Origin of the sequence: Microbispora bryophytorum (assembly GCF_043197435.1) — a bacterium.
Taxonomy (GTDB): Bacteria; Actinomycetota; Actinomycetes; order Streptosporangiales; family Streptosporangiaceae; genus Microbispora; species Microbispora bryophytorum.
On the sequence record NZ_JBICTF010000004.1, the window covers coordinates 564,732 to 677,770 of the forward strand.

Genomic DNA, 113,039 nt, shown 5'->3' on the forward strand with positions numbered 1-113,039 from the left:
ACTCATCCTGCTGTTCGGCGGGATGAACCTGCTGCTCGACGCCCGGGCCCGGCTCGGGGCGGCGCTGCCGGGCGCGGGCTTCCCTTCCGCCGCGCTCGCGGGGCTGTCGTTCGGGCTGGCGCTGCTGGTGCGCATCGACGGCCTGCGCGACGTGCTGCCCGTGCTCGCCTTCGCCGGGATGCTCATCGCGCTCCGGCGGACACCTCGCGTGCGGCCCCTTCCCGAGGGGCGGCTGGGCGTGCCCCTGCTGACCGGCCTGGTCGTGGGCGGCCTGTGGGGGTTCGCCGGCGGCTACGTGCTCGCCCGGCCCTATCTGGAGTATCTGTCGGGCTCGCTCATTCCCCTGCTCGCGATCTGCGCCGTCGTCGTGGCGCTCACGGTCGCCGGCACGGCTCTCGCGCCCTGGATCGCCGTCCGGGGTCGCCGGCTCCTCAGGGGAGCGGGGTGGCTGCCGAACGCCGCCGCGGTCCTGGTCGTGCTGGTCATGGCGGGCTTCGCCGTACGGCCCTGGGTGCAGACCGTGCGTCGCGACGCGGTCACGCCCGAGGACCGCCTCACGGCCGACTTCATCGAGAAGACGCAGATCGCCAACGGCCTTGCGAAGGACATGTCCCGGCTCTACTACGAGCACTCCCTCGACTGGGTCTTCTGGTACGTCGGGATCCCCGCCGTCGTGCTGGCGACCGTGGCGGCGGCCGTGCTCGTCCGACGCCTGACCAGGGGCGGCCTGACAGAGGAGTTCGGCTGGCTGCTGCCGCTGGCCGTGATCGGGTGGACGACGGTGACGACGCTCTGGCGTCCCGCGATCACCCCCGACCACCCCTTCGCCTCCCGCAGGCTGGTGCCGATCGTCATCCCCGGTCTGGTGCTGCTCGCCGTCTGGGGGCTGCGGTGGCTTTCGCGGCGGCTCGCGCGTACGCGCTGGTTCGCCGGCCGTCCGGGCCGCTCGCGGGCCGCCGTCGCGGCGGGCGCGCTGCTGCTGGCGGTCCCGCCCGCGATCACCTCGATCGGCACCGCGTTCACGCCGGTCAACAGGGGAGAGGCCGCCGCGGTGGCGGGCCTGTGCCGGGCGATCCCGCCGAACGCCTCGGTGCTCATCGCCGAACGGGTCACCGGCGACCGGCTGACGCAGGTCCTGCGCGGCCAGTGCGGGCTGCCGACGGCCCGGGTGGTCTATCCCCAGAAGTCCGACGTGCCGCTCCGGGCCGACGTGCTGCGCCTGGCCGAGGCCGTCCGCCGCACCGGCCGCGTGCCCGTGCTGCTCGCCGCCGAGCCCGAGCAGCTCATGGCGTACGGCCCGGCGACCCGGGTGATGAGCCTGCGCACCCGGCAGGACGAACGCTCGCTGGTGGACCCGCCCAACGGCACCTGGTCGCTCTCCATCGACGTCTGGATGACCGTACCGACCTGATGGATCTAGGGTTCGGCGTGTGGATTCCCCTGAGATGGAGGAATTGTCCTTCGGCGACGATCGTCGCGAACCGGAACCCAGGACGGGCCTTCTCCGGAGGCCGCTGGTCGTCGCCGGAGTGGTGATCGTGCTCCTCGCAGGGCTCGGGATCGCCGGATGGCGGATCCACGAGCGGTCACGCTGGCCGCTGCCCCCGCCCGTAACCTCCGCCCCGCTCACCGGGAGGTTGTCGGTCTTCCTGTGCACGGACGGTTCGGACGAGTACGCGCCGAACTGCCTGTACGGCGCCGCGACCGCCGATGACAGGCGGAAGATCGAGGCCGTGCTCAGGTCGCTCCCGGAGCTACGCGGTCTCTCCTTCGAGACGAAGGAACAGGCGTACGAGAAATTCCGGAAGAGCGCCGGTGATGACCCGGCGGGTCTGGAATTCGTGCGGAAAACGAGAGCCGACGAGATGCCCGAGTCCTACCAAGGCGCCCTCGGTCCTGGGGACTGGGAGGCGATCCGGCTCCGCATCGACGACTTGCGAGGCGTCTTGGCCACAGGGATCTACGGCGACAGCCTCTGGAGAGGAGTCGCCGACATCGGGATCGCGCTCTGTCCGGAGATCGGCAGCGACTTTTCGCGGTGCCAGGGACGCACAAGGGTCTCAGAAGGGGAAAAGGCGGCCGTGTTCGACCGCATCAGGGACCTCGACGGGGTGAAGGCCGTGTACATCGAGGACGCCGCCCACGCGCGCGTGAACATGCGGCGGATCCTCTGGCGGCCTGACACTGAGGATGTCGACGTGCGCGCCCTGCCTGAGGCGTTCTACATCGCGTTCGACCGTCCGCCGGCGAAGACCGAAATGGAGAAGATCTTCCTCTCTATGCCCGGCGTCGCCCAGGTGGTGCCGGTGGCATGACCCTTCCCGAGGTGCCTCAGGCGGAGGAGATGACGATCGGCGTGAGCCGTGGCCGGCGGAGAGGGCCGCTCGCGGTCGTGACGGCGGTGCTTCTGGTGGCCTCCTGTGGGACCGCCGGGCCGTCCGCGCCGCCTCGGCCCGTCTCATCGCCGTCCCCGTCCGGATCCGCCATGGAGGGGCCGCAGCCGGACGATCCGTGGCCAGGCACGAGTGCGCTCACCCCCCTGCCGCCGCCGGACGGTCCGTGGCCGGAGGCGGGGGAGCTGTCCGTGTTCTTCTGCGCGCGCTCCACCGTGTTCGACGCCTGTAACGACCGGGGAGCGGCCACGCGGGGAGAGATACGGAAGGTGCGGGCGCTGCTCGGGGCCGCGCCGGAGGTCGAGAAGGTCCGTTTCGTGTCGCAGGCGGAGCAGTTCAGGCGAACGCGAGAGGCACTGCGGGACAGACCCGATCTGCTGGAAGGCGCGGACCCCGCGGACGAGTCCGCGTACTACAGCGCGCGGGTGGGTCCGGGGGACTGGCCGGCACTGGTGCGCCGCATGTCGGCGTCACCGGGGGTGTCCAACGCCTTCGTGATCCGCGACGACTACTGGCCGGACAAGGCCGACGTCATGGTCCAGCTGTGCCCCCGGGCCGACCTCAGCGAAGGGCAGGGAGGGCCCTGCGAGGGGCGAGGGTTCGCCACTCTCGCCGAGAAGAACGCCATTCTGGACCGCATCGGCGATCTCTCCGGGCTGGAGAAAATCTATTTCCAGGCCCGCTCCCACCAGGCCCCGATGTGGCGTCGCCGGATAGTGCCGGAGGAAGACTTCGACGCCTACCTTCCCGAGGTCTTCTACGTGAAGTTCACGACCCCGCCGGTGCTGCGCGAGGTCAAGCGGGCGTTGCGGAGCGCGGCCGGGGTGCTCCTCGTGGGCGCTGTCGACGCGACCACGAAGGACAAGCGGCTGTGACGACGGCGTCCGGGAAGTGAGACCGTGATTTGACCGGGCAGAGTACCCTAGCCCGACGTGACCCAGCCCGAGACCTCTGGAAGCGCCGTGACTCCCGCAGAAACCCCGTACGTCACGATTGTTCTGCCGTGTTACAACGAGCAGGACCACGTCATCGACGAGGTCGAGCGCATCTGCGCGGCCATGGACGCCAGCGGGTACACCTATGAACTGCTGGCCGTGGACGACTGCTCCACCGACGAGACGCTCGCGCGTCTGCACGAGGCCGCGCCGCGCTTCCCGCGCATGCGGATCAGGGCGTTCCACCGCAACGGCGGCTCGGGCACCGTACGCAGGATCGGCAGCCAGGAGGCCCGCGGCGAGATCGTCGTGTGGACCGACGCCGACATGAGCTACCCGAACGAGCGCATCCCCGAGCTGGTCCAGATCCTGGAGAAGGACCAGACGATCGACCAGGTCGTCGGAGCGCGCACCACCGAGGAGGGCTCGCACAAGGTTCTGCGGGTGCCGGCGAAGTGGTTCATCCGCAAGGTGGCCGAGCGGCTGGCCGGGCAGAAGATCCCCGACCTCAACTCGGGCCTGCGGGCCTTCCGCGCGTCGGTCGCCAGGCCGTACCTGCGGCTGCTGCCCCCCGGCTTCTCCTGCGTCACGACGATCACGCTGGCGTTCATGTCGAACCAGCACGACGTCCACTACCTGCCGATCGAGTACGCGAAGCGGGCCGGGAAGTCGAAGTTCAACTTCGTCTCCGACGCCTACCGCTACATCCTTCAGGTGCTGCGGATGGTCATGTACTTCAACCCGCTCAAGGTGCTCATGCCGCCCGCGCTCTGGCTGGTCGGCATCGGCTTCGTCAAGGGTCTGTACGACGTGGTCCGCTACGGCTTCTACCTCACCAGCAACACCATCGTGATCTTCATATCCGGCATGCTGATCGGGTCGGTGGCCCTGCTGGCCGACCTGATCGTGCGATCCCGGGGTGATGTGTGAGGATCGCGATCGTCGGCCCGACGTATCCGTACAAGGGCGGCGGGGCGCAGCACACGACGGAACTGGCCCACCGGTTGCGGGCGCGGGGCCACGACGTGGTCATCGAGTCGTGGCGGGCGCAGTACCCCTCGTTCCTGTACCCCGGGCAGCAGACGATCGACAGCCCCGAGGGCGAGCCCTACCCGGGCACGCGCCGCGACCTCGACTGGCGGCGGCCGGATGGCTGGGCGACCTGCGGGCGGCGGCTGCGCGGGGCCGACCTGGTCGTGCTCGCCGTGCTCAGCCCGGTGCAGGTGCCGGCGTACCTCGGCATCCTGTACGGCCTGCGCCGCAGGGCGCGGGTGGTGGCGCTGTGCCACAACGTGCTGCCGCACGAGACCAAGCCGTACGACAGGCCGCTGATGAAGGCGCTGCTGCGCCGGGTCGACGGCGTGCTCGCCCATTCGGAGCAGCAGGCGGACCTCGCCCGCGCGCTCACCGGCGCGCCGGTGAAGGTGGCCGCCCTCGCCCCGCACCTGCCCGTGCGCGGAGCGCGGGAGGCGGCGGGCCGGGAACCCCGGGGCAGGCTGCTGTTCTTCGGCATCGTCCGGCCCTACAAGGGGCTCGACCTGCTGCTTGAGGCGCTCGCGCAGGTGCCCGACGTACGGCTCACGGTGGCCGGCGAGTTCTGGGGCGGCCTGGAGGACACCCGTGCCCTGATCACCCGGCTCGGGCTGGCCGGCCGGGTCGAGATCCGGCCGGGATACGTGGCGGCGGAGGACGTGCCGGGGCTGTTCGCCGAAGCCGACGCGCTGGTGCTGCCCTACCGGTCGGCGACCGCCAGCCAGAACGTGTGGCTCGGTCACGAGCACGGCGTGCCGGTGATCGCCACCCGGGTCGGGGCGCTGCCCGACAACGTACGCGACGACGTGGACGGCCTCCTGGCGGAGCCGGGCTCGGCCGGCGCGCTGGCGGAGGCCGTCAAGCGGTTCTACGAGCCGGGGACGCCGGAGCGGCTGCGGGCGGGCGTCGCGCCCGTCGACCCCGAGCCGCACTGGGCCGTCTACCTCGACACCCTCCTCCCCCCACCAAACAACCCCGCGTGATCTTGTAGTTTGTCGCACGTGGGGTCCTTGACCTGGCCTTCCACCTTTCGTGATCATGCACAATTTCGTGCTGATGGGCTCCGACCGGCGCGAACGCACTTCGTAATCTTGCAATTGCATGATCACGGATCGCGTTGTGGCTGGTGGGGGCGGTGATCAGTCGATTCAGTGCAAGATCACGAAGGGGATCTGTCCTGCTCATCGGGGGTCTCTGCGACAAACTGCAAGATCACGCGAGGAGGGTGGGGGTGTCGGCTGATCGGGAGACGGGGGCGGGGCGGGCACGGGTACTGTTGGGCAGCGTGAAGACGTGGGTGAGCGGGGGGCGGGAATGAGCGGGGGCCGGGAATGAGCGCGGACCGCGCGGCCCAGCTCGAATACTCCGAGTTCCAGGCCGCGATGCTCGACGAGGACAAGCGCAGGCGCAAGGCCGCGAAGATCATCGCCGTGCTCGCGCACTTCCTGGGCAGGGACGCCGCCAATCCCGGCGAGGCGCTGTCGGGGCTGACGGTCGGCGACGTCGGGTGCTCGGCCGGGTTCATCGCCGACGAGCTCGCCGCCGCGGGCGCCCGCCGCACGCTCGGGCTCGACATCGACGTCCCGGGCCTGCGCAAGGCGTCCGACCGCTTCGGCGGGCGGGTCGGGTTCGTCTGCGCCGACGGCTCCCGCCTGCCGTTTCCCGACGGCTCGGTCGACGTGCTGGTCTTCAACCACATCTACGAGCACGTGGTGAACCCCGACGCCGTGATCGCCGACATGCACCGGGTGCTGTCCGACGACGGCGTCCTCTACCTGGGCCTGGGCAACCGGCTCGGGGTCATGGAGCCGCACTACAAGCTGCCCTTCCTGTCCTACCTGCCGCCCGCCGCCGCCGACCGGTACGTGCGGGCGTTCGGCCGGGCCGACCACTACTACGAGCGCTTCCGCACCCGGCCCGGGCTGCGGCGGATGCTGGCGGACTTCCACGTGTGGGACTACACGTTCCCGGTGCTGGCCGCGCCCGAGCGGTTCGCCGGTGGCGAGCTCTTCCCCGGCGCGGCCGGCCGCGCCGCCAAGGCCACGCTGGAGCGGACCCCGCGCCCGGCCCTGCGGGCGCTGCTGCCGGTCGTCCCCACCTACCTGTGGGTCGCCACCAAGACGCCCCGCCGCCCCCTCGGCGCGGCGCTTCCGCAGCCGCCCGAGCCGGTCCGTACGTCCCGATGAGTCGCCGCAAGGCCGTTCGCGCGCTGTTCCTGCTCGTGGCGCTGGGGTTCGGCGTCTGGGCGGTGGCGAGCCAGTGGACCGCCGTGGCGGACGGCTTCGCCCGGCTGTCGTGGGCGGAGCTCGCTGGCTCGCTGGTGGCGGTGCTCGGCGCGCTGCTCGCCGGGATGTTCATGTGGCGGGCGCTGCTGACCGACCTGGGCTCCCCGCTGGCGTTCACCGACGCGTCCAAGATCTTCTTCGTGGGCCAGCTCGGCAAGTACATCCCCGGGTCGGTGTGGCCGATGCTCGCGCAGATGGAGATGGGCCGCGACCACGGCATCCCCCGGCCGCGCAGCGCCGCCGCCTTCTTCCTGACCTATCCGATCTACCTCGGCACCGGCCTGCTGGTCGCCCTCGTCACGCTGCCGGTGCTCGCCGGGCAGTCGGTCGCGAGATACGCCTGGCTGCTGCTGCTCGTGCCCGTGGTCGCCGCCGCCCTGCATCCGAAGGTGGTCAACGGCGTCATCGCCTTCGGACTGCGCAAACTGCGCCGCCCGCCGCTCGAACGGCCGCTCACCCGGCGCGGCGTGCTCGTCGCCTGCGGCTGGGCCCTGGCGGGCTGGGCGGCCTACGGCGTGCACCTGGCGCTGATCGTGCACGGCCTCGGGGCGGGCGGGCCCTCGGCCGTGATCCTCAGCTTCGGCGCGTTCGCGCTCGCCTGGTGCCTGGGGTTCGTGTTCGTGATCGCCCCGGCCGGTGTGGGCGTGCGCGAGGTCGCGATGGTGGCCGCGCTCGCCCCGGTGCTCGACCGGCCCGCGGCGACCGCCGCCGTGTTGTGCTCCCGGCTCATCGTGTCCGTCGGCGACCTGGTGTGCGCCGGCGCCGCCGGTCTGGCCTCCCGGCGCGCGGTCCGTACGCGGGAGGAACCCGTACCACGGGCCTGAATCCGTGGAATGGGCGCGGGTCGCCCACCCTTCGAGATGCTCCTCATGTGATATCACTCACGTTTCGGGGGACGCCGGAAATAGAGTGACAGGGAGGGAAGTGGGGGAAGGCGTCAGTTCGTGGCGCGGGGCCCCTGGCCCCTGCCCGAACACCGCCGGAACCAGCGGGACCGTGCGGGCGGGGAGCGATCCTCCCGGCCTTGAGCGGGCCCAGTGAGGGGAGCGATTCACTTGACACCCCGGGTGCTCGTCGACGCCGCCGCGGTCCCCGCCGACCGCGGCGCCCTGATCAGGTATGTCGATGGACTGGTCGCGGCCCTGCACGAGGCGGGCGCGGACCTCGCGGTGATCTGCCAGCGCGCGGACGCCGAGCACTACGCCGCTCTCGCCCCCTCGGCGCGGATCCTCCCCGGACCGCCCGCGATCACCAACCGCAACAAGCGGCTGGCCTGGGAGCAGACCGGGCTGCCGATCCTGGCCCGGCACGCCGGCGCCCAGGTGATCCACGCTCCCTACTACTCGATCCCGCTGGGCTCGGGCCTGCCGACGGTGGCCACCGTCCACGACCTCACCTCGTTCACCGACCCCGACCAGCACGACCCCGTCAGAGCCTCGTTCTTCCGGTCGGCCACCCGCACCGCCGTACGCCACGCCACCCGGGTGATCGTGCCGTCGAAGGCCACCAGGGACGAGCTGGTCCGGGTGCTGGACGCCGACCCCACCCGGGTCGACGTCGCCTACCACGGAGTGGACCCCACGTTGTTCCACCCGCCGGCGCCGGAGGACGTGCGCCGGGTGGCCGGGCGATTCGGCCTGCACGACCGGCCGTACGTCGCCTATCTGGGCGCGCTGGAGCCGCGCAAGAACGTGCCGAACCTGGTGACCGGGTTCGGGCGGGCGGTCGGGCATCTGTCCTCGCCGCCCGCGCTGGTGCTGGCGGGCGGTCCCGCCTGGGACGAGGAGGTGGACGCCGCCGTGGCCGCACTGCCGCCCCGGGTGAAGGTCGTGCGTCCCGGCTTCCTGCCCTTCGCCGACCTGCCGGGCTTCCTCGGCGGTGCGCTCGTGGTCGCCTCGCCGTCGCGGTGCGAGGGGTTCGGGCTGCCGGTGCTGGAGGCGATGGCCTGCGGGGCGCCGGTGCTGACCACTCACCGTGCCTCGCTGCCGGAGGTGGGCGGCGACGCGGTGGTCTACACCGAGCCCGACGCCGACAGCATCGCGCGGGCGCTGCGCGCCCTGCTGGAGTCGCCGGAGCGGCGTGAGTCGCTGGCACAGGCGGGCGTCACCCGCTCGCGCGAGTTCACCTGGCGGCATTCCGCCGAGGCCCACCTCGTCGCCTACCAACGGGCCGTCGAAGCCTAGGGCGGCGGCGTTCCGGTTTCGGGCATCCGGTTTCACCGCTCGTGCTGGGGCGAAATCGGCTCCCGTATCGCCCGGTCCGAGGCCGGTGAACGGGGATCGCGCCCCTGTCGTGAAACGTCGGCACAACGGACGGCCGCGGAGGGCCCGGCTAGGCTACTCTCGCGGCTGTGAGGGAGAGTTCTGTGCGGTCGCCCGAGGGGCTTGAGGCGATCCTTCTCGTGGGCGGCCAGGGCACGCGGCTGCGACCGCTGACGCTCAGCACGCCCAAGCCGCTGCTTCCGACGGCGGGGGTGCCCTTCCTCGCGCACCAACTGGCCAAGGCGCGGGCGTACGGCGTGCGCCGGGTGGTCTTCGCGACGTCCTACCGGGCCTCGATGTTCGCCGAGGCCTTCGGCGACGGCTCCGGCTTCGGCCTGGAGATCGTCTACATGACCGAGGACACCCCGCTCGGCACCGGTGGCGCGATCCGCAACGCCGCGCGGGCGCTGACCTGCCCGCCCGAGGCGCCGGTGCTCGTGCTGAACGGCGACATCCTGTCGGGTCACGACATCGCCGCCCAGGTGGACCTGCACGTTTCACGGGAGGCCGCGGTGACCCTCCACCTCACGGAGGTGGACGACCCGTCGAGGTTCGGCTGTGTGCCGACCGACGACGACGGCCGGGTCAGCGCCTTCCTGGAGAAGACGCCCAATCCCGTGACGAACCGGATCAACGCCGGCTGCTACGTGTTCCAGCGCTCGGTCATCGACGCGATTCCCGAGGGCCAGGTGGTGTCGGTCGAGCGGGAGACCTTCCCCGGGCTGATCGCGTCCGGCGAGCTGGTGCTCGGCTACGCCGACACGTCGTACTGGCTGGACGTGGGCACGCCGGCGGCGTTCGTGCAGGGCTCGGCCGACCTGGTGCTGGGCAAGCTCGGCTCGCCCGCGCTGCCGGGTCCGGTGGGCGAGAGCCTCCTGCTGGACGGGTCCGTCGTGTCGCCCGAGGCCAAGGTCACCGGTGGCACGGTCGTCTGCGCCCGCGCCACGGTCGAGGCCGGTGCGAGCGTGCGCGGCAGCGTGCTGTCCGAGGACTGCCACGTCGCGTCCGGCGCGACCGTCGTGGACTCGGTCGTCGGGGTCGGCGCCCGCGTCGCCTCCGGCGCCATGTTGCGCGAGGTCGTCGTCGGCGACGGCGCGCTCATCGGCCCCGGCAACGAGCTCACCTCCGGTATGCGCGTCTGGCCCGGGGTAAACCTGCCCGAGTGCGCGGTCCGCTTCTCCAGCGACGTCTGATGATCTGCACGGCTTCCACCGGACGGCGAAGCGAGCGGCGCTGGCGGCCGTCCGCGCCGTTCGACCTCGCGCTGACGCTGTCGCCGCACCGGCACGGGGGAGGCGACCCGGCCTGGCGGTCCACGCCGGACGGGGCGATCTGGCGCGCCTCGCGCACCCCCGAAGGGCCCGGCACCCTGCGCGTGGCGGCAGGCGGCGGTGAGGTCCTCGGGCAGGCGTGGGGGCCGGGGGCGGACTGGCTGCTGGAGACGCTTCCGTCGCTGCTGGGCGCCGACGACGACGTGGCCGGCTTCGCCGCGATGCTCGCGCGGCTCACCGGCGCCGGCGATCCCCGGCAGGCCCGCGCCGCCGCGTTCGTCGCGGGCCTCGCGAGCCGCGCCGCCGGGCTGCGGATCGGGCGCTCCCTGCGGGTCTTCGAGGCGCTCGCGCCCGCCGTGCTGGAGCAGAAGGTGGTCGGCAGCGAGGCGTGGCGGGCCTGGAGGTTCCTCCTGCGCCGGTACGGCGAGCCTGCCCCGGGCCCGGCCCCCGAGGGCATGTACGTGATCCCGCCGCCGGAGGTGTGGCGGGCGATCCCGTCGTGGGACTGGCACCGGGCGGGCGCGGAGGCCGTACGGGCCAGGACGATCGGCAACGCGGCCCGGCACGCCGGGAAGCTGGAGCGCACCGCGGATGCGTCGGTGGAGGCGTCGGTGGAGGCGGACCGTCTGCTGCGGGCGCTGCCGGGCATCGGCGTGTGGACCTCCGCCGAGGTCCGCCAGCGGGCCCACGGCGACCCGGACGCCCCCAGCGTGGGCGACTTCCACATTCCGGGGCTCGTCGGCTACGCGCTGGCCGGCCGGAAGACCGACGACGACGGCATGCTCGAACTGCTCGATCCGTTCCGTGGGCACCGTCACCGCGTGGTCAAGCTGATCGAGCTCAGCGGCGTCAGGCCGCCGGCGCGCGGACCGCGCATGGCTCCACGCGACTACCGGGCCTTCTGACGACGTCCGTTCAGGTTCTGGTTGATCCCGCAGTGCTCGACCCCGTCCCGGCACCTGCCGCTGAGGGTGTTGGTGAAGTCGCTGACGCTCGTCACCTGCTGGAGGCCGGCGAACGCGATGCCGTTGTTGCCGGCGGGGGCGTTCACGTTGCGCCTGCCCGCGGACACCTGCAGGGGGGCGCTGGCGATCGCGGGCGTGTTGGCCGTGTTGCGGCCGTCCGTGACCTGCTTGGCGTGGCCCTTGCCCGATCCGCCGCCGTGCCCGGCGTACGGCGCCGCGAGCGCCTCGGCCGCCGGCGTCGACAACCCGATGACGATCGTCGCGACGGCCAGGGACCGGACTCTCAAAGCTAGACAAAACGCTCTATTCGCCCCAATAACGGCCACTATTTCCTCGCTCGTTGTCTGTTCCGCTCCCTCGCTCATACCCAGCGGCCGCAAACCGCCCGGCGGGCGTACGCCATGACTTCCCCCGGGCGGCCGGGGGCTGGGTGCGCCGGACGGACCCACGCCTCATAGGGTGCGGCGTATGACGGCGAAGCGACCTCCGAACGCCAGCTCCGACAGCGGCACCCGCCGGGCACTCGCGCGGGCCAGGGACGGCAAGACCCTCGACCCCGGCGAGGCGGCGATTCTGCTGCGCGCCCGCGGCGACGACCTGGACGCCCTGCTCGCGCACGCCTCACGGGTCAGGGACGCGGGACTTGAGGCCGCCGGCCGGCCCGGCGTCATCACCTACAGCCGCAAGGTGTTCATCCCGCTGACCCGGCTGTGCCGGGACAGATGCGGCTACTGCACGTTCGCCACCGCGCCGCACAAGCTGCCCGCCGCCTTCCTGTCGCCCGACGAGGTGCTGGAGATCGCCCGCCAGGGCGCGGCGATGGGCTGCAAGGAGGCGCTGTTCACCCTGGGCGACCGGCCGGAGGACCGGTGGCACCAGGCGCGCGAGTGGCTCGACGCCCACGGGTACGACGACACGCTCTCGTACGTCCGGGCGATGGCGATCCGGGTGCTGGAGGAGACGGGGCTGCTGCCCCACCTCAACCCCGGCGTGCTGACCTGGAAGGACCTGCAGCGGCTCAAGCCGGTCGCGCCCTCGATGGGCATGATGCTGGAGACCACCTCACGGCGGCTGTTCACCGAGAAGGGCGAGGCCCACTACGGCTCTCCCGACAAGGACCCGGACGTGCGGCTGCGCGTGCTGGAGGACGCCGGCCGCTCCAGCGTGCCGTTCACGACGGGCCTGCTGATCGGCATCGGCGAGACGATCGAGGAGCGGGCCGAGTCGATCTTCGCGATCCGCCGGGTCGCCAGGGAGTACGGCGGCATCCAGGAGGTCATCGTCCAGAACTTCCGCGCCAAGCCCGACACGGCCATGCGCGGCATGCCCGACGCCGACCTGCACGAGCTGGCCGCGACGATCGCGGTGACGCGGCTCGTGCTCGGCCCGAAGGTCCGCGTGCAGGCGCCGCCCAACCTGATCGGCGAGGAGTACGCGCTGATGCTGCGGGCGGGCATCGACGACTGGGGCGGGGTGTCCCCGCTCACGCCCGACCACGTCAACCCCGAGCGCCCGTGGCCGCAGATCGACGACCTCGCGGCCCGCACCGCCGCGACCGGGTTCACGCTGCGCGAGCGCCTCACGATCTATCCCGAGTACGTGCTCGCGGGGGAGCCGTGGCTCGATCCCCGGCTCACCGAGCACGTCGCGGCGCTGGCCGACCCCGCCACCGGGCTCGCGCGCGAGGACGCCGTGCTTCGGGGCCGTCCGTGGCAGGAGCCCGACGGCGGCCTGGGCGGCCTGGTCACCGGCGGACGGGCCGACCTGCACACCGCCGTCGACGCCGAGGGCCGGACGGGCGACCGCCGGGCCGACTTCGACAGCGTGTACGGCGACTGGGAGGCCCTGCGCGAACGCCTGCCCGGCGGCGGACGGGACGGGGCCGTCCGGAACCACGCCGTCGGGGCGGACGTGCGGGAGGCGCTGCGGCAGGCCGAGGCGGACCCGGCGCGGCTGACCGACGAGCAGGCGCTGACGCTGCTCGACCTCGCCGGGGACCAGTCGGGGGCGGGCGCCGACGACGCCGGCCTGGAGGAGCTGTGCCGGATCGCCGACGGGCTGCGCCGCGAGGCGGTGGGCGACGACGTCACCTACGTCGTCAACCGGAACATCAACTTCACCAACGTCTGCTACACCGGCTGCCGGTTCTGCGCCTTCGCCCAGCGGCGCACCGACGCCGACGCCTACACCCTGTCGCTGAGCGAGGTGGCCGACCGGGCGCAGGAGGCGTGGGAGGCCGGGGCGACCGAGGTGTGCATGCAGGGAGGCATCCACCCCGACCTGCCCGGCACGGCTTATTTCGACATCGCCCGCGCGGTGAAGGAACGCTGCCCCGAGATCCACGTGCACGCGTTCTCGCCGATGGAGGTCGTCAACGGCGCGAGCCGTACGAACCTGTCGGTCGAGGAGTGGCTGCACGCGGCGCGGGAGGCGGGGGTCGACTCGCTGCCCGGCACGGCCGCGGAGATCCTCGACGACGACGTGCGGTGGGTGCTGACCAAGGGCAAGCTGCCCGCCCGGGAGTGGATCGAGGTCATCACCACCGCCCACCGGGTCGGCATCCCCACGACCTCGACCATGATGTACGGCCACGTGGACACCCACGAGCACTGGGTGCGCCACATCCGGCTGATCCGGTCGATCCAGGAGGAGACGGGCGGGTTCAGCGAGTTCGTGCTGCTGCCGTTCGTGCACCACAGCGCCCCGATCTACCTGGCGGGGATCTCCAGGCCGGGACCGACCGCGCGGGAGAACCGGGCCGTCCACGCGCTGGCGCGGATCATGCTGCACGGCGCGATCCGCAACATCCAGTGCTCCTGGGTGAAGCTGCGCGACGACCTGTGCCGGGACGTGCTCGCCGGAGGCGTGAACGACCTCGGCGGCACGCTCATGGAGGAGACGATCAGCCGGATGGCCGGCTCCGAGAACGGCTCCTACAAGACGATCAGCGAGATCGCGGCCATGGTGGCGCCGACCGGCCGTCCGCTGCGCCAGCGCACCACGTCGTACGGCCGGCCGGGTGAGGAGCGGGCCGAGGCGGCCCGGCGCAGCGACGGGGTGTGCCAGTCGGTCCGCGGGCCGCTGCTCACGGTCTCACCCGTCTCCCGGCCGCCGGTCACCTCGTGACGTAGAAGTCGGCCGGGTCCCGCGGCGGCCGGTCCTTCGGCGGCGCGGCGGGATGGCCGACGGCCACGGCCCCCATGGGGTCCCAGTTCTGCGGCAGGCCGAGCACCTTGCGCACCACGTCACGGCAGAACATCGTGGACGACACCCACGCCGAGCCCAGCCCCTGCACGGCGAGCTGGACCAGGAAGTTCTGCACGCCGGCGCCGGTGGCCACCACGAACATCTCCCGCTCGGCGGCGTTCCTGCGCTCGTCCCTGTAGGTGTGCGAGCCGTCCATCACCAGGCACGGAACCGCCAGGTAGGGCGCGTTCCTCAGCACGTGGCCGCGCCGGACCCGCCGGGCGATCGACTCCTCGGAGAAGCCGTCGGAGCGCAGGTCCTCGATCCAGGCGTCCCGCATCGCGTCGAGCAGTTCCGCGCGCGCCCCCGGGGTCTCCAGCAGCACGAACCGCCACGGCGTGGTGTGGTGCGGGGCGGGCGCGGCGACGGCGGCGGCCACGGCCCGCCGTACGGCCGCGGGGTCCACCTCGGCGGCGGAGAACTCCCGGATCGTGCGGCGGGCGAAGACGACGTCGGCAGAGCCGTACCGGAACATGTCCTCGTCGGCGGGGCGGACCAGGACCCGCCCGCCCGGGCCGTCCTCGTCGGTCACCAGGTGGGCCAGCCCGCGGACGACGGCCACCGGAACGCCGGACAGCTTGCCCTTCGCCAGATCGCCCGCCGCCGCGATCTCGTCGGCCAGCGCGGTGACGGTGGCGTTGAGCGGGTTGCCGTAGCCGTCGGTGCCGCCGCGCAGGTCCTCTAGGGGCCGCACGCCGGCCGCGCCGATGGCGACGTCGGTCAGGCCGTGCCGCCAGGGCCGGCCGAAGGTGTCGGACACGATCACCCCGGCGCGCACGCCGAGCCGCTCGCGCAGCCCCCGCCGGATCCGGTCCGCCGAGGCGTCCGGGTCCTCGGGCAGCAGCAGCACGGTGCCGGGGGAGGTGTTGGAGGCGTCCACGCCGGCCGCGGCCATCACGAAGCCGTGCCGCGTCTGCGCGATGACCGTGTCGCCGCGCCGCGCGACCACGCGCTCGGTCTCCTCCTCGATCGCGGCCGTACGGCTCTCGCCGTTGCGGACGCGGCCTTCGGCCTTACTCACGATCTTGGAGGTCACGACCAGGATGTCGCCGTCCCGGAGGTCGGGCGCGGCCTGCGCCACGAGCAGGGCGATGTCGTCGCCGGGACGCACCTCGGGCAGGCCGGGCACGCCGCTGACAGTGATCTGGGGCATGAGTTCCTCTGACGTCTGTTCTGGCATCGGCATTCAGGCCTTCAGCGACCGGGCCAGGGCGAGGGCCGCGGCGGCGATGTCCCTCGTGGCCTCGGGGTCGCTCATCAGGAGCGGCCGGGCCTCCACCGCGACGCCGTCGAGCGCCACGCCCTTGTCCTCCTCGGCCACGAGCCAGCCGTCGAGCAGCGCGGATCCGTACAGCTCCAGGACGGCCTGGGCGCTCGTCTCCACGCCGATCGCGGTCAGGCAGGCGTCGGCCATGCCGCGCACCGGCGCGCCGCCGATGATGGGGGAGACGCCGACGACGGTCTTGTCCTCCAGGGCGGCCCGGATGCCCGGGATCTGGAGGATCGTGCCGATGCTGACGACCGGGTTCGACGGCGGGAGGATGACGACGTCCGCCGCCGCGACGGCGTCGAGCACGCCGGGCGCGGGACGCGCCTCGTCCGCGCCGACGAGCACGATCTGCTCGGCCGGTACGGAGGCGCGCAGCCGCACCCACCACTCCTGGAAGTGGACGGCCCGCCTGCCGGCCTCGTCGGAGATGACCACGTGGGTCTCGGTGGGGTCGTCCGACATCGGCAGCAGCCGGACCCCCGGCCGCCATCGGTCGCACAGGGCCTCGGTCACCTGGGAGAGCGGATAACCGGCCGCCAGCATCTGGCTGCGGATGATGTGGGTGGCGAAGTCCCGGTCGCCGAGGCCGAACCACTGCGGTTCCATGCCGTACGCGGCGAGCTCCTCCTTCACCGTGAACGTTTCAGCGGCCCGTCCCCAGCCCTGTTCCTCGTTGATGCCTCCGCCCAGCGTGTACATGACCGTGTCGAGGTCAGGGCACACGCGCAGGCCGAACAGGGTGATGTCGTCGCCGGTGTTGCCGATCACGGTGATCTCGGAATCGGGGGCTGCCGCCTTGAGACCTCGGAGGAACCGGGCGCCGCCGATTCCTCCGGCGAGGGACACGATGCGCATGCGGCCAGTCTTCCACCGGCCGTCCGCGGGCTCGCCGACACCCACCCCAGGAACGGGATGAACGGCGATATGTAGGGTCTGTTTGGCTTGTGAGGTTCATGGGTCTGCCGACGCTTAAGTCAGTCTTGTGCAAAACTTCCCCGAGTGCCGTTTGGACCGATGGGGGTAGTCGTGCTCAAGGTCGATACCGGCCGGCTCCGCGAGCCGGCCGCGTGGACGATGCTCGCGGCGGTGATCACCACCGTCCTCGTCAGCATCGCGCACCTGCTGATCGGCTCCTCGTCGAGCAGCACGTTCGGCGTCCGCGCGGCGACGAGCCTGTACTCCCTCGTGTCCCCGGTCTCGACCGCGCTCGCGTTCGGCGCCGTGCTGCTCGTCGCCAAGGCCGGGACGCCCACCCCCCGGGCCCGCCTGGTGGCGCTCGGCGCGGCCGGGTCGCTCGGTCTCAGCGTCGTCTTCGGCGTGATCGCCGTGCTGGGCGTGCTCGTGGGCGAGCTGGCCTCGTTCCGCGACCGGTTCGAATACCTGATCACCGGACTGCCGATGGTCGCGCTCGCCGTCTTCGGTGCGCTGTTCGCGCTGAGCACGGCATCGGCGCTCCAGCCCGTCAGGGAACCGGCGGGCGACTTCTTCGGCAGGCGCGAGGACGCCTACCCGCCCCAGCCGTACGCTCCGGCGCTGCCGCACAACCCGCAGGCGCCTCAGGCACCGCAGCAGCCGCACGCACCTCATGCGCCGCAGGGCGCTCCGGCTCACGTCCCCGGTCCTGTTCAGCAGGCGCCTCATCAGCAGGCGCCTAACCAGCAGGTGCCTAACCAGCAGGTGCCCAATCAGCAGCAGTTCGGCCACCCCGCCCCGGGCGACCACCAGAGCCAGCCGCAGGGGCCCGCGTACGGGCAGAGCGCGCCGGCGCCGGCCCACCCCCAGCTGCCGCCAGCGGAGCACCGCTACCCCGACCAGCAGCAGTACGGCCAGGAATACGAGCCGCAGCCCTCCTACGCGCCCGCTCCGACCGCCCCGCAGTCCCCGCCCTTCGGCGGGCAGGGCGGGCAGCCCGGCTCCCCGGCTCCCGCTCCGGTTTCCTCTCAGGGCCCCGGCCACGGACAGATGCAGCAGGCGCAGCAGGCGCAGCAGCCCCGGCCGTCGCTGCAGGACGTCCAGACCGGCGCGCACTACCCCGACTACGGCCCGTACGGCGCGCAGCCCGAGGCGGCGGCGCCCCAGCGCGCCGACTACGCCCCGCCGCCGCAGGGCCCGGTGTTCGACCAGTACGGCTACGCGGGCCAGCAGACGGACTCCGGTGGCTACGGGCAGTTCCCGAGCGCTCCTCCCGCCGTGCCCGATACCCCTGTCGCTCCCGTCGTCCCCGCCGCTCCCGACCCTCGCGGTTACGGTCAGCCGTCCTCCTACGCCCCGGTCTCGGAGGCCAGGCCGTACGAGCAGGACCAGTCGTACGGACAGGGCTCCCCGTTCTCCGGCTACTCGGGTCAGGCGTTCGCCCGCCATGCCGCCGAGCAGGCCCCGGCCGGTGGCCCGGCCTTCGACGCTCCCCCCGCGTACGAAGGCCCGGCCGACCCGCGGGAGCAGCAGCTCGCGCAGGCCTACCAGCAGGCGCAGAGCTACCAGAAGGGCGCCCTGCCCGACCACCCCACCGGTCCACAGGACATGCCGGAGTACTACGACAACCCGCTCGGCCACCCCCAGTCCGAGCCCGCGCCGTTCCAGCCTCCCGTGGCCGGCCCCGCCGACCAGACGGTCCGTTTCGACTCCTCCGGCTATCACGGAGACCCGCTCAGCGACCCGCTGCCCAGGGAGGAGCCGCTCGACCCGACGGCCATCTACACGCCCGATCGGTCGCAGGCAAAGTATGAGGAAGGTTCCGCCCCCGATCAGGCAGGCCGCGGAACCGACCCCAACCTCCCTTGGTATGGTTCCGAACGCTGATAGGACCGTAGATCGGGGCGTACGAACCGGGGCGAGCAGGTCTTTCCCCGGGTATCGGTATGCCGCTTGACGCCACACGCGCCACGCGCGTGTAATTACAGACATGTTGTTACGCCTTCCCAAGGGTGGGTACAGGGCAGGCGTTTTTATGGGGGGCTCCATGTGGGCGGGCGAGCGACAGGGAGGTGTGCAATGACCGATCTGGTCATGGCACAGGCGCTCGATGGCGACGGTGAAGATCTCGGGTGGCAGGAGCGCGCTTTGTGCGCGCAGACTGATCCTGAGGCGTTCTTTCCTGAAAAGGGCGGTTCCACCAGGGAAGCAAAGAAGGTGTGCCGTTCGTGTGAGGTGCGCGCCGAATGCCTTGAATACGCGCTTCAGCATGATGAGCGTTTCGGCATCTGGGGCGGCCTGTCCGAGCGGGAAAGGCGCAAGATCAAGCGCCAGGCCGTCTAGGTCGTGTCCCTGACATCGACGCGGGTGGGGCCGTGCGTTCGGCGCACGGCCCCACGCTTATGTCTGGGTTGTTGCTGACATCCTGTTTCGCCTGGATGTGATCGGGTGAGTCCGGGTTGCCGTATCGTGGTCGGCGCTCAGCCGTACGACCCCCCAAGGACTCGACGTGCACTCGGTGACCGCGATCGTCGTCGCTCACGACGGCGCCCGCTGGCTCAAGGAGACGCTGGCGGCGGTGCTGCGCCAGGCCCGGCCTCTCGACCGTGTCGTCGGCGTCGACAACGGCAGCCGTGACGGCAGCGGGGCGCTGCTGACCGAGGCCTTCGGCCCGGGAAACGTGCTGGCGCTGCCCCGGTCCACCGGGTTCGGCGAGGCCGTCCACGAAGTGCTGCGGCGGCTGCCGCCCGCGCCCGGCGAGGAATGGGTCTGGCTGCTCCACGACGACTGCGTGCCCGACGCGCACGCGCTGCAGGCCCTGCTGTGGGCCGCCGAGCAGGATCCCAAGGCCGCCATCCTCGGCCCCAAGCTGCGTGACTGGCTCGACCGGCGGGTGCTGCTCGAGATGGGCGTCACCGTCAGCAGGTCGGGACGGCGCGACACCGGCCTGGAGCCGAGGGAGTACGACCAGGGCCAGCACGACGGGATCGCCGACGTCCTGTCGGTCTCCACGGCCGGCATGCTCATCCGCAGGGACGTCTGGGACGAGCTGTCCGGCCTCGACACCGCGCTGCCGCTGTTCCGCGACGACCTCGACCTGTGCTGGCGGGCCCGTACGGCCGGGCACCGCGTGCTGAACGTGAGCGACGCGGTGGCCTGGCACGCCGAGGCCTCGGCGCGGCGGCGCCGCAGGATCGCCACCAGCGAGGAGCACCCGCGCAGGCTCGACCGGCGCAACGGTCTGTTCGTCCTGATGGCGAACCTGCCGTTCGGCGCGCTCGTGCGATCGGTGCTGCGCAACGTCTTCGGGTCCGTGCTGCGGGCCCTGCTGTTCCTGCTGGCCAAGCAGCCGGCCAACGCCCTCGACGAACTGGCCGCGCTCGGCTCGGTCATCGGCCATCCGATGCGTCTGCGGCGGGCGCGCAAGGCCAGGAAGCAGGGCAGGAAGCAGGGCTGGCCCGCGATCCGGCGCAAGCTCACCCCGCCGGGCGCGGCGTTCCGGCGGCTGGCCGACATGGTGCAGGGCTTCCTCGCCGGAGCCGGCCCGGTGGACTCGGCGGGCCGCCACCACGCCGCCGCGGACCGCGCCCAGGAGGACGACGGCGACGAACTGCTGACCGACTCGGGCGGCGTCCAGCGCGTGTTCAGCAGTCCGGGGGTGGCGCTCTTCCTGATCCTGACGGTGATCACGCTGGTTGCCGAAAGGACGCTGCTGCCCGGGCTCCTGTCCTCCGACGGGCACCTGGGCGGCGGCGCTCTGGTGCCGGTCACCGGGGGCGCGTCCGACCTGTGGCGGCTCTACGTCGAAGACCATCACGCCGCCGGGCTCGGCTCGCAGACCTGGGCCCCGCCGTACGTCGCCGTGCTGGCCGGGCTGTCGGCGGTCGCGCTGGGCAAGACGTGGCTGGCCGTGGCCGTGGTGCTGCTCGGCTGCGTGCCGCTGGCCGGGATCTCGGCGTACGCGGCGACCAAGCGGATGATCTCCTACACGCCCGCGCGGGTCTGGCTGGCCGCCACCTACGCCCTGCTGCCCGTCGCGACGGGCGTGGTGGCGGGCGGGCGGCTCGGCACCGCGATCGTGATCGTGCTGCTGCCCGTCTACGCGGCGCTCGCCACGCGGGTGATGGCCGGGTCGCGGCGGGCGGCCTGGGGCCTCGGCCTGCTCCTGACCGTGGGCACGGCCTTCGTCCCGCTCGCGTACGTGCTGGTGGCGATCCTCGGCGGGCTCGCCGCGGTGTCGTTCGGAGGCATTCGCCGGGGCGTCAGGCGGTCGCTCGTGATCGGCCTCGGCACCCCGGTCGTGCTGCTGTTCCCGTGGCTGGTGCAGATCGCCAGGGAGCCGGGCCGGATCCTGCTCGAGTCCGGCCTGCACGAGTCCGGCCTGCATGACGGCCGCCTCACCACCCCCCGCCTGGCCGCCGACTCCCTGCTCATGCTGAGCCCCGGCGGGCCGGGGGTGCCGCCCGTGTGGGCGACGGCGGGCCTGATCGCGGTCGCGCTGGCCGCGCTGCTGCTGCGGCGTCACCAGATGATCGTCGCCATCGGCTGGGGCGTCATGCTCTTCGGGCTCCTGGTGGCGATCGTGGTCAGCCGGGTCGACGACGCGGCGTGGCCGGGGGTGCCGCTGGCGTTCGCCGCGACGGGCCTGCTGGTGGCCGCGGGGCACCAGGCGCACCGGATCGCCGAGTTCCGCGCCTCGGGCGGGCTGCGCCGGCTGGGCGCGATGCTGATCGTCGTGGTCGCCTTCGCGACGCCGCTCGCCGCCGCCGCGCTGTGGGTGACCAGAGGCGCGGACGACCCGCTGCGAAGCGACCTGAGCGATCCGGTGCCGGTGCTCGCCGAACTGCAGTCGGAGCCCGGAGAGGGCACCCTCCTGCTGCGTCCCAAGGACGGCACGGTGGGCTACACGCTGATGCGCGGCCGGGGTCCGCTGATCGGCGAGTCCGACCTCACGCCGCCCCGGGAGACGACCGAGCGTTTCACGACCGCGGTCGCCGGGCTCGCCTCGGGCCGGGGCAGCACGTACGTCCAGACGCTCGCGGCGTCCGGGGTCCGCTTCGTGACGGTGCCCGGCTCCGTCGACCCCGCCCTGCAACGGGCGCTCGACTCGCAGCCCGCCCTGGTCAGGGTGAGCCTGTCGGAGACGGGCGGCCTGTGGCGTGTGGCGGGCCAGGTGACGGTGCCTCCGCCCCCGCCGCCGGTGACCGCGGGCGGGCTGCATCGGGGCTGGTTGTGGGCCCAGGGCGGGCTGCTCGTGCTCGTGCTGATCCTCGCCTCGCCCGGGGCCCGTACGAAGGAGCCGGACGTCGACTACGCGGACGCGCCCGTCGAGGAGGGGCCGCGAGGCCGCCGCCGGGCCAAGGAGAACAAGGGCAGGAAAGATCGGGTGCCCGCGTGAGGAGACTGATCGAGAACCGCTTCGGCCTGCTCGCTCTGGTGCTGGTCGCCCTGGGCGCGTTGTACGGCGTGGCCTTCGTCAGCCGGCCCGCGCCCGCCGCGCAGGTGCGTCCGCAGGCCGTCAGGGCGCCGGTGGAGTCGGTGACCGCCGTGTGCCCCGCGCCGTCCGGCAGCAGGGTGAGCGTGGTGACCCCCGCCCAGGACCAGCGGAACGCGGGACAGCAGGACCAGGAGCCGGGCAGCGCCACCCTGTCGGCGATCAGAACGCCGGAGGAGAAGGCGGGCGGCAAGGACGACGTGATCGACAGGCCGGGCCTGCTGTGGCAGCGCGAGATCGCCGTCGGGGGCGGCCCGCTCGTGGTCGACGCCACCGGTGCGATGGCCGCCGGGCTGGAGAGCGCCCAGACCGCCAGGGAGACGTCGGGCACCCAGCGGGGGCTGGCCGGAGTGCGGTGCGTCGAGCCGGGCGCGGAGAGCTGGTTCGTCGGGCCCGGGCCGGCCGCCGCGGAGATGACCCTCTACCTCGCCAACCCCGACGCGGCCCCGGCCAACGTCTCGTTCATGGTCTACTCCGGAGAGGGCCCGGTGCTGAGCGAGCGCGGCAACGGCGTCATCGTCAAGCCCGGCCAGCACCGCGTGATCAGGCTGCGCGACCTCGCGCCCTCCCCGCTGATCATGGCCCTGCAGGTGAGCACGCGCAGCGGCCGGGTGGCCGCCGCGGTGAAGGCCGTCCTGGGTGAGGGCAGGGGCGTCGACTGGCTGCCCGTCGCCGCCGCCCCCGCCACCCGGGTCGTCGTCCCCGGCATCCCCGGAACCGCCGGGCAGCGGGAGCTGTACGTCGCCGCGCCGGGGGAGCGGGACACCGTCGTGCGGATCAAAGCAGTGCTGGAGGACGGCTCCTACGCGCTGAAGAACAAGGAAACGATCGAGGTGCCGGCCGGATCGGCGGCTTCGCTCGACCTGTCCACCGGGATCGGCGGGCAGCCGGCCGCGCTGGTGCTGGAGTCCGACGTCCCGATCGTGGCGGGCCTCAAGATCACCGGAACGGGGGCCAGGCAGGACGTCGCCTACACGGCCGGCGCCGCCTCCGTCGATCTCGGCAGCGTCGTCGCGGACGGCCGGGCGGAAGGCAAGCAGACCTCCTGGCTGGTGCTGTCCGCGCCCTTCGAGGCGGCCGTGGCGGAGGTTCAGCTGGTGCCCTCGAAGGGTCCGGCGCCGGCCCCGGTCGAGGTGAAGGTGCCCGCCGCCCGGACCAAGGAGCTCAGGCTCACGCCGCCGAAGGGAAGCAAGGGCGGCTTCAGCGTGGTCGTGCGGCCGATGCCGGGCTCGGGGCCCGTGTACGGCGGGCGCGTCCTCGACGAGGGGGTCAAGGACGGCCGGCTGCTGACCGCGCAGCCGCTGGCCATGGCCAGGACCTGGGCGCTGGTGCCCCCGACCGTCGACGAGCCGGGCGCCGTGCTGCCCTGAACCTCAGTGGCGGTCGTCGTAGCCGGGGTCAATCGTCTCCGGCGTGAGGCCCAGCAGGCTGGCCACCTGCTCGACGACCACGTCGAGGACCAGCGTGCCGAGCTGGTCGCGGTCGCGGGCCCGGGCCTCCAGCGGACGGCGGTAGAGCACGACGGTGGCGAGTTCGTCCCCCGAGGCCGGCTCCGCCCGTCCCAGCGGGATCGGGTCGGAGGACAGCCGGGCGGGACCGTCCACCAGCTCGGCGGCCGGCGGCACCTCCTCGACCGCGAACTCGACCGACGCGAGCTGGGTGCCCCACCGCGGCTTGAGCCGGTCGACCGCGTCGATCACCAGGTCGTCGAACCGCTCGCCGCGGGACTTGGCGATCGGGACGTGCGAGGGCGCGAGGGGGCCGCGCATGCCGCGGCCGTGCCGGTCACGCCGGCGCACCCGCCGCCCTCGATCCGGCCTGTCGCCGTTCCGATCGCTCACGCAGTCAGCTTAGAGCCCGGCCCACCGGTGCGGTGGATCCCGTCGGTTGTGTCCGCTTTGCCCAACAACGTCATGTCGACTTCAGAGATCGCGGAATTGTGGCGACACGTTCAATAAGAGCGGCAGGGTGGTGGCAATGTGAACGCGGACCGGATACGGTCCCTCCGTGAGCCCCGTCCGCAGCTGTTCCCGTACCGCCTGCAGGCAGCCTGCCGTCTTCACACTCACGTATGTCTACGCCGACTCGACCGCTGTACTCGGCCCCCTGGCGACGTACGTCGAGCCACACTGTTACGACCTGTGCGCGGAGCACGCGGAACGGCTCACCGCACCCAGGGGATGGGAGGTCGTGCGCCTCCCGTCAGAGCCCGGCGCCCCGAACGGAGACGACCTGGAGGCCCTGGCGAACGCGGTCCGCGAGGCCGCGCGCCCCGCTCCCGCCGCTGGCGAGCCCGTCGGCCAGGCGGTCGAGGTGGGCCGCAGAGGTCACCTGCGGGTGCTCAAGTCCGCCCAGCCCAACAGGGAGCGATGAGACCCCGCTTCGTGGGTAATCAGGCGCTATAGGCTCAGGTGCGAAGACTTAACGACTTTTAGGGGCGTGCAGTGGCCGACCTCAGCAGGATCTTCAAGGCGTACGACGTGCGCGGCGTGGTGCCGGACGAGCTCGACGAGGAGATCGCTCAGGCCGTCGGGGCGGCCTTCGTCGAGTTGACCGGCGCGTCCTCCGTGGTGATGGCGCACGACATGCGCACCTCCTCCGGCCCGCTGGCCGCGGCGTTCGCGCGGGGCGCGGCCTCCCGGGGCGCCGACGTGATCAACGCCGGCCTCGGCTCGACCGACATGCTCTACTACGCCAGCGGCAGTCTCGGCCTGCCGGGCGTCATGTTCACCGCGAGCCACAACCCGGCCAAGTACAACGGCATGAAGATGTGCCGGGCGGGCGCCGTGCCGGTGGGCTCGGAAACCGGCCTGCTGGAGATCCGCGACCGTGCGGCCGAACTGCTCGCCACCGAGCTGGGCGGCACGCCGGGCGCGGGCACGGTGACCGAGCGGAACCTGCTGGAGGGCTACGCCGCCCACTTGAAGACGCTGGTCGACCTGTCGGGCATCCGGCCGCTGAAGGTGGTCGTGGACGCCGGCAACGGCATGGGCGGCTACACGGTTCCGGAGGTCTTCAACGGCCTGCCGATCGAGCTGACCCCGCTCTACTTCGAGCTCGACGGCAGCTTCCCCAACCACGAGGCCAACCCGATCGAGCCGGAGAACCTGCGCGACCTGCAGAAGGCGGTCGTCTCGCAAGGCGCGGACATCGGCATCGCCTTCGACGGCGACGCCGACCGGTGCTGGGTCATCGACGAGCGGGGCGAGTCGGTCCCGCCGTCCACGATCGCGGCACTGGTCGCGGTGCGGGAGCTGGCCAAGAACCCCGGCGCCACGATCATCCACAACCTGATCACTTCCAAGGGCGTGCCGGAGATCGTCGGCGAGCACGGCGGCAAGCCCGTCCGCACCCGTGTCGGCCACTCGTTCATCAAGGCGGAGATGGCCCGCACCGGCGCGGTCTTCGGCGGCGAGCACTCGGCCCACTACTACTTCCGTGACTTCTGGTTCGCCGACTCGGGCATGCTGGCCGCCCTGCACGTGCTCGCCGCGCTGGGCGAGCAGGACCGGCCGCTGTCGGAGGTGCTGTCCCAGTACTCGCGCTACGCCGCGTCCGGGGAGATCAACAGCAGGGTCGAGGACCAGGCCGCGGCCCTGGCCCGGGTGCGCGAGACCTTCGCGGGCCGGGAGGGTGTTACCTTCGACGAGCTGGACGGACTCACCGTCAGCGGTCCGGACTGGTGGTTCAACCTGCGTCCGTCCAACACCGAGCCGCTGCTCCGGCTCAACGCGGAGGCCGCCGACGAGGAGAAGGTCGCCGCAGTTCGAGACGAAGTGCTCGCCGTTGTAAGGAGCTGACGAGTTGAAGATCGACGACTGGCTGCTGGACATCCTCGCCTGCCCGGCGTGCAAGTCCCCGCTCCGCGCGGTGCCGGACGCGGACGAGCTGGCCTGCACGTCGGAGTCGTGCGGGCTGGTCTATCCGGTGCGTGACGACATCCCGGTGCTCCTCGTCGACGAGGCCCGTAAGGCATGAGCAGTGCCGGAGGGGTCCGGTTCGAGGCCGATCGGCTCGACGACCAGGCATACCTGGTGGAGGGCGACCCCTCCGGCATGCTCCGCTCGGTCGCGTCGGCGTCCGCCCAGGTGCGGGCGGCCTACCGATCGGCGGTGGAGAACGGCGTGGGCCGGGCCGGCCGGGAGGGCCGGCCCCGGGCGATCGTCGTGGCGGGCGTGGGCGCCTCCGCCCTCGTGGGCGACGTGATCGAGGCGCTGTGCCGGTATGGCGCCCCGGTCCCGGTGGTGACGGTGCGCGGCCACCGGCTGCCCGGCTGGGTCGGCGCCGCCGATCTCGTCATCGCCGTCTCCCGCTCCGGCAGGACCGAGGAGACCGTCGCGGTGACCGCCGAGGCCGCACGGCGCGGATGCGCGCTCGCGGGCGCCGGCACACCCGACACGCCGCTGTCGGCCCTGGTCGAGCGGGCGGGCGGGCCGTACGTGCCGGTGGGCGGGGCGACCGGGGTGGCCGGGCAGCCGATGGCCACGCTGTGGTCGCTCATGGTGCCGCCGATCCTGGTGGCGGCCGCGCTCGGACTGGTCCCGGCCGGGGAGAGCGAGTTCGAGTCGGTGGCCAAGCGGCTGGAGGACCTGGCCCATCGGTGCCGCCCGTCCAGCGAGTCGTTCATCAACCCCGGCAAGACGCTGGCGATGGAACTGGCCGGGACACTTCCGGTCATCTGGGGCACCTCACCGCTGGCCGCGGTGGCGGCCCACCGCCTGGCCATTCGGCTGAACGAGGACGCGGGCTACCCGGCGATCTGGGGGGAGCTGCCCGAGGCCGCCCACAACCAGATCGTGACGTTCGACGGCCCTCTCGCCGGGCGGGACGTCTTCGCCGACCCGTTCGCCGACGAGCCGGGGGAGGCCACGCGCCTGCGCCTGTTCCTGCTGCGCGACGTGGAGGAGCACCCGCAGGTGACCAGGTCCCGCATGGCCGCCGTGCGGATGGCCGAGGACCGTGGGGTTCCGGTGTCCGAGATCCTGGCCGAGGGCGTGCACCCGCTGGACCGGCTCGCGGCCCTGATCGGCCTGTGCGACTACGCGAGTGTCTACCTCGCTCTCGGGTACGGGACGGACCCGGCATCGGCCGCGGCGGCGACGGAACTCCAGGCCAGGATTTCCCAATAGGATCGCCTCGGCCGATTGAATTGAGGAGTTCATCGTGAGTGCGGGTGGCGGTACCAAGGCGATCCTTGCGGCGCTCGGCGCCAATCTGGCGATCGCCGTGGCGAAGTTCGTGGCGTTCCTGTTCACCGGGTCGTCCTCGATGCTCGCCGAGTCGGTCCACTCCGTGGCCGACTCCGGCAACCAGGCGCTGCTGATGCTCGGCGGCAAGCGCGCCGCCAAGGGAAGGACCCGCAAGCACCCCTTCGGCTACGGCCGGGAGCGCTACTTCTACGCGTTCGTGGTGGCCGTGGTGCTGTTCACGATCGGTGCCCTGTTCTCCCTTTACGAGGGCTGGCACAAGATCGCCGACCCGGAGCCCGTGGAGTCGCCGATCTGGGCCTTCGCGGTGCTGATCTTCGCGATCGTCGCCGAGGGCTTCTCGTTCCGCACGGCCATCAAGGAGTCGCGCGCGCTCAAGGGCGACCACTCCTGGGTGGCGTTCATCCGGCGGGCGAAGGCCCCCGAACTTCCGGTCGTGCTGCTGGAGGACTTCGGCGCGCTGATCGGTCTGGTCTTCGCGCTGCTCGGGGTGACGATGGCCGTGGTCACCGGCGACGGGGCCTGGGACGGCGTGGGCAGCCTCGCCATCGGCGTGCTGCTCGCGGTGATCGCGATCATCCTGGCCACCGAGACCAAGTCGCTGCTGATCGGCGAGAGTGCGACCCCCGAGGTGGAGGAGAAGATCTGCGCCGCGCTGGAGGCCGCCCCCGAGGTCAGCCGGGTCATCCACCTGCGCACCCTGCACCTGGGCCCGGAGGAGTTGCTGGTCGCCGCCAAGATCGCCGTGGAGCACGATGACACCGCCGGCGAGGTCGCGCGGGGCATCGACGAGGCCGAACGGCGCATCCGCGAGGCGGTTCCGATCGCCCGGGTGATCTACCTGGAGCCGGACCTCTACCGGGCGGACGCGGTCTCGGAGCAGCACGCCGACGCATAACCCCCGTTACATGCGGCCACATTTCCTTGCGCACCGTAATTGAAATGTGATGCACGGTCACTTCAGTGCTGGTGGTACCGGTCGGTAACTTTACCCTTACATTACGGCTGGTTGACCCCGGAGGTGACTCATGATTCAGGGACGCGTGCGGTGGAAACGATTCGCCCTCGTCTTCGTGCCCGCGCTCGCGGTCGCCTCCGTTCTGGTCGGCGCGACCGCCGAAGGGGCGATCGGCGCGTCGTTCGTGGTCTCGGGTGACACGTTCAAGGTCTCCGCGGACACACTGCAGGGCCAGGGCTTCGTGCAGTACGGCAGCACGGTCGAGAACAAGAAGGGCCAGAAGATCCCGGTCGCCGTCTCCGGCATCCGGAAGGCCACGCTGACCAACATGTGTCAGACGGTGCTGGTGAAGTCGCCCGTCGGCGCCGTGACCATCCGGATCACCGCCGGCACGGGCAAGGACCCGGTGATCGCCGAAAACATGATCGTCGATGCCACCCAGATCGAGGGCAACGCGGTCTTCACGAAGCTGGAGGCGGGCCGCGACGCGAGCTCCCTCGACCAGGTGCCCGGTGCCCAGGGCGCGGCGGGTATGTTCGGCCAGCAGGCCGCCGGGGTCACCATCAAGGACTTCCGGCAGGTCTCCTGGGCGGTCAACGCCGCCACGTTCAAGCTGCCGGGGCTGAAGCTGGCCGTGGAGCCCGGCGAGCACGAGTGCTTCTGATGGAGCGGCCGGTGAAATGGCGGCGGTCACGGCCGTTCTGGGGCGGCCTGCTGGTGCTCGCGGCCGGCCTGGAGTTGCTGAGCATCCCGTTCGCGACCCAGGCCCTGCCGCTCGTCATCCAGTCGGGCACGGTCGGCGCCACCTATCTGATCGCACTGGTGCTGATCATCCTGGGCCTGATGATCTGGCTCCAGCCCGGCCAGCGGGCCTTCCTCGGCGTGGTCGCCGTGCTGGTCTCGATCGCGTCGTTCGTCTACGCCAACCTGGGCGGCTTCCTGATCGGCATGCTGCTCGGCCTGGTCGGCGGCGCGCTCGCGGTGGCCTGGGCGCCCGCGGAGACCACCGAGGCCGGTGCGGCGCCGATCGAGCCCGCGGCGCCGCCCGTGCCGGGGGAAGGGGGAATCACCTTCACGGAGCGGCGGGTGGTCAGCGGTGACGAGCGCCTGGAGGCCACTCGGCCGCAGCGGCCCGCCGAACCCGCCGACGAGGGCCCGCGCATCCTGGTCGCCCGGGTCCGCCGCCAAGCCGAGCCCCCGTCCAAGCCCGCGTCCGATCCGGCTTCCGGCGATCTCGACGACCCGGGTGAGGATCCTGACGACGGGGGCGCACGGCCGGGCGGTGGCGGGCGGGGAGACCAGGGTCCGGGTCCCGCCGCCAAGGCGCTGGCCATCGCCGTGCTGCCGGTCATCCTGGCCGCCGGGACCGGCATGGCACGTGAGGACCCCGGAACGGGCGGGCAGGGCGGCTCGCTCCTGCCCGGTGTCGTCCCGAGCGCCGTTCCCGGCGACCTGTCCGACGCTCTCCATGGCGTCCTGCCCAGCGAGGTCCCCACGGCCCTGCCCACCGGTTTGCCCACCGGCCTGCCAACTGACCTCAAGGACGCCGTGGGGTCGCTCACCGGCAGGAAGAGCCCCTCGCCGCCGCCCGGGAAGGACGGCGAGGACGGTGAAGACGATCAGGACACACCGGGGGCCTCGTCCCCGCCCGGGGCGGTGACGGTCGCGACCGAGACGGCAGCCGTCCGTGCGCCCTCGCTGACCATGACCGGGATGAAGTTCACCGGTGTGGTCGAGATGCCCACGGCGACCGGCGCCGTCAAGATGCTCCGCTTCACCATGGACAAGGCGGTGCTGGAGCAGCCCCAGCAGACCATGGGCCCGACGACGCTGACCGGCAGCACGTTCACCTTCGAGGGCAACGTGGTGATCTGCACGACGAAGATGACCGCCAAGCTCCTCGGCGTGCCTCAGGAATTCACGGCGGATCACCCCAACCTGCTGGTCAGGGCGCTCAAACTGGTGCCGTCCCTGAACGTCCCGCTGACGATGACCGACGTCGTCAGCGAGCAGCCGTACGTCACGGCCGACTCCCTCCGGGCGGACGACCTGCACCTCGTGGTCGGCGCCTGACCCCCGAGCGCCTGGCTCACCGGTGCCGCAGCAGCCGCAGGGCCTTCTCCTTCTCGAAGTCCAGCGCCCGGCGCGGCGCCTGGATGCGCCCGATCCGCACGCCGAGATCGCGTACGGCCTGGGCCACCGCGGGCTCGGACAGCGCCCGGAGCGCGAAGGCCAGTTCGGCCGGCGAGACGTCGAACCGCCGCTCCAGCTCCGTCGCCTGGCGCACCGCCTCCAGCTCGTCGGGCCCGAAGCGCCGGTGGGCGCCCTTGTCCCGTACGGGAGGCAGCAGGCCGAGAGCCTCCCGGTAGCGCAACATCCGGGGGGACATGCCGAGCCGCCTGGCCGCCTCGGTGATGCGCATCGTGCCTCCGGTCCCCGTTCCTGGGGTCCACGCTAGACACTCCAGCGGCCCTCCTGCACCCGTGGGCGAGGGAATCTCACAATCTTGTGTCAGGTTTGCGGGCCTGCGCATGCGTTCCTGCGTCCGCGCCGCCTAAACTCGCACCGACGGACAACGGAGGAGACACTCATGGACTTCAAGGTCGCCGACCTTACGCTTGCGGAATTCGGCCGCAAAGAGATCCGCCTGGCGGAGCACGAGATGCCGGGCCTCATGGCGACCCGCAAGGAGTACGCCGCGGCGCAGCCGCTGCGCGGCGCGAAGATCATGGGCTCGCTGCACATGACGATCCAGACCGCCGTGCTGATCGAGACGCTGGTCGCGCTCGGCGCCGACGTCCGCTGGGTGAGCTGCAACATCTTCTCCACCCAGGACCACGCCGCCGCCGCGGTCGTCGTCGGCCCGGACGGCACGGTCGACAACCCCTCCGGTGTCCCGGTCTTCGCCTGGAAGGGCGAGACGCTGGAGGAGTACTGGTGGTGCACCGAGCAGGCCCTCCGCTGGCCCGACGGCTCCGGCCCCAACATGATCCTGGACGACGGCGGCGACGCCACGCTGCTCGTGCACAAGGGTGTGGAGTTCGAGAAGGCCGGCGCCGTGCCGGTGGCCGGTGAGGACGACCCCGAGGAGTGGGCGGTCATCCTCGACACGCTCCGCCGTACGGTCTCTGAGGACAACTGGTGGACCAGCGTGGCCGAGGGCATCAAGGGCGTCACCGAGGAGACCACGACCGGCGTGCACCGTCTCTACGAGATGCACAAGTCCGGCACGCTCCTCTTCCCGGCGATCAACGTCAACGACTCGGTGACCAAGTCGAAGTTCGACAACAAGTACGGCTGCCGCCACTCGGTCATCGACGGTCTCAACCGCGCCACCGACGTGCTGATCGGCGGCAAGGTCGCCGTGGTCTGCGGCTACGGCGACGTGGGCAAGGGCTGCGCCGACGCGCTGCGCGGTCAGGGCGCCCGGGTCATCGTCACCGAGATCGACCCGATCTGCGCGCTCCAGGCCGCCATGGACGGCTTCCAGGTCACCACCCTGGAGGATGTCGTCGGCATCGCCGACATCTTCGTCACCACGACCGGCAACTTCGGCATCATCACCGCCGAGCACATGGCGCAGATGAAGCACCAGGCGATCGTCTCCAACATCGGCCACTTCGACAACGAGATCGACATGGCCGGTCTGGGCCGCATCCCGGGCATCGTGAAGAACAACATCAAGCCGCAGGTCGACGAGTGGGTCTTCCCCGACGGGCACTCGATCCTCGTGCTCGCCGAAGGCCGCCTGATGAACCTGGGCTGCGCGACCGGCCACCCGTCGTTCGTGATGTCCAACTCGTTCACCAACCAGGTGATCGCCCAGCTCGAGCTGTTCACCAAGACCGACGAGTACCCGATCGGCGTGTACGTGCTGCCCAAGCACCTCGACGAGAAGGTCGCCCGCCTCCACCTCGACGCGCTCGGTGTGAAGCTGACCACGCTGAGCAAGAAGCAGGCGGAGTACATCGGCGTCGACGTCGAGGGCCCGTACAAGCCGGACCACTACCGCTACTGACGGTCACTCGCACGACGACGGGGGCGTGGGCCCGGCCCGCGCCCCCCGTCAGGAGGCAGACGGCGTGATTCAGCCGGACAACGCGGCGGACGTCGCGGCGGGCTTCGCGGAGGCCGGAGAGCGGCGCATCGAGTGGGCGGCCCGGTCGATGCCGGTCCTCCAGGCGATCGGCGCCGGTTTCGGTGCCGACCGGCCGTTCGACGGCCTGCGCATCGCCGCCTGCTTGCACGTGACCGCCGAAACGGCGGTGCTCCTCGGGGCGCTCCGGGAGGGCGGCGCCCAGATCGCCCTGGCCGCGTCCAACCCCCTGTCCACCCAGGACGACGTCGCCGCGGCGCTGAGAACGTACGGCATCGTCGTGCACGCCCGCGCCGGGGTGGACAAGGCGACCTACTACCGGCATATCCACCAGGCGCTCGACATCGCGCCGAATGTCGTGCTCGACGACGGATGCGACCTCGTCAACACCCTGCACACCGAGCGGGTCGAGCTCCTCGACGGCGTCATCGGTGGCTGCGAGGAGACCACGACCGGGATCATCCGGCTGCGCCAGATGGCCTCGGAGAGCGCGCTGCGCTTCCCGATGGTCGCGGTGAACGACACCCGGACCAAGCGGATGTTCGACAACCGTTACGGCACCGGCCAGTCGACCCTCGACGGCATCATGCGGGCCACCAACGTCCTGCTGGCGGGCCGCACCGTGGTCGTCGCGGGCTTCGGCTTCTGCGGCCGGGGCGTCGCTGAGCGGGCCAAGGGCCTCGGCGCGCGGGTCATCGTCACCGAGATCGACCCGGTCAAGGCCCTGGACGCCGCGCTGCAGGGCTACGACGTACGGCCGATGAGCCTGGCCGCCGAGACCGGCGACGTGTTCGTGACCGTCACCGGCAACCGAGACGTCATCCGCGCCGAGCATCTGGCCCTGATGAAGGACGGCGCGATCCTCGCGAACGCGGGCCACTTCGACGTCGAGATCGACGTACGGGCGCTGGAGGAGATGGCGCGCGAGGTGCGCTTCGGGATCCGGCCCAGCACCGACGAGTACGTCCTGGAGGACGGCCGCAGGCTGCTGCTGCTCGCCGAGGGGCGCCTGGTCAACCTGACCGCCGCCGAGGGCCATCCGGCCGCGGTGATGGACATGTCGTTCTCCGCCCAGGCCCTCGCCGTCGCATGGCTGGTCAGGGAGTCGGTCCGGATGGATCCCGGCGTGTACGACGTCCCGGCCGACATCGACGCCGAGGTGGCCCGCCTGAAGCTCGCCGCCGCCGGGATCTCGATCGACGCGCTGACCGGCGAGCAGGAGGAGTATCTCCACTCCTGGCGCCTCGGGTCCTGACCTCCCCGGCCCGGCCGTTCCCTCACACCCGCAGTCGCCGGGCTCCCATCTGGCGGTGGTAGGTGAAGGCCCAGCGGTCGGTGCCGGTTTTGTGGCGGGTGTAGCGGTCGGGGTGTTGGTAGCGGTCGCGGTTGTGGAACTGGCAGGCGGGGCCGAGGAGTTTCAGGTCGGTGAGGCCGCCGGTGCTCCAGTTGTCGGCGTGGTCGATCTGGCACATGGTGGCGGGCAGGGGGCAGCCGTCGATCCAGCAGGTGGCGTAGCGGGCGTAGACGGCCCGTCGTTGGGCGGGGGTGGCCAGGCGGACCTTGCGGCCCATGTCCAGCACCTGCCCCTCGGCGTCCATCACCAGCCGCACCAGGCTGCTGGTGCGGGCCAGGCGATGCACACTGGTGAGGGGCAGCATCTGCCCGGTCGCCAGCAACAACCCCGGCGCGGTGCCCAGCAAAGCTCCCGGCACCGCCCCCAGCGCTGCCCTCGGCCCCGGCTCGCCCGGCGCTGCCCCCGGCAGCGTCCCTGACGCTGTTCCCGATGGCGTCCCCGCTGGCCTCCCCAGCGCTGCATCCAGTGGCTTGCCCGGCGGCGTCCTCGGCCCAGGCTCGCTCGACGGTGTCCCGGGCTCTGGCTCCGATGGACTCCCCGGCTCCGGTCTCGGCGCTCCCGGTGCCGCACCTCGCGCCGTCCCTGCTCCCGACTGCTCATGGTGCACGTCGCCGTGGCCTTCGGGCGCGCCCTGCGCATGCCGGCAGTCCCCCGCAGGCTGGTGCCCGGCGTGGGTGTGATGCGCAGCGGCGTCCTCGGGAGGAGGGTCCGACCATTCCTCCGCGCGGGAGTGCGCCGCGCGGGGACGCGCCACATGTGGTGGCGCTACGTGTGGAGGCGTGCCACCGCCGTAGGCAGGCCGTGCTGCTGCGGGCTCGGGGTTTGTTTCAGCGTGGGCCGCCGCGTGGTCTCGGTCTGCGCCCCTGGGCGGTGCGGTGTCGTCGCCCTCGGCAGACGCAAGGTCAAGGTCGGTGCTCCCGGCGGCGGCGTCGGTGGCTGCCCCCGCATCGGCCGCCCGACCGGCCGCTGTCTCGGCATCAGCATCGGCTGCCGGAGCGGCTGCTGTCTCGGCCTCGGCAGTGTCGGGGTCACGTGGCCGGTAGCGGCCCTCACCCTGAGCGGGCGCGGCACCGGTCAGGCCCACGTCGTCGCCCATGTCACAGGGGTCCGCGTCGCTGAGGTTGCCGGAGGCGGCGGGGGCGGCGGCACTGGGGTCGCAACCTTCGGCATCGCTGTCTTCCACCTGGCAGGGCCCGTCAACGCTTCCGCTGCCGCCGAAGGCGCCGGTGTCCTCACTGTCGCAGCCATCCCCGGCACTGGCCGCGCCCTCGGCAGCCTGAGCGTCCCGGCCGTCCTCAGCGCACTCGCCGCCCTGCGCGTCCTCGGTACTGGTCGCACCCTGGGCGTCCCGGCCGTCCTCGGCGTTCTCGGTGTCCTCGGCACCCTGCGGGTCCTCAGAGTTCTCGCCGTTCTCGCCGTTCTCGCTGTCCTTGGCACTCTGGGCGTCTTCGGCGTCTTCGGGGTGGTCGGGGCCGGGGCCGGGGGCGGGGTCTTCGGGGTGGTCGGGTTCGGGGTCGGTGGGCAGGGATTCGGCGTTGACCAGGACCAGAAGCTCAGCGACGATCTTCTGCTCCATCAACGCGATGAACGCATCCGCCTGGCGGACCCGCAGCGGCCGGTCATCGCCCTCCGCACGCGGCTTGGCATAAGCATCCAGCAGCGCCCGCAACCGCGCCGCCGCCTCACGCGGCAGATAAAACTCCCCCTCCAAGCCCCCACCCGCGGTCGGGCGGACCCGCAGAAACCGCCGCCCGTAATCGGCCCGCTCGTCCCGCTCCTCACCATCAGGGTCCAGCACCGCCCGCAGATACCGCCCCGCTTTGGCCACCTCCGCCGGCCCCGCCTTACCCGCCAACTCCAGCAAAATCGGCTCGGCCAGCCCCGCGTGCTCATCGCTCAACCGCGCGGTGGCCGTACAGATCGCCTCCACCACCCCCGCCGACAACACCCCGGCGGCGAACTTCTCCCGCACCCTCGGCAGACGCGCCAACTCCACCGCCAAGGTCAGCAGACGGCCCGCCCCGGCCACGCCCATCCCGGCAGCGGTGCGCAACCAACTACGGGTGGAGGCATGCCCATGCTGCTTGGCCTGCCCCGCCCGATGCACCCGCCCCACCCGATCCGCCAACGCGCACGTGATCCGATCCCGCGCGAACAGCAAATCCTCAGCCTCAGCAAGACAGACATCCGCATCGCCCGGCAACGCCGCCAGCGCCAACGCCTGCGCCGACTCACGCAGCGAACTCACGAGCACCCACGACGACCGGCCCCGAGAAGCACCAGTAGCAGCATCCGGGGCTCCGGAACCATCGGCTCCCGTTTCGGCGCCGGCGCCAGTCGCCCCACAATCGCTATGCGCCCTTTCGGTGCATTGGGCTTGATCGTTAGCGATCGGGAAATATTCAGGACGGCAGTCGTCGCGGGCGAGCGAACCGTCGGATGCCCACAATGGCGAACGGGCTGTCAGCTGATCCCACCAGCCGTCATCAGTGCTGTTCGAACGCCGATGGTGATCAGGATCGAACATGGACTTATCCATCACACCCCCAGCTAAGAGTCAGCCACGAATTCGAAAACTTGTATCAATCGTGTCATGCTCTGGGAATGAGAGGCAAGCTCGGTAGACGATTTCCTGGAGCCACAGGAAAGGCGGGACTTTTCGCCAACTATGCGTTGTAAGTCCCGGCCTAAGTGCTGAGGGCTCGCGTGACAGTAAGGCTGTCCTCATAAATGTGATAACGGGTGATGAGTCCCTCTTCGACGCTGAGGTGCAGCGCGAAAGGTGAGGTGTAGGCGGTGCCTCCGGCCCGGACCGTCTGTGCGATCTCTCCGAGCACGACGGCGTGCGTCCCGTCGACCAGGATCCGCGTCACCGATGTGCCGTTGAGCTCGGGCACATGGTGGGCCTCCAGCGACCGGAAGTGGTCCGCCACCTCGGCCCGGCTGGACCGGGGCCGGATCCAGGGAACCGCCGAGTGCCCCTCGGCAGGCCAGGAGAGCCGCCAGTCGACGGGCTCGGCGAAAAGCTCCGCCGTACGGTCGTGATCGCCTTCCGCCATCCGGCGCAGCAACTCCTGCACGACGTCATAAGTGTCACTACTCATGCCGCAACTCTTGTCGGCTCGGGCGCGATGCGTCGATTACCGGTGAGGTAACGCGACCGGCGAGATGAAGGGCAGGGAGGTGAAGGGCAGGGAGGTGAAGGGCGGGGGAGACCCAGTCCCGTGCGTCTCGCGCACCCGCCGGATCCCGGCGGCTTGTTCGGCGATCGCATCCGTGTCGCATCCGGCTCACATCCGTGGCCCATGCAGGCGGAGTCAGGGCTCGTGCCGTGAGTACGGCAGGCATCGGCCACACAGCACGGAGGCGGGCACCTCCGGTGCGACCTCTCCCTCAACGCACCGGCGATGCCCGCCTCAACCCCACTGCAGGTATGCCCCATGACCTGCAAGGACCACAGGTGCCCTGCAAATCGGGGTCTACACCTAAATGGGTGGAACAAATCCTCCCGATGTCGTCGGGCCGTCTCCACGCGGCGGACCTGCCTCCCGCGGCGGACCTGCCTCCCGCGGCGGCGCCGCCGGTACGCCTTGTCCCTGCACGCCGTACCCTTGCGGGCCGTACGGCGGGGGCGTGGAACGAGCCCGGGCGAGCCGCATCTCCTCACGGCGCCTGCGCTCGGCCAGCACGGCGGCCAGATAAGCGTGCGGCGGAACACCGGGCGGGGGCGGCGGCGCCACCCGCGCGCTGATCTGGCCGGCCACGCGCAGCCCCATCTCGTCGCGCGTCTGCGGGCTGAGCTCGTGCCACCGGGACAGATACTGCCGGGCGGTGTTGGCCAGGTCGTCGGACAGTCCGGACAGCTGCAGCGTCGCGGCCCACGACGCGAGCGCCGGAGGCATCTCCGGCGGCGGGGCCTGGCGTGGCGAACGCTCCCCGATGACGGTCGTCCCGGCGAACACGTCCCCCAGGCGCTTGCCGCGCTGGTTGAGGAGCGACGTGATGAGCGCGGGAGCGCCGAGGAACGTCCAGAACTCCAGGAACCCGGCGAGCCCGCGGAACAACGCCTGCCGGAAGCGCACCGGCCCGCCGTCGTCGCTCACCACGCGCAGGCCGAGTGCGAGCTTACCCAGCGAGCGGCCCCTGCTGATCGTCTCGAACGCGACCGGATAACCCACCGTGACCAGCACGACGAACAGGATGAGCAGGCCGGTGGCCAGCGACTCGTCGGTCACCAGGGATGCCTGCGAGACCAGCACGACGGCCAGGATGATCACGGCCCACTGCACGGCCCAGTCGATGAGGAAGGCCAGGGCGCGGCTGGGAAGCTGTGCGACGCGAACCTCTACGACGACCGCTTCGCCGGTCACGACTTCGGACACACTGCGCACCCTACTGCCCCCCGCCGATAAGGTCCGATCCGTGGACATCGATGCGTTCGTCGCCGCGAGCAAGCCGTCCTGGGACCGGCTGGACGACCTCGTACGGCGGCAGCGCAGGCTGCGCGGCGCGGAGGTCGACGAGCTGGTCGAGCTCTATCAGCGGGCGGCGACCCACCTGTCCATCGTGCGGTCGGCGTCGTCCGACGCCCTTCTCGTCGGACGCCTGTCGTCGCTGGTGGCGAGAGCGCGCTCGGCCGTCACGGGCGCCCACAGCCCCGCTTGGAGAGAGGTCGCCCGGTTCTTCACGGTGTCGTTCCCCGTGGTGGCCTACCGGGCGCGCCGGTGGTGGATCGGTGTCACGGTAGCCTCGCTCGCGGTCGCGTACGTCGTGGGCGCGTGGGTGGCGCGCGATCCGGCCGTGCAGAGCCTCGTCGGCACACCGGAGGAGATCCGGCAGATCGTCGAGCACGATTTCGCCGACTACTACTCGGAGAACCCGGCGGTGTCGTTCGCCGGCCACGTGTGGCTGAACAACGCCTGGCTGTCCATGCAGGTCGTGGTCTCGGCGATCCTGCTCGGCCTGCCCATCCCCTGGATCCTGTTCCAGAACGCGGCCAACGTGGGGCTCATGGGCGGCCTGATGCACGCGCACGGCAAGGCGGACGTGTTCTGGGGCCTGATCCTGCCGCACGGCATGCTGGAGCTGACCGCGGTCTTCCTGGCGGCTGCCGCCGGGCTTCGGCTGGGCTGGACCGCGATCGACCCCGGCCCGAGGCGGCGCGCGGAGGCGCTGGCCGAGCAGGGCAGGGCCGTGATGAGCGTCGCGCTCGGCCTGGTCGTGGTGCTGCTCGTCTCCGGGCTCATCGAGGCGGGGGTTACCCCGTCGGGCCTGCCGACCTGGGCGCGCATCTCGATCGGCGCGCTCGCGGAGGCGCTCTTCCTCGCGTACGTGATCTTCTTCGGCCGCCGGGCGGAACGCGCGAACGAGACGGGAGACATCGAGCACGCTCCCGACCTTGCCCCCACAGCTTGAGCCCCCACAGCCTGATCAGAGCCGGCCGGTGGCCTTCAAAGCGAGGTACGCGTCCGCGAGTGCCGGGGCGACGTCCTCGGGCAGGGCGTCCACGACCTCCACGCCGTGGCGGCGTAGCACCGCGGTGATCTCGCGTCGCTCGCCGCGCAGCCGTTCGGCCGCCGCGGCGTCGTAGACGGATTCGGGGGTGCCGCGCCCGGCCGCCATTCCGGCCACGCGAGGATCGGCGACCGAGGCCACCACCACCATGTGCCGGGACGACAGGCTGGGCAGCACGGGCAGCAGCCCCTCCTCCATCGCCGTGGCGTTCAGGTCGGTCAGCAGCACCACCAGGCAGCGCCGCCTGGCCCGGGACAGCACGGCCGCCACCATCCCGGCCGCGTCGGCCTCGACCAGCTCCGCCTCGATCGGCGCCATCGCGTCCACCAGCGACGACAGCAGCTCCGTGCGCGACGCGCCGGACACCTGGGCCCGTACGGTCCGGTCGTAGGCGAGGAAGTCGACGCGGTCGCCGGCCCGCGCGGCGAGCGCGGCCAGCAGCAGCGCGGCGTCCATCGACCAGTCCAGCCGTGGCCAGCCGGAAGGGCCGGAGCCGGGCACGGGCGCCTCCCCGACCCGGCCCGCCGAGGTGCGGCCGGTGTCGAGCACGATGAGCACACGGCGGTCGCGCTCGGGTCGCCAGGTGCGCACGACGACGTCGCTGCGCCGGGCGCTCGCCCGCCAGTCGATCGAGCGGACGTCGTCGCCCACGACGTACTCACGCAGCGAGTCGAATTCGGTGCCCTGGCCGCGCACCAGCGCCGGATGCCGTCCGTCGAGCTCGCGCAGCCGGGCCAGCCGCGCCGGCAGATGCCGCCGGCTGAGGAACGGCGGCAGCACCCTGACGGTCCACGGCACGTGGAACGTCCGCTGCCGCGCCGCCAGGCCCAACGGCCCGACCGAACGGACCGTCACGGCGACGGCCTCCCGGTCGCCCCTGCGGGTGGGCGTCAGCGTCGTGACCAGGCGCCGCCGCTCGCGGGCCGGCACGTCGAGCGTCATCCGGCGCGCAGCGGCCCCGGCCGAGGGCTGCCAGGCGTCGCGCAGCACGCCCCGGATCCGCCGCGGGCCCGGGTTGTCCACGACGAGGCCGATCGCCGCCGACTGCCCGAGGCGCACCCGCCGTTCGCCGTCGCGCTGGAAGCGCAGCCCGCGCACGGCGCCCGCGAGCAGCAGGTCGGCCGCCACGAGCGCGACGAGCACGAGCGCCGCGGCCAGCACGACCAGGCCGGGCTCGGGGGCGAGGAGCACGACGATCGCGGCGAGGGCGGCGAGCAGTCCCGCGCGTCCGGTCAGCGCCACGCCGCCCTCACCGGGGAACGGGGACGGTGGCCAGGATGCCCTCCAGGATGCCGTCGGGGGTGGCGCCCTCCAGCTCGGCCTCCGGGCGCAGTCCCACGCGGTGGCGCAGGGCGGGCCGGGCCAGGGCCTTCACGTCGTCCGGCGTCACGTACGACCGCCCCGACAGCCACGCCCACGCCCGCGCGGCGGCCAGCAGCGCGGTCGCCCCGCGGGGCGAGACGCCGAGCTGGAGCGAAGGCGACTGCCGGGTGGCCCGTGCGACGTCCACGATGTAGCCGAGCACCTCGGCACTCGCGTGGACCTGCGCGACCGCCCGGCGTCCCGCCGCGAGGCCGGCCGCCGACGCCACGGGCTTGATCTCCGTCAGGTCGCGGGGGTCGAAGCCGAGCGCGTGCCGTTCGAGGACGGCGATCTCCTGCTCGCGCGGCGGCAGCGGCACGGTCAGCTTGAGCAGGAACCGATCGAGCTGCGCCTCGGGCAGCTGGTAGGTGCCCTCGTACTCGACGGGGTTCTGCGTCGCCACGACGATGAAGGGATCCGGCAGCGCGCGGGCCGTGCCCTCGACGCTGACCTGCCGCTCCTCCATGGCCTCAAGCAGGGCGGCCTGGGTCTTCGGCGGTGTGCGGTTGATCTCGTCCGCGAGCAGCAGGTTGGTGAAGACCGGCCCCTCGCGGAACTCGAACTCCGCCGTCCTCGCGTCGTAGACCAGCGACCCGGTGATGTCGCCCGGCATCAGGTCGGGGGTGAACTGCACCCGCTTGAAGTCCAGCGTGAGCGCGGCCGACAGCGTGCGTACGAGCAGGGTCTTGGCGACGCCGGGCACGCCTTCGAGCAGCACGTGACCCCGGCACAGCAGCGCGATGACCAGGCCGGTGACAACCGGGTCCTGGCCCACGACCGCCTTGGCCACCTCCGCCCGCAGCGCGGCGAGCGCCTCGCGGGCGGCGTCCGCGTCCGATTCAGGTGTGGTCACGAATCTCGTACCTGCCTTTCGAGTGTGTCCAGGTGGGCGGCGAGGATCACCAGAGCGGTGTCGTCCCCGGGCGGCGGGCCGCACAGCAGCGCCAGCACCGGTGCCGGGTCGCGGCCGGTGCGCGCGGCCGCGGCGACGGCCACCTCCTCCGCGGTCGCGGTGCGGGGCAGCCCGAGGCGGGGGGCGAGCCGGTCGGTCGCGGCGGCCCGCAACGCGAGGGCGGCCCGGTCCCTGGCCCGGCGGGACCGGTACAGGCGTCCGCGCCCCTCCACGGTCTCCGCGGCCCGCACGACCACGGGCAGGCGTTCGATCACGACGGGCCCGAGTCTGCGCCCGCGCCACAGGGCGGCCAGGGTCACCGCGACGATGAGCTGGACGACCGCCCACCTCACGCCGCCGGGGATGAGGTCGCCGAGCGAGCGGACCTGCCCGTCCGCCCCTGCGCCGGGGTCGCCCGCCTCGTCCGGATCGTCGGGCTCGGCGAGCCAGACGAGTTTCGGCCGCGCCCCGGCCAGGTTCAGCGCGAGCGCCGCGTTGCCGTCCTCCGCGAGGCGCAGGTTGGTCATGAACGACGCGTCGCCCAGCACGGTCACCGTGTGCCCGTCGGCGGTGTAGCGGACCAGGGCGTGCCCGTCGTCGGCCGGATAGCAGCCCGTGGCCCCCGGCGGCCCGGTGAAGGACGTTCCGCCGGTGTAGGCGTCGCCTGCCCGCACCGCCTCCCGCAGCGCGCACTGCGGAGCCCGTGACCGGGCGCGCACGGGGCCCTGCCTGCGTACGCCGGGGGCGAGCACGTCGAGGTGCGGCACGGCGCCGGCCACGAGCCGGTCGCCGGGGGCCTCGGCGATGCGGCGGGCGGCGTCGCGGTTCAGGAAGCTCGCCTCGGTGACCAGCAGCAGGGTCTGCGGCCCGGCGGCGGCCACCGCCGCGCCGGGCGTCTCGACCCGGACCACCTCCACCCCGTGCGCCTCCAGCAGCCGGGCGAGTGCGCCGCTGCCGTTCAGCGAGGTGTCGGCGGGATCGAGGGTGCGGCCGCCGGACTGTTCCCCCGTCAGCAGCAGGGGCAGCACCGCCGTGACCAGCACGAGCACCACCAGCAACGTGACCTGGGCCGCCTGCCGCACGCGCCCCGCCGTCGTGGCGGTCATGCGGCCGCGCCCGTGCGGGCCGACCGCAGGCGCTCGTCCAGGGCGGTGAGCGTCAGGTAGCCCTCTCTGGTGCCGCCCGCCCCGCCGTAGGTCACGTCGTCGAACAGGCGTGCCGCCGCGCGCAGGTCCGCCGCGTGGGGTGGCAGCGCCTGCCCGGCGACCTCGGCGAGCTCCACGGCGGTGCGGCCCGGCATCGGGGTGACGATCGCGCGTTCCTCCAGGTCGCGGGCGATCGCGCGCAGCCGCTCCTGGATGGCCCCGGCCCAGCCGCCCTCGGCCGCCAGGCGCTCGGCCTCGGCGCGATGCTCGGCGGCCGTCCGCTCATGCTGCCCGAACACGGCGCCGCTGTCCGTACGCCGGCCGCCGGAGAAGCGGCGCAGCGCCCATAAGAGCAGCACGGCCAGGACGGCGAGGACGACGGCGATCACGACGATCGACCTCACGCCGCCTCCGCCCGTCCCGCCGCCGCTCATGATGTCGCCGAGGAACTGGGAGATCTCCCGCTGTAGCCGGTCGAACAACGGCTCGTGCTGGTAGCCCGCCCGGGACAGCTCCCGCGCGGCCTCCCGGGCGGCCTGGTCGCGGCCGACGTCGAGCGGCGAGGCGAGCAGCGCCGCCGCCCGCACGGTCGTCACGCCTGAGGCCCGTATGGCCCGTACGGCGGTCCGGACGGGCCGGACGCTCCGTACGGCCCATACGGCGGAGCCCCCTGATACGGCCCGGACTGCGGCCCGGAGGCCGCCCCCGTCCCGGCGGCGTAGCTCGGGTGCCACAGGTCGTCGACCCCGGCGTGGATCCAGCCCTGCGACTGGTTCTGCGCCGCCGCCGTCTGCAGCACGAGGTCGAACGCCTCGGCCCGCATCCGCCGGTCGGCGTACAGCAGCCCGGTCACGCCCGCCTGGAAGGGGTAGGTGATCATGGAGGCGATGACCTGGCCGACCGCCAGGAGGAGCGCCGCGATCACCGTCCCGGCGGTGGTGCCGCTGTTCAGCATGCCGAGGAGCGAGCCGCCGAACGTGAACGGGATCGCCAGCACGTTGCTGATGATGGCCGCGAGTATGGCGGTGAGCAGCAGAATGCCGAGCACCCGCCAGCTGTCGCCCTTCACCAGCCGCCACGACCGGCTCATCGCGTCGGTGACCCCGCGGCCCTCCAGCACGACGGCGGGGGCCGACAGCGACAGGCGCGTGTAGAAGAACAGCAGATAGGAGATGTAGGCCAGGAGGAACAGCAGGCCGAAGAGGGCCCCGATCCCGGCGGTGGCGGCCCCCATGGAGTCGAACGCGCCGGCCGCGGCCAGCACCACGAACACGGCGGCGAGCGCCAGCAGCGGCAGCAGGAGGATGAGCGCCTGCAGCAGCACCAGCCCGAACAGCGCGAGCACCCGCGACCGCGCCAGCCGCCACGCCTCGCCCACCGTGATGCGCCCGCCGAACACCGCGCGGCCCAGCACTCGGGTCAGGACGCCCGTGAGGACGGTGGTGCCGACGAACGTCATGACGTAGCTGAGGATCGCGCCGATGTACTGCGCGGCCAGGCCGGCGATCGGCACGTTCACCGTGTCGGCGGAGTACGGGTCGGCAATGAGATCGCCGAGCGAGCCTAACGAGATGGCCTGCCCGATCGCGGCCGGGATTCCGGTCACGGCCGCCACGATCGCCGACAGGCCGAGCGTGGCCCTGGGGTTCGAACGGATCAGCTTGATCGTGCCGTCGAGGATGTCGCCGAGTGTCAAGGGGCGCAGCGGGATGATGCCCGGCCGCGGCGCGTCCGGCGCCCGGTACCCGTACTGCCCGCCCGCATAGGGCGCGTACGGCGCGGCCGAATGCGGCGTGCCCGGATAAGGGGAGGCCGGATGCGGCGCGGACGGGTGTGGCGCGGACGGGTTCGCGCCCTGCGGCGCGCCGGCGCCGGGGGAGGCCCAGGAGGGTCCGGATGCCCCGGCGGCCCCGCCGTACGGGGGAGGTTGCTCGGCCGCCCAGCCGGAGGGCATGTCGGGGGTGGAGCCGGGGCCGTCTGTCATGTCCCAATCCTGGCATGATGTACGCGCGCGCCGCGCGGCCATACTGGAGGGCTCGGAAGGGATGGCCGAAACGGGGGGTGCGGGCGCACACTTGGAACGTGACCGCACCACGGGATTCCCGGCGGTGTGACCGCATCTGGTCAGATAATCGCGCGCTTCGTCTGCTGCGCCTAAACTCCAACCTCTGTCGTGGTCGTGTAACACCAAAGCGGTGGCCACGGTAGCCTGCGGGGGAAACTGTGACAAACGCCCAAATCTCCCAAACGCGTACGAATGAGGGGCCATGAAAGGACGCGTGCTGGTCGTCGACGACGACGCCGCTCTCGCCGAGATGCTCGGCATCGTCTTGCGCGGGGAGGGCTTTGAGCCGTCGTTCGTGTCCGATGGAGACAAGGCGCTCGACGCCTTCAGGGACACCAGGCCGGACCTCGTCCTGCTCGACCTGATGCTTCCCGGCGCCGACGGCATCGACGTCTGCCGTCGCATCCGTGCCGAGTCCGGGGTCCCGATCGTGATGCTCACTGCCAAGAGCGACACCATCGACGTGGTGCTGGGCCTGGAGTCCGGTGCGGACGACTACATCGTCAAGCCGTTCAAGCCTAAGGAGCTCGTCGCCCGCGTGCGCGCCCGCCTGCGCCGCACCGACGAGCCCACGCCCGAGATCCTGCAGATCGGCGACATCACCATCGATGTGGCCGGTCACTCGGTCAAGCGCGGCGAGGAGACCATCAACCTCACGCCGCTGGAGTTCGACCTGCTGGTCGCGCTGGCCCGCAAGCCCCGCCAGGTCTTCACCCGTGAGGTGCTGCTGGAGCAGGTCTGGGGTTACCGGCACGCTGCGGACACCCGCCTGGTGAACGTGCACGTCCAGCGCCTGCGGGCGAAGATCGAGAAGGACCCCGAGCACCCGGAGATCGTCGTCACCGTCCGGGGCGTGGGCTACAAGGCCGGCCCGGCGTAAGCCGGACGTCAGCGTCATGCCGGTCCCCGCGAGGAAACGCCGTCGCCGGACCCCGGGCCAGATCGCCCGCGGGGTCCGCAGGCGCGCGCGCCGCCTCGCGGGCCGGCTGCGGCACGTCTGGCGGCGCTCGCTCCAGCTCCGCGTCGTCACCAGCACGCTGGTGCTGTCGATGGCCGTGGTGGTCGTCCTCGGCGTCTTCCTGATGCAGTCGATCGTCGCCTCGGTGCTGACCAGCACCGAGGTGTCGGCGGTCGAGGAGTCGCGGGCGAACATCGCGACCGCGAGCGGCTATCTCACGCAGCCCGCGGACTCGACCGACATCACGCAGGACGCCACCGCCCAGGGGCAGACCATGAACCCCGTCGACGCGGCGGCCAGGGCGCTGACCGACCGCTCCGGTGGACGCTACGACGTCGTCATCCTCAACGAGGGCTCGGTCGGCGAGGGCCGGGCGTCCGGGCAGATCGACTGGTCGAGCATCCCGGCCCTGCTGCGCGAGAAGGTCCAGAGCAGCGAGGAGCAGTCGCTCTGGGACCAGACCGTGAAGATCCGGTACATCGGCGCCAAGCAGCCCGAGAGCGCCTGGGTGGTCGGCGGCCGGGTGAACGGCACCTACGAGATCTACCACGTCTTCCCCCTCGGTGAGGAGGAGAAGACGCTGCTCACGGTCCAGCAGATGGTCTTCGGCGCGGGAGCCGCGCTCGTGCTGCTGCTCGCCGGCGTCGCCTCGCTGGTCACCCGGCAGGTGGTCACCCCCGTACGGCTCGCGCGCCAGGCGGCGGAACGGCTCGCCGCCGGCCGGCTGGAGGAGCGGCTCAAGGTGCGCGGGGAGGACGACCTCGCCCGGCTGGCGACCTCGTTCAACGAGATGGCGTCCAACCTCGCCGTGAAGATCCATCAGCTGGAGGAGCTCTCCCAGGTGCAGCGGCAGTTCGTCTCCGACGTCTCGCACGAGCTGCGCACGCCGCTGACGACCGTCCGCATGGCCGCCGACCTGCTCTACGAGGGCCGTGAGGACTTCGACGCCTCCTCCGCGCGGGCCGCCGAGCTCATGCAGAACCAGCTCGAACGCTTCGAGTCGATGCTGGCCGACCTGCTGGAGATCAGCCGCTACGACGCGGGGGCGGCCACCCTCGACCTCGACCCCGTCGACATGCGCGACGTGGTGATGCGGGCGGTGGGCGACTCCGAGACGCTCGCCGAGCGGCAGGCCACCCGCTTCGAGCTGCGCCTGCCCAACGAGCCGTGCATGGCCGAGGTGGACAGCCGCAGGGTCGAGCGGATCCTGCGCAACCTGCTCTTCAACGCCATCGAGCACGGCGAGGGCAAGGACATCGTCGTCACGCTCGGCGCAGACCGCGACGCGGTGGCCGTGGCCGTACGCGACCACGGGGTCGGCCTCAAGGCGGGCGAGGAGACGATGGTGTTCGACCGCTTCTGGCGCGCCGACCCCTCGCGCGCCCGGACCATCGGCGGCACCGGGCTCGGCCTGGCGATCTCGCGGGAGGACGCCATGCTGCACGGCGGCTGGCTCCAGGCGTGGGGCGCGCCGGGGGAGGGCAGCCAGTTCCGCCTGTCGCTGCCGCGCGCGGCGGGGTCTCCGCTGCGCGGGTCGCCGCTGCCGCTCGTGCCGCCGGAGGTCGAGATGCGGCGCACCTGGCGCGGCCACGCCACGCCGGTCCTGACCCCGGCGCCGGTGGAGGCGGCGCCGAGGGCGCGCGAGAACGTGGATGCGGGGGCCTTCGATGCGGAGTGAGCGGCGGAGTGAGCGGCTCGGTGCCCGCCGTCTCACCGCCGCCGCGGGTGCGGCGCTCGTCCTGGTCTCCGGCGGGGCCGGGTGCGCCACGGTGCCCACGAGCGGCAGCCCCCGCGCCGCCCAGGAGGACCACGGCAAGGACACGCTCAGCCAGCCGTACGTGCGGCTCATCGCGACCCCGCCCAAGAAGGGCGCCCCGCCCGAGGACATCGTGAAGGGCTTCCAGGCCGCGATGGCGGCCTTCGACGACCCCGAGCTCGCCGTCGCCCGGGAATACCTCACCCCTGGCGCGGCCAAGCACTGGAACCCGTGGCGGCAGACCCGCATCTACGAGGGCAAGATCGAGTCGGACCGCGCCCAGGATCTTCAGAAGGCCACGCGGACGACGGTGACGCTGAAGGGCGCGGCGGTCGCCACGATCGACGCGGAGGGCAGGTCGACCCCGGCCGCGGGCAACCTCGTCGAGCCGTTCACGCTGGTCAAGCAGAACGGCGAGTGGCGGATCGACGTGCCGCCCGACGCCCGCCTGCTGTCGTACGACGACCTGTGGCGTGCCTACCGGAAGGTCGACCTGTACTACCCGCCCGCCACCGGGGAGATCGGCCTCGTGGCCGACCGGGTGTGGGTGCCGATCGAACCCGGCAGGGGCGTGCCCGAGACGCTGGTCCGCCGCCTGCTCGCCGGGCCGACCTCGTCCATCAGGAACGCGGTGAGCAGCGCGTTCCCGCCGGGCACCGAGCTCAACCGGATCAGCGTCGAGGGGGACACGGTCGTGGTCGACTTCTCCTCGGAACTGGAGACGGTGCCCACCAACCGCCTCGACGCGCTCAAGGCCCAGCTCGTGTGGACGCTCGGTGAACTGGTCACCGGCCGGACCGTCGAGATCCGCATGAACGGCGACTCCGGGATGCGGTTCCGGCCCGCCGACTACGCCCGCTACGACCCGAACGTGCTGACCGGCTCCCTGCAGGCCTACTACATGCAGGGCGGCAGGCTGCTGCAGTTCAAGGAGAAGGGTGACGGCACCCCGGTGCCGGGCGCGGCCGGCGAGCAGGCCGCGAAGTTCTCCCAGCCGGCCGTCTCCAACACCGACGACTTCCCGCCTCTCGTGGCCGCGCTGGTCAACGGCGACGGCGTCTACGCGGCCCCGATGGCCCCCGGCAGCCAGTGGCAGCGGTGGATCGCGGGCGGGGACATGAGCCCGCCCTCCTGGGACCGCTACGGGGCCGTCTGGTCGGCCGAGAGGGTGAACCCGCACGAGAGCCGGATCTGGACGGCCGAGAACGGCCGGGCCCGCCGTGTGGAGATCGACGACGAGCTGTCGTACGGGCGGATCCTGGAGCTGCGGGTCGCCCGTGACGGGGCCAGGGTCGCCGTGATCATCGATGACGGCCTCGGCACCTCCGTGAAGATCGGCACGATCGTCCGCAACGGCCAGCAGACGCGGATCGAGTCCGTGCGGACGCTCATCGAGCCGCGCGACGCGCGCAAGATCAAGGACATCGCCTGGCAGGACGCCGCCGATCTGCTCGTGCTGTCCGAAGGCAGCAGCGGCCAGGAGCTCGCCACCTGGTCGGTGATGGAGGGGGTCGTCCCCAACGACGGCCCCATCAAGCTCGACTCGAAGATCAAGTCGATCGCCGCGGTCCCCGACCACGTCCTCGCGGCGGCCGACGAGGGCCAGGTGCTCGCCTACAGCGCGGACAAGCACGCCTGGACCCCGCGCGCCGACGACGGCTCCAGCAACCCCGTCTATCCCCTCGGCTGAGCCCGCCGGAGGGCGCAGTGAACTGTCGGTGACGGACGGCATGCTGAGGGCGTGCCTCCCGCCCTGCTCGATCTGATCCTCCCGCCCCGCTGCGCCGGCTGTGGCGCCCCGGGCGCCCCGGCCTGCCCGTCCTGCAGGGCCGAGTTGCTGCGGGAGCCGGCTCCCCGGCCGCCGGACCCGCCGCCTCCGGGCCTGCCGGACTGCTGGTCGGCCACCGCCTACGACGGCGCGGCCCGCCGGATGATCCTCGCCTGCAAGGAACGCGGCAGAACGGCTCTGGTGCCGGTCCTGGCGGCCGCCGTGAGCGCATGCGTGGCCGCGTGGGCGGCGGGTGGGGAAGACCGCCGCGAGGTGTGGCTGGTGCCGGTTCCGAGCGCACGGGCCGCCTCCCGCCGCCGGGGGCACGACCCCGTCCGGGCCGTCGCCGCGGCGGCGGCCCGCGAGCTGTGCAGGCGAGGCCGGCCCGCCGTCCTCGCACCCCTGCTGCGGCAGGGCCGCCGCGTGGCCGACCAGGCGGGGCTGGGATCGGCGGAGCGGGCCGTCAACCTGTCCGGGGCGTTTGAGACCGTGCCGGGGCGGGTGGCGCGGCCACGGCCCTGTGGCCGCGGTCCGGGGGGTGTCGCCGTGGTCCTGGTGGACGACATCGTCACGACGGGGACGACGCTGGCGGAGGCGGCCAGGGCGCTGCGCGCCGCGGGCGCGGAGCCGTCCGCGGCGGTGACCATCGCTGCGACACGCCGGAGATGTCGGATTGGAGATTATCACGGACAGTAAAGACTTTGGTAAGGGCAGGGCGTGCCGCCGAGGGGCGACCGCACGCCGATTTCGCGGCGACTTGCCAGCTCAATGCAGGTGTGGGCGTCGTGGTTGCGGGGATTCCCAGAACATGACCACGAATTTTCCGACGGCCAGACGGCAACCCGTATCACGCAAAGTGATCGTTTAGCCGATCTCCTGGCTGACATTCGAGACGGTAGCGACTAGCGTTCAGGCATGGCACCCGTCCGGGTCCGTGGTTGCGCCGGGCCGACCCCCTCGTGGGGTCCGGCCTGGCTAGCCGATGCCAGCCGCAGGCGAAACGGCCCACGTAAGGCGACTCTTGGTCGACCGATCACGGTGCGGCTTAGAGGTAAGTCCTGCCCTCCCGGGGGTCCAGATGTCCCCCGTAAGAGGAGAAGGGCAGTAGTGGCGAGTGAGCCGCGAACCCCTCAGCAGGCGGATGTGGGGACGAAGACCAGGTCGGCCGGACGGGTGCCCAGGAGCGCGTGCGCGACCGTCGATGTGCGAAGGGGGGCTTTGCGTGGAAATCATCGTCAAGGGACGGCACACCACTGTGGGTGACCGGTTCCGCGATCAAGTGACGTCCAAGCTGGCCAGGATCCAGAAGCTCAACAACAAGCTCATCCAGATCGACGTAGAGGTCTCGAAGGAACCCAACCATCGGCAGAGCGGGCAACGTGAACGGGTGGAGCTGACGATCCATTCACGGGGCCCCGCCATCCGCGCGGAGGCCTGCGCGGACGACCGGTTCTCGGCGCTGGACATCGCCATCGGCAAGCTGGAGGAGCGGCTGAGGCGACTCGCCGACCGCCGCAAGATCCATCACGGCAAGAACTGCCCTCCCTCGACGGCGGAGCTCACCGCGGTGGCCGAAAGCGCGCAGGGGGTGGTCGAGACCGTCCGGGAAGAGCCGGAGCCGGTCGCGGAGATCCCGGCGGAGAGCGCCGGGGGGCGGATCGAGAGTTCCGACCCCTTCGTGCCCATCGAGATGGACGGCGAAGGACCGCTGATCGTACGCGAGAAGTTCCACAAGTCCGACCCCATCACGATCGACCAGGCGCTCCTGGAAATGGAGCTCGTGGGTCACGACTTCTACCTCTTCCGCGACAAGGAAGGGGGCCAGCCGAGCGTCGTCTACCGGCGCCGCGGCTACGACTACGGAGTCCTCAGGCTCGTGGAGAGCTAGCACCTCGCCCACGAGCGTGGGCCGGACCTCGCCCAGCGGGGCCCGGCCCACGCTCGTATGATTTCTGAGGTCAGGTTACTCGTCGGGGTTCTTCACACATTCCGTGTCACCGAAGATATTGATTCCGACGGGTGACTCTCCCACTCCGGCGCTGATGCCGCCCACACCTGCGCGTTCGGCGCCGGCTACGCGAGTACGGCTGTAGTTGACGGTCCAGCCGCGTTGCCGCAGCACCGTGAGGACTTTTTGGAACACATCGTCCGGATTGAGGTGCTTGTCGGCTGCGTCGCTGTGGACATTGATGGCGCTTTTGACGCTGGTGTGTTCGGTGCCGACTGGCCCACCGCAGGGTGAGTCCTTCACCTGTACGACGACGAGAGGGTCGGCGTCAGGGAAGACTGCCTGGATGATGGCCTTGGCCTCGGCGATGAAGACCTGCCGAGACTTCTCAGGGGTCATTTTCATCTCCGGTTCACTTGTGCAGGCGCTCACGAACGCAGACGAGGTCAACACTGCGGCAAGGAGGCGAAGCCTGAGCGGAAAGGTCATCTCTGGTCGAGTCCGGCTTCCGTGAGGGATCTGCCGACGATCTGTGCGACGTCCTGCGGGGCGAAGTAGCCGCCGAGGCCGGAGTCGGCGAGCGTCTTCGTTGTCAGGGCCGTGAGCGTGGGTAGGTCGGTGCTGCCGTTCATCACCCCTGTGATGATCGGTTCGAAGGCCGTGGCGAGTTCGCCCACCTTCCATTGCGGCACCCTGCTCTGGAGTTCCTTGACCAGGACCCGCACGTTGGCGGCGCCGAACTGCTCGTCATCCAGCTTTGGCGACCCCATGAAGGTCTGTACACACCCGTCGCCGGTGAGGATGGTCTGTAGATTGTCCAAGCCCGCGTTCTTCGGTGTGTAGTACTCGGAGTGGCCGGACGACCGGCCGGTGGCCAGTCGTCGGATGCCGGCCATCTCCGCGGGATCCCTGCCGTGTGCTTCCGTGTAGGAGACCCAGTCGCCCGGGGCACGCATGGCGAACACCTGGGTGCCGGACCCCAGCTTGAGATCGGCCGCGCTCTTGATGGTGGGGCCGAGTCCGGGGCTCCCCATGAACACGACCGAGTCGAACGGGGTCCCCTCCTGGAGAGCCTTGCTGGACAGCAGCGTGCCGTAGCTATGGGCGAACAGCGCGAACTTCGCCCCCCTGGCCGCCTCCAGCCCCGCGCGGAACGAATGAAGAGCTGGAGCCCCTGCTTCGGCCTTGGCGGGCAGCACCGAGTCGCCGAACTCGGGTGTGTCATATCCGAGCCAGGTGATTACGGCGCTCTCCGGAAGTTCCCTACCAGAGGCGCGATCCTTCAAGAGAGCCACCGCATCGTTCGCGATGCTGTCGTAGTTGTCGAGCCGGTTGGTGATGCCCGGCACCATGACGGCGACGTGTTTGGCCGTGGCGAGGTCGCCGAAGACCTCCGCGACGCGGCCGTCGCCAGCCGGATCGAACAGCAGGAACTGGCGCGGGACGGACCGGCCGTCGCCGGTCACCCGCGGCTGGAGGAATTCCGTCATGCGGGCCACCCGCTTCTCCAGGAGTGTCGCCTGGGGATTTTTGGGGTCGGTGGCCTTCAACGCGGCCAGGTCCTTCTGTTCATGAGCGACGGCGCGCTCGATCAGGAGCCGGTTGGCGGCGTAGCGCACTGTGGCCGGAGCGCCGTCCAGTCGCCCGACAACGTCGGGCTGTTCGATGGCGAGCGAGGCTCGTTCGGCCGCGGTCAGTTTTTCGAAGAATTTCCGGATCGCCGCTGTGCGTTGTTCCGGACGGGCTGTCGCACCGCGAGCGATGACTGATTTTAAGTCTTTTGTGAGCCGTGTTCTATCCTCGCCGGAAACTGTGCCGAGCGCGGTGCTGAGGCCGAATGCCGACAACGCGCCGAATGGGTCTCCACCCTTTTCCGCGGCGCGGACGATTGCGGCTCGGTTGCCCAGTTCTGTGGCGGTATCCCTGGCCCACCGCAGCATGGCCGCCAGGGGGGTGGCCTGGGCCTGCCCCACAAGCCGGCATGCCCGTGCGTAGTACTGCTCCGCCAGTTGTCGTTTGTCGGTGAGTAGCTTGGCCAGTCGTTCCAGATCGTCGGCGTCGACCACCCGTTCCGGCTCCACGGGAATAGAACCTAGCCCGTCTTTACACAATGTGGAAGTATTCTCACACCGCCCGACTCGATCGGATGGAATAACGGGGATGTCTCTGCATGATGATTTGAGCCGGTTGGCGCATGAACATGAGGACTTGGCCGAGGCGATTGAGGAAGTGCTTCAGCCGGTCAGCGCCCTGATGGACCGGATGCACTGGAAGGGCCCGCATCGGGACCGGGTTCAGGCCGAGCTGGGGGCGATGGGGCGCGGCACCGGGACGGTCAGCGGCAGCCTGCGAGAACGGGCCGTGCTCCTCAGGGGTGCGGCGGCGGCCGTCCCCAGAACGCTCACGCCGGGGATCCCGCAGCCGCCGTCTCCGGAGGATCTGCTGAGACGGGTCCTCCGTCAGATGAGCCCGGTGGGTCCCGTTGTCTCGGACGTGCTCTCCCGGTACGGCGTCCTGTGACGGGCCGGGCCGTACGAGGCTGGGCACAGGCCTGCGGCATCGAAGCGGAGCGCGTGAACGGGGGGGTGCGGGCACCTATCGTGAGGATGAAGGGCGCGTCCGAATCAGGTGTCGTTCGCCCAGGTATGTCCTGGTGCCGGGGGTAGTAACGCCTCAATGAAGATCCGCACCGGTTCCGGAACCGTGTCATGATGGCGATCAGCGCGCTAACCGCCACGGTTCGCCGGGCGGAGCGACAGCGTCCTTGGCCCCCGCAAGGAGGTTCCGTGACCCGACCCGACGAGGCCGCCCGAGCAGCCGGTCGAAGCGAGCCGATCCGTGTGCTGATCGTCGACGATCACGCACTGATCCGCCGCAGCCTGGAGCTCGCGCTGGCCGCGGAGGCGGACATCGAGGTGGTAGGCGAGGCGAGCGACGGCCGGGAGGCCGTCGAGCTCGCGGACCGGCTGATGCCGGACGTGGTCCTGATGGACGTCCGCATGCCGAAGCTGGACGGGATCGGAGCGACTCGGAAGATCAAGGAGTCGGTGCCGAGCACCCGGATCATCATGCTCACCGTCAGCGACGAGGAGGAGGACCTCTTCGAGGCGATCAAGGCCGGTGCGACCGGTTACCTGCTCAAGGACGTCCAGATCGACGAGGTGCCCGACGCGGTGCGCGGCGTCCACGAGGGCCAGTCGCTCATCAACCCCGCCATGGCGGCCAAGCTCATCAGCGAGTTCGCGAACATGAGCCGCAAGGAGGCCGAGCGGCCCCCCCAGCTCCCGGTCCCCCGCCTGACCGAGCGGGAGATGGAGGTCCTGCGCCTCGTCGCGAAGGGCATGAACAACCGCGAGATCGCCAAGGACCTGTTCATCTCCGAGAACACGGTGAAGAACCACGTCCGCAACATCCTGGAGAAGCTCCAGCTCCACTCCCGCATGGAGGCCGTGGTCTACGCCGTGCGCGAGCGGCTGCTGGAGATCACCTGATCACTTGATCACCTGGTCGGGCGGCGAGGGCCGCGGGCCACCGCGGCGCGCAGCGGGGCCTCCAGGTCCGGTGCGCCGACCCGCTCCACCCGCACGTCGGTGCAGCCGACCCAGCTCGCGGCCTCCCACAGGGCGTCGCTCATCGCCTCCACGGCCCTGGCCCGGCCGCCGCCCGGCTCGAAACCGACCTGCCGGGCGACCAGCGTGGCGCCCTCGCGGGCCGGGTCGACCCTGCCGATGATCCGCCCGCCCGCGAGCACCGGCATCGCGAAGTAGCCGTGCACCCGCTTGTCCTTCGGGACGTAGGCCTCCAGGCGGTGGTTGAGGCCGAACACGCGCTCGGCCCGCGCCCGCTCCCATACGAGCGAGTCGAACGGCGACAGCGGCGTCGTGCGGTGCCGCCCGCGCGGCTCGCTGTCCAGCGCGCCGGGGTCCGCCCAGGCGTTCGGAGTCTCCGGGCCCGGCGCCCCGCGCCGAGCGGGCCAGCCCGACACGCGTACGGGCACGAGGCCGGCGGCGCCGCTCAGCAGCGCCTCGTCGAGCATGGCGGCGTGCCTGCCCTTGACGCGGGTGAAGTCGACCAGGTCGGCCCTGGTCGCCACGCCGAGCGACCGCCCGGCGATCGTGGTCAGCCGGGTCACGCACTCGTCGTCGGACAGGTCCTGGGCGAGCAGGTCCGCCGGGACCGCGCGCTCGGCGAGCTCGTAGACGCGCCGCCAGCCGACGCGGCGGGTGCAGACGACCTCACCGATGTCGAGCAGGAACTCGATCGCGATCTTGGTGTCCGACCAGTCCCACCACGGGCCTCCATTCTTGGCCCCGCCGATGTCGGCCGTGGTGAGCGGGCCGTCCGAGCGCACCTGCTCCAGGACCTTGTCGACCACCGGCGGCACCTCGTGCCAGCGGTAGCGCCGCTCGCGGTAGGCGCGGCGGCGGAAGGCGTACAGCGGCCACTGCTCGATGGGCAGGACGCAGGCGGCGTGGCACCAGTACTCGAAGGCACGGGCGGGGGCGTCCCAGTAGGCCCCCTCGACCGCGGAGCGGCCGACCGGCCCGAGGCGCGCGTACGCGACGAGCTCGTGGGAGCGGGCGAGGACGGAGATGGTGTCGAGCTGGACGGCGCCGACACGCCGCAGCATGGCGGGAACGCCACCGCCGCGGGCGGGGGCGCCGAGGAAGCCCTGCGCCCGGAGGATGATCCTGCGGGCCTCGTCGGCGGTGAGGTCGGCGGTCAGGCCGGCGCTGAGGTCGGTCACAGCCGTAGATGCTAGACGCCGTGACCGACAAAACGCTTACGACGGTTCGGGCACGGGCCCGGGACCCCTCAGGAGGTGATGGACCGGTGCTCGAACGGCGAGTGGTGCTCCTGGACCGAGATGTCCCGGGGCGCGTCCACGATCACGTCGGAGAAGATGTCGAACGCGAGTGCGAGCAGCCCGCCGACCGCGCAGATGCCCACGCCGATCCAGACGAACAGCCAGTTCGGGCCGAGAGTCAGCGACACACCCCCGATCGTGAAGCCGATGAGGATGATGATGACGGCGAGCCAAGATTTGGCGCTTCCCGCGTGGCTGCCCTGGTGTCCGCTCTGTGCCATACCCCGTTTTCTACCTGATGGCGGAGGTGGTCGGAACATCGGGGGATCCTTGGGGGCGGTTTCCCCCTTATGAGTTACACGATTGTGCCGCGGCGCTCCGTCGATTGCAGGTGGGTGTGTCTGGTACGGGAACCGCCTACGATAGCTAGCGGGGAAGTTTGTCTCGTCCTCACACCGGGCGATCAACCGGGGTAGACCTGCGAGGAGCTTTACTAAAAGTGCCAGCCATTCTCGACAAGATCCTTCGCGCCGGCGAAGGCAAGACTCTGCGGAAGCTCAAGCGCATCGCCGAGCAGGTCAACTCCATCGAAGAGGACTTCAAGAGCCTGTCCGACGCCGAGCTCCGCGCGCTGACCGCCGAGTACAGGCAGCGTCACACCGAGGGCGAGACCCTCGACGACCTGCTGCCGGAGGCCTTCGCGACCGTCCGCGAGGCCGCCCGCCGGGTCCTCGGGCAGCGTCACTTCGACGTGCAGCTCATGGGCGGCGCCAACCTGCACTTGGGCAACATCTCCGAGATGCGGACCGGTGAGGGCAAGACGCTCACCTGTACGCTTCCCGCCTATCTCAACGCGATCTCGGGCAAGGGCGTCCACGTCGTCACGGTCAACGACTACCTGGCCAAGCGCGACGCCGAGACCATGGGCCGCGTTCACCGCTTCCTCGGCCTGGAGGTCGGGGTCATCCTGGCCAACATGCCGCCGGAGGAGCGCCGCAAGCAGTACAACGCCGACATCACGTACGGCACGAACAACGAGTTCGGCTTCGACTACCTCCGCGACAACATGGCGTGGTCGATCGAGGAGTGCGTCCAGCGCGGCCACAACTTCGCCATCGTGGACGAGGTCGACTCGATCCTGATCGACGAGGCCAGGACGCCGCTCATCATCTCCGGCCCGGGCGAGCAGTCGGGCAAGTGGTACCAGGAGTTCGCCAAGATCGTGCCCCGGCTGCGGCGCGGCACCGAGGGCAAGGACGGCGAGGAGAGCACCGGGGACTACGTCGTCGACGAGAAGAAGCGCACCGTCGGCATCCTCGAGGCGGGCGTGGAGAGGGTCGAGGACTGGCTCGGCATCGACAACCTCTACAAGCCCGAGCACACCCACCTCGTGCAGTTCCTCAACAACGCCCTCAAGGCCAAGGAACTGTTCAAGAAGGACAAGGACTACATCGTCGTCGACGGTGAGGTCCTGATCGTCGACGAGTTCACCGGGCGCGTCCTGCACGGCCGTCGTTACAACGAGGGCATGCACCAGGCCATCGAGGCCAAGGAAAACGTGAAGATCAAGGACGAGAACCAGACTCTCGCCACGATCACGCTGCAGAACTACTTCCGCCTCTACGACAAGCTCGCCGGCATGACCGGTACGGCCGCCACCGAGGCCAACGAGTTCCACCAGACGTACAAGCTGGGCGTCGTCCCGATCCCGACCAACCGGCCGATGGTCCGCAAGGACCAGGCCGACGTGGTCTACAAGACCGAGGACGCCAAGTTCCAGGCGTGCGTCGAGGACATCAAGGAACGCTACGAGAACGGCCAGCCGGTCCTCGTCGGCACCACCAGCGTCGAGAAGTCCGAGAAGCTGTCGCGGATGCTCAAGCGCCGGGGCGTGCAGCACGAGGTGCTGAACGCCAAGAACCACGCCCGTGAGGCCACGATCATCGCCGAGGCGGGCCGCAAGGGCGCGGTCACCGTGGCGACCAACATGGCCGGTCGAGGCACCGACATCATGCTCGGCGGCAACCCCGAGTTCCGCGCCGACCTGGAGCTTCAGCAGCGCGGCCTGTCGCCGTCCGAGACTCCGGAGGAGTACGAGAAGGCCTGGCCCGAGGCGCTGGAGAAGGCCAAGGAGGCCGTCAAGGCCGAGCACGAGGAGGTCACCGAGCTCGGCGGGCTCTACGTGCTGGGCACCGAGCGGCACGAGTCGCGGCGCATCGACAACCAGCTCCGCGGCCGTTCCGGCCGTCAGGGCGACCCCGGTGAGTCGCGCTTCTACCTCTCGCTCGAGGACGACCTCATGCGGCTGTTCAACTCGGCCAGGGTCGAGATGATCATGACGCGGCTGAACATCCCGGACGACGTGCCGATCGAGTCGGGCATGGTCTCCAAGGCGATCGCCTCCGCGCAGCACCAGGTCGAGCAGCAGAACTTCGAGATTCGCAAGAACGTCCTGAAGTACGACGAGGTGATGAACCGCCAGCGCACGGTGATCTACGCCGAGCGGCTGCGGGTGCTGGAGGGCGCCGACCTGCACGAGCAGGTCCGCGGCTTCGTCACCGACGTCATCGACGACTACGTCAAGGGCGCCACCGCCGAGGGCTTCGCCGAGGAATGGGACCTCGAGAAGCTGTGGAAGGCGTTCGGCCAGCTCTACCCGATCTCCTTCACCGTCGACGAGCTCATCCAGCAGGTCGGCGGCGACCGGGAGGAGCTGACGGCGGAGCTCATCGCCGAGAAGGTCAAGGAGGACGCGTTCGCGGCCTACGGCCGCCGCGAGGAGCAGCTCGGCTCCGAGGCGGTGCGCGAGCTGGAGCGCCGGGTCATCCTCTCGGTGCTCGACCGCAAGTGGCGCGAGCACCTCTACGAGATGGACTACCTCCAGGAGGGCATCGGCATGCGCGCCTATGCCCAGAAGGACCCGCTGATCGAGTATCAGCGCGAGGGCTTCGAGATGTTCACCGCGATGCTCGACGGCATCAAGGAGGAGTCGGTCGGCTACCTGTTCAACCTTGAGGTCGAGGTGCAGGCCAACCCGATCGTCGAGGAGAACGCCGAGGACGACGCGACGCTCTCCGAGACCGGCTCGATCATCGCGAGGGCGCTGCGGCAGCCGTCGCGGCCGACCGAGATGGTCTACACCGCGCCGGGCGAGAGCGGCGACGTGGAGGTCAGCCGGGTGCGGTCGACCCCCGAGCAGCGCGCCGCGTACGGCGACGTCGAGCGCAACGCGCCCTGCCCGTGCGGCTCGGGCAAGAAGTACAAGCGCTGCCACGGCGACCCGCGCAACCAGCAGGCGTGAGATGACCTGAGAAGAACCCCGCCGGGCGATGCCCCGGCGGGGTTCTTCGCGTCCAAGGCCTCCGGTCACGCGGTCTCGAAGTCGGTGACCAGCCACTGCACGCCCTGCCGCTCCAGCCGTACGGCGAGCACGCGGCTGCGCGGCCCGCAGTGGACGAGCAGGCACATCTCGATCACCCCGTCGCGGGGCCGTTGCACGTGGGGGAGGCCCGTCAGGGGCGGCCGCTCGGTGTCGATCATCTTCCCGGCCCGGACCAGTTCGCGGTAGGCCCGCTCGGTCAGCCGGTCCTGGACGGTCTCGGGTGGCCTGCGGCCCGCCAGGATCTCCGCGAGCGCCTGGCCGAGCCCCCGCAGGCGGCGCTCGTCCATGGGCGTGGCCGCCCGGCGGGGAATGGGAGCCAGAGCGAGCGCGCCGTACGTGCCGGGCCGCGTGACATGGCCGCCGCCGTCACGCTCGTCGTAGGGAGGGTCGGCCGGGGGGACGGACGCGAGCCGGGGCAGGGGGACGGGCTTGGGCATCGGGGACTCCGCTCTCGTGCGCCGTGAACCTGACGCCTAATAGAGATTGCGGTCATCCGCTCTGATACGGGGATACGCCAACTTTGCCGAGTCGCGCGCCTTTGTGCCGGCCTTCGTCCAGGAAGATCCCTCCGGGTTGGCGCGGCCGCCTCGGATTTGAGCACGGGTCGATCGGCGATTAGCGGCATCCGCAATGGCGGGAAACACAACAGGGGCGCCCGGGATCACCGGGCGCCCCTGCTCCCTGAGAGGGGAACCTGACGCGTCAGGCGCGAGCGCGCGCCGTGTCGGCGCTCTCCCCGGAGTCCACGTCGGGCTCGGGTTCGCGACCGGGCGTCATGATGTTCAGCTTCTTGATGAGGAAGCTGAAGATCACGTAGTAGAGGACGAAGTACACGACGCCGATCAGCATGATCAGCCAGAAGTTGTGCGTGTTGTCCTTCGTCGCGTTCAGGGCGGCGTCGATCGCGCCGGCGGAGAACCCGAAGCCGAGCCGTCCGTCGAGGGCCGCGACCACGGCCATCGAGACGCCGGTGAGCAGTGCATGTGCCGCGAACAGGACGGGGGCCACGAAGATGAACGCGAACTCGATCGGCTCGGTGATGCCGGTGACGAACGAGATCAGGGCCGTGGAGATCATGATGCTGCCGATGGCGGCGCGGCGGTTCGGCGGTGCGGCCCGCCACATGGCGATCGCGGCGGCCGGCAGGCCGAACATCATGACCGGGAAGAAGCCCGCCATGAACGCGCCGGCGCCGTCCTGCCCGGCGAAGTAGCAGTTCAGGTCGCCCGCGGCGTGCGTGGCGCCGACGGTGCACTCCGGCACGGTGAACCAGACGATCGAGTTGACGAAGTGGTGCAGGCCGAAGGGGATGAGACCGCGGTTGACGATGCCGTAGATGCCGGCGCCGATCGTGGAGTTGCCGGCGAGCCAGTCGCCGAAGCTGGTCAGACCCTGCCCGATCGGCTGCCAGACCAGGCCGAAGACGACGCCGAGGACGAGCCCGGCCAGCGCGGTCAGGATCGGGACGAAGCGGCGGCCGCCGAAGAAGGCCAGATAGGCCGGCAGCTTCGTCCGGTAGTACCGCTGCCACAGGATCGCCGCGACGAGGCCCATGAGGATGCCGCCGAGCACTCCGGTCGGGTTGGCCGCCGCGAGGTTGAGCGCCTCCGCCGGCTTGCCGTCCGCCCCCACGATGGACTGCGCCACCTTCTGGTGCACCGCCGCGTCCGCGGAGGCGTCGAAGAACATCAGGTGGGTGACCCGGTCCCAGACGAGGTAACCGACCACGGCCGCCAGGGCGGTCGAGCCGTCGGCCCGCCGGGCGAAACCGACCGCGACGCCCACCGCGAACAGCAGCGGCAGCGCGTCGAACAGGGCGCCGCCCGCGCCGCCGACGACCTGTGCGATCTTGTCGAGCGTCGCGTTGTCCGTACGGCCGAGGAGGTCGTCCTGACCGATCCGGAGAAGAAGGGCCGCGGCGGGCAGCGCCGCGATCGGAAGCATCAGAGAACGGCCGATGCGGGACAGCGCGGTCATCACCGCGTTCTGACTGGGAGGCGCTGCGGGCAGGCCCGCGTCGGCGGAGGTGGAACTCATCGGGTGTTCCTCCAGGATGGGGGGACTACTAGAGGCGTCTGGCCGGGGCTCCGAGGAGCGTCCGGAGCTGGTAGCGGTCGGCGCGATAGGTGGAGACGCCGAGTTCGGCGCACACCCCGCCGGCGAAGGACCGGCGCTGCAGCAGCAGCACGGCCCCGCCCCGGGGCAGTTTGAGCAGGTCGGCGTCGCTCGGATCGGCGAGGCCGCCGTCGATGGTCAGCTCCCCGGCGTCCATGACGAGTCCGTAACGCGACTCGAGCAGGGCGTACAGGGATCGTCCGGTCAGGTCGTAGGCATCGAGATCGGGTGCGAGCGCGACCGGGATGTGGGCGCGCTCGATGCTCAGCGGTTCCCCGTCCGCCGTGCGCAGCCGCTCGATGAAGTGGACGGCGTCTCCCGGCTGGATGCCGAGCTGCCGCGCGAGGTGCGCACTGGCCCGGACCACCCGCCGGTCCAGGTCGCGGGAGCCCGGCTCCATGCCGCGCGCCCGCATGTCGTCGGTGAAGGAGGTGAGCTGGAGTGCCAGCTCGATCTTCGGGCGGGCCACGAACGTTCCCTTGCCCGGGACCCGGTGTAGCCGGCCCTCGGACACCAGGTGGTCGACGGCCTGCCGTACCGTCATACGAGACAGGTCGAAACGCTGGCTCAGGTCGCGTTCGGAGGGGATCGCCGCGCCGATCGGCAGCTCGTTGCTCTCGACGAGGTCGAGCAGGATCTCCCGTAGCTGGAAATACTTGGGCACCGGGCTGTCCGGATCGATCTGGGCCACTGATCCCCCCTCTCACTCTGAATCGTCCGAATAAGTTAAGGTTCTTACTGGTCTAGTCCGGACTAGACCACAGCTGAGAAATATGTGTCAATGTATGGGTCGGCGACGGATCGATAACGGACAAATCTCGCCAAGCAGAGGATGATCATCGATGACGACCAGGATGCGCGGTGAGATCGCCGAGCAGCCCGCGGCGATTCAGGCGACGCTGGACGCCCTCCTTCCGAGGACCGGCGACGTCGAGGCGGTCGCGCGGGGCACCCGCCACCTGCTGTTCGTCGCCCGCGGGACCTCGGACAACGCGGCGGTCTACGGCCGTTACCTGATCGAGGCGCGGGCGGGCCGGATGGCCGCGATGGGCGCCCCCTCGGTCGCCACCACCTACCGCCGCAGGCTCGACCTCGACGGGGTGCTGGCCGTGGGCCTGTCCCAGTCCGGCCGTACGGAGGAGATCGTCGAGACTCTCCAGTGGGCGAAGGACTGCGGCGCGAAGACCGTCGCGATCACCAACGGCGGCGAGGAGTCGCCGCTGGCCCAGGCCGCCGACCTCGCGCTGTGCACGCTCGCCGGCGAGGAGAAGGCGGTCCCGGCCACGAAGACCTACACGACCCAGCTCGCCGCGCTGGCCGTGCTCGCGATCGGCCTCGGCGCCGACGTGGACCCCGATGACCTGCGCCGGGTGCCGGACGCGGTGGACAAGCTGATCTCCGACCCCGGCGACCTGGACGCCGTGGTCGAGGGCCTGGCCGACAAGCCGGGCGTCGTCGTGTCCGGCCGCGGCCTGGCGTTCTCGACCGCGCTGGAGCTGGCGCTCAAGCTCAAGGAGGCGTGCTACCTGCACGCCATGGGCCTGTCGTACGCCGACCTGCTGCACGGCCCGATCGCGGTCGTGGACGCCGAGACCCCGGCGATCCTGGTGGCGGCGGGGCAGGGCCCGACGCTGGCGGGTACGGTCGCGCTGGCCGAGCGGGTCACCGGTGCGGGCGCCGCCGCCTTCGGCGTCGGGGGCGGCGGGCGGCTCGCCGCCGCCTCGACCGCCGCCCTGAACGGTCCGGACCTGCCCGAGTGGGTGGCTCCGCTGGGACTCATCGTCCCCGGGCAGTTGCTCACCGAGGCGCTCGCGCGCAGGCTCGGTATCGACCCCGATTCCCCCCGCGGTCTGAAGAAGGTCACGCAGACCGACTGACGACAGACCGGCCGAACAACAGGAGGACCCTCATGGCTGCAGACGCCGAGGCGATCATCGCCGGGCTCGGTGGCGCCGACAACATCGTCGAAGTGGAGCCGTGCATCACGCGGCTGCGCACCGAGGTGCACGACGCCTCGAAGGTGAACCAGGCCGCGCTCAAGGCGGCCGGCGCCCACGGAGTGATGGCGGCGGGCAACGTCGTCCAGGTCGTGGTGGGCCCCGAGGCCGACACCATCGCCAGCGACATCGAGGACATCATCGGCTGAACCCGGGAGATCGTCGCGGGTCCGCAGGTTGTGGGCGGACCTGTGGCGACGCCTGCCCGGATTCCAGAGAAGGGCTCTTCATTGACGACTGTTCTCGCCCCGGTCGCGGGGGCGGCCATCGGCCTGGCCGCCGTGCCGGACCCGGTGTTCTCGCAGGCGATGGTCGGCCCGGGAACCGCGATCGACCCCCTCCGGCAGCCCGTCGAGGCCCTGGCCCCGATCAGCGGCACGATCGTGAAGCTGCACCCGCACGCGTACGTCGTGGTGGGGGACGACGGCAGGGGTGTGCTGGTGCATCTCGGCATCGACACCGTGCAACTCAAGGGCGAGGGCTTCCGCCTGCTCGCGTCGGAGGGGGATCGCGTCGGCGTCGGGCAGCCCGTCGTGGCCTGGGACCCCGCGGCGGTCGAGGCCGGTGGGCGCTCGCCGGTCTGCCCGGTGGTGGCGCTCGACGCGGTGGCGGACTCGGTCGGCGAGGTCGCCGAGGGCCGGGTGAACGCGGGTGACCCGCTCTTCGAGTGGTCGTGATGCTCAGGTGATGGAGGCCGCGCTCTTCGATCTCGACGGCACCCTGGTCAACACCGAGCTCCGCAGCCGCGCCCTGTGGCGGATGTTCCTGGACGACCGCGGCATCACCTGCGACGAGACGCTGTTGCGGCGCGTCATGGGCCGCCGCGGGGTGGACGTCGTCCCCGAGGTGCTGCCCGGCATGGATCCCGAGGTCGCGATGGAGGAGATCCGCTCCTACTACGACCATCCGGACCTGCCCGGCATCGTGCCGGTCCCGGGGGCGGCGGAGCTGGTGTCCCGGGTCGCGGCGCACGGGGCTCCGCTGGCCCTGGTCACCTCCGCCCAGCGGTGGTGGGCGGTGGAGCGGCTCACCGAGATCGGCGTCCTGGAGGTGGTGCGGACCATCGTCTCCGCCGAGGACGTGACCGTGGGGAAGCCGGATCCGTCCGGCTACCTCCTGGCGGCCGGCCTGCTCGACGTGGATCCGGCCACGTGTGTGGTGTTCGAGGACTCGCTCGCCGGGATAGCGGCGGCACGCGCCGCGGGTATGGCCTGCGTCGCGGTGGCCACCACCCATCATCCGGATGAACTGTCACACGCAGATCTGGTAATACCCGATATGTCGGGTATTGACTGGCCTTTGACCGAACTACCGGCGGTCTAGACCACCGCTGCAGGAGGAGGAAACGTGGCCCAGCGCACAGTCAGCGTCACGTCCGAGGTCGGGCTGCACGCCCGCCCGGCGGCGACGTTCGTGCAGACCGCGGCGAAGGCGCCCTATGACGTCACCGTCGCGAAGGCGGGCGGCTCGCCGGTGAGCGCGAAGAGCATCCTGTCGGTGCTGGCGCTCGACGTGCGGCAGGGGGAGTCGATCGTCATCAGCGCGGAGGGCGACGGCGCCGAAGAGCTGCTCGACGAGCTCGCCCAGATCGCCGCCGCGGCCTCCTGACGCCAGTGGACGAACAGCGGAAGACGGCGATGACGCCGGGGGACGAGAACGGCACGCGGTCGTCGGCAGGCACGGGGTCGGCCGGCACGTCGCTGGCCGGCACCTCGCTGGCCGGCACCTCGCTGGCCGGCACGGGGGTCAGCCCCGGCGCCGGGTACGGCCCGGCCCATGTGCTCGCGGGGGAGATCCCCGAGCCCGACAAGGAGGCGCGCCACGACGGCGACGCCGCCGCCGAGCGGGCCCGCGCCGAGCGGGCGGTCGAGGAGGTGGCCGCCGACCTGGAGGCGCGGGGCGCCAGGGCGGGCGGCGAGGCCCAGGAGGTGCTCGGCGCGCAGGCGTTGATGGCCCGCGACCCGAGCCTGGCCGCGGAGGTCGGCGAGCTCATCGAGCGTGGCGTTGCCGCCCCGCGCGCCGTCTTCGACGCCTTCGGCAAGTATCGGGACCTGCTCGCGGCGGCCGGCGGCTACCTGGCCGAGCGCGTGACCGACCTCGACGACATCCGCGACCGGGTGATCGCCGTGCTCACCGGCCTGCCCATGCCCGGCGTGCCGGCCAGAGCCGACGAGCCGTTCGTGCTGGTCGCCAAGGACCTCGCCCCCGCCGACACCGCGCTGCTGTCGAAGGACGTGGTCGCCGCGTTCGTCACCGAGCAGGGCGGGCCGACCAGCCACACGGCGATCCTCGCCCGCTCGATGGGCGTGCCCGCCGTCGTCGGCTGCGCCGGCGCGACGGCGATCCCCCCCGGCACGTCCGTGCTGGTCGACGGCGCGTCCGGGCAGGTGCTGCTCGCGCCGGACCCGGCCCGCGTGGCCGCGGCCCGCGCCGCCGAGGAGGCGCGGCGGGCGGTGCTGTCGGCGGCCACCGGTCCCGGCGCGACCGCGGACGGGCACCCCGTCCCGTTGCTCGCCAACATCGGAGGCCCCCGCGATCTGGACAGCGCGCTGGCCAACGGCGCCGAGGGTGTCGGCCTCTACCGCACCGAGTTCCTCTTCCTCGACCGCGAGACCGCACCGTCGGCGAGCGAGCAGGAGCAGGCCTATCGGGCGGTGTTCGAGGCGTTCCCGCAGGGCCGCGTGGTGGTGCGCACGCTCGACTCCGGCGCCGACAAGCCGCTGGCGTTCCTGCCGCCGCCGGAGGAGGAGCCGAACCCGGCGCTCGGGGAGCGCGGCCTGCGCATGTTCCGCAGGTATCCGGAGATCATGACCGCCCAGCTCGGCGCGCTGGCCCGGGCCGCGGCGGGCGTCTCGGCCGAGGTCCAGGTCATGGCGCCGATGGTGGCCACCGCCGAGGAGGCCGAGTGGTTCGCCGACGCCTGCCGTACGGCGGGGCTCGACGGCGCGGGCATCATGATCGAGGTGCCGTCGGCGGCGCTGCGGGCGGCGGACCTCATCCGGGTCGCCGGCTTCTTCTCGATCGGGACCAACGACCTCACGCAGTACGCGCTCGCGGCCGACCGCCAGGTCAGCGCCGTCGCCGGGCTGCAGGACCCGTGGCATCCGGCCGTGCTCGACCTGATCGCGACGGCGGCCTCGGCCGCCTCCGCCGCGGGCAAGGGCTGCGGGGTCTGCGGCGAGGCCGCGGCCGATCCGGTGCTCGCCTGCGTGCTCGTCGGCATGGGGATCACCTCGCTGTCCATGGGCGCGCCCGCACTGCCCTGGGTGCGCGCCGCCCTGTCGCGGCACACGCTCGCGCAGTGCCGCGACGCCGCCGCCGCGGCGCGCTCGGTCACGTCGGCGCGGGCGGCCAAGGCCGCCGCGCACGCCGAGCTGCCCGGCCTGGAGGCACTCGCGCTCTGACCGCCGCAGCAGGTCGCGACCGGGTTCCGGGCCCGGTCACGGCCGGGCACGGATACGGTAAACAACGTGCCACGAATCAGCCACGGTGTCGTCATGATCGCCGCCCTCCTCGCGACCGGATGCTCGTCCGGCATCGGCGCCGCGAGTTCGGCGCCCTCGCCGCGCGCGTCCGCCGTGTCTCCGGTGGCGTCCCGGCCGTCCCCGTCGCCGTCCTTGTCGCCCTCGGCCCGCCCCTCGGGGAGCCTGGCCGAGCGGACGCTCGCGGCGATGAGCCTGCGGGACAAGGTGGCGCAGCTGTTCACCATCGTGGTGTGGGGCCAGAAGGTCGGGGCGGCGAGCAAGGAGAACGAGGCGCGGTACGGCGTGGCGACGCCGGCGCAGGTGGTGGAGAAGTTCCGCCCCGGCGGGGTCATCCTTTTCGACTGGGCGGGCAACGTCTCCGGCGCGAGCCAGGTGGCCGCGCTCACCACCGGCCTGCGCGAGGCGGCGGCCCGGTCCGGCGAGGCGCCGCTCCTGATCGGCGTGGATCAGGAGAACGGCCTCGTCTCCCGGCTCAAGTCTCTCGTCACCAAATTCCCCGGCGCGTCGGAGATCGGCGAGACCGGCAGGACGGCGAATGCGCGCGACGTCGCCAGGGCGACCGGTGAGGAGCTGCGCGACCTCGGCATCTCGCTCGACTTCGCGCCGGTCGCCGACGTCAACATCAACCCGCGCAATCCCGTGATCGGGCCCCGCGCGTACGGCTCCGACCCGGGGAAGGTGGCCGCGATGGTCGGGGCGGCCGTCGACGGCTTCCACGCGGCGGGCGTGGCCTCCGTCGCCAAGCACTTCCCCGGCCACGGGGACACCTCGGTCGACAGCCACACGGGCCTGCCGGTCATCACGCACTCGAAGACGCAGTGGCGGAAGCTGGACGCGCCGCCGTTCCGCGCGGCGATCGCGCACGACGTGGACGCGATCATGTCGGCGCACGTGGTGATGCCGAAGCTCGACCCCTCGGGCGACCCCGCGACGCTGTCCCACCGCATCCTCACCGGCCTGCTCCGCGAGGAACTCGGCTTCGACGGCGTGATCAGCACCGACGCGCTCGACATGGCCGGGGTGCGGAAGAAGTACGGCGACGCCGAGGTCGCCGTGCGTGCCGTGCTCGCCGGGGCCGACATGCTCCTCATGCCGCCGAACCTGCCCAAGGCGTACGACGCCGTCCTCGGCGCGGTGAAGTCGGGCCGGATCTCCGAGCGCAGGATCGACGAGTCGGTGCTGCGGATCCTGCGGCTGAAGGACAAGCGCGGCGTCTTCGGCCCGATCCGCACCGACCCCGGTGCGCTGAGGTCCGCCGCGCACCGCAAGGTCGCGGAGCGCGTCTTCGCCGCCGTCAGGTGATTCCGGGCGCGTCTCCTTCGGACTCGTCCTGCTCTGCCTCCTGGGCGTAGTCGAAGTACACCGTGATCGACGGCCAGTCGGACCCGTCGTCGGTGACCTCGTTGTGCATGATCAGGTCGTACACCTCGACCTGGCCCAGTTCCTCGATCGTGGTCGCGATCCGGCGGAGCAGCGCAGGCACGCTGTCCTGTCCGATCCCTTCCGGATTGTTCTGGGTGAAGTGGTACATCTGGCTCGAAATTGGCTTGGTCATACAAGTCCCTACAGGAAACGCCTTTTCTTCTTGCCCTGGGTGTTCTGATTCTGCTGGGCCTGCTGCTGGCCCTGCTGCTGGTTCGCTTCGCCCTGGCCGGATTGGGTGCCGCGCTTTTGCGCGTTGCGTTCGCCGTCGAGCTTCTCGCCGGTCTTCACCTTCTGCTCGGCCGCTCTGGCGGCCTTCCTGTCGTACGGCTGACCGGCCTTCTTCGCGTCCAGCGCCGCCTGCTCCGCGGAGGACAGCTCGGGGCCGCTCTGCCGTGAATAGGGCTTGCGGCTCCTGCCCATGTCGAGCTTGAGGCCGCCGCGGGGCCCAGCCGCCCCTGCCGTCCGCACCGGCGCGCCCCTCAGGGGAACGTGGGGGCCGCCCGCCCCCGCCAGGGACGGGCCGCCCCCGAAGGGGCCGCGGGTGTTCTTCAGGATGCGTTCCAGCGGCTCGGTGATGTGCCGCGTGACGGCCGGGGCCAGAACCCGGGCGCCGCCCTCCTCGGCCTCCTTGAGGATCTTCCGCATGGCGTACCGGGTGGCGAGAAGCCCCGCCGTCGCCGAGGCCGCGGCGAGCGGGCCGCCCGCGACCAGGGTCGAGGCCAGCCTGGTCGCGCCCGCGACGGCCTGCGTGATGATGGCCACCTTCGTGGCGGTCACCGCGGTGGCGGTGCCTTCGAGCACCGCCGGCGCGTACGCGGCGGCCCGGACGGCCGTGCGGAGGTGTTCCGCGGTGCCGGCCGTGTTCCAGTTGGTGCGCATCGCGTCGGCGGACACGCCCTGGTACACGCCCGGCAGTCGCCTGACCTCGCCCTCCGCGCCGCTTCCCCCGGAGGCGGCGCCGGCCTGCACGACCTGCCACGGGCGGACCTCCGCGCGGATGTCGGCCTCGTCGATCTTCGGGAAGTTCACCAGGCTCGCGATCGGCTGCGCCCAGTCCGGCGGCATCAGGCCCATGCCACCTCCTCGCCTTCGGCTCGGAGCGGCATGCGCCAGGCACTGTGCTGACTGATTCGCTCGCTACGCTCGCTCATGCAGGGCCCGTTTCGTCGTGCGCCCCCGCGATCCGGCGTCCCGCGTCGCCCTCGGCGTCCGAGACCCGCCGGCGCGCCACCGAGAGCGCGTCCCCCGTGCCGCCCACCGTCCCTCCGAGCTGCGCGTACGCCTCGACGGCGGTCAGCGCGGAGCGGTTGTAGGCGGCCACGAAGGCGCCGAACAGGCCGTCGTCGCCCCACGAGGAGGCGCCCGCCCGCGCGCGCAGATACTGCAGGGCGGTCACGAACTCGTCGCCGTGCTCCGCCAGGCGAGAGGAGGCCCTTTCCACTTCGCCGTGCTCGATGCCTAGTTCCCCGGACATGCGCGGCACGTTAGCATGACCGGCGAATTATGGACGGGTGAATTGCACAGTAAAAGCCTTTTGTCCTTTTTGTGGAGGAATACTTGTCTCTGTCGTTTCCGGGGGGCAGTGACCTGGAGCTCCTGGAGCAGATGATTCGCCAGGCCGAGGACGTCATGCGCGGCCTCGCGGACGTCCAGGCCGGGATCCGGCAGGTCATCGGCGAAGGGGAGGGCGCCGACGGCCTGGTGCGGGCCAGGGCCGACGGCCGGGGAGAGGTCACCTCGGTCACACTGGATCCGCGGGTCATGCGGCTCGACGCGGCCGCCCTGAGCGCGGAGGTGACGAAGGCGATCAGGGCCGCCCAGGACGCCGCGAAGGAGAGGACGGACCAGCTCGTCGCCGCAGCCCAGAGCAGGGTGAGCGGGCTGGCCGCCCCGCTCGACGAGACGTTCGTGCGTTATCGGTTCGACCAGCTCGCCCAGGAGCTGGACGCGGGAGCGGACGCCTTCGGCCCACGCTCTATCGACCAGCACTCCGGCGACCTGGACCAGGACGCGGAACGGGCCGCACAGATCGAGGCGTGGCTGGAGGACGGGCAGCGCGAGATCGAGGCCGTCACCGGTCACGGCCGGGCGGCGGACGGCCGGATCAAGGTCGTCACGACGGCGTACGGCCAGGTGCGGGAGGTCGTCATCGAACCCCGTGCCATGCGCCTGCCCAGCCGGACGCTGGCAGAGGAACTCCTGCTGGCCCTGCGCCGGGCGCAGCAGGACGCGGAACGGCAGACCCGTCGGATGGTGGGTGACGCGCTGCGCGAGCTGGCGCCCGGCGAGTCGTTCGGCCCGGACGCCGTCGACGAGTGGTTCGGCGGCGTGCTCAAGCCGTTCGAGCGGCCGGAGTGACCACTCCCTATATTTGTAGGCACGTCGGGTGGGAGGCGCGGTGCTCAAGGGTGTGCTGATCGACTGGGGCGGGGTTCTGACCACGAGCCTGGCCGAGTCCGTCGCGGAGTGGATCGAGGCGGACCGGATCGACCCCCGGCACTACCGGGAGGTCATGCGGGCGCTGGTCACGCAGGCGTACCGGGCCGGCGTCGAACCGGACGGCGAGAACCCGATCCACGCGCTCGAACGGGGCGAGATTCCGGTCCTGGAGTTCGAGCGCACCCTGGCGGCCCGGCTGGTGACCCTCGACGGTGGCCCGCCGGAGGCCGACGGCATGCTGGCCCGGATGTTCGCCGGATTCCGGCCGGTCGAGGAGATGAACGAGATGCTCCGCCAGGCCCGGACGGCCGGGCTCGGCACCTGCCTGGTGTCCAACTCCTGGGGCGACCACTACGCGCGTGAGGGCTGGGAGGCACTCTTCGACGCGGTCGTCATTTCGGGGGAGGTCGGCATGCGCAAGCCCGAGGCGCGGATCTTCCGTCATGCGCTCGGCCTGCTGGGGCTCGACCCGGGGCAGTGCGTGTTCGTCGACGACATCGAGGCGAACATCGTGGCGGCCCGCGCGATCGGCCTGGTCGGGGTCCATCACAGCGATCCCTCGGAGACCATCGCCGAGATGGAGCGCCTGTTCGGCGTCCACTTGCGCGAGCCCGGCGCCGCCGCCCATCCGTAGAACGCGCCGTCTGTAGCCGCCCGTATAGCCGCAACAAGAGACCGAGTCGAGGAACGCATGCGCGTCTATCTGCCGTCCACGATCCCCGCGCTGGCGCGCGTCGTCGCCGCGGGGGAGCTGGGCCCGGCCCCGCTGACCGGCTTCGCGGTCACCCCCGCGCTGATCGAGTGGTACGTCTCGGGTGACACCGAGGAGCTGGAGTACGTCGCGCTGACCGAGGCCGCCCGGACCTCCCTGCGCATGCTGGCCGCCGACCGGAAGGACGGCGTCGAGGTGGCCGCCCGGCGGGTCGTCATCGCGGCCGACGTGCCCGACGAGACCGTGAAGTCCGGTGCCGACCTGGAGGAGCGCGCCCGCGTGCGGGTGCTGGAGCCGATCCCGATGCGGCTGGTCGCCGCGGTCCACGTGGACGACCCCGACGCCGCACCCGACGTGGAGGCGGCGATCGCGGCGCTGCCCGCGGCCGACGGCGGGGACGACGACGCGCGGTTCGCCGTGGACGGCGCGGAGGACCACGAACTGCTCTGGTACGCCACACAGGAGATCCCGGATCTGCTCGCCTGACGCGCGGAGTTCATGGATATGTCACACCCGGCGTCTAAGCTGGGGAGCAAGATGACACACATTGTTTGGGACTGGAACGGGACGCTCTTCCACGACATCGACGCCGTCGTCGGCGCGACCAACGAGCTCTTCCTCCCGTACGGCCTGGGGCCGTACGACGCGGAGGGCTTCCGCGAGGTGTACACCCGCCCCATCTGGGTGGCGTACGAGCGGATGCTCGGCCGCGCGCTCGGGGAGGGCGAGTGGGAACTACTCGACAAAGGCTTCCACGAGCACTACCACCGGCTGATGGAGGCGTGCAGCCTCGCCGATGGCGCGTTGTCGAGCCTGCACGCCTGGCAGGAGTCGGGCCGCACGCAGTCGCTGCTGTCCATGTGGGGCCACGAACGACTGGTCCGCAAGACCGGCGAGTTCGGCATCGACGGCCACTTCACCCGGATCGACGGCTCGCGTGACGCGACCGGCGGCCACAAGGCCGAGCACATGGTGGAGCACCTGCGCGCGCTCGGCCTCGACTCGGCGAAGGTCGTCGTCATCGGCGACAGCGTGGACGACGCGCACGCCGCCCTGCACGTCGGCGCCCGCGCCGTCCTCTACACCGGCGGCATGACCAGGCGGTCGGAGCTGGAGGGCGTCGGGGTCCCGGTAGTGGACTCGCTGGCCGACGCCCTCGACCTCGTCTGACGCGTCAGCGGGCCTGGCGTTCCTCCTCCTCCAGCAGCCACCGGGGCTTGGCCCCGCGTACCGGCCTGCCGAGGCCGTTGGATGCGGTGGGTGGATGGCGCCGGGTGGATGCGGCAGGGGGATGCGGCGGGTGCCCCGCGTGGGCCGTACGCTGAGCACGATCCACACCGCACCCCCACGGAGGTCGCGATCAACCGCCTCGTTCTCTGGAACATCGACCTGACACTCGTCGACGTCGCCATCGTCACCCGCGACGCCTACGTGGACGCGTTCCGGATGGTGACGGGGCGGCCGCTGGTGAAGCTCGCGCCGGCACTGGGCCGTCCCGACTCGGAGATCATCTTCGAGACCCTGGCGGTCAACGGCATCGCTGTGGAGGACCACCACCTGCCGAGGTTCCTCGACGCGCTGGCCGTCTGCTTCGCCGAGCGGCGCGGCCGGCTGGCCAAGGACGGCCGCGCGCTGCCCGGCGCCAAGGACGCGCTCAAGGCCGTGTCGCGCCTCGACGGCGCCGTGCAGTCGGTGCTCACCGGCACCATCAAGAGCAACGCCGTGCACAAGCTCAAGGCGTTCGGGCTGGACAAGTGGGTCGACGTCGAGGTGGGCGGCTACGGCGAGGAGGTCTATCCGAAGGCCACCCTGCTGCAGGTCGCACAGGGACGGGCCAAGGCCCGGTACGGCGCCGTCTTCACGGCGGGCAACACCGTCCTGATCGGCGACTCCACGCGCGACGTCCAGGCGGCGAAGATCGGCGGCGCGGCCATGATCGGCGTGGCGTCGGGCCGGTCCACGGCCGCCGAACTGCGCGAGGCGGGCGCTGACATCGTGCTGTCCGACCTGTCCAACCCCTCTGAGGTCGTCGCGGCCGTCGCCCGCCTCACCACCCCCGCCGACCGCACAGCCCCCTGACCTCGGGCTCGGCGAGCACCGGCCGTACCGAGGACGGTGACGCGCCGCAGGGCATGACAGGCGACCTGACAGCAGGAGGCCGGCGGCAGCCCGACACGGGCTGAACGTTTCAGCGCTGTGGCCACGGTCCTTTCCGCCGCCGATCGGCTCGCACGGTGGGCGGGCGGTCGCGTTCCCCCAGGCTGAGGCGCCAACCGCGCTGCGCACGACCGTTCGCCGCGGCGGTGATGATCACAGCGGGTCTCACCAGGCGAACACCGGGTCCGGCGACCGATCGCGACCGTTCGTCTGGTCGCCTAATTTCGAAACGCGCGGCCGGCGGTGCGCCGCGTGGCGTGTCCGTGGGCTCCCGCCTCCGGCCGCCACCCTGACGTGGGCGGCAGTCGCCCGCCGTCTCGCGAAAGGATTTCCTGATGAGACGAGGTCTCGCCACCGTCGCGGCCACCGGACTGGCCGCCGCGCTGGTCGCCGTCGGTGGAGCCGCGACGACGACGATGCCGGCCGCGGCCGCCGCCGGGTGCAAGGTGACCTACAAAATCGTCTCCCAATGGGGCGGCGGCTTCCAAGGCGACGTGGCCATCACCAACCTCGGCGACCCGATCGGCAGTTGGAAGCTGGAGTTCGACTTCCCCGACTCCGGCCAGAGGATCGCCTCCGGCTGGAACGCCACCTGGACGCAGTCCGGCGCGCGCGTGACCGCCACCAGCATGTCCTACAACGGCTCCATCGCCACCAACGCCACGGCCAGTGGCATGGGATTCACCGCGAACCTCACCGGCGCCAACCCGGTGCCCACCACGTTCTGGCTCAACGGTGTCATGTGCAGCGGTCCCGTGACCCTCGGCCCGTCCCCCACTCCCACGCCGTCACCGTCCCCGTCGCCCACCCCCACGCCCACCCCCACGCCGTCACCGTCGCCGACCCCCACTCCGTCTCCGACACCCACGCCCAGCGTCACCCCCTCGCCGGACACGCCGCGCCCCGGCGTCGGACCGTGCACGCCGGGCGCGACCTACCCCAACCCGCTGCCGTCGACGTCGGTGACCGCCACCAAGATCCGGGACGGGTTCAACTTCCTGGAAGGCCCGGTCTGGGACGCCACCACCCAGACCCTGCTGCTGTCGCTCATGCGCGACGGCACGGGCTCGGAAGGCGTCCAGCCCGCGGACGTGCTGCGGTTCACCGAGCCGAACACCTTCGAGACCTTCATCTCCGGCTCCGGCAGCAACGGCCTGGCCCTCAGCCGGGACGGCGGCACCCTCCTGGCCGCGACGCACGACCAGCGCAGCGTCTCCTCCTTCCACCTGCCCGACCGGACGCGTGGCGTGGTCGCCTCCTCCTACCAGGGGCGCGCCTTCAACTCACCCAACGACCTCACCGTCGGCGCCGACGGCACCGTCTACTTCACCGACCCCGACTTCCAGCGCGCCAACCGGCCCGATCAGATGTCCGGCCGCACGGGCGTGTTCCGGGTCAAGAACGGCGTCGTCTCGCTGATCGACGACACCATCCGGGAGCCGAACGGCGTCGTGCTCTCTCCCGACGGCAAGACGCTCTACGTCGGCGGCAACGGCACCGGCCGGATCTACAAGTGGCCCGTCAACTCCGACGGCAGCGTCGGCTCCCGTGCCGACTTCGCGTCCCTGAACGGTTCGGACGGCGCGACCATCGACTGTGCCGGCAATCTCTACCAGGCCTCCTTCAACGACGGAAAGGTCCACGTGTACGCGCCGTCCGGCGTACAGCTCGGCACCATCTCCGCCGGGCAGAACACCACCAACCTCGCCTTCGGCGGCTCTGACGGCAAGACGCTGTACATCACCTCGGGCACACCCTCCCGCGGCGGGAACAGCGGCAACTTCGGCCTGTACCGCGTCCGGCTGAACGTCCCCGGCTGGCCCTACTGATTGGTGTCACAGCTCGGTGTCACTAATTGATGTCACAGCGCGTTGAGGAAGCGGGCCGCGACGGGGGCCGCCACCTGCGCTCCGGTGCCGCCGCCCTCGACCACGACGGCGAAGGCCAGGTCGCCCTTGTAGCCGATGAACCACGAGTGCGTCGGAGGGTTCTCGCCGTTCTCGGCCGAGCCGTACTCGGCGGTGCCGGTCTTGCCGCCCGTGCCGGCGGGGAAGGAGACGCCGCTCGCGGTGCCCTCGCTGACGACGGCGGGCATGAGGCGGCGCAGCGCGGACACCACCGCGGGCTCCAGCGGGCGCGGGGGCGTGCCGCCGTCCGGGACGAGCGAGGCCGGGACCAGCCGGGGTTGCCGCCACGTGCCCGCGGTGATGGCGCCGGCGACGGCGGCCATGTTCAGCGGGCTGGCCAGGACACGTCCCTGACCGATGGCCGCGGACGCGAGGTCGGTGTCGTCATGCGGCGCGGGGAAGGCGGCGTCCACGGCCGGCACCCCGATCTTGATGCTGGCGCCGAAACCGAAGTCGCCGGCCACCTTGGACAGGCGGTCGGCGCCGAGGCGCCGCACCGCCATGTCGCCGAACGTCGTGTTGCACGAGTGGGCGAAGGCGTCGACGAAGCGCAGCGTGCCGTAGTCGTGGAATTCGGCGTTGTGGAACGGGAAGCCGCCGATCGTCTTCTCGGCCGGGCACTCGACGGTCTCGCCGGGCGTGACGCCACCGGCGACCAGGGCCGACGCGGTCACGATCTTGAAAGTCGATCCGGGAGGGTACGTGCCGAGCAGGGCGCGGTTGTAGCCGCCCGGCTTGTTGACCACCGCGAGCACCTCGCCCGTGGACGGGCGCAGCGCGACGAGCGAGGCGGGCTTGTCCACGCCCTCCAGGGCCTGGGCCCCCGCCCGGTGCACCCGCAGGTCGATGGTGGTCGACAGGGCCTTGCCGGGTTTCGACCCGCCCTCGGCGAGGGTGGCGACCTTCGAGCCCGTACGGCTGTCGACCAGGTCGGCCCGTGCGGACGAGGTGCCGGTCAGACGGGAGGCGTACTGCTCGCGCAGCCCTTCGACGATCTGCTGCACGGAGCCGGGCGTGTCCGGCGTGTCGATGCGGGTGCCGTCGGCGGCGGTGATCGGGGCACGCTCCGCGGGCACGGTGGTGAGCTTGGCCCGGATGCCGTCGGTCATCCGGGGGTGGACGGCCGCCGGCGTCCACGCCACCTTCCAGGCGCGGTCGCGCTCGACCAGGCGGAGTCTCCCGTCGTACGCGATGGGCAGCGGGCCGGTCAGCCGGGCGCGGAACCGCACGGTGTCGTCCTGGACGCTCGTCACCTGGAATCGCTGCCCGGTGAGCTTCAGGTCGTCGTGGAAGCGGCGGTACGTGCTTTCGAAGCCGGCCGGCGGGTCCGCGGCGAGTGTGCGCATCGCCGCGTAGTCCGCGCGTGACCAGGCCGCGAGGAAGTTCCGCGCGGTCTCCTCGGGCGATCCCTTCGTCCGCAGCGCCCACACCGTGACCCCCGCGGCCACCACCGGCACGAGCACCGCCGCCGTGACGTATGGCCAGCGCCTTCGCTCTCGCATGCGTCCCCCTTCGAGTCGAGTGCCCGTCAAGAGCAGCAGACCGGCAGGAAGTATGTCCAATATGGATATCAACGCGCTTCATGTGCGATTCGGATATGCTCCCAGCTCGTGGACCTTGTCCGGTACCTCGGCTACTTCCTGGTCGTGACGGAAGAGCTGCACTTCGGGAACGCGGCCGCGCGGCTGGGAATGGCCCAGCCGCCGCTGAGCCAGCGCATCAGGCGTCTGGAGGAGGAGCTGGGCGTGCGCCTGTTCGAGCGGTCGAGCCGGCGGGTGGCGCTGACCGAGGCGGGACGGCTGCTGGTGCCCGAGGCCCGCGAGATCGTCGCCAGGGTCGAGCGGATGCGCGACCTCATGTCCGACCTGGCGCGCGGCGATGCGGCAGTCGTGCGGGCGGGCGTCCCCGCCGACCTCGGCGCCGCCGTGCTCGCCGCGCTCATCGCGGGGTTCCGCGACCGCCGCCCCGACGTACGGCTGTCGCTGACCGAGATGGGCACGGCCGCGCAGGTCGCCGCGTTGCTGGAGGGCAGGCTCGACGTCGGGCTGCTGCGCCATCCGGTCGCCGCGAACGGGCTCGCGTACGGGCCGGTGCTCGTCCGGCATCCGGGCGTCCTGCTGGCGGAGGACGACGAGCTGACCGCCTGGGCGGCCGTGCACCTCGGCGACCTGGCCGGGCGGGACCTGGTGCTGTTTCCCCGGGACGCCGAGCCCGGCCTGTACGACGACACGCTGACCTCGTGCCGCCGGGGTGGCTTCGTCCCGACTGAGATCATCTGCACCGACCGTGTGGAGTTCTCCCTCGGCCTGGTCCTGTCCGGCACGGCTGTCGCGTTCGGCGCTCCCGCCGAGGTGCCGGGCGTGGTGTGGCGGCCCCTCGCGGGTGCGCCCCTGGCCTGGCGCTGCTCCCCGGCCTGGCGGGCCGAGCCGGGGCCGTACGTGCGAGACTTCACGACCGTGGCCGTAGAGGTGCTGAAACAGAGCGCCGGCATGGTGGACGAAGGCGTGCCGCCCGCGCCGCGGGTGACGCCGCGCCCCGCGACAGGGTTCCTCGCATGAACCCCGGCATGCACCCGGGCATGAATCCGGTGGAGCGGGTTTTCCGCAGCGCCGGCGTCACCGGATGGCTGCACGCCGTCGACATCGACGGCGGGCGCGAGGTGGGCCTGCGGGCCGACGAGCCGGTGGTGCTCGCGTCGGTCTTCAAGGTGCCCCTGCTGCTGGAACTACACCGCCAGGCCGAGCGCGGGCTGCTCGACCTCACCGAACGTGTCGGCGTGCCAGGCGCGGACCGTACGGGCGGGGGCACCGGGCTGGCGGCGATGCTGGACGACGCGACGCTGTCGCTGCGCGACCTGGCCTACCTGATGATGGCGGTGAGCGACAACACCGCGGCCGACGTGCTGCTCGCCCGGGTGGGCCGGGAGGCGGTCAACGCGCTGCTCGACGGCCTCGGGCTGACCGCGACGCGGGTGGTGCACAACTGCCGCGAGATGCTCACCAGCCTGTGGGTGGACGCGGGCGTCGCGGACCAGTCGGCCGTGACCCAGGCGTGCACCGACCCCGAGGTGGTGGCGCGGCTGCGCGCGCTCGACCCGGCCTGGGGCAACCGGAGCACGCCGCGCGAGATGACCCGGCTGCTGGCCGCGATCTGGCGTGACGAGGCGGCCGGACCGGCCTCCTGCGCGGCGATCCGCCGCCTCATGGCCCTGCAGGTGTGGCCGCACCGGCTGGCCTCGGGGTTCCCGTTCGACGACGTCGCGGTGAGCGGCAAGACGGGCACGCTGCCCACGCTCCGCAACGAGGTCGGGGTGGTCGAATATCCCGACGGCGGGCGCTACGCCGTGGCCGTGTTCACCCGGTCGCTCAGCACGGCGCAGAACCAGCCGCGGGCCGACGCCGCGATCGGGGCCGCCGCCCGGATGGCGATCGACCAGCTCAGCACCCACATATGACAGACCCCCTCTATGTGGGCGGGGAGGGTGACATGCGGCCCAAGCGTGGCAAAGATGGGGGCATGGTCGAGGAAGGCGCTCTGCTCTGGGAACCCACGCCCGACGTCGTACGTGCGGCCCGGATCACCCGTTACATGGAACGACTGGGCCGTACGGGGGACTACGAGGACGTCTGGAAGTGGTCGGTCGAGTCTCCGGCCGACTTCTGGACGTCCATATGGGACTACTTCGGCGTGGTCGGTACGCGTGGCGACGGGCCCGTCATCCAGGGAACGATGCCGCACGCCGAATGGTTCGCGGGATCGGCCCTGAATTACGCCGAGAACGCGCTGCGCGGCCACCCCGGCCGGGCAGCGGTGATTTTCCGCAGCGAGTCGGGCAGCCGCTGGCAGTACTCGCTCGGCGAGCTCCGCGAGGAGGTCGCCCGGGTCCGGGCGGGCCTCGCGCGGCTGGGCGTCGGGCGCGGTGACCGAGTCGCCGCCTACGTCCCGAACATCCCCGAGGCCCTCATCGCCTTCCTGGCCACCGCCTCGCTCGGGGCGGTCTGGTCCTCCTGCTCGCCCGACTTCGGCGCGCCCAGCGTGACCGACCGGTTCGCCCAGATCGAGCCGAAGGTGCTGGTCGCGGTGGACGGCTACCGCTACGGCGGCAAGGCGTACGACCGGTCGGCGGTGGTGCGCGAGATCGCCGGAAGGCTGCCGACGCTGCAGGCCACCGTCTGGATTCCAGTGCTCCGCGAAGGCGCGCCCGACGGCGTCTCCGGCGGTGCCTCCGATACGGCGCTGAGCTGGGACGACCTGCGCGCCGAGTCCGCGCCGCTGGAGTTCGAGCGGGTGCCGTTCGGTCATCCGCTGTGGGTGCTGTACTCGTCCGGCACCACCGGCCTGCCCAAGCCCATCGTGCACGGCCACGGCGGCATCGTGCTGGAGCACCTCAAGTCGCTGTCCTTCCACCAGGACCTCGGCGAGGGCGATGTGTTCTTCTGGTACACCACCACGGGCTGGATGATGTGGAACTACCTCATCGGCGGCCTGCTGGTGGGGTCCACGATCCTGCTGTACGACGGCAGCGCGGCCCACCCCGACACCGGCGCCCTGTGGCGGCTGGCCGCCGAGGAGGGCGTGACCTACTTCGGCACCGGCGCGCCGTACGTCATGGCGTCGATGAAGGCCGGGGTGAAGCCGGAGGGTCTCGACCGGCTGCGCGGGATCGGCTCGACCGGCTCGCCGTTGCCGCCCGAGGGGTTCGCCTGGGTCTACTCCGATGTGAAGCCGGACGTGCAGCTCGGCTCGTTCTCCGGCGGCACCGACGTGTGCACCGGGTTCGTCGGCGCGGTGCCGCTGCTGCCGATCCGGGCCGGCGTCATCCCGTGCCGCTGCCTCGGCGCGTCCGTCGAGTCCTTCGACCCCGCGGGCGCCTCGATCGTGGGTGAGGTGGGGGAGCTCGTCGTCACCCGGCCCATGCCGTCCATGCCGGTCATGTTCTGGAACGACCCCTCGGGTGACCGCTACCGGGAGTCGTACTTCGCCGACTACCCGGGCGTCTGGCGGCACGGCGACTGGATCAAGATCCTCCCCGACGGCGGCTGCGTCATCTACGGCCGCTCGGACTCCACATTGAACCGCGGCGGCGTACGGATGGGCACCAGCGAGTTCTACCGCGTCGTGGAGCGCTTCGAGGAGATCGCCGACAGCCTCGTCATCGACACCGGGCAGCTCGGCCGGGAGGGCAGGCTGCTGCTGTTCGTCACTCTCGCCGAGGGCGCGTCTCTGTCCGGCGAGCTGACCTCGCGCCTGCGTACGGTCCTGCGCACCGAGTTGTCGCCCCGGCACGTGCCCGACGAGATCCACGTCGTCCCCGGCATTCCGAGGACGCTGTCGGGCAAGAAGCTGGAGGTCCCCGTACGGAAGATCCTGCTCGGCACCCCGGTCGAGAAGGCCGCCAATCCCGACGCCATGGCCAACCCCGAGGTCCTCACCCATTTCGCACCGGAACATTGAGGCCGTTTCAACGGCTTCCTTCGTGCCGGGGATGGGCCACGTTCAGACCGCCACTACGTGGACGTCGTATTTGGGGATCTGACCGTCCCTGGTAACCAAGGAGAGTCCTTCGAACCGGGCCTGAGCGATCAGCAGCCGGTCGAAGGGATCGCGATGAAGGAGCGGCAGTCTCCCCGCCTCGATGGCGTGGCCGAACCGAACGGGCAGTTCGCGGAACTCGCTGTCGCGGATTCTTTCGACCAGGTCATCGGGTGCCACCAACTTGCCGATGCTCTGCTTGATGGCCACCTCCCACAACGTGGCCGGGCTCACGAAGACCTCCGGCTCCTGGTCGATCATGCTCTTGATCTCGTCGGCAAGCGTCGGGTCGTCGCTCAGCCACCACAGGACAACATGTGTGTCGAGGAGCATCTTCACGGCAGCAAACCGAAATCCCTGGCAATGGCGTCGTTGACCTCAGATGAGTCCCAGTCGTCGGCCATGTGAAGCTGGCCCTTCAAAGAGCCTCTGCCGCGGCGGCTCACCTTGGTCGGGAAGGGAATGACCTTGGCCACGGGACGACCGGCACGGCTGATGACGATCTCCTCGCCATGCTCGACCCGGTCGATGATGCGCGACAAATTCGTCTTCGCCTCGTGAATGTTGTACTGCTCGGTAGCGCCCTCTGACATCGCCAACCTCCTTAGCTAAGTTAGCTTAGCCCGATGTTTCTCTCCTGCCCATGCTGTACGGCTCCGCGTGAGGCTGGTCCGGGGGATGCGGCCCGGACGAAGCGCTCGCCCCATTCGCGGACGTACGCGGCGAACTCCGGCGGACCGAGCACCTCGAACTCCGCGCCCACGGTGCCCAGCGCCTGGACCGGCCAGTCCAGGGAGGTGGAGGTCATCGTGAGCAGGCAACTGTGTTCGTCGATCTCTTCGACCGTCCCCCACTGCCCGACCGCCGTACGCACCCGTGCGGCGGGCGCGTGCACGAGGGCCTCGACCGCGTACGGCTCGGGCACGCCGGCGGCCGCTCTGACGAACGCCGCCGCGTCCCTGGCGGGCAGGTCGCGCGGGCGGAAGCGGGCTCCCGCCGGCCGCGCCTCTGTCAGGCGGTCGAGCCGGAAGCTGCGCCAGTCCTGCCTCGTCAGGTCGTAGGCGACCAGATACCAGCGGCGGCCGACCGTGACCAGCCGGTAGGGCTCGACCTCCCGTGAGGAGGGCTCGCGGCCCCGCGCGGCGTAGGAGAAGCACAGCCGCTCCTCGTCACGGCAGGCCTGGGCGACGACGGTCAGCACGTCCACGGCGACGACCGGTTGCGCCGAGGTCGCGGAGACCATCGCCTCGCTCAGGACGTCCACGCGGCGGCGCAGCCGGGGCGGCATGACCTGGACGACCTTGGTGAGAGCGCGGATCGCGGACGTCTCCATGCCCGTGATCGCGCTCCGCGCGGCCTCGCCCATTCCGACGGCGAGCGCGACCGCCTCCTCCTCGTCGAGCACCAGCGGCGGCAGCACGGCGCCGGGCGCGAGCTGATACCCGCCGTCGGTCCCGCGCGAGGTGTCCACCGGGTATCCCAGCTCCCGCAGCCGGTCGACGTCACGACGCAGCGTCCGCTCCGAGACGCCGAGCCGGTCGGCCAGCTCCGCGCCCGCCCAGCGGCGGTGGGTCTGCAGGAGGGACAGCAGCCGGAGGGTGCGTGAGCTCGTGTTCGCCATGGTGCCCAGTCTGTCCGGACTTCCGGTCAGAAAGTGGCCGGAAGCCTCCCTAATGTGGATCTCGAAGCCCTGAGCAGGAGGAACAGGAATGATCACTCGTGAGATCCGGCTGGCCGCATCCGTCACCGGCGAGCCGGGCCCCGGCCACTTCACCGTCGCCGAGACCGTGGTGGACGGCGATGTGGACGGCGAGGTGACCGTCAGGACCGACTACGTGGGCCTGGCCGCGACCTACCTGGAGCTGATGCGGGCCGACTGCCGGATCCCGGTGCCCGCCTGGCAGCCCGGTGACCGCGTGGGAGCCGCCGTCGTGGGCACCGTCGTCCGGTCCGGCAGCCCGGATCTCGCCGTCGGCGATCTGGTGCAGTCGATGACCGGCTGGAGCGAATACTCCGCGGGCCCGGCCGCGCAGTACGTCAAGCTCGACCGGGGGCTCTTCCCCGACCCCTCCTATCACCTGGGCCAGGGCGTGACGGCCTACCACGGGATGGCCGACGTCGCCGCCGTAGGGGAGGGGGATGTGGTGTTCGTCTCGGGCGCGGCCGGCGGGGTCGGCTCGCTGGCCGGGCAGATCGCCAGGTGCCGGGGCGCGGCCAGGGTGATCGGCAGCGCGGGCAGCCCGGCGAAGGCCGCCTATCTGGTCGACGAGCTCGGCTACGACGCCGCCTTCGACTACCACGACGGTCCGGTGGCCGACCGGCTGCGGGAGCTCGCGCCCGAGGGCATCACGGTCTTCTTCGACGTCGTGGGCGGAGAGCAGTACGACGCGGCGGTGCGGGCGGCGCGTCCCGGCGCCCGCTTCGCGCTGTGCGGCTCCCTGTCCCACCAGCTCGGCGGCGATGCCGACCGCTTCCCGGAGCCGGACCGCGCGGCGGCCGAGGCCAGGGGCATCGAGCTGCTGCCGTTCTCCTGTCACCACACGCCGGAACAGGTCGCCGCCTGGCGTGAGCACTTCACCCGCTGGCTGGCGGAAGGCCGATTCGTCTTTCCGCAGACGGTCGTCGAGGGCGGCATCGAGCAGGTGCCGGAGGCGTTCCTGTCCCTGCTCAAGGGCTCCTACCGGGGCAACGTCGCGGTGCGGCTGGCATGAGCGTGCTTTCCCCGCGTGCGCTCAACCGGGCGCTGTTGCACCGGCAGTTCCTGATGGAGCGCACCGGCCGCACCGTGCCGCAGGTGCTCGGACACCTGGTCGCCATGCAGGCCCAGGAGCCGAACTGGCCCTACGTCGGGCTGTGGAGCCGCGTCGACGGCTTCACCCCGGCCCAGCTGAGCGTCCTGCTGGAGGAGCGGACGGTGATCCGCTCGGCGCTGCTGCGCAGCACCCAGCACCTGGCCGTGTCCGGCGACTTCCGCCGGTTCCGGCCCGTGCTGCAACCGGTTCTCGACCGTACGGCCGGCACGTCGTACTTCAGGAAGGCGAGCGGAGGGCTCGACACCGGCGCGCTCACGGCGGCCGGAGCGGAGATCCTGGCGGGCAGCCGGACACTGCCCCGGCGTGAGCTGGCCCGGTTGCTCGCGCTGCGCTACCCCGGCCGGGAGGGGAAGCTCCTGGCCGGGGAGGTGGAGCTGAGAACCCCACTGGTCCACACGCCCGAGACCGCGACGTGGGGCCGCTGGGGCACCCGGAACGCCGTCTCGGTCACCCGCGCCGAGGACTGGCTCGGCGCGCCCATGACACCGGCCCCGATCCAGGAACTCGTCCGCCGCTATCTGGCGGCCTACGGCCCGGCCAGTGTCATGGACGTGCAGGCCTGGTCGGGGCTGACGCGGCTGCGCGAGGTGATCCAGGCCATGCGCGGCGAGCTGCGCTGCTCTCGCGACCCCGAGGGCAGGGAGCTGTTCGATCTGGAGACCGCGCCGGAGCTACCCGACCCCGGCGCGCCGGTTCCCGTGCGGTTCCTGCCCGCCTTCGACAACCTGCTGCTCGGCCACGCCGACCGGACCCGCGTGATCAGTGACGCCGACCGCAAGCGGGTGATGCCGGGCGCGGCGATGGTGCTGCCGACCTTCCTCGTGGACGGGTTCGTCCACGGCAGCTGGTCGGTCAAGGACGGCACGCTGCGGCTCGTCCCGTTCCGGCCGTTGCGGGCGGCCGAAAGGGACGCGGTGGCGGAGGAGGCCGAGCGCCTGCTGCCGTTCCTGGGGGCCGCGAACGTCACGTACGGGTGAGGCGGGTCAGGGGACGAGGGCGTACGCCCGGACGGGGAAGGTGCCCATGCCGGACACGGCGACGGGCGCAGCGTGGAGCCGGAACCCGGTGCGCGGCAGCCGTTCCAGCCCGCGCATGTGCTCGATGATCGGAACGCCCGCGGTGAGCAGGGCGGTGTGGGCCGGGCGGAGCCCGTCGGCCATGTCGTCGATGTTGACGCTGTCGATGCCGACGACGGCCGGTTGCCGGTCGGCGAGCAGGGCGGCCGCGTCCGCCGTGAGGAAGGGGTGGTCCGGGTCGCCGTAGGCCGGGCCGCCCCAGTGCCTCTCCCAGCCCGTACGCAGCAGGACCGCGCGCCCTCCGACGTCGTGGCCCTCGAACGCGTCGACGCCGATGCCGCGCCGGGGGGAGCCGGAGACGTCGATCAGCAGACCGGGGACGTCGACCAGCCGGGTCAGGTCGATCTGAGCCAGGTCCTCGCCCTCCGCCAGCCGGTGGAACGGCGTGTCGACGTAGGTGCCGGTGTTCGCCACCATCGTGATGCGGCCGATCTGGAACTCGGTGCCCGGGGCGTACCGTCCCCGGGAGTCCTCGCGCGTCAGGTGATCGCCGATCTCCGGGCCGGGCAGGCCCGGATAGGTGATCATGCCGTGCCGGACGACATGGCTGAGTTCAACGACTTGGGATGTCACGTTTCCATTGTCGACGACGTCGCCAGGACCCGTTCGTACGCCTCCCGGAGCAGCCGGGAGGCGCGCGGGCGATCGGGGTCGGGGCGGGGGATGCCCAGGTGCGTCTCGCGTAGTTCGTCCATCAGGTTGTCCCAGAGGGGCGGGCCCCCCTCCTCCAGTAGCTGCGCCCGGATGGTCAGTTCCGGTGTCGTCGGACGGTGCCGCAGGCCCCACGAGCCGAGCGCGACCAGGATCGGAACCGTCTGGATGCCCGCCTCCGTGAGGCTGTAGGTCCCTCGCCGTCCCCGCCCCGCGTCCTCATGGGTCAGCAGGCCACCGGCGACGAGCGCCTTGAGTCGGCTGCTGAGGATGTTCGACGCGATCCCCTCGTCGGAGTTGGCGAGCAGGTCACGGAAGTGCCGGCGCCCCCCGAAGATCACGTCCCGGAGCACGATGAGGCTCCACTGGTCGCCGAGCGCCTCCACCGCCGCGTTGATCGCACAGCCGGATCGCGGTCCTTCTCGCACGGCCACCTCCAAAGTGATTGCGTTTTGCTACTACTAAGCCTACGCTCATCTTCAGCAGTTGCAATCCGCAATCACTAGTCGAACCCGGGAGATCTGCGATGTCTCGTGTCAGGGTGCACAACTTCTCCGTCTCTCTGGACGGCTTCGCCACGGGCGAGGGGCAGAGCCTGGATGAGCCGTTCGGCCACGCCGGCGAGCGGCTCCACGAGTGGTTCTTCGCGACCCGGACCTTCCACGCCATGCAGGGGAAGGCCGGCGGCGGCGCCGGCGTCGACAGCGCCGTCACCGGCACATGGGACTCGGGCATCGGCGCCGAGATCATGGGTCGCAACAAGTTCGGGCCGCAGCGCGGCCCGTGGGAGGACCACGCGTGGACCGGATGGTGGGGGCCGAACCCGCCGTTCCACACGCCGGTCTTCGTGCTGACCCACCACCCCCGGCCCTCGGTGGAGATGGAGGGCGGCACCACGTTCCACTTCGTCGACGCCACGCCCGAGGAGGCCCTGCGTCAGGCCCGCGAGGCCGCGGGCGGCCTCGACGTGCGGATCGGCGGCGGGCCGAGCACCGTCCGCCAGTTCCTGGCCGCCGGCCTGGTCGACCACATGCACATCGCCGTCGTCCCGATCATCCTGGGCCGTGGCGAACGCCTGTGGGACGGGCTCGAAGGACTCGAGAAGAACTTCCAGATCGAGTCCGTGACCACCCCGAGCGGCGTCACCCACATGACCTTCACACGACGGTAGACCGCTGAAAGGCTGACAGACATGACCGAGAACATCACCTCCAAGGACGGCACGACCCTCGCCGTCGACGTGATCGGCCAGGGCGGGCCGGTGATCCTCGTCGGCGGCGCGTTCAACGACCGCTCGACCGTGGCCGGGCTCGGCGCCGAACTCGCGTCGGCGTTCACCGTCGTGACCTACGACCGGCGAGGCCGGGTGGGCAGCGACGACAAGAGTGAGGACTACTCCGTCGCCAACGAGGTCGACGACCTGGCGGCCGTCGTCGAGCACGTGGGCGGCCGGGCCTCGGCGTTCGGGCACTCCTCGGGCGCCGTCCTTGTGCTGGAGGGGGTCATGCGCGGGCTGCCGGTCGAACGGGTGGCCGTCTACGAGCCGCCGTACTGCGCCGACGAGAACCAGCCGAGGCCGGCGGCCGACGTCTACGACCGGCTCAAGGCGCTGGTGGCCGCCGGTGACCGCGACGGTGCGGTGGAGCTGTTCCTCCACGAGGGGGTCGGGGTCCCGGCCGAGGCGATCGCCGGGATGAAGGCCGGCGAGGGGTGGGCGTTCCTCGCCGACAAGGCGCCCAGCCTGCCGTACGACGTGCTGGTCAGCGCGCCCTGGCAGCTGATGCCCTTCGACCGGCTCGCCGGGATCGGCGTACCCGTGCTGGCGGTCTACGGCGACCAGACCGCGCCGAACCTCGCGGAGGCGACCAAGGCCGTCGCGGCGACCGTGCCCGGCGCCGAGCTGACGGTGATGCAGGGGGAGGACCACGGGGTGCTGCAGCGGCCGGCGGCGCTGGCGCGGATCCTCACCAAATTCCTCGGTTGAGGCAGTGTGCCCGCATCGGAGGCTGGGAAATTGTCGGAGCGGGCGGATACCGTCGAAGCGGCATGCGAACCGACGGCGCGACCCCTCAGCTCATCGGCAGGGAGCATCCTGCCGCGATGCTGCGTGCCGAGATCGCGCGGGCGGTCGGCAGTCACGGCGGCCTGACGCTGGTCGCCGGTGAGGCCGGCATCGGCAAGACCACGCTTGTCGCCAGCGCGGCCGAGGAGGCCAGGCGCCTGGGCGCGCTGGTCCTCAGCGGGTCGTGCTGGGACTCCGACAACGCCCCCGGCTACTGGCCGTGGGTGCAGGTCCTGCGGGGGATACGGCGGTGTGCCGCGCCGAGGGAGTGGGCGGCGGCCGAGGAGGCCGGAGGAGCCGGCCTCGCCGCGCTGCTCGGCGAGTCGCCCGGCGGCGACGCGGCCGAGGGCTTCCGGCTGTACGACGCGGTGACGAGCGCCCTGGTGGCGGTGTCGCAGAGCCGCCCCCTGGTGGTCGTGCTGGAAGACCTGCACTGGGCGGACACCGCGTCGCTCAGGCTGCTGGAGTTCGCGGCACAGCACACCTGGTTCGAGCGGGTGCTGCTGGTGGGGACCTACCGCGACGTGGAGGTGGAGTCGGCGGACCATCCGCTGCGTGCCCTCGTGCTTCCGCTCGTGACGCGGGCGACCACGGTCACCCTGACCGGGCTCGAACGCGAGGAGGTCGGCGCGCTGATGACCCGCGCCGCCGGCCGGAATCCGTCCGCCGACCTGGTCGCCGAGGTGCACCGGCGCACCGGCGGCAACCCCTTCTTCGTGGAGCAGACGGCGCGGCTGTGGCGCAGCGGCGGTTCCGTCACGACGATCGCTCCCGGTGTCCGCGACACCCTGTTGCGGCGGCTGTCCCTGCTGCCCGCGCCGGTCGTGGACCTTCTCGTCACCGCCGCGGTGCTCGGGCGTGAGTTCCATCGCCAGGTGCTGGCCGCCGTCGCCGCCGCTCCCGTTGTCCAGGTGGAACGGCTGCTCGACCAGGCGGTGGCCGCCCGGCTCGTGGTGGCCAAGGACGGGGTGGCGGGCGGGGAGGAGTTCGCGTTCGCGCACGATCTGGTTCGCCAGACGCTCTACGAGTCTCTCGACGAGAAGGCGGCGTCCCGCCGGCACGCCGCGGTCGTCCATGCCGTCGACCGGTCGCCCGCCCTCGCCGAGCATGTGCTCCCCGCCGACGTGGCCCGGCACGCCTACCTCGCCGGTGACCACGTCGAGCCGGCCCATGCGGTGGATCGGCTGCTCACCGCGGCCCGGGCCGCCGCCGCTCGCCTGGCCGCCGAGGAGGCGCTCGGGCACTACCGCAGGGCGCTCGAACTCGCCGCCGCCGGCGGCGAGCCGCACCGGCGCGTCGTTATCGCACTCGAACTCGGCCGCGAGCTGTACCACGGGGACGACCGCGACGGCGGCCGGCGCGCGGTCGAGGAGGCGGCCGCCGTCGCGCGGGAGACCGGCGATCCCGAGCTGGTCGCCCGGGTGGCGCTGTCCGTCTACCCGGACTGGGGCGACGGCGACGGCGGTGGCGGCGACGACGGCCGGCTGGTCGCCGACCTGCTGCGGGAGGCGCACGGCGAGCTGGTCCGGGACGGCCGCCCCGACGAGGAGCTCTCTCTCGACCACCTCGCGCGGGAGCTGGCCATCCATGTGGCGCTGCTCGCCCGGCGCGGTGAGGACGACGAGGCGCTGGCCTTCAGCCTGTGGGCCTTCCACGACGCCATCTGGGGCTTGGGCACCGCACCGGAGAGGGCCGCACTCACCGGAGAGCTGCTGACCCTGGCCCGCCGCACGGGCGACATGGAGATGGAGAGCATCGCCGCCGCGTTGCGCTGGGTGGCCCTGCTTGAGCAGGGCGACCCCGCTTATCTCGGCCAGTTCCGCGAGTTCGTCGCGCTCGGCGGACGTGTCGACGTGCCGCGCATCGACATGGCCACGGCCACCGACCGCAGCATCATCGCCGCGCTCACGGGCGACTTCGACCAGGCGGAGACCCTGCTCGACGAGCTCATCCGGTTCGAGCACGGGCACGACCACTTCGCGTACATGCTGGACCACCACCGATGGACGGTGCGGATGCTCCAGGGCCGCGACGACGGCCTGGACGAGGTCCACCATGCGCTGCGCAGGAGCCGGCACCCCTGCCCGAGCCTGCTGGAGGGGATGACCGCGCTGCGAAGGGGAGACGGCGCGACCGCACTGCGCCACCTGCGCGACACCATGGCGAGAGGCGAACCGCGGCGTTCGATACGGCCCCTGTGGCTGCGGTTCCAGGCCATGGTCGCCGCGTGGTCGCGCGACCCGGAGCTGTGCGAGAAGGTGAGGGCCGAGCTCGACCCCCACCTCGGCAGCTGGGTGGTGTCGATGTACGGCTGGGACATCGGCGGCCCGGTGGTCCTCCTGCGCGCTCTCCTCGACGCGGCGCAGGAACGCTGGGACGAGGCGGTCGACGGGTTCACCGCCGCCTGGCACTCCGCGGACCTGCTCCTCGCCCGCCCGTGGTCCGTCGAGGCGCGGGCGCATCTCGGTGAGGCGCTGCTGCGCCGGGGCCGCCCGGGCGACGCGGAGGAGGCCGGGAAGCTGCTGGACGACGTGGAGGGCGAAGCGGCGCAGCTCGGTATGCGGCACGTTCTGGAGCGCGTCCGCAGGAGCCGTACGCCCGGTCCCGAAGCCGAGTTCCGGCGGGACGGCGCGGTCTGGACCCTGGGGTTCGGCGGTCACACCGTTCACCTGCCCGACGCCAAGGGCCTGCGCGACCTCCACTGCCTGCTGCACCACCCCGGGGCCGACCTGCCCGCCGTACGGCTGCTCGCCCCGGAGGGCGGGGAGCTCGTCGTCGCCGCCCGGGGGATGGGCGGCGACGCGGTCCTCGACGAGGAGGCCAAGGCGCGATACCGGCGCCGGCTTGCTCTGCTCGACGAGGAGATCGACCGGGCGGCAGAGCGGGGCGACGACGGCCGGGCGGCCGAGTTCGACAGGGAACGGGCGGCCCTGCTGGCCGAGCTGCGCTCCGCCTCCGGGCTCGGCGGGCGCGACCGCCGCCTCGGCGACGAGGCCGAGCGCGCCCGCAAGGCCGTCACCGCCCGGATCCGCGACGTGCTGCGCAAGCTCGACCGGCTTCATCCCGCGATGGCCGCCCATTTGCGCGCCGCCGTCTCCACGGGAGCCACCTGCCGCTATCGGCCGGACCACGAGATCACCTGGCGCCTGTGATCTATTTGCGGTTGTAGAGGCGCATGGTCAGCGCGCCGAAGACCGCGATCGACACCGCGCCGCAGACCAGCACCCAGGTGATCTCCCCGGTGTCCGGGCTGCCCGCCATCAGCGAACGCGCCGCGCTGACCAGGTGGGAGATGGGGTTGACGCCGACGAACGCCTGCAGCCATCCCGGCATCGTCTGCGGGTCCACGTAGACGTTGCTGAGGAAGGTGAGCGGGAACAGCACCAGCATGCTGACCCCCATCACCGACTTCTCGCTGCGCAGCAGCAACCCGAACATCGTCCAGATCCACGAGAACGCGAACGAGAAGGCCACCAGCAGCGCGATCGCGCCCAGCACGCCGGCGACCCCGCCCTGCGGGCGGAAGCCCAGCACCAGGCCGACCACGAGGATGACCGTCGCGGCCATCGTGTAACGGAACGCGTCGCCGAGCAGGTAGCCGACCATGGTCGACGGCCGCCAGATCGGCAGCGTACGGAAGCGGTCGAAGACGCCCTTCTCGATGTCCTTGTTGACCTCGACCCCGGTGTACATCGTGATCATGACGACGCTCGTCACCATGATGCCCGGCAGCAGAAACTGCAGGTACTCCGTCGGGGAGCCCGCCAGCGCACCGCCGAACAGGTAGGTGAACATCAACGTCATCATGATCGGGAAGGCGGTGACGTCGAAGAGCTGCTCGGGCACGTGTTTGATCTTCAGCATGGCCCGCCAGCCGAACGTCAGCGAGGCCGACAGGGCGCTGGGGCGCGGTGGGCGCGTGCCGGGGGCCAGCACCGCGCCCAGCGTCTCGGACGCGGGGACGAAGGACGTGCCGTTCTCGGTGGTCGTGCCGTTCTTGGTGGTCGTGGTGCTTCCGGGGGTGTTGGTGCTTTCGGTGGTGGTGCTCATGCCGCCTCCTCCTGCGCGTTCCGGCCGGTCGCCGGGTGGTCGGTGCGGGCCGGGCCGCGTTCGCCGGGAGGCGCGCCGGTCAGCGCGAGGAAGACCTCGTCGAGGCTGGGCTGGCCGAGGGAGAAGTCGTCGACGACGATGCCCGACGCGGCCAGCGCCGCGAGGGCGCGCGAGGCCCGCTCGGCTCCGGCGTCCGCGTCCTGTCCGGAGATGCGGGTGGTCAGGGCCACGGGATCGGCTTCGAGCTGAACCGGCGTGTTCAGCTCCCTGGCCAGCACGCGCTCCGCCTCCGGCCGCCGCGCGGCGTCCCGCAGCCGCACGTGCACCGACCCCGAGCCGACCGACGACTTGAGCTCGCCCGGCGTACCCTCGGCGATGACCTTGCCGTGGTCGATGACGGCGATACGCCCGGCGAGCCGGTCGGCCTCGTCCAGATACTGCGTGGTGAGCAGCACGGTCGTGCCGTGGGCGACCACGATCCTGACGATGTCCCAGACCTGGTTGCGGCTGCGCGGGTCGAGGCCGGTCGTGGGCTCGTCCAGGAACAGCAGGTCGGGCGTGTTGAGGATGCTGGCCGCGATGTCCAGCCTCCTGCGCATGCCGCCCGAGTAGGTCTTGACCTGCCGGCCGGCGGCCTCGGTCAGCCCGAACGCCTCAAGCAGCCGCATGGCCCTGTCCCTGGCGGCGGCCCGCCGGTGGCCGAGCAGCCTGCCGAGCAGGACCAGGTTCTCCATCCCGGTCATCTCCTCGTCCACCGAGGCGTACTGGCCCGTCAGGCTCACCCGGCTGCGTACGGCGTCGGGCTCGCGCAGCACGTCGTGGCCGAACACCCTGGCCTCGCCGCCGTCCGGGCGCAGCAGGGTGGCCAGCATCTTGACCGCGGTGGTCTTTCCCGCCCCGTTGGGGCCGAGCACACCGTAGACCGTGCCCGCGGGCACCGCGAGGTCGAGCCCGTCCACCGCGCGGTTCTTGCCGAATATCTTGACCAGGCCCGATGTCTCTACTGCCAGGTCTCGCATGTCGTCTCCGTTCCGTCCAGCCGTTCGCGGAAGAGGCGCCAGACGCGGGGCAGGGCCCGCTAGATCGGATCTAGCGGGCCCTGCGGGCGCGGTTCGTCAGGCGGCACGGCAGGAGACCGTGGGCCAGGTCCGGTTGCCGTGGTGCTTGATCGTCACCCCCCAGGAGTTGCCGTGTCCGTTGGGCCGGGCGGTCAGGACGTTCCTGGCGGGGTTCCACGTGGCGCTGACGTTCCAGGTCGCGATGATCTTCTCGGGGTACGGCAGGGTCATGGTCACGACCCAGTCGTCCGAACCCGTGACGGTGACGCCCAGGTTGTAGCGGTCGGGCCACTTCGTGCCCGCGGAGAGCGTCGCGGCGCAGCTCCCCGCGGGCGACTGCACCGGGCTGGACGATGGGCTGGGCGATGGGCTGGGCGAGGGGCTGGGCGAGGGGCTGGGAACGGCGGCGTTGAGGGTGTCGAGCACCGCGGTGTAGGCGGCCTTCTTGTCGCCGTTGCCGTCGAACAGCAGCGGAGTGTCGCTGCTGCGCCAGGAGTCGGGGTCGCGCACGCCCCACACCGTGATGCCGGCGCAGCGGGGGACGGCAAGGCAGTCGCCGACTACGGCGGCGTACGTCGCGGCAGGGGCGCCCTGGATGTCCAGCTCGGTGATCTGGACGTCGACCCCGAGGGCGGCGAACTTCTGCAGCGTGGTGCGGAAGCCGGCGTCGTAGGGGTTGCCGCTGTTGAAGTGGGACTGGAAGCCGACGCAGTCGATCGGCACGCCGCGCTGCTTGAAGTCCATGACCATGCTGTAGACGCTCTGGGTCTTGGCCCAGGTCCAGTTCTCGATGTTGTAGTCGTTGTAGCAGAGCCTGGCGTCCGGGTCGGCGGCCCGCGCGACGCGGAAGGCGACCTCGATCCAGTCGTCGCCGGTGCGCTGGAAGTTCGAGTTGCGCCGGCCGCCGGTGCCGTCGGCGAAGGCCTCGTCGACCACGTCCCAGGCGTAGATCCTGCCCTTGTAGTGGCCCATCACGCCGTTGATGTGATCGACCATCGCCTGGCGCAGCGCGCTGCCGCTGAGGCTCTGCAGCCACTGCGGCTGCCCGGAGTGCCAGACCAGGGTGTGGCCGCGGACCCGCTTGCCGTTCTCCGCGGCCCAGTCGACGATCCGGTCGGCGGCGGTGAAGACGAACTGCCCCTGCCGGGGTTCGGTGGCGTCGAGCTTCATCTCGTTCTCGGGCGTCACCATGTCGAACTCGCGGCCGGCGATCGTGGTGTACGCCGGGTCGCCGAGCTTGCTCGCGTTGATCGCCGTGCCGAAGTAGCGTCCGCTGCGTGCCGCCGCGGCGCCCAGCGTGATGCCGGGGGCGTCGGCGGTGGCGTTCGCGCTGGGGATCTCGGCCACCGCGAGGCCCATCGACAGCGCCGCGACGGCGGCGAGGACGAGCGTGCGGCGGACGGCGGGGGAGGGCCGCCCCAGGGGTTGTGCCATAACCGTGAGGGGTTTCACAGCGTCCGTCCTTCCTCCTGCGGATCCCGATCCCCGGGCGGGCGCGGGACGGAACCGCGAATGTGGGCGAATGTTTCGGAGTGTCACCGAAATATTGCGTGTCGACAAGACCGTGACATCTGTCGTGGGTAGGTCGTGACAGACGGCGCAGGTCCGCACCGGGATGGTGGCGGAGGCTCGCTGTATGAACATTCATGAGGGCGCCCCCGCCCTGTCCGTGGCGGGGCTGCGCAAGACGTACGGCGAGACCCGTGCGGTCGACGGCATCGACCTGGTGGTGGCCCGGGGGGAGGTGGTGGCCCTGCTCGGCTCCAACGGCGCGGGCAAATCCACCACGATCGACATGGTCGTCGGGCTGGCCCGCCCGGACGCCGGGGAGATCGCCGTGTTCGGCGCGTCCGCCCACGAAGCGGTGCGCCGCGGCATGGTGGGTGTGATGCCGCAGGAGGGCGCGCTGCTCGACGACGTGACCGTCCGGGAGACCGTGGCGCTGATCGCGTCCCTGCACCGGACGCCGCTGCCGGTGGAGGAGGTGCTGAGCCGCGCCGGGGTGGCCGACCTCGCCGACCGGCGGGCCGCGCTGCTGTCCGGTGGCCAGAAACAGCGGGTCCGGTTCGCCATGGCACTGGTGTCCGGCCCGGACCTGCTGGTGCTCGACGAGCCGACGGCGGCCATGGACGTGGCGGCCCGGCGGGAGTTCTGGCAGTCGATGCACGCCTTCGCCGAGACCGGCCGGACCGTGCTGTTCTCCACCCACTACCTGGAGGAGGCCGAGGCGTACGCGGACCGGGTCGTGCTGATGCACGCGGGGCGCGTCGTGGCCGACGGGCCGGTGTCCGCGGTCATGGCCGAGGTGGGCGCGCTGGGCCTGGAGGACGCCTTCCTGCGCCTGACCGGAGCCTCGGAGGCCGTGTGATGACTGGATACCTCACCTTCGAGATCAGGCGGACCCTGCGGGACGCCAAGTTCCTGTTGTTCGCGGTCGCCCTGCCGGTGGGGCTCTACCTGCTGATGGCCGACCGTTTCATCGACCAAGGGGCTCCCGCGTCGTACGTCATGGGAGGCGTGGCGGCATTCGGGGCGATGAAGGCGGCGCTCGACGTCGGTGCCCGCACGGCGGTGGAGCGCGGCATCGGCTGGCAGCGCCAGTTGCGGCTGACCCCGCTCAGCGGAAGTGGCTACCTGCTGGCCAAGGCGTCGGTGGCGATGGTCGTGGCGCTGCCGCCGGTGGCCGGGGTGTCGCTGGTCGCCGGGCTCGTCAGCGGGGTGCACCTGTCCGCCGCCGGGTGGGCGGCGGCCGTGCTCGGCGTCTGGGCGGGCACGGTGCCGTTCGCGCTGCTCGGCCTGCTGATCGGCCAGTTCGCCACCGCCCAGAACCTGCAGGCCTACCAGGGGGCGGTGGTGCTGGTGCTCAGCTTCATCGGCGGGCTGTTCATTCCGGTGAGCACGTTCCCGCAGGCGCTCGCGGTGGTGGCCAAGGTCCTGCCGAGCTACTGGCTCGCGCAGGTCGGGCACGCCACCGCGCTCGGTGGCGGGGCTGACAGCTGGCAGGCCGCGCTGGTCCTCGCGCTGTACGCGCTCGTGCTCGGCGCCGCCGTGGTCGTCCGGTATCGCCGGGACACGGCTCGGGCCTAGGGTGACTGACGTGGGTGAGCAGGGCGTATGGGGGCGTTCCGCCTGGCCGGAGTGGAACCCGGCCGGGTCCGGCTCCCGCGCGGCTCGCGTACGCGGTGTCGTCGTGCTGTCGCTTTTCCTGCTGTGGCCGCTCTGGGAGATCCTGCGCCCGGACGGCGGCGGGCTGGACGCGGCGGTTGGGGCCGTCCTCCCCCTGTACGGCGCGGGCTGGCTGGCCGCCATGACCATCGGGCCCCGCCTGTCGCCCCGGCGGCGGATCCTGCTCGTCGGGTCGCTGTTCGCGCTGGCGGTCGTGGCGGCGCTGCTGCGCGACGGCCCGCTCTATCTCGGCCACGCCGGCCTGTTCAGCTTCGCGCTCGCGGCGGCGGCCTGGCTGTTCCCGGCGCTGTGGGCCGTGCTCCTCGGGCTGGGGATCGGGACGGCCCAGGCACTCCTGCAGTGGGCGGCGCCCGGGCCGGTCCACTGGGATCTCATGGGAGGCCTCTTCCCCGCCGTCGTGATCCCGGTGGCCGTGGTGCTGCTGATCCGGCTCGTCGTCCAGCTCGGCCAGGCCCGCGAGGAGATCGAGGCGCTGGCCGCGGCGGCGGAGCGCGACCGGCTGGCCAGGGACCTCCACGACGTGCTCGGGCACAGCCTGACCACGATCACCGTGAAGACCGGTCTGGCCCGCCGGATGCTGGAGAGCGGTGGCGACCCGGAACACGCCCTGGCCGAGCTGCGCGACGTCGAGCGGTTGTCCCGGCAGGCGCACAGCGAGGTGCGCCTGACCGTGTCGGGCCGCCGCCGGCCGTCCCTCGCCGTCGAGCTCGCGGGGGCCCGCGCCGCGCTGCGGGCCGCCGGGATCAGCGCCGTTCTGCCGCCGTCCGCCGACCATGTCCCGGCCGAACTGGCCGAGCCCTTCGCGTACGTCCTGAGGGAGGGAGTCACCAACGTGATCCGGCACAGCGGCGCGACCCGATGCGAGGTGCTGCTCGGAGACGGCTGGCTGGAGGTGCGCGACAACGGCCCCGGGCGGAACGCGGCGAAGCCGGGCAACGGCCTGACCGGGCTGGCCGAACGGCTGCGCGCCGTCGGCGGGCGGGTCGAGGCGGGCCCGGTGCCCGCGGGCGGTTTCCGGCTGCGGGCGAGCCGCGCGTGATCAGGGTGTTGCTCGCCGACGACCAGGCGCTCGTACGCGGCGCGCTGGCGGCGATGCTCGCGCTGGAACCCGACATCGAGGTGGTGGCCCAGGTCGGCTCGGGCGAGGAGGTCGTCGAGGCGGCGCGGCGCAGCCGGCCGGACGTGGCGTTGCTGGACGTGCAGATGCCGGGCAGGGACGGGCTGGAGGCCACCGCCGACCTGCGCGCCGCGCTCCCGTCCTGCCGGGTGGTGATCTGCACGACCTTCGGGCGGCCGGGCTACTTCGCCCGTGCCATGGAGAACGGCGCCTCGGGCTTCGTCGTGAAGGACGCGCCGCCCGAGCACCTGGTCGACACCGTGCGCCGGGTCCACGCCGGCCTGCGCGTGGTCGATCCCGCTCTGGCCGCCGAGTCGCTCGCCAGCGGGTCGAGTCCGCTGACCGCGCGGGAGCGCGACGTGCTGCGCGCGGCCCGGCAGGGCGGCACCGTGGCGGAGATAGCGCGGAGCCTGCACCTGTCCGCCGGGACCGTACGCAACCACCTGTCGGCGGCGATCGGCAAAACCGGCGCCGGGACCCGCGCCGAGGCCGCCCTCATCGCCGACGAGCACGGCTGGCTCTGATCCGTCATCGCCGTGGACCGTCATCCCGGTGAACCGTCATCGCGGTCACTGGAGGTCGCGGGAGGTCGCGGGAAAAGCGAATGACCGGCATGCGGCTCAAGCGCGACAATCGCCCCCATGTCCCAGCCGATACTGCGCACCGACCGCATCACGCTTGTCCCGCTGTCCGACGAACACCTCGACCACGAGATCGAGCTCGACGCCGATCCCGAGGTCATGCGCTATCTCACCGGCCGTGCGCGTAGCCGTGCGGAAGTGGAGGTCCTCCATCGTGAGCGGCTCGCCGCCGCGGACCCCGTCGCGGGGCTCGGCTTCTGGGTCGGTTTCGTGGACGGGCGGTTCGTCGGCTGGTGGCTGCTGGAGCCACCTACGCGTGCCGACCAGGGCCCGGTCGACGGACAGGCCGAGCTCGGCTACCGGCTCCTGCGGCGCTACTGGCGCCAGGGCCTGGCCAGTGAGGGAGCCCGCGAGCTTCTTCGCCACGGATTCGAGGACCTCCGGCTGACCCGCGTCTTCGCCGAAACCATGGCGGTCAACGCCGCCTCCCGCGCGACGATGACCTCGATCGGCATGCAGCACATCCGTACGTTCCACGCGGACTGGGAGGAACCGCTCCCCGGCAGTGATCTCGGTGAGGTCGAGTACGCGATCACCCGAGAGCAGTGGCTCGCCTCACAACCGGCCACGCGTGGTTAGGCTGCCGGCATGGAGGCAGAGGTCGGCGGCGCAGTGGTCCATTACGTCGAGCACGGCGACGGGATTCCCGTTCTGGCGTTGCACGGAGCGGGGGTGGACCATCGCGAGATGGCCGGCGCTCTGGAGCCGGTCTTCCGCGGCCGGCCGGGTTATCGGCGCGTCTACCCCGACCTGCCCGGCATGGGGCGCACTCCGGTGCCCGACCGGCTCCGCGGCTCCGACGACGTCCTCGATCTCCTGCTCGGTCTGATCGACGCCGTCGTCGGCGACCAGCAGTTCGCGATCGTCGGCCACTCGTTCGGCGGATACCTGGCCAGGGGCATCGCCGCCCGGCGCCCGGCCCAGGTCGCGGGGCTGGCACTGATCTGCCCCCTCGGCGAGGAGTCGCGTGACGTGCCCGCACACGCGGTGCTGCACGCCTCGGCCGACGTGGCCGCGGTGGCCGATGCGCTGAGCCCGGCCGAGCAGGCCTCGTTCCGGGACTACTTCGTCGTGCAGACGCCCGCCACCGTGGAGCGGTTCCGGGAGTACGTGGCTCCGGCCCTGCCCCTCGTCGACCGGGACGGCCTCGGGCGGGTTTTCGACCAGTGGCGGCTGAGCGACACGTCCGCGTACGCGGGCCCGACTCTGATCCTCGCCGGGCGTCAGGACGCCACGGTGGGGTACGCCGGCGCGTGGGACCTGGTGGCGCGGTATCCGCACGCCACGTACGCCGTCCTGGACCGGGCCGGCCACGCGCTGCCGCACGAGCAGACCGGGCTGTTGACCGCGCTCATCGCCGAATGGCTCGACAGAGTGGACGAGCACCGTGCCGCGTGAGCGCGCGGTCGGCTCACAGAATCGGCGGGTACGGATCGCTGCGCAGCCTGCTGTACATCCAGCCGTCGCGCCACTGACCGCGGAGGAACTCCACCGCGCGCAAGACGCCCTCCAGCCGGAAACCGGCCTTCTCCAGCGACTTCTGCTCCGCGATGTTCTCCGGGTGGGTGAACGCCTGGATGCGCTCGACCGGGGTGTGGGTGAACAGGTAGTCGCACAGCATCGCCTGGGCGCGCCAGCCGACGCCGCGCCCACGCCAGTCGGGCAGCAGGGCGATCCCTATCTCCCAGAATCGGGAGACTCCGAACCCTCGCACCGACCAGCTCATCATGCCCGCGGCCGTGCCGTCGGCCTCGACGATGACCCTGCTGTCGTCCACGCCCAGATAGCCGTCGACGGCGAAGCGCCGCGCCGGTGCCTGCGCGTCGCGGAACCCCGCCCAGTCGAGGCCGATCAATCCCGGCTCAGTGACGAAACGCCGGAGCATGGCGAGATCGCCTTCCGCCACCGGTCGCAGTCGTACCTCAAGCGTGCCCACCGTGCCGCCTCCCTTCGTTCTCCCTTCGATGCTCTTCTCGACATTAGCGCTGAGATCATCAGCCCGTGACGGCGCGTAGGGCGCCGGGGCGGCGGCCGGTGAGGCGGTCGAGCCTGGCGGCGGTGGCGTCGTCCGCGGGGAGATAGGCGATCAGGAGTTGGCTGTCGTCGCCGGACAGGCCGAGGGTCTCGTAGGCCAGCCGTAGCTCGCCCACCTCCGGATGCGCCAGCCGTTCGACGCCGGTGCGCCCGGGCGGGCCGGGCGGGGTCGTCAACCGGTCGGTGAAGGGCGCGCCGACGGCGAGGGCCAGTTCGTTGACGAGGTGCTCGACGTGCGGGTCCTCGCGGGAAACCCCCGGTTTCAGCCCGGCGAGCCGCTCGTCGGCGACTCGGTCCCACTCGGGATAGGCGGCTCTGGCCCGGGGATCGGCGAAGACGTACCGCACCAGGTTGGGCGGCCGGCGGTCCAGCAATCCGATGGGGCCCGCGAGCCGCTCGTAGCCGTTCGTGTACGCGAGCACGTCACCGAGCCGGTTGACCACCAACGCCGGGGCGGGTTCGAGCCGGTCGAGCAGCGCCCGGACGGTGGGACGGACCGACTGCGCGGGCGGTCCCTGGCACGGGCCGACGAGCCGGCCGGCGCCATCGGCCGCCTTGAAATGGTGGAGCAGATGGAGGCGCTCGTCGGCGGACAGGCGCAACGCGTCGGCGAGGGCGGCGAGCACGGGCACCGAGGGATGACGATCACGCCCCTGCTCAAGCCGGGTGAGATATTCGACGCTGATCCCGGCGAGCGTGGCCAGCTCGGAACGGCGAAGGCCGGGGGTGCGGCGCCGGCCGCCGCCGGGCAGCCCGACGTCGGCGGGGGTGACGGCCTCGCGGCAGGCCCGCAGAAATTCGCCCAAAGTGGTGTCGCTCACGTTCGCAGGCTATCGAGCGGTCTCGTCTCCGAGCGTGGCCCTGTGGGGGCCAGTCTCGGCCCGGCCTCCCTCCGGTGGTCCCGGTCGCCGGATCCTTGGCGCTGCTCAAGGTTTTCCTACTTTGTGAGGAGCGCGGAAATGGATCTGGGACTCACCGGCCGTACGGTCATCGTGACGGGGGCCTCCGGCGGCATCGGGCGCGAGATCGCCCGCGGGTTCGCCGCCGAAGGGGCCGACGTGGTGCTCGCCTATCACCACTCCCAGGCGGGCGCGGAGCGGCTCGCCAAGGAGATCGGCGGACGCTCGCTCGTCGCGCCGTACGAGCTGGACGGCGGCGGATCGGCCCGCGGTCTGGTCGAGAGCGTGCTGGGGTGGTCCGGCCGGATCGACGTGCTGGTCAACAACGCCGTGCACTGGGGCGCGACCGAGCCGGATGCGGACCTCCCCTTCGACGCCGTGCCCGACGAGAGGTGGCAGACGGTGATCCGGGCCAACATCGAGGGCGCGCTGCGGCTCAGCCGGGCGGTCGTCCCGTCGATGCGGGAGCGCGGATGGGGCCGGATGGTGCACATCTCGTCGAGCATCGCGGTTGACGGCATGCCCGGCGGGGAGTACTACGGGGCGGCCAAGGCGGCACTGCACGGTTTCAGCAGGTCCGCCGCGTTCGGGCTCGGGAAGGACGGCGACATCCTGTCCAACGTCGTCATGCCCGGCTTCACCAGGACCGAGACCAACGTCGCGATGGTCGAGCAGGCGGGCGGTCACTACAGCGCGCGGGCTCCAATCGGCCGCCTGCTCGACGCCGCCGAGGTCGCGAGCGCCGTCGTCTACCTGGGCTCGGCCGCCAACACCGGCATCACCGGACAGGCCGTCAAAGTGACCGGCGGAGCCTGACTCCTGTTCGCGAGGGTGACCCGATGTGCGCCCGCGGGGGCCCCGGTCGATCTGACGCCGGACGACCTGCGGGCCCATACCCCGTGGGCAGTACCGCTGGCGCTTGGATCTACTGGCGCATCAGCTTGAAGGTGTGCTCACCCTCGGCGCCGATCTCGGCGTCGAGGGTCTTGTCGTCGAGCGCGGGTGCCACCCCCGCTTCGACGAAGACCCGGGTGTCCTCCTTCTCGATCACCTGGTCGCCGGCCAGCGGCGCACTCACCAGAGACAGTTCGAGCGAGGCTTCCTCGCCGGGCTTCGGCGCCAGTCGCAGGCCCGCCTGGTCGGGGATGTTCTCACCGACCGTCAGATCACGAATCGCCACGACGGCGTTGTCGGTCAGGGTCAGCATGGAAATGCTCCTTCACCAGTGGGAACGGGATCTCCGGGCACCCGGGGGGAACCGCGGGCACCGTCTGTGCCGGATGGCCCGACGGCGCGTCCGCGACCCGGCCACCTTGATTTCCATGGCCCGTACCCCCGATCCCGGCGCGAAACCACACAGCGCTCCGGTAAAAGGCATCCCGCGCCAGATCGGCTGATCGTGCCGCGTCGCAGCCGGCGAGAACCGGCCGCGACCACCTGAGCCCTGCTGCTCCCCCGGCTGGGGCCGGCCGGGTCCGTAGGTCGCCCACCGGGTCGGGCTGACCGACGCGGAGGTCGCGGGGATGCCGAAGGGCCAGGCTCTCGCCCGTCTCCAGCGCTACTGGACCGCCGAAGGCTGATGGCCCGTTCAACGGGTGACGGCGCGAAGGAGGCCGGTGCGCCGGCCGGCGGAGCCCGACCGGCGGGGCAACGGACCTCTCTCGCTCGTACGCGTCCAGATACACTTCTTGTATTAGTTACTTGTTTTTCCGTAGTAGTGAGTACTAGCGTCGTAGCCATGATTCTTGTCACCGGAGCGACGGGGCTCAGTGGATCGATCGTCGTCCAGGAGTTCGCCCGGCAGAACGCTCCCGTCCGAGCGCTGGTCAGAGACCCGGACAAGGCCCGGAAGCTCCACGGGCTGCCGGGTGTGGAACTGGTGGAGGGCGACATGCTGCGCCCCGAGACCCTGACGGCCGCCCTGCGCGGCGTGGAACGCGTGCTCATGATCTCCTCCCCGAGGGAGCGGATGGTGGAGACGCAGTGCACCTTCGTCGACGCGGCAAAGGCCGCGGGCGTGCCGCACATCGTGAAGTACTCCGGAAAGGAGTCGGGCGTCGGCTTCGATCCCGGCAGCTTCATCGGGACGCACGAGCATCTGGAGATCGAGCGCCACCTCGAGGCCTCCGGCCTGGCCTGGACCCACCTGCGCCCGAGCCAGTTCATGGAGTTCTACCTGCCCGGCACCCTCACGGGTGTGGATCCGCACCGGCGGGAGCTGCGCATGTCCATCGGCGACAGCAGACTGTCGCCCGTCGCCATCGAGGACGTCGCGAAGGTCGCGGTCGCGCTGCTGAACTCCGACGGCCACGAGGGCAGGGCGTACGACATGACCGGCCCGGAGGCGCTGACGATGAAGGAGGTCGTCGAGCACATCTCGGCGGCGACGGGAACCGCCTTCCGCCATGTGGAGCTGCCTCTGGAGGACAAGCTGCGCGAGTGCGAAGAGGCGGGGATGCCCGAACCGTCCATCCGGATCCTGAGGGAGCTGTTCGCCGAGCGCGGGCGGCGTCCCGAGTCGCACGTTCGGCTGGAGACCCACCGGACCTTCGGAGTGCGGCCCACGAGCTTCGCCGAGTTCGCCCGCGACCACGCGGCGGCGTTCCTCGGGCAGGCGGGTGGCGGCGAGCGGTGACGACGATGCGGGCCGTGGTCGCGCGGGAGGTCGGCGAGCCGGGCGACGTGCTCACGGTTCGCCGCGTGCCGGTGCCCGAGCCTGGACCGGGACAGGTCCTCGTGCGGGTGGACGCGGCGCCGGTGCACGCCGGCGACCTGCACGTCATCCGAGGCCGGTACGGCTACGCGCCGCCGTTCCCGGCCGTGCCCGGACTGGAGTGCGCCGGCACCGTCGCCGCGTTCGGGCCGGGCGCCGGGGACGGTGAGGACGGGCTGCGGCTCGGGCAGCGGGTGACGACGGTCGGTGTGACCGGAACCTGGCAGGAGTTCGTGGTCGCGGACGCCGCACAGGTGCTTCCGGTGCCCGATTCGCTGAGCGTCTCCACCGCGGCCCAGCTGATCGTCTCTCCGCTCACCGCGTGGCTGCTGGTCACCGGGCTCGGCCTCGGGCCCGGCGACTGGCTCGTGCAGACGGCCGCCGGTTCCACGGTCGGGCAGCTCGTCCTCGACCTGTCACGCCGACTGGGCTTCCGCACGGTGAACGTCGTGCGCCGCCGGGCCGCGGTGGACCGGATCCGGGCTCTCGGCGGCACGGAAGTCGTCTGCACCGAAGACGAGGACCTGCCGGAACGGCTGGCCCAGCTCACTGCCGCCCACCCGATGTCCAAGGCGATCGACTGCGTGGCCGGGCGAGTGGGGGCCGACGTCCTCCGGGCGCTGGCCCCGGGCGGGGAACTCGTGGTCTACGGGGCGTTGTCCACGCACCGCCAGACCGACCCGGCCATGCTCGGCATCCCCGTGCCCGCCGACGCGATCATCTTCGGCGGCAGGAGTATGCGCGGGTTCTTCCTCTCGCGCTGGTTCGCCACCACGCCTCCCCAGGTCGCGCGCCGCGAGCTGGGCGAGGTGATCGCGCTGGTCGAGAAGTCGGCGATGACCGTCCCCGAGGGGCAGGCGATCCCCGTGGAGCGCGTGCTGAAGGCGGTCCGCCTGGCCGAGGCGCCCGGCCACGGAGGCAAACCACTCCTGGTGTTCCAGACCGCTTTTATTTCTGGAGGATGGAATGAGTTCGGAAGTTCACGAGGCCGCCTCCGGCCAGGCCGAGGAGCGCGCCGTACGGGCCCTGTTCGAGGCGACGTCGGCCGCGTGGTCGGACGGTGACGCCGGGGCGTTCGTCGGCCGGTACGCGCAGGACGCGACCGTGATCCTGCCCGGGGTCCATCTGCGGGACAGGGACGGCATCCGGTCCGCCATGGGCGCCGCCTTCGCGGGGCCGCTCAAGGGGTCCAGGCGCATCCACACGACGGAAACCGTCCGGTTCCTCGGCCCGGACGTGGCGGTCGTGGTCACACGGAGCGTCACCACCTTCGCGGGGGAGGCGGAGCCCCCGGCCGACCGCTGGGAGCTGGCGACATGGACGCTCGTGCGGCGCGGCGGCGAATGGCTCGTCGAGGCGTATCACAGCTCCCCGGCGGGGCTGTCCGGCTGACCGCTGCCCTGTGGGTGAGGCCGTGGTGGACCGTCGCCGCCTCACCCACGCGTTGCACTATGGGAAAGCAAGCATCTGCTCCAGGATGAATAGGATGAGCGGGTGAGCACGGCACGCACGTACGGCGATCCCTGCGCCACCGCGCGCGCTCTCGACCTGCTCGGCGAACGCTGGGCGCTGATGATCGTCCGGGACCTGCTCTTCGGCCCGAAGCGCTACAGCGACCTGCAGAGCGGCCTGCCCAACGCCAGTCCCACCGTGCTCTCGCAGCGGCTGCGCGATCTGGAGGAGGGCGGGGTGATCCGGCGGCGCAGGCTGGGCCCACCGGCGCGGGCGTGGGTCTACGAGCTCACCGAGTGGGGCCACGACCTGGAGCCGATCCTCGTGCACCTGGGCCGATGGGGTCGTCACTCCCCCCTGAAGGAGACGACGACGCCTCTGGGGACCGATTCGCTGATGCTCGCTGTGAAGAGCCACCTGGAGCCCGGCCAGCTGGGCGACCTCGACGCCACATTCCTGGTCGACGTCGGCGGGGACGTCTTCACCCTCCGCGTGTCCGGCGGCGAACTCGCGATCCGCCGGGGCGAGCCGGATCAGCAGGACGCGGCGCTGCGGACCGACCCCGCCGTCCTCAAGGCCCTGGTGATCGACGGAACGCCGCTCGACCAGGCCGGGGAGCCGCTGGAGATCACCGGCGACCGCGCGGCCTTCCAGAGGCTGCTGGACGCCCTCGCCACAGACTGACCGAAGGGGAGATCGCAAGTGAGCCCGTCACCGGCATCGAGTGAGGTTTCGTCCCTCCTCGGCTACCTGAACTGGAAGCGGCAGCACGTCCTCGACATCCTGGACGGCCTGGACGAGGCGGACCTCCGGCGTCCGGTTCTTCCGTCGGCCTGGACCCCGGCCGGCCTCGTCAACCACCTCGCCCTCGACGTGGAGCGCTTCTGGTTCCGCGCGGTCTTCGGCGGCGACCCCGAGGCGGTGGCCTGGTTCGCTACCCCGACGGACGCGTGGCAGGTGCCCGGCGACCGGCCCGCCTCGGAGGTGTTCGACCTCTACCGCGAGGAGACGGCGCGCGCCGACGAGGTGATCGCCTCCAGCGACCCGGACCAGGCGCCGCGCTGGTGGCCGGACTACCGCGACGACCGGCCGCCGCAGGACCTGCGTCACGCGATCCTCCACGTCCTCGTCGAGACGGCGACCCACGCCGGCCACCTCGACGCGGTCCGCGAGCTGATCGACGGCAAGCAGTTCCTCGTCCTGGACTGATCAGAAGGGTCAGGAGGCGGGGCAGCGGTAGTCGGCATGGCGGTTGGGGGAGCAGCACACCACGCCGCAGGTGAGGAACCGGCCGCCGGTCAGCCAGATGCCCCACTGCACGTCCACGCCGTTGCGAAGTGTCTCGCGAGCGGTCCTCAGCCTGAAGTCGAGCCCGATCCGGGCCTCGTCGGCCGGGCGGAGGAAGGAGCCTTCCATCGACCGGTAGCGCTCCGCGAGCCAGGCGAGCGCGTCGTCGGGGGAGGCCGGGGAGGCGTCGATCCGGCGGGCCGGCTTCAGCAGCCAGTCGCACGTACGCATCGGCGGCAGCGGGGAGCCGGTGAACGGGCCGGGGTCGGCGGGCGGCAGCGGCGGCCGTCGCTCGCCTTCGTTGCGCAGCTCCGCCCCTATGCCGTTCCATGCGTAGCAGTGCAGGTGCATGGCGCTCCGTAGAGTGGGGGTGGTCCCTGCCCGCTATCACCGGGCAGGGGCCACCGTGCTCCTACAGTGTGGTCAGGCCGGCCGCGCGAAGCTCCTCGGCACCGGTGAACCGGAGAGTCCCGGCATCCGGGTTCTTGCTGTCACGCAGGGCGAAGGCGTCGGCCTCGCCCGGAATCGGGGCCGGCTCGACGCAGGACTCCATGCCCTCTTCCTGCTGGTTGCCGCCGCACAGTCGCCGGAAGCGCGCTCCGGCGAGGTCGCGGTCGTACAGGTCCATCGAGTTCCTTCCTGTCGGTGGTCCCGCCTTGGACGGTGCGCCGGCCGGGCGTCTTCATCGGGCTGGCCTTCATCGGGCCTTGCCGAGCAGCAGGTCCATCCACATGCGACGCGCCCGCGCATCGGGCAGTCGTTCGCTCTCCCTGGTCTTCGGCTGGTCGCCGCTTCGGTCCGTCCGGCGGACGAACAGCACCCCGCCCGACGCGCACAGCTCGTACGCCAGCGGCGAGCAGTGGTCGCAGGTGTGCGCGACAACCCGAGCGCGCACACTGCGCCTGGTCTCGCCCATCCACCGAATCGCGACGTGCCCCGGCTGCTCCGGAGCCACATGGAGTCCCGGGCAGCTGTCAGGGAGCCGAGGCAAGGGCGGCCAGGCTCTCCTGCTCGGCGATGACCCGGCAGAGCCCGGCCAGGTCGTCGCCGTCGACGGTCCGGGCGGCTCCGACTTCTTCGGCCTTGGCGGAGAACGGCCGCTCGCGAGTTGCCCACAGCCGACCGGCATCGCTCGTCATCACCCGCCAGCCCTCGGTCGGCGTGGTGCCTTTCCGTTTCGTCACAGCTCGGACCTCGATTCCTGATCGGGGGTCCCTGCGCGGCGTGGACCCGTTCCCTGTCACCTGCTATGACAGCGCTGCGTAACCTTCCCGGCACAGGTGCGGATGAGGGAAACTGAGGGCGGCCAAGGATCACCCCCGGATCCGAGCAGAGGTGCAGGCGATGAGCGACGACCTACCCCCATGGGCCGTACGGCTGCGCGCCGAGCGGCGGAACAGGTTGTGGAGCCAGCGTGAGATGGCCCGCCGGCTGGTCGAGGCCGCTGACGAGGACATCCGTCCCCACCTGCCCTCCCGGGAGACGATGATCCGCCGCATCAAGGCGTACGAGGCCGGACACAACCGGCCCGGCGATCCCTACCGCCTCCTGTACGCCCGAGCATTCGGGCTCACCGAGGCCGAGTTGTTCGGCGAGGACCGCGTAGCCGTATCGGGTCCGTGCGGTGCCGCGTGTCAAGGGAGACGCGATGACATCCTGGCGGCGGACTCGATCAATACCGGTGCCACGATGTACTCACCTCACTACGGCTCTGTAGCCCCGGAGGTCGTCATGTACTTCCTCGAACAGCTCCCCGGTCACTACAAGGCGGACATGTGGCTGGGGCCTCGCCATCTGATTCCGACCGTCGCCACCCAGGCGGAACTCATCAGGGAACTCGCCCAAGCCGCGGATGCGCCCGTACGTCGTGGTCTTCTGGGCGCCGGCGTCGCGTACGCGGCACTGCTCGGGTGGCTGTACCAAGACGGCGGTGACGTAGGCCCGTCCCGAGCCTGGCGAGCCGTCGCCCTCGACATGGCCCACCGTTCGCAGGATCCGCAGCTGGTCAGCTACGCCCTCACGAACCAGGCGATGCTCGCGGTGGACCTCGACGATGGGCATACGGTTGTGGACTACGCGGAAGCGGCCCTGGCCGACGAGACCAAGCTGTGCCCGAAGGCACGGGTACTCGCGCTGGTCCATCAGGCGCACGGCCACTCGATGCTGCTGGGGAAGGAAAAGGACCTGGTTGATCGACTGTTGGATCAGGCGGCCGAACTCGTGGATCATGTTGACGACGAATACCTCTGGGGCAACGCGTGCCATCGCACCCGGGGGTATATCGACGTGCAGCGGGCGACCGCCTACCTGCGGGTGGGCGCATACCGCGAGGCCGTCGCTCTCTGGGACCGGATTCTTGGCACAGCTCCGGAGTCGGCGCGTCGCGACAATGGCGTGTTCTGGGCACGCCAGGCCGCTGCCCTGGCCGCCGTACCGGAGCCGGAACGAGTCGTTCAGATCGCCTCAGCCGCCGCGTCCGCCGTCGAGGCGACGGGATCGGCCAGACTACGCAAAGAGTTCAAGGCCATTCCGCAGCATGCGGCCGCCTGGGCCGGCACCGCTGCCGGCCGCGAGTTGGCCGATATTCTCGCTCCGTTCGCCTGACATCACCGACGTGGAGACACGGATGACCACTCAGCCGCTGTCCGAAGAGGAGATCGCCGCTCACCTACGCGAGCTACCAGGATGGGAACGCCAGGGCGACACCATCGTGCGGACGTTCAAGCACACGTACCACGAGTGCGTTCACCTGGCCATGTACGTCGCCGCCAAGGCCCGGGAAGTCGGTCACCACCCCGACATCCACATCACTTGGCAGCGGATCCGCTTCGTCATCACCACGCACGACGCCGGTAACCGGCTGACTGCCAAGGATTTCGAACTCGCTCGTCACATCGACGCTGTCGCCGCTGGCCATCGTGCCGAGGTTGTTGGAGCAGAACCTAGTTCGTAGAGGTTGCCGAGGATCATGCATAAGTCGGCTGCCTTCCGAGGGCTCCCCACAAAAGCCGACCGATCTCTGTGGCGCATGTGCGTCAAGCTGTTGAAGGCCACATGGGTAGGTGCGAGGCTCTCAACTTGGAAAGAATCTGCGGGTCCAGCCTGAGTGCTGAGACTAGGACATGAGCGGCGAGCAGCGGGGGTATCGCGTTCCCAACTTGCTGTGCGATGTCACGTCCACGCCATGGATAGTTGGCGGGAAAGGTCTGCAGTAGCCCGGCCTCTGAGCTTGAGAATCGGTCAAGGATGCTGCCGGACAGCGTTATCACTCGGTTGCGAGAGATCTTTCCAGTTACTGTAAAAGCTGGCTCGTCGGAGGATCGCCGGCCGCGGGCTTTCGGGTCGCCGCCAGTGCCGTAATTGGAGACGACGACGAAAGGCGTCGGCCGCTGCAGCACGTCCCGCATCCTTACCCAAGGGAGCGGGCCGACGTCTCCCTCAGCGCGCGGTACCGCCTTAAGGAACGGTCGGTGGGTCGGCCTGGGCAACGACGCATCGCTCTTATAACGTGCGATCATGACTGCGCGGCGTCTAGTTTGCGGCACTCCATATTGTTCTGTGCGCAGGACGTCGCAAACTACGCCGTATCCTTCACCCGCGAGAATCTCTCCCATCGCTTCCCAAACCGGTAGGACGGCTGGCACCTGCTCTAGGATGATTGCCTGGTAGGGCTTTCCGTAATCTATTGCCTCAAGCGCCCATCTCAACGGTTCCAGCACTAGAGCTGTACGCTCATCGGACAATTTTGAGAGGTCTGCTTTGACGTTCTCTCGAGCGGCCATGCGCTTGGCGAAGGCGAGCACATCATCCAGGGCGCGGCGGCCTGCGCCGGATCCTGCCACGGTGTACGTCTGGCATGGTGGCCCAGCTGCCAGGACATCGGCATCCGCGAAATCTCTCGGCCCATACTTGCGTACGTCGCCTTGTTTTGTGAGAAGCCCCGCTGCACATCGAGTGGCACAAGCATTTGCGTCCCACTCGATGCCGAGGACAGGAATGCCCAGCCAGGTCGCTGCCACGTCGAGCCCACCAGGGCCGGCGAACAGGTCGATGATCCCGTACACATGATCTCCAGGCTGCCCGGCGATGTCACAGAGCGTAGAGCTGGCGAGTGCTCGCCGTCGACAAACCGTTACGGATCTTCATGGTGTCCGAAAGCATACTCTTCCATTGCCCACGTCCGCATGGTGGACGCTGGGACCTGTCTGCCGTGCATGGCGGTCCCGGACCTGACGCTTCACACCATCCGGAGTCGATCAGCCGGTTGCCTCGCAGGTTCTGCGTGCACAAGAAGACCGTCGAAGGCTGGGGGACCGTGCTTGAACGGAGGTTCTTGCAGGAAGCGGCCACCGGAGCAGTGGAGAGAGCGGCCCTGGGACAGTGGTGGCATGTCGGTCGTCGATCGGTCCCCGCGTACCTTGTCTTTCATGGGGTCGAGAGCAGAGTCCTGGGCTTCGAGTGAAGGCACTCGGGCGAGCATGAGAGCCAACAGGCCTCGTGACACCAAGCCTGAGCTCGCTTTACGGCGAGCGGTTCACGCTCTCGGGCTGCGTTACAACGTGGCCGCGCGTCCACTGCCCGCAGTCCGCCGGACTGCCGACCTTGTCTTCCCTCGCATACGCGTCGCGGTCTTTCTCGACGGCTGCTTCTGGCATGGGTGCCCTGCGCATCACAGTGTGGCCAAGACCAACGCTGGTTACTGGGCGGAGAAGGTGCGCCGCAATCGGGAGCGGGACTTGGAGACCGATCGCATGCTCAGGGAGGCCCGCTGGTCCGTTATCAGGGTCTGGGAGCACGAGGACCCCGCAGAGGCGGCGCAACGGGTTGCGAAGGTGATCCGAGAAATCCGGGCCTCGCAAACAGGTGACTTGCCGTCGGCGCCTTGACCGGATGGGTGCTAGTCAGTCCCCGTGGGATGGCAATCGGGTGACCGGTGCCGACTCCGCGCCACGCAGTCCCGAACTGGTGACGTCGATGTGCGTAGGGGCGTCGAGCTGGCCTTCGGCGTCTCCACCACCCGGATGTCCGGCATGGGTAGCGCTTGCTTGTCATGAGGGTAGGCGCCGCCTTCGACCACGGGGGGTGGGCGCTGCTGGGCGCGGAATGATGTCGGCCGGATTCAGTGTGCTCCTTGTCGGGCCCTCGCCCGTCTTGCTTATATGGGCTAACTTTCGCCTTTGAGATAGAAGGAGCGGGTGGTAAACCTTGGGACTGTAGGGGGTTCCCCCGACACCGTGTTGCCATGCCCCTGCTGCTTCCATGGGAAGAGCAATAAGGGGAGTCGCGGGGAACAAGGTCGACCGGGTAACTGGTTTGAGCACGAGCACTACACCAATCACGTGGTCGGCCTACGCGCTGGAGGTCATGGCGATCCTTCAGTAGCACGGGTAGCAGCGTGCGACATATACGCGAAATGATCAACTGTGAGGCGTCAGCCCCCGACGGTATGCGCCGAGGTGAGAGGCATCGACTACCGGACGTGACAGCCGCTCTCCTAAAGCAGGTGCGCAGTTCCTAATCGTGCTTGAGGAAAACCTGCGGCGAGGTCAACGTCTCGTCCCCTCCGGCCGGCGGGTCAGCACCTCCGGCACCCGGTCGTCCGCTCGCAGCCGACCGACGGACTGCGGCTCCACGTAGCCCAGCAACCTGTAGATCTTGGCATGGTCCGCTTCCAGATGTCGGCGATGGATCGGCTCGTGATGCATGATTCGATTACGCAAAAGGACCATGGTCTGCAGATTGTCACGCAGCGGCTCTCTCCTGCCCGAATAATATGGGAACGCCCCGTGCAAGGCCGGGACCCACAAGCGCCGGTCGTACTTGCGGCTCAAAAGCGACACCCAGAAGCCAAACGACAGCTCGGTGACCACGTCATCGGCCGGGGGCCGCCTGACACCTTTCCTGGCCAGCTTCTGATTCGCCGCGCTGACCTTGGCCATCTCGTACTCGTCCAGAGGAGCCACCCGCCACCAATCGTCCGTCCCGAACCGGTTCCGCAGCCGGTCGTGCTCGGCGTTGCGTAAACAGATCTCCAGCCAGTGCAGTGGCCCGTAAAACGCCTCGGACACCACGACGTTCCACTGATACAGATCCCACGCACCCAGACGATCGCCTGAGAGCGCATCGAGATACGAAGCGAAGCGCGGTACGGAGATCACCCGCTCGATCCATCCGGGCAGTTCGGTATGCAAGACGACACCTCCGAAGTCATCGCTGACGTGCAGCGGCACCTCGGGGTATGCTGGACGTCGTAAGCCCCGGGTCCGCCTCTGCTCTGCATGCCGCCCGGGGCACGGCTTTTCTTGATGCAATAGCCGTACGAATCCCGCCTGGACAGGCTCTTCGCTGTGCCGCAAAAGTCCAGCCGTACGATCATTTGGCACAAATGTATTGAGGCTACAGCGAACTGTTAACCCCTCTTATCCGGCTCACTGAATCAGCCGGCCTACCACAACCGTCTGGTCGCGACCGCGCCGACGCCGACGGTGTGGATGGGGGCGCGCTCATCTCCTCCAGCATGCGTACGTGTAAGGCTGCGCGTTCGGCCAATCGAACGTCGTCGCGCTGCGTCTCTCGCCCTCAACTGCTCGTGCCCCACAGCAACAGAGGATCACCTCAAGCTGACTGGAGCCCTTACATAAGAGGCTACACAGAGGGTACCCACTTGCTTTTTCGAGCTATTGGCTGGAAATAATACCAGCTAGATCGACTCTCTTCTACTGTTTCACGGACTGGGCACTTGACGGGCTAGCCCCACAGCCCGAATGGCCGATTCCTTTAAACTGGCAGACAGATTCGTGCCCGCGCTGCAACACGTTAGGGCCGAATCGCCAAAAGACCTAAACGCCGATTCGCCCGCCAATGTCTCTACATACAAACAGGCGACACAGTGCGCATTGAGAGTGAATATATACCGAGAGTGTCGTTCAGGTCAAGCATTACATGAACCCCGCTC

At 71.2% G+C, this 113,039-nt stretch carries 110 protein-coding genes (1 of these 110 only partly in view); 69 read left to right on the forward strand and 41 right to left on the reverse strand.

Annotated elements, in window-relative coordinates:
• The 10 genes from ACGFIB_RS16100 to ACGFIB_RS16145 form a co-directional block, all read left to right on the forward strand.
• Positions 1-1,411, forward strand: the 3' portion of a protein-coding gene (locus ACGFIB_RS16100) for a hypothetical protein (protein ID WP_393372305.1). 707 nt of this gene lie to the left of the window's left edge; the window shows 1,411 of its 2,118 coding nt (coding positions 708-2,118); its start codon lies beyond the left edge, outside the window; its stop codon occupies positions 1,409-1,411.
• A gap of 19 nt (positions 1,412-1,430) precedes the next feature.
• Positions 1,431-2,315 (forward strand): permease-like cell division protein FtsX, encoded by an 885-nt coding sequence (locus tag ACGFIB_RS16105; protein ID WP_357239233.1) that lies wholly within the window; start codon positions 1,431-1,433, stop codon positions 2,313-2,315.
• Positions 2,312-3,268 carry a permease-like cell division protein FtsX gene (locus tag ACGFIB_RS16110; RefSeq protein ID WP_393372308.1) on the forward strand — a complete coding sequence of 319 codons (957 nt, stop codon included), beginning with the start codon at positions 2,312-2,314 and terminating at the stop codon, positions 3,266-3,268. The genes ACGFIB_RS16105 and ACGFIB_RS16110 overlap by 4 nt, the downstream gene beginning before the upstream one ends.
• A gap of 57 nt (positions 3,269-3,325) precedes the next feature.
• The gene (locus tag ACGFIB_RS16115) at positions 3,326-4,258 is read left to right on the forward strand and encodes a glycosyltransferase family 2 protein (protein ID WP_142569468.1); all 933 of its coding nucleotides are present in this window, start codon (positions 3,326-3,328) and stop codon (positions 4,256-4,258) included.
• Complete coding sequence (locus tag ACGFIB_RS16120; protein ID WP_393372312.1) at positions 4,255-5,343, forward strand: glycosyltransferase family 4 protein; 1,089 nt, start codon at positions 4,255-4,257, stop codon at positions 5,341-5,343. Before ACGFIB_RS16115 ends, ACGFIB_RS16120 begins: the two co-directional genes overlap by 4 nt.
• A 348-nt stretch (positions 5,344-5,691) precedes the next feature.
• Positions 5,692-6,546 (forward strand): class I SAM-dependent methyltransferase, encoded by an 855-nt coding sequence (locus ACGFIB_RS16125; protein WP_393372315.1) that lies wholly within the window; start codon positions 5,692-5,694, stop codon positions 6,544-6,546.
• Entirely contained in the window at positions 6,543-7,469 is a 927-nt protein-coding gene (locus ACGFIB_RS16130; protein ID WP_142569473.1) for a lysylphosphatidylglycerol synthase transmembrane domain-containing protein, read from the forward strand. Before ACGFIB_RS16125 ends, ACGFIB_RS16130 begins: the two co-directional genes overlap by 4 nt.
• 231 nt (positions 7,470-7,700) lie before the next feature.
• Positions 7,701-8,828 (forward strand): glycosyltransferase family 4 protein, encoded by a 1,128-nt coding sequence (locus ACGFIB_RS16135; RefSeq protein ID WP_393372319.1) that lies wholly within the window; start codon positions 7,701-7,703, stop codon positions 8,826-8,828.
• A gap of 167 nt (positions 8,829-8,995) precedes the next feature.
• The gene (gene manB, locus ACGFIB_RS16140; protein WP_393372322.1) at positions 8,996-10,099 is read left to right on the forward strand and encodes a mannose-1-phosphate guanylyltransferase; all 1,104 of its coding nucleotides are present in this window, start codon (positions 8,996-8,998) and stop codon (positions 10,097-10,099) included.
• On the forward strand, positions 10,099-11,082 hold the full coding sequence (locus ACGFIB_RS16145) for a DNA-3-methyladenine glycosylase family protein (RefSeq protein ID WP_393372325.1): 984 nt from the start codon (positions 10,099-10,101) through the stop codon (positions 11,080-11,082). The genes manB and ACGFIB_RS16145 overlap by 1 nt, the downstream gene beginning before the upstream one ends.
• On the opposite strand, the gene ACGFIB_RS16150 is transcribed toward ACGFIB_RS16145, so the two are convergent.
• Positions 11,067-11,429 (reverse strand): hypothetical protein, encoded by a 363-nt coding sequence (locus tag ACGFIB_RS16150; RefSeq protein ID WP_393372328.1) that lies wholly within the window; start codon positions 11,427-11,429, stop codon positions 11,067-11,069. The two genes, ACGFIB_RS16145 and ACGFIB_RS16150, sit on opposite strands and share 16 nt — an antisense overlap.
• A gap of 181 nt (positions 11,430-11,610) precedes the next feature.
• Here ACGFIB_RS16150 and ACGFIB_RS16155 point away from each other — a divergent pair, with 181 nt between their 5' ends.
• Entirely contained in the window at positions 11,611-14,268 is a 2,658-nt protein-coding gene (locus ACGFIB_RS16155; RefSeq protein ID WP_142569482.1) for a bifunctional FO biosynthesis protein CofGH, read from the forward strand.
• On the opposite strand, the gene ACGFIB_RS16160 is transcribed toward ACGFIB_RS16155, so the two are convergent.
• Both ACGFIB_RS16160 and cofD read right to left on the reverse strand, forming a co-directional pair.
• Positions 14,258-15,541, reverse strand: a complete 1,284-nt coding sequence (locus tag ACGFIB_RS16160) for a coenzyme F420-0:L-glutamate ligase (RefSeq protein WP_393372332.1) — start codon at positions 15,539-15,541, stop codon at positions 14,258-14,260. The genes ACGFIB_RS16155 and ACGFIB_RS16160 overlap by 11 nt on opposite strands.
• A 33-nt stretch (positions 15,542-15,574) precedes the next feature.
• On the reverse strand, positions 15,575-16,513 hold the full coding sequence (gene cofD, locus ACGFIB_RS16165; RefSeq protein ID WP_142569486.1) for a 2-phospho-L-lactate transferase: 939 nt from the start codon (positions 16,511-16,513) through the stop codon (positions 15,575-15,577).
• A gap of 171 nt (positions 16,514-16,684) precedes the next feature.
• Here cofD and ACGFIB_RS16170 point away from each other — a divergent pair, with 171 nt between their 5' ends.
• The 4 genes from ACGFIB_RS16170 to ACGFIB_RS16185 all read left to right on the forward strand — a co-directional run bounded on the left by ACGFIB_RS16170 (position 16,685) and on the right by ACGFIB_RS16185 (position 23,434).
• Positions 16,685-18,457, forward strand: coding sequence for a hypothetical protein (locus ACGFIB_RS16170; RefSeq protein WP_393372335.1), 1,773 nt, complete (start codon positions 16,685-16,687; stop codon positions 18,455-18,457).
• A 192-nt stretch (positions 18,458-18,649) separates the two neighbouring features.
• Positions 18,650-18,913, forward strand: a complete 264-nt coding sequence (locus tag ACGFIB_RS16175) for a WhiB family transcriptional regulator (RefSeq protein ID WP_030509369.1) — start codon at positions 18,650-18,652, stop codon at positions 18,911-18,913.
• A gap of 166 nt (positions 18,914-19,079) precedes the next feature.
• Positions 19,080-21,968: a glycosyltransferase gene (locus ACGFIB_RS16180; RefSeq protein ID WP_393372338.1), complete on the forward strand. Its 2,889-nt coding sequence runs from the start codon at positions 19,080-19,082 to the stop codon at positions 21,966-21,968.
• Positions 21,965-23,434: a DUF5719 family protein gene (locus tag ACGFIB_RS16185; protein ID WP_393372341.1), complete on the forward strand. Its 1,470-nt coding sequence runs from the start codon at positions 21,965-21,967 to the stop codon at positions 23,432-23,434. The genes ACGFIB_RS16180 and ACGFIB_RS16185 overlap by 4 nt, the downstream gene beginning before the upstream one ends.
• A 3-nt stretch (positions 23,435-23,437) precedes the next feature.
• Here ACGFIB_RS16185 and ACGFIB_RS16190 read toward each other — a convergent pair whose 3' ends face one another.
• The gene (locus ACGFIB_RS16190) at positions 23,438-23,905 is read right to left on the reverse strand and encodes a metallopeptidase family protein (protein ID WP_229689544.1); all 468 of its coding nucleotides are present in this window, start codon (positions 23,903-23,905) and stop codon (positions 23,438-23,440) included.
• Between the two features lie 166 nt (positions 23,906-24,071).
• On the opposite strand from ACGFIB_RS16190, the gene ACGFIB_RS16195 reads away from it, so the two are divergent.
• The 7 genes from ACGFIB_RS16195 to ACGFIB_RS16225 all read left to right on the forward strand — a co-directional run bounded on the left by ACGFIB_RS16195 (position 24,072) and on the right by ACGFIB_RS16225 (position 30,302).
• Positions 24,072-24,437 (forward strand): DUF3499 domain-containing protein, encoded by a 366-nt coding sequence (locus ACGFIB_RS16195; protein ID WP_142569491.1) that lies wholly within the window; start codon positions 24,072-24,074, stop codon positions 24,435-24,437.
• 71 nt (positions 24,438-24,508) lie between these two features.
• Positions 24,509-25,864, forward strand: a complete 1,356-nt coding sequence (locus tag ACGFIB_RS16200) for a phosphomannomutase/phosphoglucomutase (protein ID WP_142569493.1) — start codon at positions 24,509-24,511, stop codon at positions 25,862-25,864.
• Between the two features lie 4 nt (positions 25,865-25,868).
• Positions 25,869-26,042, forward strand: a complete 174-nt coding sequence (locus ACGFIB_RS16205; RefSeq protein ID WP_076432865.1) for a Trm112 family protein — start codon at positions 25,869-25,871, stop codon at positions 26,040-26,042.
• Positions 26,039-27,193 (forward strand): SIS domain-containing protein, encoded by a 1,155-nt coding sequence (locus tag ACGFIB_RS16210; protein WP_393372346.1) that lies wholly within the window; start codon positions 26,039-26,041, stop codon positions 27,191-27,193. The genes ACGFIB_RS16205 and ACGFIB_RS16210 overlap by 4 nt, the downstream gene beginning before the upstream one ends.
• A gap of 34 nt (positions 27,194-27,227) precedes the next feature.
• Positions 27,228-28,169 (forward strand): cation diffusion facilitator family transporter, encoded by a 942-nt coding sequence (locus ACGFIB_RS16215; protein WP_357259421.1) that lies wholly within the window; start codon positions 27,228-27,230, stop codon positions 28,167-28,169.
• Between the two features lie 130 nt (positions 28,170-28,299).
• Positions 28,300-28,893, forward strand: coding sequence for a DUF6230 family protein (locus ACGFIB_RS16220; protein ID WP_142569499.1), 594 nt, complete (start codon positions 28,300-28,302; stop codon positions 28,891-28,893).
• Between the two features lie 11 nt (positions 28,894-28,904).
• Positions 28,905-30,302 carry a DUF6114 domain-containing protein gene (locus ACGFIB_RS16225; protein ID WP_393372350.1) on the forward strand — a complete coding sequence of 466 codons (1,398 nt, stop codon included), beginning with the start codon at positions 28,905-28,907 and terminating at the stop codon, positions 30,300-30,302.
• Between the two features lie 16 nt (positions 30,303-30,318).
• Here the strand turns inward: ACGFIB_RS16225 and ACGFIB_RS16230 are convergent, their stop codons facing one another.
• On the reverse strand, positions 30,319-30,651 hold the full coding sequence (locus ACGFIB_RS16230; protein ID WP_142569503.1) for a MerR family transcriptional regulator: 333 nt from the start codon (positions 30,649-30,651) through the stop codon (positions 30,319-30,321).
• A 168-nt stretch (positions 30,652-30,819) separates the two neighbouring features.
• On the opposite strand from ACGFIB_RS16230, the gene ahcY reads away from it, so the two are divergent.
• Positions 30,820-32,247, forward strand: a complete 1,428-nt coding sequence (gene ahcY, locus ACGFIB_RS16235) for an adenosylhomocysteinase (protein WP_357239284.1) — start codon at positions 30,820-30,822, stop codon at positions 32,245-32,247.
• 67 nt (positions 32,248-32,314) lie between these two features.
• Positions 32,315-33,580: an adenosylhomocysteinase gene (locus tag ACGFIB_RS16240; RefSeq protein ID WP_373292476.1), complete on the forward strand. Its 1,266-nt coding sequence runs from the start codon at positions 32,315-32,317 to the stop codon at positions 33,578-33,580.
• 22 nt (positions 33,581-33,602) lie between these two features.
• On the opposite strand, the gene ACGFIB_RS16245 is transcribed toward ACGFIB_RS16240, so the two are convergent.
• The 3 genes from ACGFIB_RS16245 to ACGFIB_RS16255 all read right to left on the reverse strand — a co-directional run bounded on the left by ACGFIB_RS16245 (position 33,603) and on the right by ACGFIB_RS16255 (position 38,061).
• Positions 33,603-36,218 carry a DUF222 domain-containing protein gene (locus ACGFIB_RS16245; protein ID WP_393372354.1) on the reverse strand — a complete coding sequence of 872 codons (2,616 nt, stop codon included), beginning with the start codon at positions 36,216-36,218 and terminating at the stop codon, positions 33,603-33,605.
• Positions 36,219-36,366: 148 nt separating this feature from the next.
• On the reverse strand, positions 36,367-36,783 hold the full coding sequence (locus ACGFIB_RS16250) for a nuclear transport factor 2 family protein (RefSeq protein ID WP_357239290.1): 417 nt from the start codon (positions 36,781-36,783) through the stop codon (positions 36,367-36,369).
• A 381-nt stretch (positions 36,784-37,164) separates the two neighbouring features.
• The gene (locus tag ACGFIB_RS16255) at positions 37,165-38,061 is read right to left on the reverse strand and encodes an RDD family protein (RefSeq protein ID WP_393372358.1); all 897 of its coding nucleotides are present in this window, start codon (positions 38,059-38,061) and stop codon (positions 37,165-37,167) included.
• A 40-nt stretch (positions 38,062-38,101) separates the two neighbouring features.
• Here ACGFIB_RS16255 and ACGFIB_RS16260 point away from each other — a divergent pair, with 40 nt between their 5' ends.
• The gene (locus tag ACGFIB_RS16260; RefSeq protein ID WP_393372361.1) at positions 38,102-39,094 is read left to right on the forward strand and encodes a stage II sporulation protein M; all 993 of its coding nucleotides are present in this window, start codon (positions 38,102-38,104) and stop codon (positions 39,092-39,094) included.
• A 15-nt stretch (positions 39,095-39,109) separates the two neighbouring features.
• On the opposite strand, the gene ACGFIB_RS16265 is transcribed toward ACGFIB_RS16260, so the two are convergent.
• The 5 genes from ACGFIB_RS16265 to ACGFIB_RS16285 are packed head-to-tail and all read right to left on the reverse strand — an operon-like array spanning position 39,110 to position 44,576.
• Positions 39,110-40,435, reverse strand: coding sequence for a DUF58 domain-containing protein (locus ACGFIB_RS16265; protein ID WP_393372364.1), 1,326 nt, complete (start codon positions 40,433-40,435; stop codon positions 39,110-39,112).
• A gap of 7 nt (positions 40,436-40,442) precedes the next feature.
• Positions 40,443-41,408, reverse strand: a complete 966-nt coding sequence (locus ACGFIB_RS16270) for an AAA family ATPase (RefSeq protein ID WP_142569518.1) — start codon at positions 41,406-41,408, stop codon at positions 40,443-40,445.
• A complete protein-coding gene (locus ACGFIB_RS16275) occupies positions 41,405-42,553 on the reverse strand; it encodes a DUF4350 domain-containing protein (RefSeq protein WP_393372367.1) in 1,149 nt (382 codons plus the stop codon). Before ACGFIB_RS16275 ends, ACGFIB_RS16270 begins: the two co-directional genes overlap by 4 nt.
• Entirely contained in the window at positions 42,550-43,188 is a 639-nt protein-coding gene (locus ACGFIB_RS16280; RefSeq protein ID WP_393372369.1) for a DUF4129 domain-containing protein, read from the reverse strand. Before ACGFIB_RS16280 ends, ACGFIB_RS16275 begins: the two co-directional genes overlap by 4 nt.
• On the reverse strand, positions 43,185-44,576 hold the full coding sequence (locus tag ACGFIB_RS16285) for a glycerophosphoryl diester phosphodiesterase membrane domain-containing protein (RefSeq protein WP_393372372.1): 1,392 nt from the start codon (positions 44,574-44,576) through the stop codon (positions 43,185-43,187). Before ACGFIB_RS16285 ends, ACGFIB_RS16280 begins: the two co-directional genes overlap by 4 nt.
• A gap of 283 nt (positions 44,577-44,859) precedes the next feature.
• Between ACGFIB_RS16285 and mtrA the strand changes: the two genes are divergently transcribed.
• The 5 genes from mtrA (at position 44,860) to hpf (ending at position 51,027) form a co-directional block, all read left to right on the forward strand.
• Positions 44,860-45,537, forward strand: a complete 678-nt coding sequence (mtrA, locus tag ACGFIB_RS16290) for an MtrAB system response regulator MtrA (protein ID WP_030509347.1) — start codon at positions 44,860-44,862, stop codon at positions 45,535-45,537.
• Between the two features lie 16 nt (positions 45,538-45,553).
• Complete coding sequence (gene mtrB / locus ACGFIB_RS16295; RefSeq protein ID WP_142569525.1) at positions 45,554-47,293, forward strand: MtrAB system histidine kinase MtrB; 1,740 nt, start codon at positions 45,554-45,556, stop codon at positions 47,291-47,293.
• Positions 47,283-49,061, forward strand: coding sequence for an LpqB family beta-propeller domain-containing protein (locus ACGFIB_RS16300; protein WP_357239314.1), 1,779 nt, complete (start codon positions 47,283-47,285; stop codon positions 49,059-49,061). Before mtrB ends, ACGFIB_RS16300 begins: the two co-directional genes overlap by 11 nt.
• Positions 49,062-49,112: 51 nt before the next feature.
• Entirely contained in the window at positions 49,113-49,835 is a 723-nt protein-coding gene (locus ACGFIB_RS16305; protein ID WP_393372377.1) for a ComF family protein, read from the forward strand.
• A 526-nt stretch (positions 49,836-50,361) separates the two neighbouring features.
• Positions 50,362-51,027 (forward strand): ribosome hibernation-promoting factor, HPF/YfiA family, encoded by a 666-nt coding sequence (gene hpf / locus ACGFIB_RS16310; RefSeq protein ID WP_357239320.1) that lies wholly within the window; start codon positions 50,362-50,364, stop codon positions 51,025-51,027.
• Between the two features lie 75 nt (positions 51,028-51,102).
• Here the strand turns inward: hpf and ACGFIB_RS16315 are convergent, their stop codons facing one another.
• Positions 51,103-51,486: a hypothetical protein gene (locus ACGFIB_RS16315; protein ID WP_357239323.1), complete on the reverse strand. Its 384-nt coding sequence runs from the start codon at positions 51,484-51,486 to the stop codon at positions 51,103-51,105.
• A gap of 86 nt (positions 51,487-51,572) precedes the next feature.
• Positions 51,573-53,168, reverse strand: coding sequence for an alpha/beta hydrolase (locus tag ACGFIB_RS16320; RefSeq protein ID WP_393372381.1), 1,596 nt, complete (start codon positions 53,166-53,168; stop codon positions 51,573-51,575).
• Between the two features lie 127 nt (positions 53,169-53,295).
• Here ACGFIB_RS16320 and ACGFIB_RS16325 point away from each other — a divergent pair, with 127 nt between their 5' ends.
• Together ACGFIB_RS16325 and ACGFIB_RS16330 are read left to right on the forward strand one after the other, a co-directional pair.
• Positions 53,296-53,607, forward strand: a complete 312-nt coding sequence (locus tag ACGFIB_RS16325) for a hypothetical protein (protein WP_393372384.1) — start codon at positions 53,296-53,298, stop codon at positions 53,605-53,607.
• Between the two features lie 266 nt (positions 53,608-53,873).
• Positions 53,874-54,578 carry a response regulator gene (locus ACGFIB_RS16330; RefSeq protein ID WP_229689545.1) on the forward strand — a complete coding sequence of 235 codons (705 nt, stop codon included), beginning with the start codon at positions 53,874-53,876 and terminating at the stop codon, positions 54,576-54,578.
• Positions 54,579-54,586: 8 nt separating this feature from the next.
• On the opposite strand, the gene ACGFIB_RS16335 is transcribed toward ACGFIB_RS16330, so the two are convergent.
• Together ACGFIB_RS16335 and ACGFIB_RS16340 are read right to left on the reverse strand one after the other, a co-directional pair.
• Positions 54,587-55,834 (reverse strand): winged helix-turn-helix domain-containing protein, encoded by a 1,248-nt coding sequence (locus ACGFIB_RS16335; RefSeq protein WP_393372387.1) that lies wholly within the window; start codon positions 55,832-55,834, stop codon positions 54,587-54,589.
• A gap of 68 nt (positions 55,835-55,902) precedes the next feature.
• Positions 55,903-56,175, reverse strand: coding sequence for an HGxxPAAW family protein (locus ACGFIB_RS16340; protein ID WP_142569540.1), 273 nt, complete (start codon positions 56,173-56,175; stop codon positions 55,903-55,905).
• Between the two features lie 218 nt (positions 56,176-56,393).
• On the opposite strand from ACGFIB_RS16340, the gene secA reads away from it, so the two are divergent.
• Positions 56,394-59,195, forward strand: a complete 2,802-nt coding sequence (gene secA / locus ACGFIB_RS16345) for a preprotein translocase subunit SecA (protein ID WP_142569542.1) — start codon at positions 56,394-56,396, stop codon at positions 59,193-59,195.
• 65 nt (positions 59,196-59,260) lie between these two features.
• On the opposite strand, the gene ACGFIB_RS16350 is transcribed toward secA, so the two are convergent.
• From ACGFIB_RS16350 to ACGFIB_RS16360, 3 genes are all read right to left on the reverse strand, one after another.
• Positions 59,261-59,713, reverse strand: coding sequence for an Rv3235 family protein (locus tag ACGFIB_RS16350; protein WP_142569544.1), 453 nt, complete (start codon positions 59,711-59,713; stop codon positions 59,261-59,263).
• 265 nt (positions 59,714-59,978) lie between these two features.
• The gene (locus ACGFIB_RS16355) at positions 59,979-61,313 is read right to left on the reverse strand and encodes a PTS transporter subunit EIIC (protein ID WP_142569545.1); all 1,335 of its coding nucleotides are present in this window, start codon (positions 61,311-61,313) and stop codon (positions 59,979-59,981) included.
• A 28-nt stretch (positions 61,314-61,341) separates the two neighbouring features.
• Positions 61,342-62,082 carry a GntR family transcriptional regulator gene (locus ACGFIB_RS16360; RefSeq protein ID WP_030509333.1) on the reverse strand — a complete coding sequence of 247 codons (741 nt, stop codon included), beginning with the start codon at positions 62,080-62,082 and terminating at the stop codon, positions 61,342-61,344.
• 151 nt (positions 62,083-62,233) lie between these two features.
• Here ACGFIB_RS16360 and ACGFIB_RS16365 point away from each other — a divergent pair, with 151 nt between their 5' ends.
• From ACGFIB_RS16365 to ACGFIB_RS16395, 7 genes are all read left to right on the forward strand, one after another.
• Complete coding sequence (locus ACGFIB_RS16365; RefSeq protein WP_357239335.1) at positions 62,234-63,268, forward strand: SIS domain-containing protein; 1,035 nt, start codon at positions 62,234-62,236, stop codon at positions 63,266-63,268.
• Between the two features lie 32 nt (positions 63,269-63,300).
• Positions 63,301-63,537 carry a glucose PTS transporter subunit EIIB gene (locus tag ACGFIB_RS16370; protein ID WP_142569549.1) on the forward strand — a complete coding sequence of 79 codons (237 nt, stop codon included), beginning with the start codon at positions 63,301-63,303 and terminating at the stop codon, positions 63,535-63,537.
• 81 nt (positions 63,538-63,618) lie between these two features.
• The gene (locus tag ACGFIB_RS16375; RefSeq protein WP_191051743.1) at positions 63,619-64,065 is read left to right on the forward strand and encodes a PTS sugar transporter subunit IIA; all 447 of its coding nucleotides are present in this window, start codon (positions 63,619-63,621) and stop codon (positions 64,063-64,065) included.
• Positions 64,066-64,075: 10 nt separating this feature from the next.
• Positions 64,076-64,711: an HAD family hydrolase gene (locus ACGFIB_RS16380; protein ID WP_393372393.1), complete on the forward strand. Its 636-nt coding sequence runs from the start codon at positions 64,076-64,078 to the stop codon at positions 64,709-64,711.
• Between the two features lie 24 nt (positions 64,712-64,735).
• A complete protein-coding gene (locus tag ACGFIB_RS16385; RefSeq protein WP_191051745.1) occupies positions 64,736-64,996 on the forward strand; it encodes an HPr family phosphocarrier protein in 261 nt (86 codons plus the stop codon).
• Positions 64,997-65,001: 5 nt separating this feature from the next.
• Entirely contained in the window at positions 65,002-66,792 is a 1,791-nt protein-coding gene (gene ptsP, locus ACGFIB_RS16390; protein WP_393372396.1) for a phosphoenolpyruvate--protein phosphotransferase, read from the forward strand.
• Between the two features lie 66 nt (positions 66,793-66,858).
• Positions 66,859-68,175, forward strand: a complete 1,317-nt coding sequence (locus tag ACGFIB_RS16395; RefSeq protein ID WP_393372399.1) for a glycoside hydrolase family 3 protein — start codon at positions 66,859-66,861, stop codon at positions 68,173-68,175.
• On the opposite strand, the gene ACGFIB_RS16400 is transcribed toward ACGFIB_RS16395, so the two are convergent.
• From ACGFIB_RS16400 to ACGFIB_RS16410, 3 genes are all read right to left on the reverse strand, one after another.
• Positions 68,168-68,428, reverse strand: coding sequence for a hypothetical protein (locus ACGFIB_RS16400; RefSeq protein WP_357239350.1), 261 nt, complete (start codon positions 68,426-68,428; stop codon positions 68,168-68,170). The genes ACGFIB_RS16395 and ACGFIB_RS16400 overlap by 8 nt on opposite strands.
• A gap of 8 nt (positions 68,429-68,436) precedes the next feature.
• Complete coding sequence (locus tag ACGFIB_RS16405; protein WP_393372402.1) at positions 68,437-69,372, reverse strand: hypothetical protein; 936 nt, start codon at positions 69,370-69,372, stop codon at positions 68,437-68,439.
• A gap of 73 nt (positions 69,373-69,445) precedes the next feature.
• Entirely contained in the window at positions 69,446-69,772 is a 327-nt protein-coding gene (locus ACGFIB_RS16410; RefSeq protein WP_357239356.1) for a hypothetical protein, read from the reverse strand.
• An 83-nt stretch (positions 69,773-69,855) separates the two neighbouring features.
• On the opposite strand from ACGFIB_RS16410, the gene ACGFIB_RS16415 reads away from it, so the two are divergent.
• The 6 genes from ACGFIB_RS16415 to ACGFIB_RS16440 all read left to right on the forward strand — a co-directional run bounded on the left by ACGFIB_RS16415 (position 69,856) and on the right by ACGFIB_RS16440 (position 75,435).
• The gene (locus tag ACGFIB_RS16415; RefSeq protein WP_393372406.1) at positions 69,856-70,656 is read left to right on the forward strand and encodes a YbaB/EbfC family nucleoid-associated protein; all 801 of its coding nucleotides are present in this window, start codon (positions 69,856-69,858) and stop codon (positions 70,654-70,656) included.
• A 40-nt stretch (positions 70,657-70,696) separates the two neighbouring features.
• Complete coding sequence (locus ACGFIB_RS16420) at positions 70,697-71,371, forward strand: HAD family hydrolase (protein WP_142569563.1); 675 nt, start codon at positions 70,697-70,699, stop codon at positions 71,369-71,371.
• A 57-nt stretch (positions 71,372-71,428) separates the two neighbouring features.
• Entirely contained in the window at positions 71,429-71,935 is a 507-nt protein-coding gene (locus ACGFIB_RS16425; RefSeq protein ID WP_142569565.1) for a DUF6912 family protein, read from the forward strand.
• A 51-nt stretch (positions 71,936-71,986) separates the two neighbouring features.
• The gene (locus tag ACGFIB_RS16430; protein WP_357259483.1) at positions 71,987-72,619 is read left to right on the forward strand and encodes an HAD family hydrolase; all 633 of its coding nucleotides are present in this window, start codon (positions 71,987-71,989) and stop codon (positions 72,617-72,619) included.
• 108 nt (positions 72,620-72,727) lie between these two features.
• Positions 72,728-73,528: an HAD family hydrolase gene (locus tag ACGFIB_RS16435; RefSeq protein ID WP_142569949.1), complete on the forward strand. Its 801-nt coding sequence runs from the start codon at positions 72,728-72,730 to the stop codon at positions 73,526-73,528.
• Positions 73,529-73,941: 413 nt separating this feature from the next.
• A complete protein-coding gene (locus ACGFIB_RS16440) occupies positions 73,942-75,435 on the forward strand; it encodes an SMP-30/gluconolactonase/LRE family protein (protein WP_393372411.1) in 1,494 nt (497 codons plus the stop codon).
• 32 nt (positions 75,436-75,467) lie between these two features.
• Here ACGFIB_RS16440 and ACGFIB_RS16445 read toward each other — a convergent pair whose 3' ends face one another.
• Positions 75,468-77,015, reverse strand: coding sequence for a penicillin-binding transpeptidase domain-containing protein (locus ACGFIB_RS16445; RefSeq protein ID WP_393372414.1), 1,548 nt, complete (start codon positions 77,013-77,015; stop codon positions 75,468-75,470).
• A gap of 108 nt (positions 77,016-77,123) precedes the next feature.
• Here ACGFIB_RS16445 and ACGFIB_RS16450 point away from each other — a divergent pair, with 108 nt between their 5' ends.
• The 3 genes from ACGFIB_RS16450 (at position 77,124) to ACGFIB_RS16460 (ending at position 80,967) form a co-directional block, all read left to right on the forward strand.
• Positions 77,124-78,071 (forward strand): LysR family transcriptional regulator, encoded by a 948-nt coding sequence (locus ACGFIB_RS16450; RefSeq protein ID WP_393372416.1) that lies wholly within the window; start codon positions 77,124-77,126, stop codon positions 78,069-78,071.
• A complete protein-coding gene (locus tag ACGFIB_RS16455; protein WP_357239378.1) occupies positions 78,068-78,967 on the forward strand; it encodes a serine hydrolase in 900 nt (299 codons plus the stop codon). Before ACGFIB_RS16450 ends, ACGFIB_RS16455 begins: the two co-directional genes overlap by 4 nt.
• A gap of 62 nt (positions 78,968-79,029) precedes the next feature.
• A complete protein-coding gene (locus ACGFIB_RS16460; protein ID WP_393372810.1) occupies positions 79,030-80,967 on the forward strand; it encodes an acetoacetate--CoA ligase in 1,938 nt (645 codons plus the stop codon).
• 42 nt (positions 80,968-81,009) lie between these two features.
• Here the strand turns inward: ACGFIB_RS16460 and ACGFIB_RS16465 are convergent, their stop codons facing one another.
• From ACGFIB_RS16465 to ACGFIB_RS16475, 3 genes are read right to left on the reverse strand one after another with little or no spacing between them, the layout of a single operon-like run.
• Positions 81,010-81,378 (reverse strand): type II toxin-antitoxin system VapC family toxin, encoded by a 369-nt coding sequence (locus ACGFIB_RS16465; RefSeq protein WP_357239637.1) that lies wholly within the window; start codon positions 81,376-81,378, stop codon positions 81,010-81,012.
• A gap of 2 nt (positions 81,379-81,380) precedes the next feature.
• On the reverse strand, positions 81,381-81,638 hold the full coding sequence (locus ACGFIB_RS16470; RefSeq protein ID WP_357239381.1) for a type II toxin-antitoxin system Phd/YefM family antitoxin: 258 nt from the start codon (positions 81,636-81,638) through the stop codon (positions 81,381-81,383).
• 20 nt (positions 81,639-81,658) lie between these two features.
• Positions 81,659-82,666 carry a helix-turn-helix transcriptional regulator gene (locus ACGFIB_RS16475; protein WP_393372419.1) on the reverse strand — a complete coding sequence of 336 codons (1,008 nt, stop codon included), beginning with the start codon at positions 82,664-82,666 and terminating at the stop codon, positions 81,659-81,661.
• Between the two features lie 88 nt (positions 82,667-82,754).
• Between ACGFIB_RS16475 and ACGFIB_RS16480 the strand changes: the two genes are divergently transcribed.
• Together ACGFIB_RS16480 and ACGFIB_RS16485 are read left to right on the forward strand one after the other, a co-directional pair.
• Positions 82,755-83,756 (forward strand): NADP-dependent oxidoreductase, encoded by a 1,002-nt coding sequence (locus ACGFIB_RS16480; RefSeq protein ID WP_357259500.1) that lies wholly within the window; start codon positions 82,755-82,757, stop codon positions 83,754-83,756.
• Positions 83,753-84,835 carry a winged helix DNA-binding domain-containing protein gene (locus tag ACGFIB_RS16485; protein ID WP_393372423.1) on the forward strand — a complete coding sequence of 361 codons (1,083 nt, stop codon included), beginning with the start codon at positions 83,753-83,755 and terminating at the stop codon, positions 84,833-84,835. The genes ACGFIB_RS16480 and ACGFIB_RS16485 overlap by 4 nt, the downstream gene beginning before the upstream one ends.
• Positions 84,836-84,841: 6 nt before the next feature.
• Here ACGFIB_RS16485 and ACGFIB_RS16490 read toward each other — a convergent pair whose 3' ends face one another.
• A complete protein-coding gene (locus tag ACGFIB_RS16490; RefSeq protein WP_393372426.1) occupies positions 84,842-85,507 on the reverse strand; it encodes a cyclase family protein in 666 nt (221 codons plus the stop codon).
• Positions 85,504-86,013, reverse strand: a complete 510-nt coding sequence (locus ACGFIB_RS16495; protein ID WP_393372429.1) for a winged helix-turn-helix transcriptional regulator — start codon at positions 86,011-86,013, stop codon at positions 85,504-85,506. The genes ACGFIB_RS16490 and ACGFIB_RS16495 overlap by 4 nt, the downstream gene beginning before the upstream one ends.
• A 98-nt stretch (positions 86,014-86,111) precedes the next feature.
• Here ACGFIB_RS16495 and ACGFIB_RS16500 point away from each other — a divergent pair, with 98 nt between their 5' ends.
• From ACGFIB_RS16500 to ACGFIB_RS16510, 3 genes are all read left to right on the forward strand, one after another.
• Complete coding sequence (locus ACGFIB_RS16500) at positions 86,112-86,756, forward strand: dihydrofolate reductase family protein (protein WP_142569586.1); 645 nt, start codon at positions 86,112-86,114, stop codon at positions 86,754-86,756.
• 21 nt (positions 86,757-86,777) lie between these two features.
• Positions 86,778-87,569, forward strand: a complete 792-nt coding sequence (locus ACGFIB_RS16505; RefSeq protein WP_393372432.1) for an alpha/beta fold hydrolase — start codon at positions 86,778-86,780, stop codon at positions 87,567-87,569.
• A 62-nt stretch (positions 87,570-87,631) separates the two neighbouring features.
• Positions 87,632-90,799 carry an ATP-binding protein gene (locus ACGFIB_RS16510; protein ID WP_393372435.1) on the forward strand — a complete coding sequence of 1,056 codons (3,168 nt, stop codon included), beginning with the start codon at positions 87,632-87,634 and terminating at the stop codon, positions 90,797-90,799.
• Between the two features lies 1 nt (position 90,800).
• Here ACGFIB_RS16510 and ACGFIB_RS16515 read toward each other — a convergent pair whose 3' ends face one another.
• From ACGFIB_RS16515 to ACGFIB_RS16525, 3 genes are all read right to left on the reverse strand, one after another.
• Entirely contained in the window at positions 90,801-91,697 is an 897-nt protein-coding gene (locus ACGFIB_RS16515; protein ID WP_393372438.1) for an ABC transporter permease, read from the reverse strand.
• On the reverse strand, positions 91,694-92,716 hold the full coding sequence (locus ACGFIB_RS16520; protein WP_142569593.1) for an ATP-binding cassette domain-containing protein: 1,023 nt from the start codon (positions 92,714-92,716) through the stop codon (positions 91,694-91,696). Before ACGFIB_RS16520 ends, ACGFIB_RS16515 begins: the two co-directional genes overlap by 4 nt.
• A gap of 96 nt (positions 92,717-92,812) precedes the next feature.
• Complete coding sequence (locus tag ACGFIB_RS16525) at positions 92,813-94,189, reverse strand: endo-1,4-beta-xylanase (RefSeq protein WP_393372442.1); 1,377 nt, start codon at positions 94,187-94,189, stop codon at positions 92,813-92,815.
• A 202-nt stretch (positions 94,190-94,391) separates the two neighbouring features.
• Here ACGFIB_RS16525 and ACGFIB_RS16530 point away from each other — a divergent pair, with 202 nt between their 5' ends.
• From ACGFIB_RS16530 to ACGFIB_RS16555, 6 genes are all read left to right on the forward strand, one after another.
• Positions 94,392-95,123 (forward strand): ABC transporter ATP-binding protein, encoded by a 732-nt coding sequence (locus ACGFIB_RS16530; protein ID WP_142569595.1) that lies wholly within the window; start codon positions 94,392-94,394, stop codon positions 95,121-95,123.
• The gene (locus ACGFIB_RS16535) at positions 95,123-95,842 is read left to right on the forward strand and encodes an ABC transporter permease (protein ID WP_208762127.1); all 720 of its coding nucleotides are present in this window, start codon (positions 95,123-95,125) and stop codon (positions 95,840-95,842) included. The genes ACGFIB_RS16530 and ACGFIB_RS16535 overlap by 1 nt, the downstream gene beginning before the upstream one ends.
• Positions 95,843-95,852: 10 nt before the next feature.
• Complete coding sequence (locus ACGFIB_RS16540) at positions 95,853-96,980, forward strand: sensor histidine kinase (protein ID WP_393372446.1); 1,128 nt, start codon at positions 95,853-95,855, stop codon at positions 96,978-96,980.
• On the forward strand, positions 96,977-97,582 hold the full coding sequence (locus ACGFIB_RS16545) for a response regulator transcription factor (protein WP_393372449.1): 606 nt from the start codon (positions 96,977-96,979) through the stop codon (positions 97,580-97,582). The genes ACGFIB_RS16540 and ACGFIB_RS16545 overlap by 4 nt, the downstream gene beginning before the upstream one ends.
• Positions 97,583-97,699: 117 nt before the next feature.
• Complete coding sequence (locus tag ACGFIB_RS16550; RefSeq protein ID WP_393372451.1) at positions 97,700-98,278, forward strand: GNAT family N-acetyltransferase; 579 nt, start codon at positions 97,700-97,702, stop codon at positions 98,276-98,278.
• Between the two features lie 9 nt (positions 98,279-98,287).
• On the forward strand, positions 98,288-99,097 hold the full coding sequence (locus tag ACGFIB_RS16555) for an alpha/beta fold hydrolase (protein WP_393372453.1): 810 nt from the start codon (positions 98,288-98,290) through the stop codon (positions 99,095-99,097).
• Positions 99,098-99,110: 13 nt separating this feature from the next.
• On the opposite strand, the gene ACGFIB_RS16560 is transcribed toward ACGFIB_RS16555, so the two are convergent.
• Positions 99,111-99,635, reverse strand: a complete 525-nt coding sequence (locus ACGFIB_RS16560) for a GNAT family N-acetyltransferase (RefSeq protein WP_357239430.1) — start codon at positions 99,633-99,635, stop codon at positions 99,111-99,113.
• Positions 99,636-99,693: 58 nt separating this feature from the next.
• The gene (locus ACGFIB_RS16565) at positions 99,694-100,554 is read right to left on the reverse strand and encodes a helix-turn-helix domain-containing protein (RefSeq protein ID WP_357239433.1); all 861 of its coding nucleotides are present in this window, start codon (positions 100,552-100,554) and stop codon (positions 99,694-99,696) included.
• A gap of 138 nt (positions 100,555-100,692) precedes the next feature.
• Here ACGFIB_RS16565 and ACGFIB_RS16570 point away from each other — a divergent pair, with 138 nt between their 5' ends.
• Complete coding sequence (locus ACGFIB_RS16570; protein WP_393372458.1) at positions 100,693-101,448, forward strand: SDR family NAD(P)-dependent oxidoreductase; 756 nt, start codon at positions 100,693-100,695, stop codon at positions 101,446-101,448.
• Positions 101,449-101,557: 109 nt separating this feature from the next.
• Here ACGFIB_RS16570 and ACGFIB_RS16575 read toward each other — a convergent pair whose 3' ends face one another.
• Positions 101,558-101,839: a Fe-S cluster assembly protein HesB gene (locus tag ACGFIB_RS16575; RefSeq protein ID WP_142569609.1), complete on the reverse strand. Its 282-nt coding sequence runs from the start codon at positions 101,837-101,839 to the stop codon at positions 101,558-101,560.
• A gap of 531 nt (positions 101,840-102,370) precedes the next feature.
• Here ACGFIB_RS16575 and ACGFIB_RS16580 point away from each other — a divergent pair.
• The 5 genes from ACGFIB_RS16580 to ACGFIB_RS16600 all read left to right on the forward strand — a co-directional run bounded on the left by ACGFIB_RS16580 (position 102,371) and on the right by ACGFIB_RS16600 (position 106,006).
• Positions 102,371-103,267 carry an SDR family oxidoreductase gene (locus ACGFIB_RS16580; protein WP_393372461.1) on the forward strand — a complete coding sequence of 299 codons (897 nt, stop codon included), beginning with the start codon at positions 102,371-102,373 and terminating at the stop codon, positions 103,265-103,267.
• A 5-nt stretch (positions 103,268-103,272) separates the two neighbouring features.
• On the forward strand, positions 103,273-104,409 hold the full coding sequence (locus tag ACGFIB_RS16585) for a zinc-dependent alcohol dehydrogenase family protein (protein WP_393372813.1): 1,137 nt from the start codon (positions 103,273-103,275) through the stop codon (positions 104,407-104,409).
• A complete protein-coding gene (locus ACGFIB_RS16590) occupies positions 104,312-104,737 on the forward strand; it encodes an SgcJ/EcaC family oxidoreductase (RefSeq protein WP_393372465.1) in 426 nt (141 codons plus the stop codon). Before ACGFIB_RS16585 ends, ACGFIB_RS16590 begins: the two co-directional genes overlap by 98 nt.
• A gap of 102 nt (positions 104,738-104,839) precedes the next feature.
• The gene (locus ACGFIB_RS16595; protein WP_393372468.1) at positions 104,840-105,481 is read left to right on the forward strand and encodes a winged helix-turn-helix transcriptional regulator; all 642 of its coding nucleotides are present in this window, start codon (positions 104,840-104,842) and stop codon (positions 105,479-105,481) included.
• 18 nt (positions 105,482-105,499) lie between these two features.
• The gene (locus ACGFIB_RS16600; protein ID WP_142569619.1) at positions 105,500-106,006 is read left to right on the forward strand and encodes a DinB family protein; all 507 of its coding nucleotides are present in this window, start codon (positions 105,500-105,502) and stop codon (positions 106,004-106,006) included.
• A gap of 9 nt (positions 106,007-106,015) precedes the next feature.
• Here ACGFIB_RS16600 and ACGFIB_RS16605 read toward each other — a convergent pair whose 3' ends face one another.
• From ACGFIB_RS16605 to ACGFIB_RS16620, 4 genes are all read right to left on the reverse strand, one after another.
• Positions 106,016-106,435, reverse strand: coding sequence for a hypothetical protein (locus ACGFIB_RS16605; protein ID WP_393372472.1), 420 nt, complete (start codon positions 106,433-106,435; stop codon positions 106,016-106,018).
• 61 nt (positions 106,436-106,496) lie between these two features.
• Positions 106,497-106,712 carry a DUF397 domain-containing protein gene (locus ACGFIB_RS16610; RefSeq protein ID WP_393372475.1) on the reverse strand — a complete coding sequence of 72 codons (216 nt, stop codon included), beginning with the start codon at positions 106,710-106,712 and terminating at the stop codon, positions 106,497-106,499.
• Positions 106,713-106,781: 69 nt separating this feature from the next.
• Positions 106,782-106,979: a hypothetical protein gene (locus tag ACGFIB_RS16615; protein WP_357259559.1), complete on the reverse strand. Its 198-nt coding sequence runs from the start codon at positions 106,977-106,979 to the stop codon at positions 106,782-106,784.
• A gap of 79 nt (positions 106,980-107,058) precedes the next feature.
• A complete protein-coding gene (locus ACGFIB_RS16620) occupies positions 107,059-107,268 on the reverse strand; it encodes a hypothetical protein (protein WP_393372478.1) in 210 nt (69 codons plus the stop codon).
• A gap of 160 nt (positions 107,269-107,428) precedes the next feature.
• Between ACGFIB_RS16620 and ACGFIB_RS16625 the strand changes: the two genes are divergently transcribed.
• Both ACGFIB_RS16625 and ACGFIB_RS16630 read left to right on the forward strand, forming a co-directional pair.
• A complete protein-coding gene (locus ACGFIB_RS16625) occupies positions 107,429-108,688 on the forward strand; it encodes a helix-turn-helix domain-containing protein (protein ID WP_393372481.1) in 1,260 nt (419 codons plus the stop codon).
• A gap of 22 nt (positions 108,689-108,710) precedes the next feature.
• Complete coding sequence (locus ACGFIB_RS16630; RefSeq protein ID WP_393372484.1) at positions 108,711-109,037, forward strand: 4a-hydroxytetrahydrobiopterin dehydratase; 327 nt, start codon at positions 108,711-108,713, stop codon at positions 109,035-109,037.
• A gap of 82 nt (positions 109,038-109,119) precedes the next feature.
• Here ACGFIB_RS16630 and ACGFIB_RS16635 read toward each other — a convergent pair whose 3' ends face one another.
• Positions 109,120-110,148, reverse strand: a complete 1,029-nt coding sequence (locus tag ACGFIB_RS16635; RefSeq protein ID WP_393372487.1) for a DNA cytosine methyltransferase — start codon at positions 110,146-110,148, stop codon at positions 109,120-109,122.
• A gap of 363 nt (positions 110,149-110,511) precedes the next feature.
• Here ACGFIB_RS16635 and ACGFIB_RS16640 point away from each other — a divergent pair, with 363 nt between their 5' ends.
• On the forward strand, positions 110,512-110,970 hold the full coding sequence (locus tag ACGFIB_RS16640) for a very short patch repair endonuclease (protein ID WP_393372816.1): 459 nt from the start codon (positions 110,512-110,514) through the stop codon (positions 110,968-110,970).
• A 660-nt stretch (positions 110,971-111,630) separates the two neighbouring features.
• On the opposite strand, the gene ACGFIB_RS16645 is transcribed toward ACGFIB_RS16640, so the two are convergent.
• Positions 111,631-112,314, reverse strand: a complete 684-nt coding sequence (locus tag ACGFIB_RS16645) for a hypothetical protein (RefSeq protein ID WP_393372490.1) — start codon at positions 112,312-112,314, stop codon at positions 111,631-111,633.
• Positions 112,315-113,039 lie beyond the last annotated feature (725 nt).

Coding starts and splice junctions, on each gene's coding strand:
- ACGFIB_RS16110 (WP_393372308.1), top strand. CDS start 2,312: ATGACCCTTCCCGAGGTGCCTCAGGCGGAGGAGATGACGATCGGCGTG.
- ACGFIB_RS16125 (WP_393372315.1), top strand. CDS start 5,692: ATGAGCGCGGACCGCGCGGCCCAGCTCGAATACTCCGAGTTCCAGGCC.
- ACGFIB_RS16130 (WP_142569473.1), top strand. CDS start 6,543: ATGAGTCGCCGCAAGGCCGTTCGCGCGCTGTTCCTGCTCGTGGCGCTG.
- ACGFIB_RS16145 (WP_393372325.1), top strand. CDS start 10,099: ATGATCTGCACGGCTTCCACCGGACGGCGAAGCGAGCGGCGCTGGCGG.
- ACGFIB_RS16155 (WP_142569482.1), top strand. CDS start 11,611: ATGACGGCGAAGCGACCTCCGAACGCCAGCTCCGACAGCGGCACCCGC.
- ACGFIB_RS16160 (WP_393372332.1), bottom strand. CDS start 15,541: ATGCCCCAGATCACTGTCAGCGGCGTGCCCGGCCTGCCCGAGGTGCGT.
- cofD (WP_142569486.1), bottom strand. CDS start 16,513: ATGCGCATCGTGTCCCTCGCCGGAGGAATCGGCGGCGCCCGGTTCCTC.
- ACGFIB_RS16175 (WP_030509369.1), top strand. CDS start 18,650: ATGACCGATCTGGTCATGGCACAGGCGCTCGATGGCGACGGTGAAGAT.
- ACGFIB_RS16210 (WP_393372346.1), top strand. CDS start 26,039: ATGAGCAGTGCCGGAGGGGTCCGGTTCGAGGCCGATCGGCTCGACGAC.
- ACGFIB_RS16220 (WP_142569499.1), top strand. CDS start 28,300: ATGATTCAGGGACGCGTGCGGTGGAAACGATTCGCCCTCGTCTTCGTG.
- ACGFIB_RS16230 (WP_142569503.1), bottom strand. CDS start 30,651: ATGCGCATCACCGAGGCGGCCAGGCGGCTCGGCATGTCCCCCCGGATG.
- ahcY (WP_357239284.1), top strand. CDS start 30,820: ATGGACTTCAAGGTCGCCGACCTTACGCTTGCGGAATTCGGCCGCAAA.
- ACGFIB_RS16245 (WP_393372354.1), bottom strand. CDS start 36,218: ATGGATAAGTCCATGTTCGATCCTGATCACCATCGGCGTTCGAACAGC.
- ACGFIB_RS16250 (WP_357239290.1), bottom strand. CDS start 36,783: ATGAGTAGTGACACTTATGACGTCGTGCAGGAGTTGCTGCGCCGGATG.
- ACGFIB_RS16275 (WP_393372367.1), bottom strand. CDS start 42,553: ATGACCGCCACGACGGCGGGGCGCGTGCGGCAGGCGGCCCAGGTCACG.
- ACGFIB_RS16285 (WP_393372372.1), bottom strand. CDS start 44,576: ATGACAGACGGCCCCGGCTCCACCCCCGACATGCCCTCCGGCTGGGCG.
- mtrA (WP_030509347.1), top strand. CDS start 44,860: ATGAAAGGACGCGTGCTGGTCGTCGACGACGACGCCGCTCTCGCCGAG.
- mtrB (WP_142569525.1), top strand. CDS start 45,554: ATGCCGGTCCCCGCGAGGAAACGCCGTCGCCGGACCCCGGGCCAGATC.
- ACGFIB_RS16300 (WP_357239314.1), top strand. CDS start 47,283: ATGCGGAGTGAGCGGCGGAGTGAGCGGCTCGGTGCCCGCCGTCTCACC.
- ACGFIB_RS16315 (WP_357239323.1), bottom strand. CDS start 51,486: ATGACCCCTGAGAAGTCTCGGCAGGTCTTCATCGCCGAGGCCAAGGCC.
- ACGFIB_RS16340 (WP_142569540.1), bottom strand. CDS start 56,175: ATGGCACAGAGCGGACACCAGGGCAGCCACGCGGGAAGCGCCAAATCT.
- ACGFIB_RS16350 (WP_142569544.1), bottom strand. CDS start 59,713: ATGCCCAAGCCCGTCCCCCTGCCCCGGCTCGCGTCCGTCCCCCCGGCC.
- ACGFIB_RS16355 (WP_142569545.1), bottom strand. CDS start 61,313: ATGAGTTCCACCTCCGCCGACGCGGGCCTGCCCGCAGCGCCTCCCAGT.
- ACGFIB_RS16365 (WP_357239335.1), top strand. CDS start 62,234: ATGACGACCAGGATGCGCGGTGAGATCGCCGAGCAGCCCGCGGCGATT.
- ACGFIB_RS16370 (WP_142569549.1), top strand. CDS start 63,301: ATGGCTGCAGACGCCGAGGCGATCATCGCCGGGCTCGGTGGCGCCGAC.
- ACGFIB_RS16380 (WP_393372393.1), top strand. CDS start 64,076: ATGGAGGCCGCGCTCTTCGATCTCGACGGCACCCTGGTCAACACCGAG.
- ACGFIB_RS16400 (WP_357239350.1), bottom strand. CDS start 68,428: ATGACCAAGCCAATTTCGAGCCAGATGTACCACTTCACCCAGAACAAT.
- ACGFIB_RS16405 (WP_393372402.1), bottom strand. CDS start 69,372: ATGGGCCTGATGCCGCCGGACTGGGCGCAGCCGATCGCGAGCCTGGTG.
- ACGFIB_RS16410 (WP_357239356.1), bottom strand. CDS start 69,772: ATGTCCGGGGAACTAGGCATCGAGCACGGCGAAGTGGAAAGGGCCTCC.
- ACGFIB_RS16425 (WP_142569565.1), top strand. CDS start 71,429: ATGCGCGTCTATCTGCCGTCCACGATCCCCGCGCTGGCGCGCGTCGTC.
- ACGFIB_RS16430 (WP_357259483.1), top strand. CDS start 71,987: ATGACACACATTGTTTGGGACTGGAACGGGACGCTCTTCCACGACATC.
- ACGFIB_RS16435 (WP_142569949.1), top strand. CDS start 72,728: ATGCGGCAGGGGGATGCGGCGGGTGCCCCGCGTGGGCCGTACGCTGAG.
- ACGFIB_RS16440 (WP_393372411.1), top strand. CDS start 73,942: ATGAGACGAGGTCTCGCCACCGTCGCGGCCACCGGACTGGCCGCCGCG.
- ACGFIB_RS16445 (WP_393372414.1), bottom strand. CDS start 77,015: ATGCGAGAGCGAAGGCGCTGGCCATACGTCACGGCGGCGGTGCTCGTG.
- ACGFIB_RS16455 (WP_357239378.1), top strand. CDS start 78,068: ATGAACCCCGGCATGCACCCGGGCATGAATCCGGTGGAGCGGGTTTTC.
- ACGFIB_RS16460 (WP_393372810.1), top strand. CDS start 79,030: ATGGTCGAGGAAGGCGCTCTGCTCTGGGAACCCACGCCCGACGTCGTA.
- ACGFIB_RS16465 (WP_357239637.1), bottom strand. CDS start 81,378: ATGCTCCTCGACACACATGTTGTCCTGTGGTGGCTGAGCGACGACCCG.
- ACGFIB_RS16470 (WP_357239381.1), bottom strand. CDS start 81,638: ATGTCAGAGGGCGCTACCGAGCAGTACAACATTCACGAGGCGAAGACG.
- ACGFIB_RS16475 (WP_393372419.1), bottom strand. CDS start 82,666: ATGGCGAACACGAGCTCACGCACCCTCCGGCTGCTGTCCCTCCTGCAG.
- ACGFIB_RS16480 (WP_357259500.1), top strand. CDS start 82,755: ATGATCACTCGTGAGATCCGGCTGGCCGCATCCGTCACCGGCGAGCCG.
- ACGFIB_RS16485 (WP_393372423.1), top strand. CDS start 83,753: ATGAGCGTGCTTTCCCCGCGTGCGCTCAACCGGGCGCTGTTGCACCGG.
- ACGFIB_RS16500 (WP_142569586.1), top strand. CDS start 86,112: ATGTCTCGTGTCAGGGTGCACAACTTCTCCGTCTCTCTGGACGGCTTC.
- ACGFIB_RS16505 (WP_393372432.1), top strand. CDS start 86,778: ATGACCGAGAACATCACCTCCAAGGACGGCACGACCCTCGCCGTCGAC.
- ACGFIB_RS16510 (WP_393372435.1), top strand. CDS start 87,632: ATGCGAACCGACGGCGCGACCCCTCAGCTCATCGGCAGGGAGCATCCT.
- ACGFIB_RS16515 (WP_393372438.1), bottom strand. CDS start 91,697: ATGAGCACCACCACCGAAAGCACCAACACCCCCGGAAGCACCACGACC.
- ACGFIB_RS16520 (WP_142569593.1), bottom strand. CDS start 92,716: ATGCGAGACCTGGCAGTAGAGACATCGGGCCTGGTCAAGATATTCGGC.
- ACGFIB_RS16525 (WP_393372442.1), bottom strand. CDS start 94,189: ATGGCACAACCCCTGGGGCGGCCCTCCCCCGCCGTCCGCCGCACGCTC.
- ACGFIB_RS16530 (WP_142569595.1), top strand. CDS start 94,392: ATGAACATTCATGAGGGCGCCCCCGCCCTGTCCGTGGCGGGGCTGCGC.
- ACGFIB_RS16535 (WP_208762127.1), top strand. CDS start 95,123: ATGACTGGATACCTCACCTTCGAGATCAGGCGGACCCTGCGGGACGCC.
- ACGFIB_RS16550 (WP_393372451.1), top strand. CDS start 97,700: ATGTCCCAGCCGATACTGCGCACCGACCGCATCACGCTTGTCCCGCTG.
- ACGFIB_RS16555 (WP_393372453.1), top strand. CDS start 98,288: ATGGAGGCAGAGGTCGGCGGCGCAGTGGTCCATTACGTCGAGCACGGC.
- ACGFIB_RS16570 (WP_393372458.1), top strand. CDS start 100,693: ATGGATCTGGGACTCACCGGCCGTACGGTCATCGTGACGGGGGCCTCC.
- ACGFIB_RS16575 (WP_142569609.1), bottom strand. CDS start 101,839: ATGCTGACCCTGACCGACAACGCCGTCGTGGCGATTCGTGATCTGACG.
- ACGFIB_RS16580 (WP_393372461.1), top strand. CDS start 102,371: ATGATTCTTGTCACCGGAGCGACGGGGCTCAGTGGATCGATCGTCGTC.
- ACGFIB_RS16585 (WP_393372813.1), top strand. CDS start 103,273: ATGCGGGCCGTGGTCGCGCGGGAGGTCGGCGAGCCGGGCGACGTGCTC.
- ACGFIB_RS16590 (WP_393372465.1), top strand. CDS start 104,312: ATGAGTTCGGAAGTTCACGAGGCCGCCTCCGGCCAGGCCGAGGAGCGC.
- ACGFIB_RS16605 (WP_393372472.1), bottom strand. CDS start 106,435: ATGCACCTGCACTGCTACGCATGGAACGGCATAGGGGCGGAGCTGCGC.
- ACGFIB_RS16610 (WP_393372475.1), bottom strand. CDS start 106,712: ATGGACCTGTACGACCGCGACCTCGCCGGAGCGCGCTTCCGGCGACTG.
- ACGFIB_RS16625 (WP_393372481.1), top strand. CDS start 107,429: ATGAGCGACGACCTACCCCCATGGGCCGTACGGCTGCGCGCCGAGCGG.
- ACGFIB_RS16630 (WP_393372484.1), top strand. CDS start 108,711: ATGACCACTCAGCCGCTGTCCGAAGAGGAGATCGCCGCTCACCTACGC.
- ACGFIB_RS16640 (WP_393372816.1), top strand. CDS start 110,512: ATGGGGTCGAGAGCAGAGTCCTGGGCTTCGAGTGAAGGCACTCGGGCG.